Source organism: Sphingomonas radiodurans (assembly GCF_020866845.1).
GTDB lineage: Bacteria > Pseudomonadota > Alphaproteobacteria > Sphingomonadales > Sphingomonadaceae > Sphingomonas > Sphingomonas radiodurans.
On sequence record NZ_CP086594.1, the window covers coordinates 288,358 to 399,851 of the forward strand.

At 65.3% G+C, this 111,494-nt stretch carries 111 protein-coding genes and 1 tRNA gene (1 of these 112 running past the window's edge); 55 read left to right on the plus strand and 57 right to left on the minus strand.

What is annotated here, in order from left to right; translation table 11 throughout:
* The 5 genes from LLW23_RS01305 to LLW23_RS01325 all read right to left on the minus strand — a co-directional run.
* Window positions 1-88 carry the 5' portion of an SDR family NAD(P)-dependent oxidoreductase gene (locus tag LLW23_RS01305; protein ID WP_228948426.1) on the minus strand. 710 nt of this gene lie to the left of the window's left edge, so only the first 88 of its 798 coding nucleotides appear in the window; its start codon is at window positions 86-88; its stop codon lies beyond the left edge, outside the window.
* A gap of 29 nt (window positions 89-117) precedes the next feature.
* Window positions 118-882: an SDR family NAD(P)-dependent oxidoreductase gene (locus LLW23_RS01310; RefSeq protein ID WP_228946995.1), complete on the minus strand. Its 765-nt coding sequence runs from the start codon at window positions 880-882 to the stop codon at window positions 118-120.
* A 114-nt stretch (window positions 883-996) separates the two neighbouring features.
* On the minus strand, window positions 997-2,052 hold the full coding sequence (locus LLW23_RS01315) for a phosphotransferase family protein (protein WP_228946996.1): 1,056 nt from the start codon (window positions 2,050-2,052) through the stop codon (window positions 997-999).
* Entirely contained in the window at window positions 2,049-3,137 is a 1,089-nt protein-coding gene (locus LLW23_RS01320; RefSeq protein WP_228946997.1) for a Zn-dependent alcohol dehydrogenase, read from the minus strand. The genes LLW23_RS01315 and LLW23_RS01320 overlap by 4 nt, the downstream gene beginning before the upstream one ends.
* A 116-nt stretch (window positions 3,138-3,253) precedes the next feature.
* Window positions 3,254-4,570, minus strand: coding sequence for an acyl-CoA dehydrogenase family protein (locus tag LLW23_RS01325; protein ID WP_228946998.1), 1,317 nt, complete (start codon window positions 4,568-4,570; stop codon window positions 3,254-3,256).
* Between the two features lie 154 nt (window positions 4,571-4,724).
* On the opposite strand from LLW23_RS01325, the gene LLW23_RS01330 reads away from it, so the two are divergent.
* Together LLW23_RS01330 and LLW23_RS01335 are read left to right on the plus strand one after the other, a co-directional pair.
* A complete protein-coding gene (locus tag LLW23_RS01330; RefSeq protein ID WP_228946999.1) occupies window positions 4,725-5,969 on the plus strand; it encodes a TetR/AcrR family transcriptional regulator in 1,245 nt (414 codons plus the stop codon).
* Between the two features lie 75 nt (window positions 5,970-6,044).
* Window positions 6,045-6,608, plus strand: coding sequence for a DUF7010 family protein (locus LLW23_RS01335; RefSeq protein WP_228947000.1), 564 nt, complete (start codon window positions 6,045-6,047; stop codon window positions 6,606-6,608).
* 6 nt (window positions 6,609-6,614) lie between these two features.
* Here LLW23_RS01335 and LLW23_RS01340 read toward each other — a convergent pair whose 3' ends face one another.
* Complete coding sequence (locus tag LLW23_RS01340; RefSeq protein WP_228947001.1) at window positions 6,615-7,190, minus strand: Crp/Fnr family transcriptional regulator; 576 nt, start codon at window positions 7,188-7,190, stop codon at window positions 6,615-6,617.
* A gap of 79 nt (window positions 7,191-7,269) precedes the next feature.
* On the opposite strand from LLW23_RS01340, the gene LLW23_RS01345 reads away from it, so the two are divergent.
* On the plus strand, window positions 7,270-8,028 hold the full coding sequence (locus tag LLW23_RS01345) for an SDR family oxidoreductase (RefSeq protein WP_228947002.1): 759 nt from the start codon (window positions 7,270-7,272) through the stop codon (window positions 8,026-8,028).
* Between the two features lie 11 nt (window positions 8,029-8,039).
* Here the strand turns inward: LLW23_RS01345 and LLW23_RS01350 are convergent, their stop codons facing one another.
* The 4 genes from LLW23_RS01350 to LLW23_RS01365 all read right to left on the minus strand — a co-directional run bounded on the left by LLW23_RS01350 (window position 8,040) and on the right by LLW23_RS01365 (window position 15,081).
* Window positions 8,040-9,341: a spinster family MFS transporter gene (locus LLW23_RS01350; RefSeq protein WP_228947003.1), complete on the minus strand. Its 1,302-nt coding sequence runs from the start codon at window positions 9,339-9,341 to the stop codon at window positions 8,040-8,042.
* Between the two features lie 116 nt (window positions 9,342-9,457).
* Complete coding sequence (locus LLW23_RS01355; protein ID WP_228947004.1) at window positions 9,458-12,505, minus strand: TonB-dependent receptor plug domain-containing protein; 3,048 nt, start codon at window positions 12,503-12,505, stop codon at window positions 9,458-9,460.
* A 168-nt stretch (window positions 12,506-12,673) separates the two neighbouring features.
* On the minus strand, window positions 12,674-13,738 hold the full coding sequence (locus LLW23_RS01360) for an acyl-CoA dehydrogenase family protein (RefSeq protein ID WP_228947005.1): 1,065 nt from the start codon (window positions 13,736-13,738) through the stop codon (window positions 12,674-12,676).
* A 122-nt stretch (window positions 13,739-13,860) separates the two neighbouring features.
* Window positions 13,861-15,081: an acyl-CoA dehydrogenase family protein gene (locus tag LLW23_RS01365; protein WP_228947006.1), complete on the minus strand. Its 1,221-nt coding sequence runs from the start codon at window positions 15,079-15,081 to the stop codon at window positions 13,861-13,863.
* Window positions 15,082-15,217: 136 nt separating this feature from the next.
* On the opposite strand from LLW23_RS01365, the gene LLW23_RS01370 reads away from it, so the two are divergent.
* On the plus strand, window positions 15,218-16,426 hold the full coding sequence (locus LLW23_RS01370; protein WP_228947007.1) for an MFS transporter: 1,209 nt from the start codon (window positions 15,218-15,220) through the stop codon (window positions 16,424-16,426).
* A gap of 105 nt (window positions 16,427-16,531) precedes the next feature.
* On the opposite strand, the gene LLW23_RS01375 is transcribed toward LLW23_RS01370, so the two are convergent.
* Complete coding sequence (locus LLW23_RS01375; RefSeq protein ID WP_228947008.1) at window positions 16,532-17,317, minus strand: SDR family NAD(P)-dependent oxidoreductase; 786 nt, start codon at window positions 17,315-17,317, stop codon at window positions 16,532-16,534.
* Between the two features lie 76 nt (window positions 17,318-17,393).
* On the opposite strand from LLW23_RS01375, the gene LLW23_RS01380 reads away from it, so the two are divergent.
* From LLW23_RS01380 to dcd, 6 genes are all read left to right on the plus strand, one after another.
* Entirely contained in the window at window positions 17,394-18,926 is a 1,533-nt protein-coding gene (locus LLW23_RS01380; protein WP_228947009.1) for a class I adenylate-forming enzyme family protein, read from the plus strand.
* Window positions 18,923-19,708 carry a thioesterase family protein gene (locus LLW23_RS01385; protein ID WP_228947010.1) on the plus strand — a complete coding sequence of 262 codons (786 nt, stop codon included), beginning with the start codon at window positions 18,923-18,925 and terminating at the stop codon, window positions 19,706-19,708. Before LLW23_RS01380 ends, LLW23_RS01385 begins: the two co-directional genes overlap by 4 nt.
* 125 nt (window positions 19,709-19,833) lie before the next feature.
* Entirely contained in the window at window positions 19,834-20,505 is a 672-nt protein-coding gene (locus LLW23_RS01390; RefSeq protein WP_228947011.1) for an EF-hand domain-containing protein, read from the plus strand.
* Window positions 20,506-20,585: 80 nt separating this feature from the next.
* Complete coding sequence (locus LLW23_RS01395; protein WP_228948427.1) at window positions 20,586-21,305, plus strand: response regulator; 720 nt, start codon at window positions 20,586-20,588, stop codon at window positions 21,303-21,305.
* 10 nt (window positions 21,306-21,315) lie between these two features.
* Window positions 21,316-22,626, plus strand: coding sequence for a sensor histidine kinase (locus LLW23_RS01400; RefSeq protein WP_228947012.1), 1,311 nt, complete (start codon window positions 21,316-21,318; stop codon window positions 22,624-22,626).
* Window positions 22,627-22,772: 146 nt separating this feature from the next.
* Window positions 22,773-23,327, plus strand: a complete 555-nt coding sequence (gene dcd / locus LLW23_RS01405; RefSeq protein WP_228948428.1) for a dCTP deaminase — start codon at window positions 22,773-22,775, stop codon at window positions 23,325-23,327.
* 36 nt (window positions 23,328-23,363) lie between these two features.
* Here dcd and LLW23_RS01410 read toward each other — a convergent pair whose 3' ends face one another.
* From LLW23_RS01410 to LLW23_RS01435, 6 genes are all read right to left on the minus strand, one after another.
* A complete protein-coding gene (locus LLW23_RS01410; RefSeq protein WP_333473799.1) occupies window positions 23,364-24,314 on the minus strand; it encodes a toll/interleukin-1 receptor domain-containing protein in 951 nt (316 codons plus the stop codon).
* Window positions 24,315-24,405: 91 nt separating this feature from the next.
* A complete protein-coding gene (locus LLW23_RS01415; RefSeq protein WP_228947013.1) occupies window positions 24,406-24,906 on the minus strand; it encodes a hypothetical protein in 501 nt (166 codons plus the stop codon).
* Between the two features lie 28 nt (window positions 24,907-24,934).
* A complete protein-coding gene (locus LLW23_RS01420; protein WP_228947014.1) occupies window positions 24,935-26,227 on the minus strand; it encodes a chitosanase in 1,293 nt (430 codons plus the stop codon).
* A 199-nt stretch (window positions 26,228-26,426) separates the two neighbouring features.
* Window positions 26,427-27,578, minus strand: a complete 1,152-nt coding sequence (locus tag LLW23_RS01425; protein WP_228947015.1) for a patatin-like phospholipase family protein — start codon at window positions 27,576-27,578, stop codon at window positions 26,427-26,429.
* A 66-nt stretch (window positions 27,579-27,644) separates the two neighbouring features.
* A complete protein-coding gene (locus LLW23_RS01430; RefSeq protein WP_228947016.1) occupies window positions 27,645-28,961 on the minus strand; it encodes a TRAFs-binding domain-containing protein in 1,317 nt (438 codons plus the stop codon).
* On the minus strand, window positions 28,958-30,562 hold the full coding sequence (locus LLW23_RS01435; protein WP_228947017.1) for a serine protease: 1,605 nt from the start codon (window positions 30,560-30,562) through the stop codon (window positions 28,958-28,960). The genes LLW23_RS01430 and LLW23_RS01435 overlap by 4 nt, the downstream gene beginning before the upstream one ends.
* A gap of 85 nt (window positions 30,563-30,647) precedes the next feature.
* Between LLW23_RS01435 and LLW23_RS01440 the strand changes: the two genes are divergently transcribed.
* Window positions 30,648-31,391, plus strand: coding sequence for a hypothetical protein (locus tag LLW23_RS01440; protein WP_228947018.1), 744 nt, complete (start codon window positions 30,648-30,650; stop codon window positions 31,389-31,391).
* An 83-nt stretch (window positions 31,392-31,474) separates the two neighbouring features.
* Here LLW23_RS01440 and LLW23_RS01445 read toward each other — a convergent pair whose 3' ends face one another.
* The 7 genes from LLW23_RS01445 to LLW23_RS01475 all read right to left on the minus strand — a co-directional run bounded on the left by LLW23_RS01445 (window position 31,475) and on the right by LLW23_RS01475 (window position 38,869).
* Window positions 31,475-34,012, minus strand: coding sequence for an nSTAND1 domain-containing NTPase (locus LLW23_RS01445; protein WP_228947019.1), 2,538 nt, complete (start codon window positions 34,010-34,012; stop codon window positions 31,475-31,477).
* Between the two features lie 8 nt (window positions 34,013-34,020).
* A complete protein-coding gene (locus tag LLW23_RS01450) occupies window positions 34,021-35,169 on the minus strand; it encodes a hypothetical protein (protein ID WP_228947020.1) in 1,149 nt (382 codons plus the stop codon).
* Window positions 35,170-35,719: 550 nt separating this feature from the next.
* Entirely contained in the window at window positions 35,720-36,067 is a 348-nt protein-coding gene (locus LLW23_RS01455; RefSeq protein WP_228947021.1) for a tetratricopeptide repeat protein, read from the minus strand.
* Between the two features lie 265 nt (window positions 36,068-36,332).
* On the minus strand, window positions 36,333-36,761 hold the full coding sequence (locus tag LLW23_RS01460; protein ID WP_228947022.1) for an ExbD/TolR family protein: 429 nt from the start codon (window positions 36,759-36,761) through the stop codon (window positions 36,333-36,335).
* A 24-nt stretch (window positions 36,762-36,785) separates the two neighbouring features.
* Window positions 36,786-37,265, minus strand: coding sequence for an ExbD/TolR family protein (locus tag LLW23_RS01465; RefSeq protein WP_228947023.1), 480 nt, complete (start codon window positions 37,263-37,265; stop codon window positions 36,786-36,788).
* An 83-nt stretch (window positions 37,266-37,348) separates the two neighbouring features.
* On the minus strand, window positions 37,349-38,161 hold the full coding sequence (locus tag LLW23_RS01470; protein ID WP_228947024.1) for a MotA/TolQ/ExbB proton channel family protein: 813 nt from the start codon (window positions 38,159-38,161) through the stop codon (window positions 37,349-37,351).
* A gap of 45 nt (window positions 38,162-38,206) precedes the next feature.
* Window positions 38,207-38,869, minus strand: coding sequence for an energy transducer TonB (locus tag LLW23_RS01475; RefSeq protein ID WP_228947025.1), 663 nt, complete (start codon window positions 38,867-38,869; stop codon window positions 38,207-38,209).
* Between the two features lie 242 nt (window positions 38,870-39,111).
* On the opposite strand from LLW23_RS01475, the gene LLW23_RS01480 reads away from it, so the two are divergent.
* Entirely contained in the window at window positions 39,112-39,954 is an 843-nt protein-coding gene (locus tag LLW23_RS01480; RefSeq protein WP_228947026.1) for a hypothetical protein, read from the plus strand.
* Between the two features lie 14 nt (window positions 39,955-39,968).
* On the opposite strand, the gene LLW23_RS01485 is transcribed toward LLW23_RS01480, so the two are convergent.
* The gene (locus tag LLW23_RS01485) at window positions 39,969-40,346 is read right to left on the minus strand and encodes a dihydroneopterin aldolase (RefSeq protein ID WP_228947027.1); all 378 of its coding nucleotides are present in this window, start codon (window positions 40,344-40,346) and stop codon (window positions 39,969-39,971) included.
* Between the two features lie 119 nt (window positions 40,347-40,465).
* Here LLW23_RS01485 and LLW23_RS01490 point away from each other — a divergent pair, with 119 nt between their 5' ends.
* From LLW23_RS01490 to LLW23_RS01505, 4 genes are read left to right on the plus strand one after another with little or no spacing between them, the layout of a single operon-like run.
* The gene (locus LLW23_RS01490; protein ID WP_228947028.1) at window positions 40,466-40,966 is read left to right on the plus strand and encodes a GNAT family N-acetyltransferase; all 501 of its coding nucleotides are present in this window, start codon (window positions 40,466-40,468) and stop codon (window positions 40,964-40,966) included.
* 37 nt (window positions 40,967-41,003) lie between these two features.
* Window positions 41,004-41,564 carry a DUF1285 domain-containing protein gene (locus tag LLW23_RS01495; protein ID WP_228947029.1) on the plus strand — a complete coding sequence of 187 codons (561 nt, stop codon included), beginning with the start codon at window positions 41,004-41,006 and terminating at the stop codon, window positions 41,562-41,564.
* On the plus strand, window positions 41,564-42,163 hold the full coding sequence (locus LLW23_RS01500) for a CoA pyrophosphatase (RefSeq protein WP_228947030.1): 600 nt from the start codon (window positions 41,564-41,566) through the stop codon (window positions 42,161-42,163). The genes LLW23_RS01495 and LLW23_RS01500 overlap by 1 nt, the downstream gene beginning before the upstream one ends.
* Window positions 42,151-43,338: a CCA tRNA nucleotidyltransferase gene (locus LLW23_RS01505; protein ID WP_228947031.1), complete on the plus strand. Its 1,188-nt coding sequence runs from the start codon at window positions 42,151-42,153 to the stop codon at window positions 43,336-43,338. Before LLW23_RS01500 ends, LLW23_RS01505 begins: the two co-directional genes overlap by 13 nt.
* On the opposite strand, the gene LLW23_RS01510 is transcribed toward LLW23_RS01505, so the two are convergent.
* A complete protein-coding gene (locus LLW23_RS01510) occupies window positions 43,311-44,999 on the minus strand; it encodes a putative bifunctional diguanylate cyclase/phosphodiesterase (RefSeq protein WP_228947032.1) in 1,689 nt (562 codons plus the stop codon). The two genes, LLW23_RS01505 and LLW23_RS01510, sit on opposite strands and share 28 nt — an antisense overlap.
* 51 nt (window positions 45,000-45,050) lie before the next feature.
* A complete protein-coding gene (gene parC / locus LLW23_RS01515; RefSeq protein ID WP_228947033.1) occupies window positions 45,051-47,306 on the minus strand; it encodes a DNA topoisomerase IV subunit A in 2,256 nt (751 codons plus the stop codon).
* 299 nt (window positions 47,307-47,605) lie between these two features.
* On the opposite strand from parC, the gene LLW23_RS01520 reads away from it, so the two are divergent.
* The 10 genes from LLW23_RS01520 to LLW23_RS01565 all read left to right on the plus strand — a co-directional run bounded on the left by LLW23_RS01520 (window position 47,606) and on the right by LLW23_RS01565 (window position 56,664).
* Window positions 47,606-48,484, plus strand: a complete 879-nt coding sequence (locus tag LLW23_RS01520) for an alpha/beta hydrolase (RefSeq protein ID WP_228947034.1) — start codon at window positions 47,606-47,608, stop codon at window positions 48,482-48,484.
* The gene (locus LLW23_RS01525) at window positions 48,484-49,332 is read left to right on the plus strand and encodes a DUF4349 domain-containing protein (protein ID WP_228947035.1); all 849 of its coding nucleotides are present in this window, start codon (window positions 48,484-48,486) and stop codon (window positions 49,330-49,332) included. The genes LLW23_RS01520 and LLW23_RS01525 overlap by 1 nt, the downstream gene beginning before the upstream one ends.
* Before the next feature lie 99 nt (window positions 49,333-49,431).
* Window positions 49,432-50,211, plus strand: coding sequence for a phosphoribosylaminoimidazolesuccinocarboxamide synthase (purC, locus tag LLW23_RS01530; protein WP_228947036.1), 780 nt, complete (start codon window positions 49,432-49,434; stop codon window positions 50,209-50,211).
* 68 nt (window positions 50,212-50,279) lie between these two features.
* Window positions 50,280-51,449 carry a hypothetical protein gene (locus LLW23_RS01535; protein WP_228947037.1) on the plus strand — a complete coding sequence of 390 codons (1,170 nt, stop codon included), beginning with the start codon at window positions 50,280-50,282 and terminating at the stop codon, window positions 51,447-51,449.
* A gap of 24 nt (window positions 51,450-51,473) precedes the next feature.
* On the plus strand, window positions 51,474-52,838 hold the full coding sequence (locus LLW23_RS01540) for a porin family protein (RefSeq protein WP_228947038.1): 1,365 nt from the start codon (window positions 51,474-51,476) through the stop codon (window positions 52,836-52,838).
* A gap of 170 nt (window positions 52,839-53,008) precedes the next feature.
* Window positions 53,009-53,239 carry a phosphoribosylformylglycinamidine synthase subunit PurS gene (gene purS / locus LLW23_RS01545; RefSeq protein WP_228947039.1) on the plus strand — a complete coding sequence of 77 codons (231 nt, stop codon included), beginning with the start codon at window positions 53,009-53,011 and terminating at the stop codon, window positions 53,237-53,239.
* Window positions 53,236-53,901 (plus strand): phosphoribosylformylglycinamidine synthase subunit PurQ, encoded by a 666-nt coding sequence (purQ, locus tag LLW23_RS01550; protein WP_228947040.1) that lies wholly within the window; start codon window positions 53,236-53,238, stop codon window positions 53,899-53,901. Before purS ends, purQ begins: the two co-directional genes overlap by 4 nt.
* A complete protein-coding gene (locus tag LLW23_RS01555) occupies window positions 53,898-54,785 on the plus strand; it encodes a class I SAM-dependent methyltransferase (RefSeq protein WP_228947041.1) in 888 nt (295 codons plus the stop codon). Before purQ ends, LLW23_RS01555 begins: the two co-directional genes overlap by 4 nt.
* A gap of 23 nt (window positions 54,786-54,808) precedes the next feature.
* Window positions 54,809-55,651: a methyltransferase domain-containing protein gene (locus LLW23_RS01560; protein ID WP_228947042.1), complete on the plus strand. Its 843-nt coding sequence runs from the start codon at window positions 54,809-54,811 to the stop codon at window positions 55,649-55,651.
* Complete coding sequence (locus LLW23_RS01565; RefSeq protein WP_228947043.1) at window positions 55,648-56,664, plus strand: sulfotransferase; 1,017 nt, start codon at window positions 55,648-55,650, stop codon at window positions 56,662-56,664. The genes LLW23_RS01560 and LLW23_RS01565 overlap by 4 nt, the downstream gene beginning before the upstream one ends.
* Before the next feature lie 4 nt (window positions 56,665-56,668).
* Here LLW23_RS01565 and LLW23_RS01570 read toward each other — a convergent pair whose 3' ends face one another.
* Window positions 56,669-57,412: a queuosine precursor transporter gene (locus tag LLW23_RS01570; RefSeq protein ID WP_228947044.1), complete on the minus strand. Its 744-nt coding sequence runs from the start codon at window positions 57,410-57,412 to the stop codon at window positions 56,669-56,671.
* Between the two features lie 60 nt (window positions 57,413-57,472).
* On the opposite strand from LLW23_RS01570, the gene LLW23_RS01575 reads away from it, so the two are divergent.
* Both LLW23_RS01575 and LLW23_RS01580 read left to right on the plus strand, forming a co-directional pair.
* Window positions 57,473-57,549, plus strand: a tRNA-Arg gene (locus tag LLW23_RS01575).
* A gap of 160 nt (window positions 57,550-57,709) precedes the next feature.
* On the plus strand, window positions 57,710-58,222 hold the full coding sequence (locus LLW23_RS01580; RefSeq protein WP_228947045.1) for a DUF6680 family protein: 513 nt from the start codon (window positions 57,710-57,712) through the stop codon (window positions 58,220-58,222).
* Between the two features lie 147 nt (window positions 58,223-58,369).
* On the opposite strand, the gene LLW23_RS01585 is transcribed toward LLW23_RS01580, so the two are convergent.
* Entirely contained in the window at window positions 58,370-58,699 is a 330-nt protein-coding gene (locus LLW23_RS01585) for a nuclear transport factor 2 family protein (protein WP_228947046.1), read from the minus strand.
* Between the two features lie 127 nt (window positions 58,700-58,826).
* On the opposite strand from LLW23_RS01585, the gene LLW23_RS01590 reads away from it, so the two are divergent.
* Complete coding sequence (locus LLW23_RS01590; RefSeq protein WP_228947047.1) at window positions 58,827-59,780, plus strand: LysR family transcriptional regulator; 954 nt, start codon at window positions 58,827-58,829, stop codon at window positions 59,778-59,780.
* A 233-nt stretch (window positions 59,781-60,013) separates the two neighbouring features.
* Here the strand turns inward: LLW23_RS01590 and LLW23_RS01595 are convergent, their stop codons facing one another.
* From LLW23_RS01595 to LLW23_RS01610, 4 genes are all read right to left on the minus strand, one after another.
* The gene (locus LLW23_RS01595; RefSeq protein ID WP_228947048.1) at window positions 60,014-60,412 is read right to left on the minus strand and encodes a phasin family protein; all 399 of its coding nucleotides are present in this window, start codon (window positions 60,410-60,412) and stop codon (window positions 60,014-60,016) included.
* Complete coding sequence (locus LLW23_RS01600) at window positions 60,409-61,917, minus strand: WS/DGAT/MGAT family O-acyltransferase (RefSeq protein ID WP_228947049.1); 1,509 nt, start codon at window positions 61,915-61,917, stop codon at window positions 60,409-60,411. Before LLW23_RS01600 ends, LLW23_RS01595 begins: the two co-directional genes overlap by 4 nt.
* A gap of 76 nt (window positions 61,918-61,993) precedes the next feature.
* A complete protein-coding gene (locus LLW23_RS01605) occupies window positions 61,994-62,440 on the minus strand; it encodes a hypothetical protein (protein ID WP_228947050.1) in 447 nt (148 codons plus the stop codon).
* A gap of 32 nt (window positions 62,441-62,472) precedes the next feature.
* Window positions 62,473-65,682: a bifunctional cytochrome P450/NADPH--P450 reductase gene (locus tag LLW23_RS01610; protein WP_228947051.1), complete on the minus strand. Its 3,210-nt coding sequence runs from the start codon at window positions 65,680-65,682 to the stop codon at window positions 62,473-62,475.
* A gap of 267 nt (window positions 65,683-65,949) precedes the next feature.
* On the opposite strand from LLW23_RS01610, the gene LLW23_RS01615 reads away from it, so the two are divergent.
* Both LLW23_RS01615 and LLW23_RS01620 read left to right on the plus strand, forming a co-directional pair.
* Entirely contained in the window at window positions 65,950-66,609 is a 660-nt protein-coding gene (locus LLW23_RS01615) for a peptidylprolyl isomerase (protein WP_228947052.1), read from the plus strand.
* Window positions 66,606-67,826: a M20 metallopeptidase family protein gene (locus LLW23_RS01620; protein ID WP_228947053.1), complete on the plus strand. Its 1,221-nt coding sequence runs from the start codon at window positions 66,606-66,608 to the stop codon at window positions 67,824-67,826. The genes LLW23_RS01615 and LLW23_RS01620 overlap by 4 nt, the downstream gene beginning before the upstream one ends.
* A 35-nt stretch (window positions 67,827-67,861) precedes the next feature.
* On the opposite strand, the gene glmS is transcribed toward LLW23_RS01620, so the two are convergent.
* A complete protein-coding gene (gene glmS / locus LLW23_RS01625; protein WP_228947054.1) occupies window positions 67,862-69,679 on the minus strand; it encodes a glutamine--fructose-6-phosphate transaminase (isomerizing) in 1,818 nt (605 codons plus the stop codon).
* Window positions 69,680-70,981: a bifunctional UDP-N-acetylglucosamine diphosphorylase/glucosamine-1-phosphate N-acetyltransferase GlmU gene (gene glmU / locus LLW23_RS01630; protein WP_228947055.1), complete on the minus strand. Its 1,302-nt coding sequence runs from the start codon at window positions 70,979-70,981 to the stop codon at window positions 69,680-69,682.
* Between the two features lie 127 nt (window positions 70,982-71,108).
* Between glmU and LLW23_RS01635 the strand changes: the two genes are divergently transcribed.
* Entirely contained in the window at window positions 71,109-71,780 is a 672-nt protein-coding gene (locus tag LLW23_RS01635; RefSeq protein WP_228947056.1) for an HAD hydrolase-like protein, read from the plus strand.
* On the plus strand, window positions 71,777-72,127 hold the full coding sequence (locus LLW23_RS01640; protein WP_228947057.1) for a VanZ family protein: 351 nt from the start codon (window positions 71,777-71,779) through the stop codon (window positions 72,125-72,127). The genes LLW23_RS01635 and LLW23_RS01640 overlap by 4 nt, the downstream gene beginning before the upstream one ends.
* Here the strand turns inward: LLW23_RS01640 and LLW23_RS01645 are convergent.
* Genes LLW23_RS01645 through LLW23_RS01660 form a run of 4 tightly spaced genes read right to left on the minus strand, consistent with a single transcriptional unit; the run spans window position 72,102 to window position 74,632 of the window.
* On the minus strand, window positions 72,102-73,121 hold the full coding sequence (locus LLW23_RS01645; protein ID WP_228947058.1) for a nucleotidyltransferase domain-containing protein: 1,020 nt from the start codon (window positions 73,119-73,121) through the stop codon (window positions 72,102-72,104). The genes LLW23_RS01640 and LLW23_RS01645 overlap by 26 nt on opposite strands.
* Window positions 73,118-73,966, minus strand: a complete 849-nt coding sequence (locus LLW23_RS01650; RefSeq protein ID WP_228947059.1) for an HprK-related kinase A — start codon at window positions 73,964-73,966, stop codon at window positions 73,118-73,120. The genes LLW23_RS01645 and LLW23_RS01650 overlap by 4 nt, the downstream gene beginning before the upstream one ends.
* Window positions 73,963-74,226 carry an HPr-rel-A system PqqD family peptide chaperone gene (locus tag LLW23_RS01655; protein ID WP_228947060.1) on the minus strand — a complete coding sequence of 88 codons (264 nt, stop codon included), beginning with the start codon at window positions 74,224-74,226 and terminating at the stop codon, window positions 73,963-73,965. The genes LLW23_RS01650 and LLW23_RS01655 overlap by 4 nt, the downstream gene beginning before the upstream one ends.
* Before the next feature lie 4 nt (window positions 74,227-74,230).
* The gene (locus LLW23_RS01660) at window positions 74,231-74,632 is read right to left on the minus strand and encodes a hypothetical protein (protein ID WP_228948430.1); all 402 of its coding nucleotides are present in this window, start codon (window positions 74,630-74,632) and stop codon (window positions 74,231-74,233) included.
* 215 nt (window positions 74,633-74,847) lie between these two features.
* Between LLW23_RS01660 and LLW23_RS01665 the strand changes: the two genes are divergently transcribed.
* The 9 genes from LLW23_RS01665 (at window position 74,848) to LLW23_RS01705 (ending at window position 83,494) form a co-directional block, all read left to right on the plus strand.
* Window positions 74,848-76,101, plus strand: coding sequence for an ATP-binding protein (locus LLW23_RS01665; RefSeq protein WP_228947061.1), 1,254 nt, complete (start codon window positions 74,848-74,850; stop codon window positions 76,099-76,101).
* Window positions 76,102-76,106: 5 nt separating this feature from the next.
* Window positions 76,107-77,201: a substrate-binding domain-containing protein gene (locus tag LLW23_RS01670; protein WP_408642005.1), complete on the plus strand. Its 1,095-nt coding sequence runs from the start codon at window positions 76,107-76,109 to the stop codon at window positions 77,199-77,201.
* A complete protein-coding gene (gene pstC, locus LLW23_RS01675; protein WP_228947062.1) occupies window positions 77,198-78,574 on the plus strand; it encodes a phosphate ABC transporter permease subunit PstC in 1,377 nt (458 codons plus the stop codon). The genes LLW23_RS01670 and pstC overlap by 4 nt, the downstream gene beginning before the upstream one ends.
* On the plus strand, window positions 78,567-79,817 hold the full coding sequence (pstA, locus tag LLW23_RS01680; RefSeq protein ID WP_228947063.1) for a phosphate ABC transporter permease PstA: 1,251 nt from the start codon (window positions 78,567-78,569) through the stop codon (window positions 79,815-79,817). Before pstC ends, pstA begins: the two co-directional genes overlap by 8 nt.
* Window positions 79,814-80,572 carry a phosphate ABC transporter ATP-binding protein PstB gene (gene pstB / locus LLW23_RS01685; protein WP_228947064.1) on the plus strand — a complete coding sequence of 253 codons (759 nt, stop codon included), beginning with the start codon at window positions 79,814-79,816 and terminating at the stop codon, window positions 80,570-80,572. Before pstA ends, pstB begins: the two co-directional genes overlap by 4 nt.
* A gap of 11 nt (window positions 80,573-80,583) precedes the next feature.
* On the plus strand, window positions 80,584-81,267 hold the full coding sequence (gene phoU / locus LLW23_RS01690; RefSeq protein WP_228947065.1) for a phosphate signaling complex protein PhoU: 684 nt from the start codon (window positions 80,584-80,586) through the stop codon (window positions 81,265-81,267).
* Complete coding sequence (gene phoB / locus LLW23_RS01695; protein ID WP_228947066.1) at window positions 81,267-81,959, plus strand: phosphate regulon transcriptional regulator PhoB; 693 nt, start codon at window positions 81,267-81,269, stop codon at window positions 81,957-81,959. The genes phoU and phoB overlap by 1 nt, the downstream gene beginning before the upstream one ends.
* A 110-nt stretch (window positions 81,960-82,069) precedes the next feature.
* On the plus strand, window positions 82,070-82,513 hold the full coding sequence (locus LLW23_RS01700; RefSeq protein ID WP_228947067.1) for a hypothetical protein: 444 nt from the start codon (window positions 82,070-82,072) through the stop codon (window positions 82,511-82,513).
* 81 nt (window positions 82,514-82,594) lie between these two features.
* On the plus strand, window positions 82,595-83,494 hold the full coding sequence (locus LLW23_RS01705) for an SDR family NAD(P)-dependent oxidoreductase (protein ID WP_228947068.1): 900 nt from the start codon (window positions 82,595-82,597) through the stop codon (window positions 83,492-83,494).
* A gap of 144 nt (window positions 83,495-83,638) precedes the next feature.
* On the opposite strand, the gene LLW23_RS01710 is transcribed toward LLW23_RS01705, so the two are convergent.
* Genes LLW23_RS01710 through epsC form a run of 3 tightly spaced genes read right to left on the minus strand, consistent with a single transcriptional unit; the run spans window position 83,639 to window position 85,289 of the window.
* Window positions 83,639-84,244: an HD domain-containing protein gene (locus LLW23_RS01710; RefSeq protein ID WP_228947069.1), complete on the minus strand. Its 606-nt coding sequence runs from the start codon at window positions 84,242-84,244 to the stop codon at window positions 83,639-83,641.
* Between the two features lie 17 nt (window positions 84,245-84,261).
* Window positions 84,262-84,603 carry a DUF2794 domain-containing protein gene (locus tag LLW23_RS01715; protein ID WP_228948432.1) on the minus strand — a complete coding sequence of 114 codons (342 nt, stop codon included), beginning with the start codon at window positions 84,601-84,603 and terminating at the stop codon, window positions 84,262-84,264.
* Window positions 84,603-85,289, minus strand: a complete 687-nt coding sequence (epsC, locus tag LLW23_RS01720) for a serine O-acetyltransferase EpsC (RefSeq protein ID WP_228948433.1) — start codon at window positions 85,287-85,289, stop codon at window positions 84,603-84,605. Before epsC ends, LLW23_RS01715 begins: the two co-directional genes overlap by 1 nt.
* Window positions 85,290-85,446: 157 nt before the next feature.
* Between epsC and LLW23_RS01725 the strand changes: the two genes are divergently transcribed.
* The 4 genes from LLW23_RS01725 (at window position 85,447) to LLW23_RS01740 (ending at window position 89,511) form a co-directional block, all read left to right on the plus strand.
* A complete protein-coding gene (locus tag LLW23_RS01725; protein WP_228947070.1) occupies window positions 85,447-86,211 on the plus strand; it encodes a sulfite exporter TauE/SafE family protein in 765 nt (254 codons plus the stop codon).
* 76 nt (window positions 86,212-86,287) lie between these two features.
* Window positions 86,288-87,196 (plus strand): hydrogen peroxide-inducible genes activator, encoded by a 909-nt coding sequence (locus LLW23_RS01730; protein ID WP_228947071.1) that lies wholly within the window; start codon window positions 86,288-86,290, stop codon window positions 87,194-87,196.
* A gap of 116 nt (window positions 87,197-87,312) precedes the next feature.
* On the plus strand, window positions 87,313-88,362 hold the full coding sequence (locus LLW23_RS01735; RefSeq protein WP_228947072.1) for a phosphotransferase family protein: 1,050 nt from the start codon (window positions 87,313-87,315) through the stop codon (window positions 88,360-88,362).
* A gap of 12 nt (window positions 88,363-88,374) precedes the next feature.
* Window positions 88,375-89,511, plus strand: coding sequence for an epoxide hydrolase family protein (locus tag LLW23_RS01740; RefSeq protein ID WP_228947073.1), 1,137 nt, complete (start codon window positions 88,375-88,377; stop codon window positions 89,509-89,511).
* Window positions 89,512-89,531: 20 nt separating this feature from the next.
* Here LLW23_RS01740 and LLW23_RS01745 read toward each other — a convergent pair whose 3' ends face one another.
* From LLW23_RS01745 to gatC, 7 genes are all read right to left on the minus strand, one after another.
* Entirely contained in the window at window positions 89,532-90,140 is a 609-nt protein-coding gene (locus LLW23_RS01745) for a hypothetical protein (RefSeq protein ID WP_228947074.1), read from the minus strand.
* Window positions 90,137-91,273 carry a M48 family metallopeptidase gene (locus LLW23_RS01750; protein WP_228947075.1) on the minus strand — a complete coding sequence of 379 codons (1,137 nt, stop codon included), beginning with the start codon at window positions 91,271-91,273 and terminating at the stop codon, window positions 90,137-90,139. Before LLW23_RS01750 ends, LLW23_RS01745 begins: the two co-directional genes overlap by 4 nt.
* 77 nt (window positions 91,274-91,350) lie before the next feature.
* On the minus strand, window positions 91,351-92,100 hold the full coding sequence (locus tag LLW23_RS01755) for a hypothetical protein (protein ID WP_228947076.1): 750 nt from the start codon (window positions 92,098-92,100) through the stop codon (window positions 91,351-91,353).
* 66 nt (window positions 92,101-92,166) lie between these two features.
* Window positions 92,167-93,621 carry an Asp-tRNA(Asn)/Glu-tRNA(Gln) amidotransferase subunit GatB gene (gatB, locus tag LLW23_RS01760; protein WP_228947077.1) on the minus strand — a complete coding sequence of 485 codons (1,455 nt, stop codon included), beginning with the start codon at window positions 93,619-93,621 and terminating at the stop codon, window positions 92,167-92,169.
* Window positions 93,611-93,961: a hypothetical protein gene (locus tag LLW23_RS01765; RefSeq protein WP_228947078.1), complete on the minus strand. Its 351-nt coding sequence runs from the start codon at window positions 93,959-93,961 to the stop codon at window positions 93,611-93,613. The genes gatB and LLW23_RS01765 overlap by 11 nt, the downstream gene beginning before the upstream one ends.
* 1 nt (window position 93,962) lies before the next feature.
* The gene (gene gatA / locus LLW23_RS01770; RefSeq protein WP_228947079.1) at window positions 93,963-95,447 is read right to left on the minus strand and encodes an Asp-tRNA(Asn)/Glu-tRNA(Gln) amidotransferase subunit GatA; all 1,485 of its coding nucleotides are present in this window, start codon (window positions 95,445-95,447) and stop codon (window positions 93,963-93,965) included.
* A 99-nt stretch (window positions 95,448-95,546) separates the two neighbouring features.
* Entirely contained in the window at window positions 95,547-95,849 is a 303-nt protein-coding gene (gatC, locus tag LLW23_RS01775) for an Asp-tRNA(Asn)/Glu-tRNA(Gln) amidotransferase subunit GatC (RefSeq protein WP_228947080.1), read from the minus strand.
* A gap of 81 nt (window positions 95,850-95,930) precedes the next feature.
* On the opposite strand from gatC, the gene LLW23_RS01780 reads away from it, so the two are divergent.
* Window positions 95,931-97,061, plus strand: a complete 1,131-nt coding sequence (locus LLW23_RS01780; protein ID WP_228947081.1) for a DUF3089 domain-containing protein — start codon at window positions 95,931-95,933, stop codon at window positions 97,059-97,061.
* Window positions 97,058-97,537 carry a Holliday junction resolvase RuvX gene (gene ruvX / locus LLW23_RS01785; RefSeq protein WP_228947082.1) on the plus strand — a complete coding sequence of 160 codons (480 nt, stop codon included), beginning with the start codon at window positions 97,058-97,060 and terminating at the stop codon, window positions 97,535-97,537. Before LLW23_RS01780 ends, ruvX begins: the two co-directional genes overlap by 4 nt.
* Before the next feature lie 112 nt (window positions 97,538-97,649).
* On the opposite strand, the gene LLW23_RS01790 is transcribed toward ruvX, so the two are convergent.
* Both LLW23_RS01790 and LLW23_RS01795 read right to left on the minus strand, forming a co-directional pair.
* Window positions 97,650-98,306, minus strand: coding sequence for a nucleoside/nucleotide kinase family protein (locus LLW23_RS01790; RefSeq protein WP_228947083.1), 657 nt, complete (start codon window positions 98,304-98,306; stop codon window positions 97,650-97,652).
* 31 nt (window positions 98,307-98,337) lie between these two features.
* Window positions 98,338-98,994 (minus strand): imm11 family protein, encoded by a 657-nt coding sequence (locus LLW23_RS01795; RefSeq protein ID WP_228947084.1) that lies wholly within the window; start codon window positions 98,992-98,994, stop codon window positions 98,338-98,340.
* An 831-nt stretch (window positions 98,995-99,825) separates the two neighbouring features.
* Between LLW23_RS01795 and LLW23_RS01800 the strand changes: the two genes are divergently transcribed.
* Window positions 99,826-100,056, plus strand: a complete 231-nt coding sequence (locus tag LLW23_RS01800) for a hypothetical protein (RefSeq protein WP_228947085.1) — start codon at window positions 99,826-99,828, stop codon at window positions 100,054-100,056.
* A 72-nt stretch (window positions 100,057-100,128) separates the two neighbouring features.
* On the opposite strand, the gene LLW23_RS01805 is transcribed toward LLW23_RS01800, so the two are convergent.
* Window positions 100,129-100,713, minus strand: a complete 585-nt coding sequence (locus tag LLW23_RS01805; protein WP_228947086.1) for an SOUL family heme-binding protein — start codon at window positions 100,711-100,713, stop codon at window positions 100,129-100,131.
* A 136-nt stretch (window positions 100,714-100,849) separates the two neighbouring features.
* On the opposite strand from LLW23_RS01805, the gene LLW23_RS01810 reads away from it, so the two are divergent.
* Both LLW23_RS01810 and LLW23_RS01815 read left to right on the plus strand, forming a co-directional pair.
* Window positions 100,850-101,836, plus strand: a complete 987-nt coding sequence (locus LLW23_RS01810; RefSeq protein ID WP_228948434.1) for an aspartate carbamoyltransferase catalytic subunit — start codon at window positions 100,850-100,852, stop codon at window positions 101,834-101,836.
* Window positions 101,833-103,041 carry a dihydroorotase gene (locus tag LLW23_RS01815; protein WP_228947087.1) on the plus strand — a complete coding sequence of 403 codons (1,209 nt, stop codon included), beginning with the start codon at window positions 101,833-101,835 and terminating at the stop codon, window positions 103,039-103,041. Before LLW23_RS01810 ends, LLW23_RS01815 begins: the two co-directional genes overlap by 4 nt.
* Before the next feature lie 127 nt (window positions 103,042-103,168).
* Here the strand turns inward: LLW23_RS01815 and LLW23_RS01820 are convergent, their stop codons facing one another.
* From LLW23_RS01820 to LLW23_RS01830, 3 genes are read right to left on the minus strand one after another with little or no spacing between them, the layout of a single operon-like run.
* Entirely contained in the window at window positions 103,169-104,464 is a 1,296-nt protein-coding gene (locus LLW23_RS01820) for an SPOR domain-containing protein (RefSeq protein ID WP_228947088.1), read from the minus strand.
* A 2-nt stretch (window positions 104,465-104,466) separates the two neighbouring features.
* Window positions 104,467-104,958 carry a hypothetical protein gene (locus LLW23_RS01825; protein WP_228947089.1) on the minus strand — a complete coding sequence of 164 codons (492 nt, stop codon included), beginning with the start codon at window positions 104,956-104,958 and terminating at the stop codon, window positions 104,467-104,469.
* Window positions 104,955-105,671: a ParA family protein gene (locus LLW23_RS01830; RefSeq protein ID WP_228947090.1), complete on the minus strand. Its 717-nt coding sequence runs from the start codon at window positions 105,669-105,671 to the stop codon at window positions 104,955-104,957. Before LLW23_RS01830 ends, LLW23_RS01825 begins: the two co-directional genes overlap by 4 nt.
* 170 nt (window positions 105,672-105,841) lie before the next feature.
* Here LLW23_RS01830 and LLW23_RS01835 point away from each other — a divergent pair, with 170 nt between their 5' ends.
* The gene (locus tag LLW23_RS01835; RefSeq protein WP_228947091.1) at window positions 105,842-106,822 is read left to right on the plus strand and encodes an SPOR domain-containing protein; all 981 of its coding nucleotides are present in this window, start codon (window positions 105,842-105,844) and stop codon (window positions 106,820-106,822) included.
* A 29-nt stretch (window positions 106,823-106,851) separates the two neighbouring features.
* Here LLW23_RS01835 and LLW23_RS01840 read toward each other — a convergent pair whose 3' ends face one another.
* Window positions 106,852-107,073, minus strand: coding sequence for a hypothetical protein (locus tag LLW23_RS01840; protein WP_228947092.1), 222 nt, complete (start codon window positions 107,071-107,073; stop codon window positions 106,852-106,854).
* A 117-nt stretch (window positions 107,074-107,190) separates the two neighbouring features.
* Here LLW23_RS01840 and LLW23_RS01845 point away from each other — a divergent pair, with 117 nt between their 5' ends.
* The gene (locus LLW23_RS01845) at window positions 107,191-107,931 is read left to right on the plus strand and encodes a hypothetical protein (protein WP_228947093.1); all 741 of its coding nucleotides are present in this window, start codon (window positions 107,191-107,193) and stop codon (window positions 107,929-107,931) included.
* Window positions 107,932-108,012: 81 nt separating this feature from the next.
* Here the strand turns inward: LLW23_RS01845 and LLW23_RS01850 are convergent, their stop codons facing one another.
* A complete protein-coding gene (locus LLW23_RS01850) occupies window positions 108,013-109,530 on the minus strand; it encodes a KAP family P-loop NTPase fold protein (protein ID WP_228947094.1) in 1,518 nt (505 codons plus the stop codon).
* Between the two features lie 323 nt (window positions 109,531-109,853).
* Between LLW23_RS01850 and crcB the strand changes: the two genes are divergently transcribed.
* Together crcB and LLW23_RS01860 are read left to right on the plus strand one after the other, a co-directional pair.
* The gene (crcB, locus tag LLW23_RS01855) at window positions 109,854-110,228 is read left to right on the plus strand and encodes a fluoride efflux transporter CrcB (RefSeq protein ID WP_228947095.1); all 375 of its coding nucleotides are present in this window, start codon (window positions 109,854-109,856) and stop codon (window positions 110,226-110,228) included.
* Window positions 110,225-111,313 carry an RluA family pseudouridine synthase gene (locus LLW23_RS01860; protein WP_228947096.1) on the plus strand — a complete coding sequence of 363 codons (1,089 nt, stop codon included), beginning with the start codon at window positions 110,225-110,227 and terminating at the stop codon, window positions 111,311-111,313. The genes crcB and LLW23_RS01860 overlap by 4 nt, the downstream gene beginning before the upstream one ends.
* Window positions 111,314-111,494: the final 181 nt, after the last annotated feature.

The following is a 111,494-nucleotide window of genomic DNA, read 5'->3' on the forward strand; positions in this document are numbered from 1 at the left end:
CCTCCGCCGCGAACAGCGTGGCGGCGGCACGACCGATGCCGGATCCGGCGCCAGTGACGATGATCGACTTGCCGGTGAACCTTGCCATCATATTCTCCAATCCGTTTGCGGGGACGATCAGATCGTCACGCCGCCGTCGATCACCATCGTCTGCCCGGTCATGAACCCGCTCGCCTTGGACGCAAGATAGACCACCGCGCCGGCGATCTCGTCGGGCTCGCCGATCCGGCGCAGCGGTGTGGTGCGATTGCGCTCGGCGACGGCCGCCTCGTCTTCCCACAGCGCCTTGGCAAAATCGGTCTTGATCAGCCCGGGCGCGATGCAGTTCACGCGGATGCCGTGCTTCCCGTATTCATGCGCCAGATTGCGCGCGAGCTGCATGTCGGCCGCCTTCGAGATGCAATAAGCGCCAATCACGGTCGATCCGCGCAAGCCCCCAATCGACGAGACGATCACGATCGAGCCGTCCTTGCGCTCCTTCATCTCGGGGGCAACCATCGTGATTAGCCAGTGGTTCGACAGGATGTTGTTGTCGAGGATCTTGCGGAACTGCTCGTCCGCGATCCCCTCCTGCGGGCCGTAATACGGGTTCGACGCGGCGTTGCAGACCAGGCAGTCGATACGCCCGAACGCGCGGCGGCTCTCGTCGACCAGGTTCTGCAGCGCCGCCTTGTCGGAGATGTTGGCCGCAACGGCGATCGCGGTTCCTTCGCCGAAACGGGCATTGATGTCGTCCGCGACGGCTTGCGAGGCGTCCTGCTTGCGGCTGGAGATGACAACCTTGGCGCCCTGCTCGGCGCAAGCGATCGCACTCGCCTTGCCGATCCCGCGCGACGATCCGGTGATGACGACGACCTTGTCGGTCAGATCGAATAGCGACATGTAAGTTCCCTCTCCCCTTCAGGGGAGAGGGCTAGGGAGAGGGGCAGTGCGCGCCGCTCGTCTCAAGCCCCTCTCCCCTACCCTCTCCCCGCGAGCGGGGAGAGGGAGTATCTGTTAAGCCCCCGCCTTAACCGCGAAGTCCCACGCCGCATCCGCCAGCATCGGCACGCGCGCACTCGTCGCCTCGGCACTGGCGCTCGATGCCGTGCCGATCAGGAAGCGCTTCCGGATACCCTGCACGATCGAGGCAAGGCGGAAGAGGTTGAACGCGAGCAGCCAGTTGAGGTCAGGCACATCCTCGCGCCCGGTCTGCTCGCAATAGCGCGCCACCACTTCGTCGACCGTAGGGATGCCCGTTTCCGGCCCGGTAAGCCCCATCACGCCTGAACGCCCTTCCGGCTGGGTGACCCAGCTGATCAGGAAATAGCTGAGATCGGCAGTCGGATCGCCCGTGGTGCACAGCTCCCAATCGAGCACCGCGGCCACCCGCGGCTCGAGGCCCGGCGCGAACTTCAGATTGTCGCAGCGATAATCGCCGTGGACGATCGTCGTGCGCGTCTGCTCGGGAATCGTCCGAGGCAGCCACTCGATCAGCCGCTCCATCGCGGGCATGTGCTCGGTCTCGGCACCGCGATACTGCTTCGTCCAGCGGCTGACCTGGCGTTCGAAGTAATTGCCGGCGCGCCCGAAGTCCTCGAGCCCGGCGGCAACGTGATCGACGTTGTGAAGCGCCGCCAGCGTGTCAACCATCGCGAAATAATGCGCCCGCCGCGTCTCGGCATCCATGCCGGGAAACGATCCATCCCAGATCGTCCGCCCTTCGATCATCTCCATGACGTAGAAGGCCGATCCAATGACGGCATCGTCTTCGCACAAACCGAATTGCCGCGGCACGGGAAAGCCCGTCGCGTGGAGCCCGGCCATCACGCGATACTCGCGATCGACCTGATGCGCCGATGGCAGCAGATCGCCCATCGGCTTGCGCCGCAGCACGTAATTGCGCGTCGGCGTCGACAGCTTGTACGTCGGGTTCGATTGGCCGCCAGCGAACTTGGCGTAGCTCAACGGGCCAGCGAAGTCGGGTACATGTTCCGTCATCCAGGCCGAGAGGCGATCGGTATCTAGCCGATCGCGCTCGGCGACTTCCTCCTGCAGACTCGTATCGGTCATTGATCGAACACGATCACGCTGCGCGTCGCGTCGCCCTTCCGCAGCTCATCGAACGCATCGTTGATCCGCTCGAGCGGCAAGCGTTCGGCGATGATCGTGTCGAGATCGAGCTGACCGCGCATATAGAAATCCACGAGCCGCGGAATATCGACCGGGAAGCGGTTCGATCCCATCAGCCCGCCCTGCAACTTCTTGCCCGAGAGCAAATCCATCGCCGACAGCCCGACCTTCTGGTCGAGCGGCATCATGCCGAGGATCGTTGCGGTGCCGCCACGGCGCAGCACGTCAACCGTGGTCTGCGCCGATTGCGACCGCCCGACGGCCTCGATCGCATGATCGACGCCGCCCTTGGTGAGTTCGATCACTTCGGCGACGACATTGTTCGCCATCGGATCGAACGTGTGAGTCGCGCCGAGCTTTTCGGCAACTGCACGCTTTTCCGGCACCGGATCAAGTGCGATGATCTTCCCCGCGCCGGCGATCTTGGCGGCGTTGACCGCGGCGAGCCCAATGCCGCCGCAGCCGACGATGCAGATCGTCTCGCCCGGCGTCACGTCGGTGGTGTTGAACACCGCCCCTGCCCCGGTCGTCACCGCGCAGCCGATCAGCGCAGCGCGATCGAGCGGCATTTCGGGATCGATCGCGACGCAGGCATGCTCGTGGACGAGCATCATCTCGGCATAGGCCGACAGGTTCAGCATCTGGTTGACGTTGTCGCCGTTCGCCATCCGCAGCCGCGGTTCGGCCTTGGGGCCGCGCCGCGTCTCGCCGCTGACGCACAGGAACATGCGCCCGGTGATGCAGAATTCGCAATGGCCACAGAACGCACTGAGGCAGGTGACGACCGCGTCGCCAACCTTCACCGTGCGCACTTCGTCGCCCACTGCCTCTACGATGCCTGCGGCTTCATGGCCGGGAATCGCCGGCAACGGGTGCGGATAGACGCCGTCGACGAAGTGGAGATCCGACCGGCAAACGCCGCAGGCGACGGTGCGGATCAGCACCTCGTGTGCGGCAGGCTTGGAGACGATGACGTCCTCGATGCGGAGTGGCGCCTTGGTTTCGTAAAGGACTGCGGCTTTCACATTCTCTCCTGGGGAATACGTCATCCCAGCGGAAGCTGGGATCGCCCTCGGCCGGGCGCGCGCTAGAAACTACGTGGCCCCAGCTTTCGCTGGGGCGACGTGTAATTGGGCGACAATCAGCGCGAGACGCCGATATCCCCGCTCGAAATCGTCTCGCGCGGCGCGCCGCGATCGTTCGACGCAATCTCGGCTTTCCAATCACCGTACTTGCCGAACTCGTTGCGTGCGATCGTGCGCGCGTGGACCTCGTCCGGGCCGTCGGCGAGCCGCAGAGTGCGCTGCGATGCCCAGGCGTGCGCCAGGCCGAAGTCCTCCGCCACGCCGCCGCCGCCATGCGCCTGCACCGCATCGTCGAGGATGCGGAGCGCCATGTTCGGCGCGAACACCTTGATCATCGCAATTTCCTGCAGCGCGGCCTTGTTGCCCGCCGTGTCCATCGTCTGCGCCGCCTTCAGGCAAAGCAGGCGAGTCATCTCGATCTCGATCCGACCCTGCGCGATGCGCTGTTCCCATACCGAATGATCGGAAATCCGCTTGCCGAACGCCACGCGGCTGAGCAGTCGCTTGGCCATCTTCTCGATCGCCACCTCGGCAACGCCGATCGTGCGCATACAATGATGGATGCGGCCCGGCCCGAGCCGACCCTGCGCGATTTCGAACCCGCGGCCCTCGCCCAGCAGCACGTTCTCGACCGGCACGCGCACGTTGGTAAAGGTCACGTCGCCGTGGCCGTGCGGCGCATGGTCGTAACCATAAACCGACAGCATCCGTTCGATCTTGATCCCCGGTGTGTCCATCGGCACGAGCACTTGGCTCTGCTGGCTGTGGCGCGAGCCTTCGAAGCTCGTCTTGCCCATCAGGATGCCGATCTTGCAGCGCGGATCACCGACACCCGACGACCACCATTTGCGGCCGTTGATCACATAATGATCACCGTCGCGCTCGATCCGCGTTTCGATGTTGGTCGCATCGGACGAGGCGACCGCCGGCTCGGTCATGAAAAAGACCGAACGGATCTCGCCGTTCATCAGCGGCCGTAGCCACGTCTCCTTCTGCTCGAGCGTGCCGTAGCGGTGAAGCACTTCCATGTTGCCGGTATCGGGCGCCGAGCAATTGAAGCACTCGCTCGCCCAGCCGATCTTGCCCATCTCCTCGGCGCACAGCGCATATTCGAGGTTGGTAAGCTGCGTGCCTTCGAATTCGAACGTGTCGTCGACATGCGTCTGGCCCGAATGCGGCGGCATGAAGAAGTTCCACAGGCCGGCTTCCTTCGCCTTCGCCTTCACCTCCTCGATCACCGGGATCACCTTCCAGCGATCGCCGTGATGTGCCTGCTCGTGATATTCCGCCTCCCGTGGGGCGATCTCGGCATCGATGAAGGCTTTCACGCGATCCCGAAAATAGGTTTCGCGCTCGCTCAGCGTGAAGTCCATCGCATCTCTCCAATTCCGATTTACTCCGGCCGTACAGCGTACCGCATCTTCGGTAAAGCACGAGAATCGGCGCGCGTGACGCTACGACTTCCTTTGTGCGCGTACCGCGCAAAAGGGACTGTTCCTTCAAAAATTCGCTGCTACCATCAAACGGATGCAGGCTCAGGGGGAACTGGGCGGCGACGGAGAGGAGATCGGCACGCGCCGCTTCCGGGCGAAGCGCGAAGCCATCCTTGCCGCCGCTGCCGACGCGATCAACGAACAAAGCGCGAAGGGCATGACCTTCGCCGATGTCGCGCGGCGGGTCGGGCTGAACACCACCAGCGTCACCTATTATTTCAAGCGCAAGGAGGATCTGGCCGCCGCGGCGTTCGAGCATACGCTCGATTATCTGCTGGTGATGCTGGATACTGCAATGGAAGCGCCGACGCCCGAGGCGCGCGTCGAACGATACTTGGCCCTCAATATCGCGCGGCTTGCACGGGTTCAGCGCGGCGAGGAACGGCAGATCGCGGGCCTCTCCGATCTGCGCGCGATGGACGAGCCGGTGCGCGGGCGGCTGATGGCGGGCTGGCGCGAGGTGTTTCGCCGCGCCCGTCGCTTGTGGGGCCCGGCGCACGGCCGCGCGCAGACCGATCTCAACGGCGCGCGCGCGCACGTGCTGATGGAGAACACCTTCTGGCTGCCGGTCTGGCTGCCGCGTTATGAGCCCGATCAATACGGGCGGGTCGAAGCGCGCGTGATGGACGTGTTCCGCCACGGGCTTGGGGTGCCCAGCGCACGCTGGGCGCCGGAAGCGGTGGTGTTGCAGCGCGATCTTGCCGAGGGCCGCGAGGCCTTCCTGCTGGCGGCGACACGGCTGATCAACGAGCTTGGCTATCGCGGCGCGTCGGTGCAGCGGATCGCGAGCGAGCTCAACGTCACCAAGGGCAGCTTCTACCACCATCTCGACGCCAAGGACGATCTGGTCATCGCCTGCTATCGCCGCAGCTTCGATACGATTTCGGCGGCACAGCGCAGCGCGGACGCGCAAGGCGGCACGCAATGGGATCGGCTGTGCGCGATGTTCGCGACGCTGCTCGGCGTCCAATTCTCGGAACTCGGCCCGCTGTTGCGCACGACCGCGCTCAGCGGCTTGCCGATCACCGATCGCGCGACGATGGTCGACCGCTCGAACCGCATCGCGCGGCGCTTTGCGGGCACGATCGCCGACGGGATCGCCGAGGGCACCGTGCGCGCGGTCGATCCACTGGTGGCGAGCCAGCTCGTCATGGCGTTCCTCAACGCGGCATTCGACATGCGCAAATGGGCCTGGGCCATGCCGCAGGACCGCGCGATCGCACTCTATGCTTCGACACTGGCGTTCGGGATGTTCGACGATCGCGTGATCGAGGGCTGAGGCGCACGCGCCGCAGATTGCGGCCGCCAGACTTTGCGGGCACCATCTCGCCGTGTGGGGACACGGGGGGCACGCATGAAGGACTTTTCGACCATCTCGCTCGCCGACGCGCGGCGGGAATATCTGGCGACAAGCACGACGGCGATGCCGATTGGCGGCTTCATCGCCTGGTCGGCGCTGGCGATCAGCGCATTCGTGCTCGGTGACCGCCTTCCCGCGTTCGTAGTGTTTATCGCGGCGGCGATCCCCTTCCCGCTGTCGCTGATCATCGACAAGTTGCGCGGTCAACCGGGGCTTCAGGCGGAAAGTCGTCACAATCCAGTGACTCAGCTCTTCATGCGCTTCATCACGGTCGTCGCATTGCTGATCCCGTTCGTCATCATCGCCACACAGGCAGCAGGCGACCTCGACATCCTGATCCTGGGCCTGGCGATCCTCGCCGGCATGGTCTGGGTGCCGCATGGCTGGGGCGCCGACGATCCAGCCGGCTTCATCCACTTCGCGATGCGCGCGGTTCTTTGCTACTGCGCCTATATCTTCATCCCGGAGGCTCACCGCGGGGCCGCGATCGCGGGTGCGGCTGCGCTGACCTACGTCTACGCCATCGCTGCGATGAAGAAGCCGTCCTCGGTCCGGTGACCTGCGTCAGATACCAGTCGCGTCGATCTGACCATTCCCCCGCATCCGGCGCTTGATCCGGCTGAACGCGATCGGGGTGATGCGCAAATACCGAGCGATGTCTCCTTGCGGCAGGCGGGCGACGAGCGCCGGCTCAGTGGCCAGCATCGTGCGGTAGCGGGCCTCGGCGCTTTGGCACAGCAACGCTTCCTCGCGCGCCTGCTTGCGCCCCACGAGCCAGGCGTTGAACGCCCCCGCCTGCGCGGCAAGGCCAATGTCAGCCGCCATCGCGGCGCCAATCCAGGAGGCGGGTAGCTCGACCACAACCGACGGTTCGATCGCGCTTGCCCCGAACCGGCTGCCGGCCTCGCTGCCGAGCGCACCGAACAGCCCGGTATCGACGATAAGGCTCTTGATCCATTCGTCGCCCTCGGCCGACAGATAGGTCAGTTTCACGAGGCCGCTGATCAAAACGAACAGACTGTCGCGTGCGGCGCCCTGATCCAGCAGCCCCCCGCCGCGAGGATAGCTCGACGGCAGCCACAATCCATCACCGGCGGCACGGCGCTGCAGCATGTCGATGATGGCTGCCGGGAAAAACATGTTTCCCCCTGAACCTCGGTTCAGCGCGCTTGGCAATATTGCCGGTACCAAGATGCAACATGCGATTGAGGAAGACACGATGACCCACTTTTCGTTGGCCGGCCGCGCGGTGCTCGTCACCGGCGCTGGGCGCGGGATCGGCCTGGCACTGGTCGAGCGGCTGATCGGGCGCGGCGTGAATTGGGTGATCGTCGTCGGGCGTGATCCCGCCCCGCTGGACGCGCTCGCCGCGCGCTATCAGGCGGTGGTGCCGATCATTGAGGATTTGTGCAGCCCGGACGGGGCGAAGCTCATCGCCGCTCAGGCGCGCGAGATTTCGCCCGATCTGTCGGTCGTGATCAATAACGCCGGCACGCAGTTGCTTACCGACCTCTTCGCTGCCGACGCGGATCGCCACCGTGAGGCGCTCGCCGCTGAGATCGCAGTGAACTTTACCGCGACGATCCAGCTGTCCATCGAGCTCATGCCGCAGCTACTCGCGCAACCCTCCGCGATGCTGGTGAACGTAACATCAGGGCTCGCGCTCGCGCCAAAGCAATCCTCCCCGGTCTATTGCGCGACAAAGGCCGGTATCCGCAGCTTCACCAAGGCATTGCGATACCAGGCGCAAGCAAATGCGCCGCACGTCCGCATCGTCGAGGCGCTGCCGCCGATCGTCGATACCGCCATGACCGCAGGGCGTGGACGCGGAAAGATCAGCGCGGACGCCTGCGCGGCGGAGATCGTCGCCGGTATGGAGGCCGGCAAGGATGCGATCTACGTCGGTAAAGCGAAGCTGCTACGGGCGATCTTCGGGCTGTCACACACAGCGGCGGAGCGGATCATGCGCGACGGCTGAACCGTAACCGATCAGATCCCCGCCCGCTTCATCAGCACGCCCGCGCGCCAGTAGTGAAAGATCCCCAGCGGCGTCAGCATCGCCACCGAGAACAACGCCCAGCGCAGCGACTCTGCGCCATAGGTCGGGCGCAGCAGATCGCTGATCTGCCCCACCGCGAATGGCCCGAGACCAAGGCCGAGAAGGCTCGTCGCCAGCAAGGTCAGCGCCGCCCACGTCGAGCGCAGGCGCAGCGGCGCCAGATGCTGGATCATCGCGTAGGTCGGTCCGATGTACGCGCCGGCGAAAATGGCGGCGACGAAATACGATCCCAACGCCATCCACAGATCATCGACGAAATAGAAGGCCAGCGCGAACGGGAATGCCACAATCTTCATGATCGCCACGACATAGCTCTGCGCGAAGACGCCGTGGCGCTTGGCCGCGCGGTCGCATAGCCACCCGCCGATCAGCGCCGAGCCGCCAGCGACGAACGCCGCCGGCAGCGCGACGTATTTCGACACATCGAGCATCGACATGCCAAGCGAGCGCTGCATGTAGCTCGGCCCCCAGCCCGTCACCGCATAGCCGATCAGCGAGGTTACCGTAATCGCCGCGACGAGGTGGAACGCGGCGCGATCACGCCACATCGCAACGATGCCCTGCCACAGGCTGATCGCTGGCAGGTCCGCCAGCGGGGTAGCGGAGGCGGCATCGGAAAGCCCGCGGCGCGGCTCGACGACGAACAGCTTCATGATCACCGCAAGCGCGACACCGGGCAGGCCCACGACCATCATCGCGATCCGCCAGCCGTAGGAATGCGCCACGAAGCCGCCGATCACGATGCCCAGCCCCCCGCCCAGCAGCACGCCGAGCGAATAGATCGCCATCGCGCTCGCACGTTTTTCTGGCGGATACAGATCGGCGATGATCGACTGGCTCGGGGGCCCGAACCCCGCTTCGCCGATGCCGACGCCGATGCGCGCGAACATCAGATGCGTGAAATTCTGTGCGAACCCGCACACCGCAGTCATCAGGCTCCAGAAGGCGAGGCTGATCGCGATGATGTTGCTTCGGCTCGATCGATCCGCCAGCCGCGCGATCGGCAAGCCGAGCGTCGCGTAGAACAGCGCAAAGACGAGTCCGGAAAGCAGCCCGAGCTGCGTGTCGGAAAGCTTCAGGTCCGCCTTGATCGCCTCGAGCAGGATCGACAGGATCTGGCGATCCATGAAGCTGAAGAAATACGCGGTCGTCAGCAGGGCCAGCGTCCATCCGCGGCGGCGGAGCGCGCGCGCGTCGCGCCCCTCGGGCGGCACCGTGGTGCTGGCATCCATTCTACTCTCCTAACCCAACGTCCTGTTCGCGCGTGCTTATCTGCGACGGCAGCACGCGTCAGCAGAGTCCACCCGGCGGCAATGTTTCGTCACATTGCCGCCGGGTGAATGCAACCTCAGAACGCCTGCGAAACCGCAGCCTTCAGCGTGAAGCCAAGTGGCGAGGCAGTAAAGCTGTCGTAGTTCGGGTCAAGCCGCGCAAATGGCGGATCGCGATCGAAGATGTTGACCGCCGCGAGCGTGAAGGTCGTGCCGCTTTCGAGCGCCAGACGGTACGTCGCGTCGAACGTCCGCCACGAGCCGATCTCCTTGCCCGTCGTCACCGATGCGCCGCCGAGCGCGCCCAGGTTCGGCCCGAAGATCGCGGCGCCGCGCTGGTCGGTATAGCCTTTGACATAGTTGAACTGCAGCCGCAGCGAATGCGGCCCGGCATCGCTCTGCACGTACCAATTCCCGCGTAGTCGCGGAATCGGATAAGCGGTCGTCTGGAAGTTGAGCAGACCGACCGCATCGAACGCGGGCTGTACCAACACGCCTTCGACGAAGAGATCGTCGATCTTGTAATCGAGCACGTAAGTTGCCGCGCCACCCACGGTCATTTGCACGGAGCCAAGTTCGCCACGATAGCTCGCCGTCAAATCGAGGCCAGACGTCTTCACGTCCGCGCTGTTGAACACCTGCGTGCGCAGACGGCTGACGTTGTTGATGCCGCAGCCGGCGAGGTTGAAGGTGAAGCGCGCCTGCAACGCGGCAAACGCTGGATTATTGCAATTGGCCGTGCCGTTCGCCCCGAACAGCGCGCCGGTCAGGCCCGAGACCGGCTCGGATTCGATCGGGCCGGTGAAGTCGTAGCGCCAGTAATCTAAGCTCGCGTTGAACCCACCGCTGTCGATCAGTACGCCGGCATTGTAGGTCGTCGCACTTTCCGGCGCGAGGTTCGGATTGCCGAAGATCTCGACCGCGCGGAAGCCAGTACCGATTACCTGCAATGACACGACCGAGCCCGACAAATTCTGTGCAGGCGGCCCGCGGAAGGTGGTGCCGACGCCGCCGCGCAACCCCAGCCAGTCAGTCAGCTCGATCTTGACGCGCGCCTGCGGATCGAAGGTCGAACCGACCCTGCCGCCGTAATCTTCGTAGCGGGCCGAGAGCTGAAGATTGATTGCATCGATGATCGGCACCTGAAGCTCGCCGAACAGCGCATAGATATCGGCTTCGGCATATTGATCCGGATTGGTGCCGAGGAAGCCGAGTGCACCGGTCGTCGGGTTGCAGGTCGCAGCGGGGTTCAGCGGCGTGCCGGGGCATGGATTGACGGCGATGTTGGCATCCGCACTCAGCCGGCGCTGGAAGGTGTTCTTGCGGAACTGGCCGCCGATCGCGAAGCCGATGTCGTCGTCCGCCCACAGCCGCAGTCCGGTCCGGCCAGAGATGTACGCATCTCCTACGAATTGCTCCGTTACCACCTGCGTGTTGGGCGTGCGGAAGAATAGATCAATTGTGGCCAGATCATTGATCAGCCCGGCGCCGGGCGCGAGGTTGAAGCCGGCGGGGCTGCGCGTGCCGGCATAATTCGGGTTGGCAACGTCAGTCACCGCGTTGCGCGGCACCGCAGTCGACAGCGGATTGAAGTAGGTACATCCGTTCTGGCCTGCGAGCCCCGCAAGTTGCGCGGGCGTCAGCCCGGCACGCGAAGCAGTGGAGGCATAGGCGCAGTTCGGGCCGCCAAAACCGGCCAGCGCGTTCTGCAGGAGATCGCCGAAGGTGTCGGTGCCGTCATAGTCGCGCGCGTATTGGCTGTACGTGAAGCTCGTCGTGAAATCGATCGCGCTGCTGAGCGCGATGTTGAGATCCGCGGTGAACCGCATGGCCTCGGTATCGCGCTTCGAAATGGTCGAACCGCGATCGTTCTCGCCATTCTCGAACAGCGGGTTGCCGCCTTGCAGGAACGGGCGGAACAACACTGGCAGCCCCACCGCGCTGTCGAGCGCACCCGACGTTCCCGTCGTGCACCCCGAACTCGCCCCATACAGCGCGCAATAATCCCGCAGCGCTGGCGCATAACCAGGGATGACGAACAGCGAACCGTTGCCGAACGCGGCGTTCGTCGATGGCGGCAGCGTCGGCAGATAGCTCGGCGAGCTTGTGACGCGAGTCTTCGTAAGCGCGTACAAGGCGGTGAGGCGGACCGAAGCGTTATCGGCAACGTCGAACTCGCTTTCGACATAGGCCTGCATACGCTCTTCGGGCTCGACGAGATTGTCGAACTGGCCGAAATTGGTGAAGCACCGGTCGGTGTTCGATCCCGGCGCGCTGCGGAAGCCGCCGAGCCCGGTGCAGCCCCGATCCGCGGTCAGGTTCAAGCCGCCGACGGTGCCGTTATAATCGAAATTGCCCGGGTTGCCGCCGCCGGTCCACGCGCCTTGCGGATTGGTCGCATAGGGCCGCACAGCAAAGTCCCGGTCGGTGAAACGAAGCTCGGAGCGACGCGTGTAGCCGACCGCCGCGAACATGCGGAAGCCATCCTGCTTGTGGCCGAACGAGGCGGCGCCGCCATAATCGCCCTTCGATCCTTCGATCCACCGATAGTCGCCCGATACCAGAAACCCTTCCTGATCGGTGCGGGTGATGAAGTTGATCACGCCCGAAATCGCGTCCGAGCCATAAGTGGCGGCAGCGCCGTCCTTCAGGATTTCAACCCGGCCGATCGCCGAGGCGGGGAACATGTTGACGTCGACAATCGGAATGCCGAGGCCCGACGGCACCATCCGCTTGCCGTTGAGCAGCACCAGCGTGCGTTGCGGCCCCAGGCCACGCAAGTTGACCGAAGCGACGCCTTCCGATCCTTGCGAGCGCGTGTCGAACTGGTTCGCGTCACCCACGGTGCCGTTGGTGATGGTGAGATTTTTGAGCAGGTCGACGACGGTCGGCGCACCTTGCCGGGCGAGTTCCTCGCCGGAGATCACGTCGACCGGCACCGCAAGGTTTTCCGGCGTGCCACGGATCAACGAGCCGGTTACGACGATGTCCGGTGCCGCAGAATCCTGACTGGTTTGCACCGGGGCGGGATCGCCACCGACCTGAGCGTGCGCGGTACCGATCGTCAGAGCCCATGCAAGCGCCACAGAGGCACTGGCACAGGCGAAAGTCGCCTTCCCCATCATCTCTCTCCCATTGCCGGTCAGCGTCTATGCGCGCCGTACCGGTTCCTCGAATAGACGATGCACTTTCCGCTACGTCAAGCGCGGATCGATTTACTTGAGTGAGATGCGCAAAGAAAAACGGCGGACGCTTTCGCACCCGCCGTCATTCAAGATTTTCGAAAGTAAGGGTCAGTAGCCGTTGAGCCGCGCAAATCGATCGCGATGATACGATGCGGTGCCCCACATCGTCTCGAGCACCGCGGCGCGCTTCAGGTACAGGCCGGCATCATATTCGTCGGTCATGCCGACGCCGCCGTGCAGCTGCACCATTTCGCGGCTGACGAGCTTCAGCGTGTCGTTCGCGACCGCCTTGGCAAGACTCACCGCCTGATCGACGTCCGACCGGCCCGCATCGATCGCCTCAAGCGCGGCCTCGACCGTCGAGCGCATCAGCTCGAGCTCGGTCTTCATCTTCGCCATGCGATGCTGCAGCGCCTGGAACGTCGAAAGCACCTGGCCGAACTGGACGCGCTGCTTGAGATAATCGAGCGTCTGGTCAAACGCGGCATCCGCCATGCCGAGCATTTCGGATGTCAGAACGGCAGTGGCGCGATCGACGACAGCCTGCGTCAGCTCAGGCCCGCCGAGCTTTTCGGCCGGTGCGTCGGCAAATGTCACGTCGGCGTGGCTGCGGCTGTCCGCCATCTTGCGGGTCGAGACGGTGACGCCCTCGCCCTTCGCGACGAGGTACAGGCCATCGGTCGCGGCCACCACGAACACGTCGGCGCCGTCACCCTCGGCGACGAACTTCTTGGTGCCGGAAAGCTTGCCGCCCGGCGCGCTGGCTTCGATCTTGCCGCCATGGATCGGGCCTTCGTCGATCGCGAGCGTCGCGACAGCTTCGCCCGCGGCCAGCTTGGGCAGCCATTCGCTCTTCGCTGCGTCCGATCCACCCATCGCGATGGCGCTCGCCGCCACTGCGGTCGACGACAGCGGCGATACTGCGAGGTTGCGACCGAGTTGCTCGACGACGAGGCCGAGCGAGAGATAGCCGAACGCCGACCCACCGAACTCCTCCGGGATCACGACGCCGGACCAGCCCATCTGCGCGACCGTGCTCCACGCCTCGGGATCGAAGCCCTTCGCCGGCGCCGCATCGCGCAGCTTGCGGAAGGCGGTGGTGGGCGATTCATTGTCGGCCCACTCGCGCGCCATGTCGCGCAGCATCACTTGTTCGTCGTTCAAAGCCGCCATGTGTTCAAACCTTTTGTAAGGACATGCCGGGGAGGGGAAACGTCTTTACGCGTTCCCCCTCGACCCGGCCCTCTCCGACGCGTGTTCATCCCGCGCCTAACCGTAATTACTGGTGCCAGAACCTATTGATGGTCGAGCATCCCGAGGATGCGCTTGGCGATCACATTGTTCTGGATTTCGGACGAGCCGCCGTAGATCGACACGGCCTTGCCCCACAGCCAGGTGCGGGTCTGCGCCAGTTCGTCGTGGCTGAAGCCCTCGCCTTCCCAGCCGAGCCCCTGCATCCCCATGATCTCGATCGCCAGTTCGGCGCGATCCTGGGTGATACGCGCGCCGACGTTCTTCATCACGCTGGTCGCGGCCGACGGCCCGGCATTGCCCTTCGCTTCGAGCGCCGCGCGCCGCAACGTCAGTGCGAACGCGCGCTGGTCCATCTCATGCTTGATGATGCGCGTCCGGAGGTCGCTGTCCGCAAGCCGGCCCTCGCCGTCCACGTCGCGATACTTCTTGGCGATGAACGGGATCTGTTCGCCCTGATTCATCCGCCCCTGCGAGCCGCCGCCGCCCGACAGCGAGTTGCGCTCGTGCTGCAGCAGGCGCGTGCCGATTTCCCAGCCCTGCCCTTCACGGCCGACGAGATTTTCCTTGGGCACCTTCACGTTGGTGAAGAACGTCTCGCAGAAGGGTGAGGAACCCGAGATCAGCCGGATCGGCCGCGTCTCTACGCCCTCGGCGTCCATGTCGATCAGCAGGAAACTGATGCCGGCATGCTTCTGCGACTTGTCGGTGCGCACCAGCGCGAAGCACTTGTCGGCCCACTGGCCACCGCTCGTCCACGTCTTCTGGCCGTTTACGAGATAATGATCGCCCTTGTCCTCGGCGAACATCTGCAGGCTAGCGAGGTCGGATCCCGCGCCCGGCTCGGAATAGCCCTGGCACCAGCGCACTTCGCCACGGACGATGCCGGGGATATGCTTCTGCTTCTGTTCCTCGTTGCCATATTCGAGCAACGTCGGGCCGAACATCATCACGCCCATGCCGCCGATCGGATTGTAGGCACCGATGCGCATCATCTCTTCGCCGAGCACGCGCGCTTCGGCGCGGCCAAGGCCGCCGCCGCCATATTCCTTCGGCCATGTCGGCAGGCCCCAGCCCTTTTCGCCCATCGCCTCACGCCACTGTTTCTGCTCGGCCGTCTCCTCCGTCGGGCCATCGACGGCAGACATCGCATTGTCTTTACCGCGCAGGCTTTGCGGGAAATTCGCTTCCAGCCATTCGCGTGCTTCCTGGCGAAAGGCGTCGGTCGTGTCAGCGGGGCGGTCGAGTTCGGCGGCAGTGGCCATGTATCGTATCTCCGATACCGATTCTGAAGATCGGGTATGGGCGCGCCATGCCACGTTTGCGCGCCGAAGCAAAGCGACATGACGCAACTTGTCGGCTAGACGATGCTCTGGGAAGTCAGCCGGGGGGCACGAGCCGATGCGTTTCGATCACCGCGCAGTTCCGATCGCGCTGCTGGCGATGCTGATCGATTCGATCGGCTTCGGGATCGTGCTCCCCGTCCTGCCGTCGCTGATCGTCGAGCTTGGCGCTGTCAGCCTTGCCGAAGCGTCGCGGATCGGTGGGTATCTGCTCGCGATCTATGCCGTGACGCATTTCTTTGCCGGCCCGGTGATTGGCAATCTGTCGGACCGCTTCGGGCGACGGCGCGTGCTGCTGATCAGCCTGATCTGCTTCGGCGTTGATTATACGCTGATGGCATTCGCGCCGACGCTGGCGTGGCTGTTTCTGGGCCGCGCGATCGCAGGGATCGCGGGTGCGACCTACGGCCCCGCCAACGCCGTGATCGCTGACGTGACCCCGCCCGAACGGCGTGGGCAAGCGTTCGGCTTGCTCGGCGCGGCGTTCGGCGGCGGCTTCATCCTGGGGCCCGCGGTGGGCGGCTTGCTGGCGGATTTCGGCCCGCGCGCGCCGTTCCTCGTGGCGGCGGGGCTCGCCTTCCTCAACGCCGCGCTCATCGCCACGCTGATGCCCGAAACGCTCGCGCCGGAAAATCGCCGCCCGTTCGACTGGAAGCGCGCGAACGCCATCGGCGCCTTTGCCCCGCTGCTGCGCGCCGGCGGAGCGACCGCGCTGCTTGCAGGCGGGCTCATCTGGCAGATCGCGCACATGGTGTATCCCGCCACCTGGTCGTTCTTCGGCGAACTTGCGCTCGGCTGGGATGCGAAGGCGATCGGTTGGTCGCTGGCGGCGTCGGGCGTGTCGATGATGGTCGCGCAGACGTTCCTGATCGGCCGGGCGATCAATCGCTTTGGCGAAGAGCGCACCGTGCTGATCGGGCTAGTCGCGGGAACCATTGTCTTCGCCGGCTATGCCGTCGCGCGCGAAGGGTGGCAGGTCTATGCGCTGCTCGCGTTCGGCGCGCTGACCGGGCTCGTATTCCCCTCGATCAACGCGATCCTCTCGTCACGCGTCGACGCCTCGAACCAGGGCGCGTTGCAGGGCGGGCTCGCGAGCCTCGCCAGCCTCGCCGCGATCATCGGCCCACTCGCGATGAGCCAAGCGCTCGCGTTCGGCGCCGAGCGCGGGATGATGGGCGGGGCGTTCGTGCTGGCGTCGCTGCTGTGCGTGGTGGCGTTCGCGATCTTCCTGTTCGGCGTCGTACGCCGGCCCGGCAAGCTGGCGTAGCAACGCGCACCGTTTCCCGTTCGTCCCGAGCATCGTCGAGGGACACAGCCGCAAGCGACGCCCTGGCGGCACGTACCTCGACGATGCTCGGCACGAACGGATGCCTTACTCTCGCCCCGGCCGCCGGCTGGCGCCAGTATCGAGGTGAAAGCCCGCATCGACGCGCCACACCTCGCCGGTGATCGCACGACCGGCGGGATCGAGCAGCATTTCGATCGGCCCGGCGATATCCTCGGCTTGCGGCGCCATCGCCATCGGCGTGCGGTCGGCAATGCGCGCATCGAGCCGCGCCTTGCCCTCCTCGCCCAGCATCTTCTCGAACCACCCCGTGCCGACATAGCCCGGCGCGACCGCATTCACGCGGATCGCCGGCGCCAGCACCCGCGCGAGGCTCTGCGTCATCGTGATCAGCGCGCCCTTCGACGCGGCATAAGCGATCGACGAGCCGACGCCGTGGATGCCCGCGATCGACGCGACGTTGACGACCGCGCTCATCGGCCCCTCGCGCATCGCCGGCGCGCACGCCCGCACCATCTGGAACGCCGCGACCGTGTTCAGCCGATAGATGTCGACGAAATCCTCCGCGTCGAGATCGTCGAGGTTCTCGTGCGCGACATGCTTGGTGCGGCCGGCGTTGTTGATCAGGAAGTCGAGCCGGCCGAACGTATCGGTCGCAGCCGTGACCAGCGTGCGGCACGCCGCATCCCCCGCAATATCGGCCTGAACCGCGATCGACCCGTTGCCGACCTCGCGCGCCAGTGCCTCGGCATCGTCGCGGCTATGTGCATAGTTGATCACGCAGCGCACGCCGCGCGCCGCCAATCGCCGCACCACCGCAGCGCCGATTCCCGTGCCGCCACCAGTGACGATCGCCACGCTGCCGTCCATCATCCACTCCCCTATTCGCACGCTGTTTTTAGAAGACTGCGTATGGCATTCGCCGAACTGCGCCGCTAGCGACCAAATCATGGATCAAACCGCAGACCTGCTAGCCCAGCCGTTCGGCACCTTGTCGGACCTGATCCGCCACCACGCCGGCACGCAGCCCGACAAGATCGCAATCGCGGATGACGCGACGCAGATCACCTATGCGGCGCTTGACGCGATGATGGACCGCGCCGCCGCCGCCCTGCAGCGCGACGGCACGGTGCAAGGGCAAGCGGTAGCGCTAGTCAGCTACCCGAGCGTCGCGCAGGCGGTAATGTTCCTCGCCGCGTTGCGCGCCGGATCGGTCGCCGCGCCGATTCAGCCCTCCGCCACCCCCGAACAGATCGCCGGGATGATCGCCGACAGCGGCGCCAACCTCGTGTTCCTCGACGCCGCCAACGCCACCGCACTTGCGGGCAAAACGCTGGCGGCTCGCACGGTAATGCTCGAAGCGCTCGATGACTGGCTGGCGCCCGACGGCACCCGGCCCGCCCCGGTCGACATCGCCCCCGACGATGGCTTCAACATCATCTATTCCTCGGGCACCACCGGCGTTCCGAAGGGCATCGTGCAGAGCCACGCGATGCGCTGGCAGCATCTGTCGCGCAACAGCGGCGCCGGGTTCGACACCGCCATCACGCTGCTGTCTACCCCGCTCTACTCGAACACCACCCTCGTCAGCTTCCTGCCCACTTTGGGCTGGGGCGGCACCGCGATCCTGATGGCCAAGTTCGACGCGCGCGGCTTCCTCGAATTAGCCGAGCGGTATCGCGCCACGCACACCATGCTGGTCCCGGTGCAATACCAGCGCATCATGGCGCTCCCCGATTTCGACGCCTTCGATCTGTCGTCGTTCCGCTTCAAGACCTGCACATCGGCGCCCTTCAAGGCCGAGTTGAAGCGCGACATCATCACGCGCTGGCCAGGCAAGCTGGTCGAATATTACGGCATGACCGAAGGCGGCGCGTCGTTCATCCTCGTCGCCGACGATAATCCCGACAAGCTCCACACCGTCGGCAAACTCTCCCCCGGGCACGAGGCGATCCTGCTCGACGACGACGGCAATGAAGTCGCGCCGGGCGAAATGGGCGAGATCGTCGGCCGCTCGCCGGCAATGATGAACGGCTATCACAAGCGCGAGGGCGCCACCCGCGACGCGGAATATTACGACGCTGATGGCACTCGCTGGATCCGCCACGGCGATGTCGGGCGGATCGACGAGGATGGTTTTCTGATCCTGATGGATCGCAAGAAGGACATGATCATATCGGGTGGGTTCAACATCTATCCCTCCGATCTCGAAGCGGTGCTCGCGCAGCACCCCGCGGTCGCCGACTGCACCGTCGTCGGCGTGCCGAGCGACGAATGGGGCGAAACGCCGGTCGGCTTTTACGTCCCGCGCGACGGCGCAACCGATGATGCCGAAGCGATCCGCATCGCCACCAACGAGAAGCTCGGCAAGACGCAGCGGCTGTCCAAACTCTATGTCGCCGACGAGCTACCGCGCAGCGCGATCGGCAAGGTATTGAAGCGCGAGCTGCGCGATCGGCTCGCCGCGGGGGAATTTGCATGACGAGCCTGAAAGAGATCCTCGACGGCCTCGAACCGCTGGGCGACGGCCCCGGCTGGCGCGGCACGATCCCCGATGGCTGGCTGCAGGGCCGCACCGGCTATGGCGGGCTTTCCGCTGCGATCGCACTGCATTGCGCGATGCAATCCGACGTCGATCTGCCCCCGCTGCGCTCCGCCCAGGTCAGCTTCATCGGCCCGCTCGCCGGCCCGATCATGGTCACCGCCCACCGCCTGCGCCGCGGCAAGAATGCCGCCTTCATCCAGGCCGATATCGAAAGCGAAGCGGGGCTCGGCTTGCGCTGCACCTTCGTGTTTATGCGCGCGATCGAAAGCGAGGTCGATTACGCGACCACCACCGTCCCCGATTTCGCCCAGCCCGGCCCCGACGATACGACCTTCAAGGGGCATCCCGCCGTCGCCTTCACGCAGAACTTCGAGTTCCTCGATCGCCGCGACGGCCCGAACCTGAAGCCCGCCGAATGGCTGCGCTGGACGCGGCTCAACGAGCGCGAAGGGCTCGATCCGATGGTCGAGCTGCTCGCGATCGGCGATTGCCTGCCCCCCGCCGCGCTGCGCCTGCTCGGCCGCAACGTGCCGATGAGTTCGCTGACGTGGATCCTCAACGTGCTCGGGCCGACGCCGACGACGCAGGACGGCTGGTGGCTGCTGCGCTCGAACGCGGATTATGCGCGGTCGGGCAGTTCCTCGCAGCAGATGGGCATCTGGAACAGCGCAGGCGAAATGGTGGCGGAGCAGATGCAGTCGGTGGCGGTGTTCGCTTAGCAAATCGTCGCAGCGACAAATTGCGACACTTTCCCCGTCCTGCGGTACAGGCGTGCGACATGGTGGTTCCATATCGGTGAGTAACGGCGAGGATGATCCCCGCCCCGACAAAGGACCACCGACCCATGAAACGCTTCATCCTAGCCGCCGCGCTGGCCGGCACCACCATCGCCGGCATGGCGGCTGCCCAGAATGCGGCGCCCGCAGCCAAGTCGATGCCAAAGCGTGCAATGGCGCTCGACCTCAACAAGGACGGCATCATCACGCGGGCCGAGGTGACCGCCGCCGCCGATGCGCGCTTCGCGAAGCTCGACACCAACCGCGACGGCACCATCTCGGCCAGCGAGCGCCCGAACAAGCGCGGCACCAACATGCGTGACATGACGCGCGAGCAGCTGCGCCAGAAGACCCTCGCCCGCTTCGATCGCGCGGACGGGAACAAGGATGGCAGGCTGGAAGCGGCCGAGCGGCAGGCAATGGGCGGCAAGCAGCGTCGTGAGCGCGCCGGATTGGCGGACGGCGGCCCGCGCGGTGGACGCGGCGAGATGCGCCACGGCGGCCGCCATGCCCGCGGCGGCGGCATGGGCGCGATGATGATGGCCGATGCGAACCGCGACGGCGTCCTCACCAAGGCCGAGGCGATGTCCGCGGCACAGGCGATGTTCGACAAGGTCGACACCAATCGCGACGGCCGCATCGACCAGGCCGAGCGCAAGGAGGCGCGCAGCGTGATGAAGATGCGCCGCGGCGGTCCGGACGGCGGCCCCGGCGGCATGCCGAACGGCGCAGCGCGCTAAGGCACGCCGATCGTGCGCCGGACGGCCGATCCGCCGTCCGGCGCTTCACGCGGGAGCGCGACATGCTAGACACCGACGCCATGGCCGATCTGCCCCATTTGCTGCTCGTCGACGACGAGCGTTCGATCCGCGAGCCGCTGGCGCAATATCTCACCAAGCAGGGCTTCCGCGTCACGCAGGTCGGCGACGCGGAGGCAGCACGCACGCGGCTCGGCGCCTATTCCATCGACCTCGTGGTGCTCGACATCATGATGCCGGGCGAGGACGGCCTGAGCCTGTGCCGCCACATCCGCGCGACGAGCGAGACGCCCGTCATCCTGCTCACCGCGCGCACCGAGGAGACCGATCGCATCATCGGCCTGGAAATGGGCGCGGACGATTATGTCGTGAAGCCTTTTTCCCCGCGCGAACTGGCGGCGCGGATCAAGGTGGTGCTGCGCCGCATGCAGGCCGGCGGCACGCGGCAGCACGCGCCCGAGGCTGGCGCTTATGCCTTCGCCGGCTGGGTGCTGAAGACCGGCGAGCGCACGCTGGTCGATCGCGAGGGCGTCGCGATGCCGCTGTCGACCGGCGAGTATAATTTGCTCCACGCGCTCGCCACGCGCCCGCGTCAGGTGCTGACACGCGATCAACTGCTCGATCTGACGCAGGGGCGCGAGGCGGCGGCGTTCGACCGCGCGATCGACAATCAGGTCAGCCGGCTGCGTAAGAAGATCGAAGTCGATCCCAAGGCGCCGCAGCTGATCAAGACGGTATGGGGCGGCGGCTACACGCTCGCGGCCGAAGTCACGCGGCTGTGATGTCACCGCGATGAGGCTGCCGTACCCGCGCAACCTGCCGGGGCAGCTCGCCTCGCTGCTGGCGCTCGCGCTGTTCCTCGCGCAGGCGATCAACCTTGCGCTGGTGCTGCGCGACCGGGCCGAATTCCGTCTCGCCCAGGCCACGAGGCCGGCGGCGATCCGCATCGCCGACGCGCTCGAGCGTGCCGACGAACGCCCGCTCGCCCCTGACCGCGGCCGGGTCCGGCGGCGCGCGACCAATCCGATCCCGCCGCGGCTCGAGCGCCATCCCGAGGTTGCCGCCGAGTTGCGCCGCCAGTTAATTGAGGCCGGCGTTACGCCCGGCCGCATCGATACCGGAATCCGACCGATCGAAACCCAGCACCGCCGCCGCCAGCGCGGGCGCAACGCCGACACGATCGTGATCGCGGTGCAGCAGCCTGACGGCGGATGGGTCTCGACCAACGCGCCGTGGCCGCGACCTGATGCGCGGATCGTGTGGGCGCTGCTCGCCCAGACCGCGATCATCTACATCCTGATCCTCGTGCCGGTACTCTGGCTCGCCCGGCGCATCTCGCGGCCGTTGCGCGCGCTGGCGGTGGCGACGCGCAACTTCACCCCCGGCGCTGCCCCGACCCCGCTCGAGAGCGCCGGCCCGAGCGATGTCCGCGACGTGATCGCCGCCTACAATGCACTCACTCATCGCGTCACCGCGATGCTCGACGAGAAGGACCGGATGCTCGGCGCGATCGGCCACGACCTGCGCACCCCGCTCGCCTCGCTGCGCGTGCGGATCGAATCGGTCGAGGACGATCAGGATCGCGCGAAGATGGCCGACACGATCGAGGAAATGAGCCGCACGCTCGACGACATCCTCTCGCTCGCGCGCCTCGGCCGGCCGAGCGAGGCGGTGACCGAGGTCGATCTCGCCGCCCTGGTCGATGCGGTCGTCGAGGATTTCCGCGATCTCGGCGCCGATGTCTCGTTCGAGGAAGCCGCCCGGCTGCGCATGCGGCTGCGCCCGACACTGTTCCGCCGCGCGGTGCGCAACCTCATCGAAAATGCGATCAAATATGCCGGCGCAGTCGAGGTATCGCTACAGCAGGAGGGCACACGAGTACTCGTCTGCGTCGCCGATCGCGGCCCTGGCATCCCGCAGGACCGGCTCGAGGCGGTGTTCGATCCATTCACCCGGCTGGAGCGCTCGCGCAATCGCGACACCGGCGGGATCGGCCTCGGCCTGTCGCTCGCCCGCGCGATCGTCCGCGACGCCGGCGGCGAGATCATCCTCGCGAACCGCGAAGGCGGCGGCCTGACCGCGACGATCACGCTGCCGCGCTGATTGCCGTCGCTCCGTTCGTCCCGAGCAACGTCGAGGGACATGGTTTGTGTCTCGACTTCGCTCGACACGAACGGTTCGGGGCGCGCCGGTCGATGCTTGCCAACCTCACCGACACGCGCGAAGAGCGCGCGCAAGGGGAGCTTACCATGTCCGTCCAGTCCGATCGTTGGATCCGCGAGCAGGCGCTCGCCACCGGCATGATCGAGCCGTTCGTCGAGGCGCAGCGGCGCGACGGGTGCATCAGCTACGGGCTCAGTTCCTACGGTTATGACGCGCGCGTCGCCGACGAATTCAAGATCTTCACCAACGTCGATTCGGCCACCGTCGACCCGAAGGATTTCGCCGCCAACAGCTTCGTCGATCGCAAGACCGACGTGTGCATCATCCCGCCGAACAGCTTCGCGCTGGCGCGGACGGTGGAATATTTCCGCGTGCCGCGCGACATTCTGGTGATCTGCCTTGGCAAATCGACCTACGCGCGCTGCGGTATCATCGTGAACGTCACCCCGCTCGAACCTGGCTGGGAGGGACACGTGACGCTCGAATTCTCGAACACCACGCCGCTGCCCGCGAAGATCTACGCCAATGAAGGTGCGTGTCAGTTCCTGTTCCTGCAGGGCAACGAGCCGTGCGAGGTCAGCTACGCCGATCGCGCCGGCAAATACATGCGCCAGCGCGGTGTGACACTGCCCAAGCTGTAAATCACGCAACCCTCGCGACCCGTCGCGAGCCGTCCATCAGCCTCGAAACATGCCGCCAGCGTCCCGCCCGAGCACGCCGTCATATCCACCCTGTCGCTCCAGAAACGCCCGCGCCTCCACCTCGATCGCGCGCGGGAACGGGGCTCCCTCGTCCACCCCGACGTACAGAAGCGCCAGTCGCTCGTCGGCCAGGAAGATCGCGTCATACTTGTCGAGCCACAGCGTGAGATGCGCGCGGAGCAGGCTGGCACTAGGCAGCGTCCGGACGATCTGCGGATGCTTGTCGAGCAGCTCCAGCGTCCGCTTGTTGTACTCGAGCAGCGTGCCCCTGGTGAATTGCCGGATGATCCTGAAGATCCGCCGCTCGGCAGGTTCGAGCGCCTCCGCATGGTCGGCGAGGAACGTCTCGAAATGAACGCGCCTCAAGTCGAGGGTCAGCCGTTCCGCGATCCGGCGCACCAGATCGTCCCTCAAGTTCGCCTGCGCGACGAACGCCGTCCGCGTCGTGGTGAGCACGTTCATCAATTCGAGGATTGGTTCGGCATCGGGAGCCGGTGCCACTACGCTCGAGTCCGCCGCACCCGGAAAATTCCCGCCGGCCGGAAACACTGCTGCCTCCGGCCGCCGCGGTCCGGCACTCACATCGCGCAACAGCTTGGCGCGCGCCAGTTCCTCCGTCAGGCCGAGCAGATCGCAATAAACGATGCTCTTCAACAGCCCGGGCGGTTCGCACATCCGCACGCGCACCGGCACGAGCTTGCGGCCGCTCCCCACCGGGTCCGCCGCGAACGCCGCGCCCCATTCGGCCTGGGTGAACATCGACGCGAGATAATCGGGTGACAGCACCGCGATCGTCCGCTCGCAGGCCGCCGACGCCCGCTGCATTTCATGGACGAAGTTCGCGCCCGGCGGGATATGCCACGATTGAATGAAGACGCTGTGGCCCGCCGCCTCCAGCGTCGCGGCGATCCACTCCGCCCATTGCAGATCGTGCTGATTGTAGCTGACGAAGAAGTCCCGAGCCTGCCCTGCCCCGTCACGATCCGCCGCCGCCCCGTGCTCCCCCGATCGGCGACGATCAGTCGCCCAGCATCACCTTGTAGACGCGCTTCGCGCTGTTCAGCGGATAGATCGCCGAGCCGACCGCCCCTTCGACATAGAAAACACGGTCGCCGGCGCGCGCGATATCGTCGCGCGTCTCCTCGTCGAGCGCGGCAAGCCGCCCCAGCGATGTCAACTGCGCAGCGGTAACGAACTCGGCACGCACCGCCTTGCACCCCTCGCCGTTCCAGATCGCCGGCTGATCGACCGCATCGACATAGCGGACATCGAACGAGCAACCCGGCGTGCCGTTGACATCGATGTCCTCGCGGCTGGCGATTTCCGGAGCACTGACCTTGGTCGGCGGCAGATCGACCGTCGGAGAAGATTGCGAAACCTCGGTCGGAGTGGTCGCAGCAGCGGGTGGCTCGGCGGCGGGCGCAGCAGCGGTTGCGGTCGGGGCGACGGTCGGCACGGCTGAATCGCAGCCCGCCGCAAGCAGCAACAGCGGCACCATGGCAAGCGAAGTCTGGCGCAATGTCAGCGCTTTACGCGAAGATACTTGGTTAGCTGGGGTCATATTCCACATGCAAATGATTGTTCGAGGTGTTCATGAAACGCTCGAAGATCGCATCGTATTCATTTCCCAATATCTTGCTCACCTCGGCCGCCAATTTGTCGCCAACATTGGGCTGAATATTGTTTCCCCGAAAATCGAGCGCGCACCCGGTAAAGTGCCGCGATCCCTTCATGTGGTTGCTGTCATTGCCCGAGGTGATCACAGGCTGCGGCAGGCCGAGCTTCTTCGCGGCAGCGGCGACCGCAACGATCACCGGCTCCATCTTGCGGTGCAATCGGGAGATTTTCACCGCCGAGCTCTTCACCAGCACCCCGTTCTTCGCGGCGACGGCATTGCCGTCGATCGTTTCCTCCCCCGCGCCGTTCGTCGGCGCTGGCGGCGCAGCAGGGACTGGCTTGGCCACCGGTTCCGCTGCCGACGCACCAGCGGCGAACAGCGCCAGCGCATCGGCGCGTTCGGTCGGATAGCGCTTCTTCGTGATGCTGACGAGCTGCTCGCGCTCCGCCTTGCTGAGCTTCGGGTTCGCCGCCACCTCGAGCACGTAAGCGGTCCGCGCGTCGTACATCGCCTCGATCAGCAGCCGATCATAATCGTCCGAATTGCGATCATGATCACGGTCGCAGATGTTGATCGACTCGATCAGGATTCGCGACGCGCGCGCGTGCTGCACGGAAACGGACCAGACCACCTCGCGCACCGCGCGATGCCGCCGATCGAAATCGAGCCCCTTCGCGTCGCGCACGGTCGATACCGCAGGCTGGTAATGCGTTCGGTGGATGAAGGCGTGCTGCGCGGCGCCGAACGTCTTGTCCTCGGCCGCGATTTTCTTCCACACCGTCGTGAACGATGCGGTGCCCGGCTTGGCGGTGCCGAACTGGTCGATCCAGGGCTTGCCTTCCTTCTTCAGGAACGCCGTCAGCGTGCCCGCGGTGCTCGACAGCTGATAGGTGCCGTAGGAGACGCCACCCGGATCGCCCGCACCGCTCGAAACCGTGCCCGGCCCGCGCCCGCCGCTCTCGAATTTCTCCGATAGCTTGCCGAGCAGCACCTCCACTGCCTCCACGTCGCTCGTCGCGATCTCCACAACGGCCCCGGCCACTGCCCCAGCGACAGACGTCGCAGCGGCAGGTGCCGCAACCACGCTGGCGGGCTTGGCCTCGGGCCGCTCGACCGCCGCTTCGGCCAGATTGCACGCCAGATCGAGCGCCTTCACCTCGTCGCTCGTGAAGCCGCGGCCGAGCATAGCCCGCACGGCATCGAATATCGGTTTCCGATTCATCGCCCCACCCCCTCAGCAAAGCACAATGGCTTTGCGCAAAGTACCGTTGGTTGGACGACTAAGACCGCAAGGATTTCAACCGTCCGGACGCGACTCCCGTCGCTTCGTTCGAGCGACTAACTTAGGCCTATCCTAACGCCTGCAATGCAGCAATGATTAAGGGCCGAGTAAGACTAAATACTAAGCCAATACAAAAGACTCAGCCGAAGATCTCAAGCCCCAGATATTCCGGCCTAACCTTTGACGCGGCGACCGCCTGCCCCACCGCGCGCATCTCCGGGATCGCACTTACCGCGTCCATCGGCTGCACGCGCGCCGGATCGACGGTGCAGCCGATCGCTTCCAGCCCGGCGGTGGTCAGCTCGGTATTGTAGCGGACGTAGCGGAACAGCTTGCGATCGAGCGGACCCTGCGAGCCGATCAGGTCGCCGATCTCCATGTCGAGCGGATCACCCGCGCGGCAATCCCCGAAGATGCGGCACAGCGCATCCTGCTCGGTCAGCGCGGACAGCATCAGCGCGGAAGGGACGGTGCTTGCGTTGAACAACAGGTTCATGTCGTCGGGCTCGAGATTCTCGTGGGCACCGGGGCTGGTGCCGGTGCCCACCGACACGAGCAGCATCTGATCCGTCCCCGTCGCCCAGCCGCGCTTCAGCCCGGCGGGTGCATTCGCCCAGAAGCGATCGACCGTCATCATCAGGAAGAGCTGGAACGCCGGATTATTGTACATCGTCACGCCGCCATCGACGAAGACGAAGCGATTGCTGCCGACGTCGATCACTTCGGGCGGGAAATAGGTCGGCGCGGCGGTGCTGGCGCGCACCAATTGCCACAGCGGCAATTCCAGGTTGCACCCGTCCGCCTCCGCCGCGTTGAACAAGGCATAGGGATTGTTGCTGACCGGCCAAGGGCTGTCGGTCGAGGCGTTGCGCAGCACCATCATCAGCACGGTCTGCAAATCCGCCGACCCAAGCTCACGCTCACCGAACACCGCCTTCAGCTGATCGGCAAGCGGCTCGTCCTCGAACCGGTGGCGCAGCCGGCGAAACAGCTTGGCGCGCTTGAACATCGCCTCGCCACTTTCGATGTAGAAAGCCAACAACTCGCTGACGCTCATCCCCAGCGACAGCCCGGCGGCGATGATCGCCCCGGTGCTGGTGCCCGCGATCGCATCGAAAAACGACGACAGGCGATAGTCCGGATCGCCGTAATACGCGCGCAGATCCGCCTCGATCTTGGCGAGCACTTCCAGCGCCAGCACGCCGCGGATGCCGCCCCCGTCTACTGCAAGCATCTTCTTTGGGCCCGGCCGCGCGATGCGCTCGGCTAGGGGAAGGACGGGGGTGCTCATCGTGTGCGCTCCTGCCGAGTCGGTGATGCCGAATGTGCCTGGTCCGAGGTTGGCTGACGAGGGCGATCAGTGGCCAAGCGCCTGCTCCAGTTCCTCGACCCAAACGGTAGCCGCGCCGCGCCGCGCGCGCGCCTCGCCGATCAGCCGCAAGTTGCGCGCGGTGGTCTCGCGCTCCCACACTTCCCGCGTCGCAGCCAGCGCCGCCCCCAGCGCCTCCGCCGCGCCTGCCTCGTCATCGGCAAGCACCGCCAGCTCCAGCCGGGTCGCATGATCCCAATAATCGGGCTCTCCGCGCGCGATGCGCCGCTCGACCGCGTAGCGGACGACCGGCAGGATCGCAGTGCGCCGTGGATCGGGCGGATCGCGCAATTCCATCAGCGTCACTGCGTTGATGCCGGGATACGCGTCGCGCCAGTCGGTCTCGAAGCCCCGCAGATACGTCGCGATCGCCTTGTCGAGCAGCCCGCGCGCCCTGAACGTCTCGCCGGCGGTGCGCGCCGCTTCCCACTGATCCTTGTAGACGCGCCCTAACAGCCCGTTCGTCTCGCTGCTCGGCCCGCGTTGAGCGATCAGCTCGGTCAGCACGCGCTCGGCTTCCGCGCGCCGCCCCTCGCGGTTCAGCGCGAAGCCGAGCTGCTCGCGCACCAGCACCGTCTGCGCCAGCGCCGGCGTCATCTTGGAAACGAGCCGGATCATGTCTCCCTCGGCCTTCACCGCGCGGTACGACAGCAGCAGGTCGATCACCACGCTCGCCTCGCGATCGGCAAGCGGCGCCAGATCCTCCTCGATCGCGCGCACTGCCTCGACACCCGCGCCCCGCGCCTGCGCCAGCCGCTCGGCCGTGGAACGGGCCAGTTCCACGCGATCGCGGAACACGTCGGTCTTCAGCCGCTGGATATCGGGGAAACCCTCGACCAATTGGTAGATCGGACTGTCGATCTCGCCATTGCGCGCATGCTCCAGCCGCTTGGCGATCTCCGCCGCCACCGTCTCGGGCGCCGCGGCGATACCTCCGCCGGTCAGGGCATAGGGATAGGCGCGCAGCATGGCGACATCGAACGGCAGCCGCGTCTCGCCCTCAGCGAACAGCAACACGGTGCTGCCGGGGCGCACCGCATGGCGCACGCCAAGTTCATAGAACACGTTGGCATTGGCGGTCGTCAGGTCCGCCACGGCGTACTCGCACAGGATCAGCCGCTCGAACATCGGCTTGTGGATGATCCCGCCGGTCAGCTCGCCATCGGCGCGCACCGGCTCCATCCCGGCCTGCGCTATCCCGGGCGCGATCATGTCGCGATAGATCGCATCGAAATCGACCGTCCCACCGCCGGGCATCGGCTTGCGACCGAACGGCATCAGCACGAAGCACAACGGTCGCATCATCGCTTCCTTTCCTGATCCACCGCAGCGGCGATCGACGCGATCGCAATCGCCTGGTTCGCGCCGTAGCTGCCCGGCAGCCCGTTGAGCCGTGGCATACCGCTCTGGCCGCCGAAATGATGCACGCCGATCACTTGCCACTGGCCAGCGTTGAACACCGGGCTGCCCGAGCTGCCGCCCTCGGTCGGCGCGCGATAGTGGATGCGGCACACGCCGGGGATCGGCGGGCGGCCTGCATCCGGGCCTTCGTGATCAAGCAGCTCATTGTCCTGAAACGAAAAACTCAGCTCGCGCCCGCCCGGATGGCCCACGACATAGACGCGCTCGCCGGCATCCAGCGGCGGCAGCGCCGGCGCGACCGTCAGCGGATCGATCCCGTCCACCCGGTCGGCCAGCCGCAGAACCGCGATATCGTGCCGCTCCTTGGGCGAGAACCACGCGATCCCCGCCACGGCATATGCCCGGCCACCGTCCGCCGCCTCGAACAGCACCTCCGCCTCGTCAGGCCGGATGCCGGGGCGCTCGCCGTCGGGGTTCACGACATGCGCGTTGCTGACCACCAATTGCTCCGCGCGATCCCCCAGCCCGAGCACGTCGGCACTGGTGAGCCACGCCGTCCCCACCCGCTTCCCCAACCGCCGCCGCACCGAAGCGACCGCGCGCGCCGCGCTCAGCCCCGCCTGCCACCAGGCATAGGTCTGCAGCCCCTCGGTCCCAAGCACCGCCTCGAACCGCGCGCCGTCCGCGCCATGGCTCGCCCGCGCCGCGCTGTGCTGGAGCGCCGCCGCGGAGGTCTCGACCAGCCCGCCGGGCAGCGACAGCAACCGCGCACGGATCGCCTCCAGGATGCCCGCGCCCTCGGGATCCTCGTCGACGCCCCATAGCCGGTCGAACTGACGCATCGTGCTGGCGAGCTGGAACTGTGAATCGGTGCGCGCGGCATAGGTCCGCACCGCATCCGCCACCGCCGGCCAATTGCCCAGCGCAACCTCGAGCTCGGCGCGCTCGGCCCAATACCAGGGATCGCCCGGTTCCGGCTGCGCGACCAGCCGATCGCGCATCGCGCGCGCCACCGCCGTCCGGTCAAGATCGTCCACCAGCGCAATACCCAGCCGCTCCGCCCGCGCGCTGAGCGCCAGCAGGTTCACCGTCAGCCAATCGTCCTTGTCCGCTCGCACCCCCAGCGCACTGCGGTATGCCGCAAACGACCGTTGCAAAGCCTCGGCCGCCACCGCCCCGGCGGGATCGGCGGCCTCGAGGCTGATATCCTTCCAGGCACGCCCCAGCAGCCCACTCGCCTCCACCGCCTCGGGATGCGCCGCCGGCAGCCGGCCACGCAGCGCCGTCAGCACGTCGATCGCCACCGATGGTTGCCCGGTCTCGATCAGCGCCTGCGCCTGCAACCGCCGCGCGCCGTGATCGTGCGGCGCAACGCGCGCGATCTGCTCGGCCAGTGGCAGCATCGCGGCATAATCACGCGCCTCGCGCAGCCGCATCAGCTGCACCCCCGCCTCCGATCGCGCCGAACCGTCGCCGGCAGCCAGCCGTTGCCGCAGCGCTTCGGTGCGATCGATCGTTCCTTCTCCGCTCGTATCGTTAATCATATCACCCGCTCCCAGTGACGAGCGAATCATGCTATCGAGTCGCGGACGACAATGAACATTGTCGCACCACTTTGGGAGAGCAACGATGCTTGGTCCGAAGACGGATGTCGAAGATTTTGTTCTTCAACTCGACTTGCCCGATACGGGGCCACAATTTGAAGCGGTTGAGCCCGAGCGGGTCACCGGCGACCTGATCGCGGTCGGCTCCCAGCTTGCCGAATTCACCGGCACCGTCGATCCCGAATCGCGGCTCGCGGTGTCCGATGCGATGCTGCTGGCGCAGCTTGCCGCCGACAAGGCGAGCACGCCCGACGAGGCGGTCTTCACCTGGTACGACCGCTACGTCGCGACGCTCCGCTCGATCGGCTTCAGTGTGATCGACAAGGAAGAAGCGACGCAGGACATCGACGATGACAATCTCTCGCTGCACGAAGCCGCGATCCCGGTGATCGCCGCGGCGCTCGGGCCGGCGGTCGCGGCGGCCTCGCTCGTCATCAAGGCGCTCGACGGGCTGAAATCGATGAACGCCGATCAGCCGTGGATCACGCTGTTCGAGCGCAACAGCCGCCACGTCCACGGCGCCGCATTCCAGGTCAGCCGGATCGAGGGCGACGCGAACGGCAATCCGCATGTCACGCTGCTGTGTTTCGCCGTGACGGCGCAGCGCACGATCACGCAAGTGCTGTTCCTGAAATTCTCCGACGACGACGTGTCGCTGCGCCAATCCAAGCACATCCTCACCTGCAACCGCGCCAGCCTCCCGGTCGAGGCGATCGCAGGCCGGGTTAAGCCCTTCCTGGCCGACAATGTCGCTGCGCTGGAGCTGTAAGGCCCTCTCCCGTTCGTGCTGAGGAGGTGCTGACCCCGGACTTGATCCGGGGGAAGTGCCGTCTCGAAGCACCGCTGAGTTACCTACCGCCCCTCACTCGCCACCGCCGCTTCCGCCGCAGTCGGCGGCAGATACTTCGAGCGATTCCGGGTGCCGTCCGCCGGCGGCGTCAAGTCGATCCACAGCTCAACCACACCCGGCGGCGTCTTGCGTGGCTGCCCGCTCATATCCTTCTGCACCGGCGTCCGCAGGTCGAGCTTGGCGCCATTGCCGACCTGCACCACGATCGACGCGATCAGCCGAGCGCGATCGCGATCCGCGGCATGGAAGAAGCGCACCTCGCTCATCCCCGGCGAGACCGCCACGCGCTCCTCGCCAGGCACCGTAAAGCCATAGCGCTTCAACCCGTTGGCCAACAATCGAACGTGCTCACGGCTCATCGCCAGCGCCTTGGCGTCGCTCGACGACCCCCCGCCGAACTGCACGAATACGGTGCCGAGCGGGATCACCTCGCCGCGCGCCTTGGCCCAATATTGCCGCGCCGAGGCGCGCTGGAACACGGTCGGCGCGGAGACGATCTCGACGGTCGCCCCCTTGGCCAAATAGCCCAGCCCGTCCGCCATCCGATAATCGGCCCCGCTCGGCAGACCCGAACGCGCGATCGTCTCGGTGACGATCTGCACCCGGTCGCCCTGCTTCAGGCGCGACGGCAGGACGGCCGTACCATCCGCGGCCAGGACATTGGGGCGCAGGTCCGATCCCAGCCAGACGGCGAGATCCGTACCAAGCTGCACCGGCTCCGAACCGACCTTGGTCTGCGCGAGCTGACTGCGACTGTTCGTGACAGTCTCCTCCGAAAGCGTTTCGGCGAGAAGCACGCTCTTCAGCGCTGCTTTCTCTTCGGCTTTGGCGCGCAACTTTTGTCGTTCTGCGTCAGCGGAATACCCCCATGCTGCGAGCGCGAGGGAGATGACCAACAGAATCACCATGCCCGCGAGCAGCGCGAAACCCCAAATCCGTCGCTTGCGCGCCCGCTCCCGCTCGCGCCGGCTCGCCTCCATCAACGCATCGACGCCCTTCCACTCCGGCTCGTCGCCCGGCGCCACGCCGCTCTTCACGATCAGGTGCCGGTTCGCCCACGCCGCCCGCGCGCCCGCCGCGCGATACCAGATGTCGCGCTTCCCCGTCGTCGCGGGATCGAGGCACGCCTCGGGATCGTCCCGAAACGCACGCGCCTGCACCGCGAGTGAGCGCCAGACCAACCCATCCTCGAACTCGCGGTGCAGCCAGCCGCGCGGAGCGCCGGTCGCAGGATCGAGCGTCGCATCGGCGATGCGCGGCCATGCGCGCAGCAGCGCCTCATGGCTGATGTCGATGATTTGATCGTCGGGCAGCGGACTTGCGCGCTCGTCGCAGTTCGGGCGCAGGAAGGCGACGTCCTCGGCGCGGAAATCGTCCATGATCGCGCGTAACCGCGGCTGATCCGCCTCGGGCACCAAAGCGAGCAGCCGATCCATGCGCTGCGGCCGGCGGATCGCGCGGCCGGCGGGATCGATGTCGGTCAGCGCGCGAAACAATTGTTCGGCCGCCGGATCGTCAGGGTTCGCGTGGCGGCCGAGCACTTCGTCGGCATGTTCGGCAAGCAGCCGGCTCAGCCCGCGCGCATTGCCCGCGCCGATCGCCGCCTCATAGTCGGCGAGCGTCAGCGTCGTGTTGCGTTGCCACAGCCGCATCAGCGCATGCTGCACCAGCGGCAGCGGGTCGGCCTCTAGCGTCGCCTCGTTCACCAGCCGCTCGGCGAGCGCGCGATCGAGGCTGCCGTCGAACAGCTCCACCGGCTCGCGGATCGAGCGCAGCAAGTCGCCGCGCGACATGTTGGGCAGCAAATACTGCGTCTTGTTCACGACCTCCGCAAAGCCTGTGAACCGCGCGCAATCGCCCAGGAATTCAGAGCGCATGCTGAGCATCAGCCGCACTCGCGACGGCGTGGCGACGGCCGGCACGTCGGGCTGCGTGGCGGGAGCCTCCCACCACAGTGCTTCCTCCTCGCCCGTGCCGGAAATGCCGATCAGCGCCTCGACGAACAGCGCCGCTTCCTCGGCGCTGCCATCCTTGGCGAAGCGGAACAGTTCCTCGAACTGATCGACGTACAGGCACACCCGGCTCACATCGGCCGCGGCGAGCAGCGCCTCCAGCTCGGCCGAGGCGCCGCGCCCGCGGTTGAGCGCGCGATGCAGCGCGTCGACATCGGCGATGCCGCAGCCGCTCGCCAGCGCTTCGGCCATCGTGCGGAGCGGCGCGCGGCCCGGCCGCATCTCCGCCAGCTTCAAATTCTGCCGCCGCTGCCGCGCCTTGCGCCCGAGCTGCGGCAGCACGCCCGCGAAAATCAGCGACGATTTGCCGCACCCCGAGGCACCATGGACGACCACCAGCCGCTGGCGAACAAGCCGGTCGATCACCTCCTCGGTCATCACTTCGCGACCAAAGAAGATCGGCCATTCGGAAACCTTGAACGGCCTCAGCCCCGGATACGGCCGCGCCGGCATGACGAACGACGTGACGCCATCGACCGAATTCTCGGTATCGATCCCGCCGGCGAGGATGGTTTCCGCCTCCGCCATGGCGCGGCTCAGATCACCGGATCGTGCGCAGGCGGTGGCGGCGGACTTGGCGGCGGACTAGTCGCGGGCCCCTCGTCGATCCCGTATTTGTTCGCCGTGCGCCGCGCCGCATCGCCCAGCCAGCCGCGAAAGCCGTCGCCCCATTCGGGCGTGCGCGCATCGAGCCAGTCGATCCCGCGCAGCTTTGCCGCCCGCAAGAAGCGATCATTCTTCAGCCCGGTGCGATCGACCACCGCACACGGCAGGAACTTGCTGAATTTGGACTGGATGAAGTTGCGCCGGTCCCGCCCCACGACATCCAGATCGGCAGCCAGCTCATAAGCGTTGCCACCGACCAGCAGCATCGCTTCGCACTGGCTGGCGACGCGCGAAAGGCTCCGCCAGACATCGCCCTCGTCCTCGTCGGGCGCCGGACCCGTGATTGGCTGCACCTCGACATCCAGCTGCGTCAGCTCGTCCGCGGTGCGGTTCCACCAATCGGCCTCACGCTCGCGACCATGGAGGTAGACACTGCGCACGCCAGTGATGCCGGCGTCGAGCGCGCGGACCTGCTGGGCCTCTGCTTCGCGCCGCCGCGCCTCGGAGTCGAGCTCCATCAGCCGGCGATGAATCACCCCGGCGGTGTTGATCAGCTCGGCGCTGAACGCCGGGCTAGGCGCATCACCTTCGAAATCGAGGTTCATGCCCCAGGGGACGATCGATCCTTCGTCATGGAAGCGATTGCCCGGCAATTGCGTGCCACCCGGCGCGAGCGCCTCCGGCCAGACAATGTCGCCGGTATCGCCCACCCGCACCACCGAGATCCGCCGCTCGACCCCGCCGAGCTTCGTCGGCAGGCCCGCCAGCCACCCGTTCAGCTCGTGCGCGCACCATTTCGATCCGAGATACGGCCGCGACACATGGACCTGAAGCATGGCCGAGTGCGCCAGATCCTGCGCGAACTGCGTCTCGAGCGACGCCAGCGCATCGAGCGATTCGTTGAGCCGCTCGCCCTCGTCGAAGAAGATGCGCGCTGGCCGCCCGAGATAAAGGCTGAGGTTGACCTCAAGCAGATCGCGGAACTGCTTCGACCAGCGCTTGAGCGGCCCGTGGCCGTTCGGCAACCGCGGCCCGTGCGCGTAGCTGATGAAGAGATCGTAGCGGAACGGATCGCTCACCCACGCCCCCTGCCCATCGCCGCCATGCACCTTGCAGGTCCGCGCTTTCGGAAGCGAGAGTATCTGCTTCCTATCGCAAGAACAATGTGCCGCTTCGACTTTATCGGCGGGCCAACACTGATCGCACCATTACCAAAGACGATGTTTGATCCGATGCGGTGCTGAAGATCAGTCGCTCAATGGCCGTCTCCACTTGGTTTCCGCCGGGATAACCTTGTTCGGCCGTGACTTGCCTCGCGGATGCACCGCTTCCCGCCAACCGCGCGCTTGCGTACACGCAAACATCTTCAGCTGAATATGGTCAAGGCCGTGCGACCGCGCGCGTGATCATCGATGCCTGGCTAAGCCCATTGCAACACGACCAAGAGGATCATGCTCGCCCCGCCTGTCGCTACTGTGACGCTGAGCCGCACATGGGAGGCGGCAGACCGCGCGCAAAATCTCGTAATGTCTGGCCCGATTGCTAAAACGCCAAGTCTACCTTCGGCCCCGCCGCAGCGACGCCCGCATGAAGCGAGGCGTCGCCGTTGGAGTGTCCGGCTAGCGTCGCTCAGCGCGTAGCCAGCGCCGTGCCACCAAGCCGGTCGAGGCCGCGTTGCGCGACCGTGCGCGACGATGCGACCATGTCGTTCGGCATCGCCAGTTCGACATCCTCCGCCACCAGGGCTGCGCGATACAGCGACGCTGCCTCCGTCACGCGTCCGGTGCGGGCGTACACCGTGGCGAGGTTGATCATGAGTTCAGGGCGGCTGGGAAAGATGCGGCGCTCTGCGACCAACTTCTCTTCGGCCGCGCGGTAATCGCCCGCCACGATCGCCTGATAGCCAGTCCGGTCGCTTGCCATTGCCGGGGTGCTCAGGGCTGCGGCGGACAGGGCAAAGATGATCAGCTTGCGCATGTCGTGTCTCCTCTCGTTACAAGTGCGCTACAATAGCGTTTCACTTTCGTGACATATTGATGTCACTTCGGAGACAGGGGCACAAGAACATAAATCGCGCTGTCGGCACTATTTTCGGCGGCCTATGCAATGCCGTCCGAGATCGCAGCGCTAGCGTGTCGTACCACGCAAAAGCTCAAGCGATCGTCGCTGGCCCGATCCACTGCAGGCACAAAAAAAGGGCGGCCCCGGCGGGACCGCCCTTCGTTAGCCGTCGTTCGCGCGATCAGAAGTCGCGATAGAACTGCTCGTTGCCGATGAAACCAAGCTTCGAGATGTTCGACCGCTTGATGATCGCCAGAGTCTGATCAACCACGTCATACCGCACCTGCGGATCGGGCTGGAAGTGCAGCTCCGGCTCCGGGTTCATCGCCGCCGACACGTCGAGATACTGGCGCAGCCGCACCGCATCGACCGGCGCGCCGTTCCACGTCACCGTACCATCGACCGTGATCGCGATCTTGTTCTTGTCCGGCTCGACCGGCGGCGGATTGTTCGTCGCCGAATTCTGCGGAAGATCGACCTTCACCGCGTGCGTCTGGATCGGAATCGTGATGATGAACATGATGATGAGAACGAGCAGAACGTCGATCAACGGCGTCATGTTCAAATCCATCATCGGCTCGCCATCGTCGCTGCCGCCACTCATTGCCATATCGAATACTCCTGGTGGCTATGCTCAGATACGCTGGACGTTTTCGCCCGGCGGTGGTTCGGAAATGAACCCGACCTTCGCGAAACCAGCCATCTGCATGTTGTAGATCGCGCCAGCCACGCATTTCCACGGCACGCTCACGTCCGCGCGGACATGGACTTCGGGAAGTTCGAGGCCGGGTGCATCAACGCCGCCCTGCCGTGCAATCTCGAGCTTCAGCTTCGACACCGCGCGATCGAGCAGCTCTGGCTGCGTGACCTTCGTCATCCCCCAGAACACCGAACACTGGCCGTCCGTGGACGTAACCGACAGCGAAACGTTCTCGGGCTTGGTGGTCGTCGGATCGAAGCGCACCTTGGGAAGCTGCACCTCGACGGTCTGAAGCACGACCGGCACCGCAATCAGGAAGATGATCAGCAACACCAGCATGACGTCAACGAGCGGCGTCGCGTTGATCTCTGACAACGGCTTCTCTGTGGAATCTCCACCGACATTCATCGCCATGCGCGATTGATCCTATTCGTTGGGCGCTCACCCGAACAACGGGTGGGCGGGATCGGGGCCGCCGCTGGCGACCCCGACGTCATTCAGGTGCGCGGAGCCGTCTGCACGCCACCGACCTGACCGGCCGTCGTGGTGTTCACCGCAGGCTTCGCGACGACTGCCGGAGCAGGCTTGGCAGCGCCAGCGGCGACCGGGCGAACCGCGCCGTTCGATGCGAGGTAGCCGAGCACGTCGTTCGAGAACGACGACAGATCCTCCGCGATGCTCTTGTTGCGGCGCTGCAGCCAGTTGTAGCCGAGCACGGCGGGAACCGCGACGACCAGGCCGAGTGCGGTCATGATCAGCGCCTCGCCGACCGGGCCGGCAACCGCGTCGATCGACGCCTGGCCCGATGCACCGATCTTCACCAGTGCGCGGTAGATGCCGACCACCGTGCCGAACAGGCCGATAAACGGTGCGGTCGCGCCGACCGTCGCAAGGAAGGCGAGACCGCCACCCAGCTTCGAGTTGATCGCCGCTTCCGAACGACCCAGCGAGCCGTGCAGCCAGTCATGCGCCTCGACCGGGTCGGTCAGCTTGGTGTGCTGCTCCTGCGCCGCGAGACCGTCGTCAACGATCTGCTTGTAGGCCGAATTCTGCTCGAGCTTGGCCGAACCTTCCTTCAGCGAATTCGCGTTCCAGAAGCCAGCGCGCATGCGCTTGTACTGATTCATGATCTTCTGCTGCTCAAACAGCTTGGTGAACATGATGTAGAACGAGACGACCGAGAACAGCACCAGGATGCCGAACACGGACTGGGCGATGATGCCGCCCTGCTCCAGCGCGGCGCTGAGGCCGTAGGGGTTCTCCGCCGGGGCTGCCGGCGCCGCGGCTGCGGCGAGGATGTTGATGATCATTCGAATGGTATCCCTCTGAAAAGCGCAATGTCTGGCAAGTGAAGATTATTCACGCGGCAACCGCCACACGACACGCCGTGTCTGGGTTGTCGCGATCGGATTGCCTGCAGCATCCGTCGCCGGCGAATACCGCCCGCGGCGAACAAGTGCGCGACACGCCGCCTGATCGAGTGCGGGCGATCCGCTCGACGCCGTGACGACGCAATTCTCGACACGACCCTGACCGTTGATCGTCCACTTGATCGCGGTCGTGCCTTCTTCCTCGGCACGGATCGAGCTCGGCGGATAATCGTCGTTCGTGATCCACTGCGCCGGATCACCCTTCGCACCGGCTGCCTTGCTGACCACTGGCGGTGCCGGGGGAGCGGGCGGCGGCGCTGGTGGCGCGACTGGCGTCGGTACGAATACCGGCGGTGGCGTCGGCACCGTGGTGATTGTCACCGGCGGCGACGGCGTCATCACGATAGGCGGCGGCGCCACGACGGGCGGCGGCGTCATCGGAATGTCCGGCGGCGGGGGTGGCGGCTCGTCCGGCGGCGGGGGCGGTGGCTCCTCGACGTCGAACGTATTCAGCTTCTCCGACACCTTCTTCACGTATTGGAACGCGAGGCCGGTGACGAAGGCGTAGCCGAGAGCAGCATGTATCAGCGCGACGATGACGATCGCGCCGATCTTGCTCCCGCTCATCTTCTGGTCAGAGTAGGCCATTCAGCAAACGCACTCCCTAATCCCTAATGCCCGCGAGGGGCTGATCGGCCTGCCGCAGCCTCCGAGAGGCGGTGGGGGCATGCCGGTCCACCCGCAAGGGCTAAACGACACCCCTGCGGTGTGCGAGTCCTAACTTGCGCCTTAACGACACGCAAACGCTTTGTCGGACGCAACAAACGTACAATCGTCATGCGGCAGATTTATTTCTGTATCGTGCGAAGGGTATCGATTAACCGTAGGGCATGGCCTTCAAAACGATTTGTACGACCGCCTTCGCGCTTGCAATGCTCGCGCCGCTCGGTGTTGCGGCGCAGCAGCGCCCGCCCGCGGGGCTCGCGGCACCCGCCGCGCTGCCGTCCTATGCTGATATCGCGGATCTGGTGATCGCCAGCCCGGTGATCGTCGATGCCGCCATCCGCTCGGCCGCACGCATCAAGGGCGCCGAGGCCGCTACGGTGCCGCCCGGATCGACGCGTTACTATGTCGAGGCCGATGTCACCGCGCTGATCCGCGGCCCCGGCGCGATCCCACCGCGCGTCGGCTATCTGCTTGACGTGGCGGACGGGTTCAACGGCCGCCAGCCCAAGTTGAAGAAGCTGCGCGTGCTGCTCTTCGCCCGGCCGGTGGCGGGCAGTGCCAGCCAGCTTCAGCTCGTCACGCCCAGCGCGCAACGGCCATGGACGCCCGATACCGACGCACTCGCGCGCCGCATCGCGGGCGAGGTGATCGCAAGCGGCGCGCCGCCGGTGATCACCGGGCTCGGCAGCGCCTTCCACGTCCCCGGCTCGCTCCCCGGCGAGGGCGAGACGCAAGTGTTCCTCACCACGCGTGACAGTCGCCCGGTTTCGCTCTCCATCCTGCGTCGCCCTGGCGAAGAGCCGCGCTGGGCCGTCGCGCTGTCCGAGATCGTCGACGATTCCGCCGGCCCGCCGCAGCGCGATACCTTGTTATGGTATCGCCTCGCCTGCGGCCTCCCGCCTGCTCTGCCTGCTCGCAGCACCCAATCGCTCGAACCCGCCGACGCCGCCGTCGCGCAGGAAGATTATCGCTTCGTGATCGAACAACTCGGGCCGTGCCGCGGCTGAGGCGACCCGGCTGATCAGCCCGCGCGGCGGTGCCGCACCAGTGTCACGCCGATCGCTTCTCCCGCCTCGGCGATCGCGAGCTTCACGATCTTCACTTTCACGCGCTGCACACGGCGATCCTGCAGGAACAGCGTCTCGGCGATATGATCCGCCACGCCCTCGATCAGCGTGAAGTGCACGCCCGGCGGCAGCGCCGCCGTGGCGGCATGTTTCAGGTCAAGATAATTCTTCGATGCCGACAGCGGCGTATCGGGCGCATAGCGGCTTGGCGCCTCCAGCAGCACGGTCAGCGAAATCCGCAATGGCTGCGGCAGGTGCGTCTCTTCCGAATAGACGCCGGTCAACACCGGCACCTCCAGATCGTGCACTTCGAGTTCTAACGTATCTTCCACGATCGCGCGCTTAGCGACACTTGATCGCTTGCGCCATTCCACTTGCGTTACGGCCGTCACTCGCTAGAGCGCGCCTCCCTCGTGTCGCGTGCAACGGTGGCGGGGCTGGAGGTAGAGCGATGATCGAGCTCGTCGGGCTGGAAACGGTGGAAGCGAATAGCGTCGAGCGCTTGCTCGATCGCGCGTTCGGACCCGACCGCCACGGGCGCACCGCCTATCGCCTGCGTGCCGGCGTCGCAGCGCTGCCCGGCCCGAGCCTCGCGGCGTGCGACGAGGGCGCGCTGGTCGGCTCGATCCAATTGTGGCCGGTGCAGTTCACCGGTGATGACGGCCGCCGCGTACCCCTCATCCTGGTCGGCCCGGTCGCGGTCGCGCCCGATCGCCAGCGCGACGGGATCGGGCGGATGCTGGTCGCGGCGGCGCTTGCCCGCGTGCCGAACGAGCCACTGATGCTGATCGGCGATCCCGAATATTACGGCCGCTTCTTCGGCTTTTCCGCCGAACACACCGCCGGCTGGCGGCTGCCCGGCCCGGTCGAACAGCATCGCCTGCTCGCGCGCGGCGATGCCGTGCCGACAGGCCCGGGATCGGTCGGGCCGCGCATCGCGGCGCTCGCCTGACCTTTACCGGGGCGCCCGCCGTCCCTACGTCCCAAGCATGCCCATGGCGCCGCCCCCCGATTTCGATACGCTGACGATCGCCGATATCGCGCGTCTCACCGAGACAGACCGCCTGCCCCCGGTGGAGCGTTGGCACCCGACGCATTGCGGCGACAGCGATATGCGCATCGCGCGCGACGGCACCTGGTATCACCAGGGCAGCCCGATCGGCCGCCCGGCGATGGTCCGCGCCTTCAGCCGCATCCTGCGGCGCGAGCCCGACGGCGGCTATGTGCTGGTAACGCCCGGCGAAAAGCTCGACATTGCGGTTGAGGATGCGCCTTTCGTCGCGGTCGAGCTGAAGGTCGAGGGTGAGGGCCGCGACGCGCAGCTCGCCTTCCGGCTCAACACCGGCGAGATCGTCACCGCCTCCGCCGAACACCCGCTGCGATTCACCGAGCACGCCGATGGCCCACGTCCCTACGTCCATGTCCGCGGTGGCCTCGACGCGCTGATCGCTCGCTCGATCTATTACGAACTCGCCGAACGCGCACTTGCCGCCGACGAAGAGCCCGCGGGCGTTTGGAGCGCGGGCGCCTTCTTCCCGATCGCCCCCTGATGACGCTGGTCGACCGCCTCGGCCGCGCCTTGGCCGAGGGAATGGCGCAGCACACGATCATGCTGACCGGCGATCACGTCGATCTCGCGCTGGCCGCGGAGGATAGCCTCACCCCGGCCGCCGTGCTCGTCCCCATCACCGATCGGCCACGACCGGGCGTGATCCTGACGCAGCGCACCGAGACGATGCGCCGCCACGCCGGTCAGGTTGCCTTCCCCGGCGGGCGGCTCGATCCGGGCGAGGACGCAATCACCGCCGCGCTGCGCGAGGCCGACGAGGAAATCGCGCTCCCGCCCTCGGCGGTCACTGTCGTCGGTGAGGCGGATCGGTATCGCACCGTCACCGGCTACGTCGTCACCCCCGTCGTCGGCGTGGTGCCCCCCGATCTGCTGCTGCGTCCCTCCGAGGCCGAAGTCGCCAGCGTCTTCGAAGTACCGCTCGATTTCCTACTCGATCACGCGCGCCATGTCGAAGCGCGTACGCAGTGGCAGGGGCAGGAACGGCGCTATTACGAGATCCTGTGGGAAGACCGCCGCATCTGGGGCGCGACCGCGGCGATGATCGTCAACCTCGCACGGCGGCTGCGATGGACCGGGTAACGCTGCCCGACGCTGCGTGGCGGCACCGCCCCGGGCTCGATCGACTGGCAGACGCACTCGGCGCGGCCGATGGCGGCGCACGCTGGGTCGGCGGCGCGGTGCGCGATACGCTGCTCGGGCTCGACGTCGCCGACATCGATCTGGCCACGCCGCACGCGCCCGACGAGGTCGTCGCCCGGCTGACCGCGGCGGGGATCAAGGCGATCCCCACCGGTATCGCGCACGGCACCGTCACTGCCGTATCCGCCGGCACCGTCGTCGAGGTAACCACGCTGCGCCGTGACGTCGCCACCGACGGCCGCCACGCCGTCGTAGCCTTCACCGACGATTGGGAGGCCGACGCCGCGCGGCGCGATTTCACGATGAACGCGCTGTACGCCGATCCGCTCACCGGCGAAGTGTTTGACTGGTTTGACGGCCACGCCGATCTCCTTGCGCGCCGCGTGCGCTTCATCGGCGATCCCTGCCGCCGGATCGCCGAGGATCATTTGCGCATCCTCCGCTTCTTCCGCTTCCACGCGCGCTTCGGTGACCAGATTGACGCGGCCGGGCTCGACGCCTGCACCGATCGCGCGAACGACCTGATGGCGTTATCGCGCGAGCGGATCGCGGCGGAATTGCTGAAGCTCCTCGTCGCCCCCGCCGCGGTGCCGGTGGTAGAGCTGATGGTCTCGCGCGGCATCTTCCGCCCGGTCCTGCCCGAAATTACCGACGTGCCCGCGCTCGAGGCGCTCGCCACGGCAGAGGCAGCGAACGGCATCGCGCCCGACGCAATCCGCCGGCTCGCCGCGCTCATCTCGCCTGAGGCCGCGGACGACGTTGGGGCACGACTTCGACTGTCCAAGGCCGATCGCAAGCGCCTCGTCGCCGCCTCCGCCGGGCCGGGCAGCGAAGGCCCGCGCGGCCTCGCCTTCCGCGTCGGGCACGAAATCGCGGTCGATCGGCTTTTGCTTGCCGGCGCCCCGGTCGACGCGCTGTCAGATTGGACCGCCCCGCGGCTACCGGTCAGCGGTGGCGACATCGTCGCGCGCGGCGTCGCCCGCGGCCCGGACGTCGCCCACATCCTGCATGCCCTCGAAGACCAGTGGATCGCCGAAGGCTTCCCCGACCGCACCCGCGTCGCCGCTTTGGCCGACGCGGCAGTCGCTCAGCTGTTGGACGCCAGCAGCAACTGAAACGCATCCTCGGCAGGCAGCGGCCACGAATAGGCATACCCCTGCCCATAAGTGCATCCCAGCGCGGCAAGCGTTTGCCCGACGTCGTTCGACTCTATCCCTTCCGCCACCGTCTCCTTGCCCAGCGCCGTCGCCAGGCTCAGGATCGCGCGCACGATCGCCACCTTGTCGCGATCGGCCAGCATCCCCGTCACGAAGCTGCGGTCGATCTTGAGGATGTCGATCGGCAGCCGCTGGAGATAGGCGAGGTTCGAATAGCCAGTGCCGAAATCGTCCATCGCGATCGTCGCGCCAGTCGCCTTCAACGCGCGCAGCACCTCGGCATTGCCGTCCGGATCGGCGATCAGCGCACTTTCGGTCAGCTCCAGCTTCAGCCGGCTGCCGCTCAGCCCATGCGCCGCCAGCGCATCCGCCACCAGCGGCGCGATCGTGTCGCGCTGCAGCTGGATCGGTGATAGGTTGACCGTGACCGCGACGCCGCAATCGCCATCCACCCGCGCATCCCACGACGCGAGCGTGCGCAGCGCCTCGTTGATCGCCCATCGCCCGAGCGGCACGATCAGCCCCGATTCCTCTGCCACGGGAATGAACGCGCTCGGCGGAATATCGACGCCATCCTCCCCGACCCACCGCGCAAGCGATTCGAACGCGACGATCCGCCCGGTCGAAAGGTCGCAGATCGGCTGGTAATGCAGCGCCAGCTTGCGCGCCTCGATTGCGCGCCGCAACGCGGTCTCCATCGCGAACTGCTCGCGCGCCCGGTCGAGCGCACGCGTCTGATACGCTTCGGCCTGCCCCGTTTCCTTGGAGCGGCGCACGGCGAACTGCGCATGGCGGATCACGTCCTCCGCATCGCCGATCGCATCCGCGCCGAACGCGATGCCGATCGAGCAAGTGACGCGGATCTCCAGCTCGCTCAGCCGGAACGGCGTCGACAGGATCGTGCGGATGCGGCCCGCGACCCGGTCGGTCTCGGTGCGATCCTTGTCGAGCGCCAACAGGATGCCGAATTCGTCACCGCCGATCCGCCCGAGCACGTCGCTCGCCCGCAACACGCCCTTGATGCGCCGCGCCACGGTGATTAGCATCTCGTCGCCGGCCATGCCGCCCAGGCACGAGTTGACCCGCCCGAAGCGATCGAGATCGACCACCATCACGGCATAATCGGTGCTGCCGATCGCCATCATCGCTTCCAGCCGATCGCCGAAGCCGGCGCGGTTGGGCAGACCGGTGAGGCTATCGGTCGTCATCTCGCGCCGTAGATTGACCTCGGTGCGGATCTCGCCGGTCTGGTCGATCAGCGTGACGAGGCAGCAGCGCCGCGGATCCTTGATGTCCATCCGCGCTAGCGTCACGTCGAAATGGCGCTGCTCGACGGCATTGCCCGTTCGCCAGGGCAAATGCTCGCGCTTGGCGGTACCGTGCAGAAACGCAGCGATGCGCCCGCCCAGATCGGTCGCCAGCGTTGACGTCGCCGGATCTACACCGAGCCCCAGCTGCCGGAACACCTCGTTGGGCTGCTCGAAAGTGACGCGGCCATCCTCCACCGCCGCCACCACCGCGGCGATCGGCAGCAGGTCAAGCGCACCAGCAGTCGCCGCCCGCCCGCGGGGCGCGACGTTCGTGTCCTTGGAGAGCCTCGACGCCACGGTGAAACGCATATGAGTGGCGCTAAGCTAACCCAGTTAAGTTTCACTAAAGCAGATTGAAACTCAAATGAAGCGATTGTCGCGCGGGAACCCCGTCGGCGGCATTCGCCCAGCGGCGCCGCGCGCCGCGCGCCACGGCGACAGATCGGTCTCGGTCCGCGTCCGCCCCGTGCCGCCACCCATCGGCCAGCTCAGGCCATCGACGAAGCGGAAGGTGATCGCATCGCTCAAGCCACCGTCGCGATAGCGCTGCAACTGCGCGCCCTGCCCGCGGCTCAGCTCGGGCAGCTCCGCCAGTGGGAACACGAGCATCTTGCGATTGTCACCCACCGCCGCGACATAATCATGGTCGGGCGATACCGGCCGCACCACCGCCAGCTTCGCGCCGGTGCGCGGCGTCATCACCGTCTTGCCCTTGCGCGTTTCCGCCAGCACGTCGCCGACCGGCACGATAAATCCCCGCCCGTCGTTCGCCACTACCAACAGCTTGCCGTCACGCGTCGCCCGCGACAGGCTAACGATACCGATCGCACCATCGAGATCGATCGTCGCACGCACCGGCTCGCCGAAGCCGCGCCCGCCCGGCAACTTATCCGCCGCCAGCGTGAAGAACCGCCCGTTCTCCGCGGCGAGCAGCAACTTGTCAGTGGTCTGCGCATGGAAGGCGAACGCCGGCCCGTCGCCCTCCTTGAACTTCATCGTCTCCGCCGACGCGAGCTCGGCGTGGCCGCGCAACGCGCGGATCCAGCCGCGCTGCGACAGGATCACCGTGATCGGCTCGCGCTCGATCATCGCCTCGAGCGGGATGTCGCGCGCCGGCGCGGCTTCCTCGATCAGGGTCCGCCGCTTGCCCAGCGGCGTTTCCGGACCATAGCGGTCGCGGATCTTCTCCATGTCCCTCTTCAGCCGCGTGCGCTGCCGCTGGTCCGAGCCAAGCAGCAGCTGAAGGCTCGCCTGCTCCTTCTCCAGCTTGGCCTGCTCGCCCTTGAGCTCCATTTCCTCCAGCCGCCGCAACGATCGCAGCCGCATGTTCAGGATCGCTTCGGCCTGCCGGTCGGTCAGCCCGAACTCGTCCATCATGATCGGCTTGGGCTCGTCCTCGGTGCGGATGATCTCGATCACCCGATCGAGATTGAGGAACGCGGTGATATAGCCCGCGACCAGCTCGAGCCGGTCGGCGATCTTGGCCAGCCGATGCTCGGTCCGCCGCCGCAGCACGACGAACTGATGCTCGACCCACGCCGCAAGCGCCTCGGCGAGGCTCATCACCCGCGGCGTGCGCCGTGCATCGAGAACGTTGAGGTTGAGCGGAATCCGCGTCTCGAGGTCTGACAGCCGATACAGCCCGTCCATCAACACCGACGGATCGACCGTGCGGCTGCGCGGTTCGAGCACCAGCCGGATCTCGGCATCCGATTCATCGCGCACATCGGCCAGGATCGGCAGCTTCTTGTCGTTCACGAGCCCCGCGATCTGCTCGATCAGCTTGCCCTTCTGCACGCCATACGGAATCTCCGTGACGACGATTTGCCAGCCCCCGCCCTTCTCCTTCTCGATCTCCCAGCGGCATCGCACGCGGAAACCGCCACGCCCGGTGGCATAGGCCTCGCGGATCAGCGCCGGCGGATCGATGACGATCCCGCCCGTTGGAAAGTCCGGCCCCTGCACGAATGCCAGCGGGTCCGCCGCCGGATCCTCGACCAGTGCGATCGCCGCATCGAGCAGCTCGGCGGCGTTGTGCGGCGGGATCGACGTCGCCATGCCCACCGCAATGCCGCTCGCGCCATTCGCCAGCAGGTTTGGGAACAGCCCGGGGAACAGCTCGGGCTCCTGCTCCTCGCCATTGTACGTCGGGCGGAAGCTGACGGCGTCCTCGTCGAGCCCGTCCATGAGGTCGATCGCGACCTGCGTCAGCCGCGCCTCGGTGTAACGATACGCCGCGGCATTATCGCCATCGATGTTGCCGAAATTGCCCTGCCCGTCGACCAGTGGGTACCGCAGCGCAAAACTCTGCGCGAGCCGCACCATCGCATCATAAACCGATTGGTCGCCGTGCGGATGGTATTTGCCGATGACATCACCGACGACACGCGCGCACTTCTTGTAGCCCTGCGACGGGTCGAGCCGCAGCAGCCGCATCGCCCACAGCAAGCGGCGATGCACCGGCTTCAGCCCATCGCGCACATCGGGCAACGACCGCGCGGTGATCGTCGACAGCGCATAGACGAGATAGCGTTCGGACAACGCCGAATCGAACGGCGCGTCGAGAATGCCGACGGGCGGATTGTCGGGGGGCAGCACAGGCGCGTCGGTCGGCATGTCCGCCTGCTAGCAGGGCGGCGCGCCGTTCCACAACCGTTCCGCCAATCTGTCCTACACCCGCCCGACCTGCCACACTCGCCCGCATGACCTCGATCACCTCCCCCTGCCCCGTCATCCCGGCCTCAAGCCGGGATCCCGCTTCTTCTTCTCGCACGCGCGGCGGCCACAGTCCGTCCCCCGTGAAAAACGCGCTACCGCCTCAACTTCCTCAACATTCGATTGCAAGAACCGCAATCCACTGGAGCGCTACTCTACTTGCATCGGCCGTCCTGACGGCGTCATGCTCACCCGTAACCATGACAGCCAGCACTCCGCCAGCCACGACTTTCCAGCCACTTACCTGGAAAGACCTCACATCCCGTCCGCGCGAGAGAGCCGATGCGACGATCGCCTACGGCCCGGATCACCTCCAGAAGGTCGATCTATGGCGCCCCGCCGGCCCGGGCCCTCACCCCGTCGTGCTGATGGTCCACGGCGGCTGCTGGCAAACGAAAATCGCCGACCGCACCCTGATGGACTGGATCGCCGCCGACCTGCGGCGCGACGGCATCGCGGTGTGGAACATCGACTATCGCGGGGTCGATCGCACCGGCGGCGGCTATCCCGGCACCTTCACAGATGCTGCGAGAGCTACCGACGAACTCACTGCGAATGCAGCGAAATATAATCTGGACGTGCGCAATGTGGTAGCGGTCGGCCACTCCGCCGGCGGGCACCTCGCCCTATGGCTGGCGGCCCGCGCCAAACTGCCCGCGGACAGCCCGCTGCGCACCGCCAACCCGTTGAAGATCGCGCACGCCGTCAGCCTCGGCGGCCTCCCCGACCTCGAAGCCACCGCCGCCAGCCCCGACAACGGCTGCGGCACCGGTGTCGTCAAGCAGCTCGTCGGCACCACTCGCACCGATCCCTACGCCGACACGTCGGTCCCCCGCCTCCTCCCGCTCGGCGTCCCCCAGACACTCGTCAACGGCCGCGAAGACAAGATCATCCCCTATAGCATGGCCACCGACTACGTCGCTCGCGCCCGCCGGGCTGGCGACCGCGCCACCCTCGTCACCGTTCCCGCGACTGGCCACGTCGAACTGGTCGCGCCCGACAGCGCGGCATGGGCGGAAACGAAGCGGATCGTCCACGCGGCGCTGCGGCTCGGTGCTGCTCCGCAAGGAAAACGCTGATGAACAAGATGCTTGTCGTCGTCTTCTTACTCGCCGCCTCATGTTCGAGGCCGGCGAACGAGCAGGCAAGCGTCAGCTATGACATCCCTGCCGAAGCCCCGGCGCCCGAGCGAGCGGCGCAAAGCGACGCGCCGCAAATCGCCTACAGCTACGACATCGGATATCGCCTTGCCGCCGCTCAGATCGCCCCGGTGCAGGCCCGCCAGGCCCAGCTATGCCGCTCGCTCGGACCAAACCGTTGCCTGGTGCTCGAAAGCAGCATCGATAGTTCGGACCGCGCCGACGCGTCCGCGAAGACATCGCTGGTCGTCGATGCACGGATCGCGCCCGCCTTCGGCAGCCGGCTCGATGCGTTGGTCAGCAGCGCCGGCGGTTCGGTCGGCAATCGCCGCACCGCGGCGGAGGACGTCACTAAGCAAGTGATCGACACCGACGCCCGCGTCCGCGCCAAGGAGGCGCTTGCCGATCGCCTGCTCGGCCTGATCCGCACCGCGAACGGCCGGGTCGGCGATCTCGTCGCTGCCGAAAAGGCCTATGCCGATACGCAGGAGGATCTCGCCGCTGCCCGCAGCCTGCAGGCCTCGCTTCGCCAGCGCGTCGCCATGTCGCGGTTCGACCTCGATTACACGTCGGCCGAATCGACCGGGCCCCTCACCCCGCTGCGCCAGGCGGTCACCTCCGCCGGAGAGACGATCGGCTGGAGCCTCGGCGCGCTCGTCACCGTCGCGCTGGCAGCCCTGCCCTGGGTGCTGGCGGTGACAGGGCTGGCGTGGCTCGCACGTCGCCTCGGCTGGCGCGGCCCGATTGCTCGGTGGCGCGCACGCAGCGCGCGCGGGCCCGCCGCGTGATTGCGCAGCCCGCCCCCGTCCCCTATATCCCTCGGCATTCCCGCCCCGGATGCGCGGCCATCGTCGCGCACCGGGGCTGTCTGTTTCAGGGGTAATGATATGGCGCGCCGGCGGCAGATCTATGAAGGCAAGGCGAAGATCCTGTACGAGGGGCCCGAGCCCGGCACCTTGATCCAGTATTTCAAGGACGACGCCACCGCCTTCAATGCCCAGAAAAAGGGCACGATCAACGGCAAGGGCGTGCTCAACAACCGAATCTCTGAGCATATCTTCACGTTGCTCGGTACGATCGGCGTGCCGACGCACTTCATCCGCCGTCTCAACATGCGCGAGCAACTCATTCGTCAGGTTGAGATCGTGCCGATCGAGGTGATGGTGCGCAACGTCGCCGCCGGTACATTGTCGAAGCGGCTCGGGATCGAGGAAGGCACGCAGCTTCCCCGCACGATCATCGAATATGCCTACAAGTCGGACGAGCTCGGCGATCCGATGATTTCGGACGAACATATCGCCGCGTTCGGCTGGGCGAGCCAGGAGGAGATGCATGACATCGCCGACCTCGCGATCCGCGTGAACGATTTCCTGTGCGGCCTGTTCGCTGGCGTCGGCATCCGACTGGTCGACTTCAAGCTCGAGTTCGGACGGATCTGGGACAATGATTTCGGCCGCATCATTTTGGCCGACGAGATCAGCCCGGATTGCTGCCGGCTGTGGGACATGAAGACCAACGAAAAGCTCGACAAGGATCGCTTCCGGCGTGATCTGGGCGGCGAAGTCGAGGCGTATCAGGAAGTTGCCCGGCGTCTTGGGCTTTTGCCGGAAGGCGGCGACACCGCGGTTCTCGACATGGCGGAGCACCGCGAGAAGCTCGGCAAGTAGGGCGCTTGATCGAGCGTTAACCTTTCCACGTTAGCCCCTGGCCCAACAAGGCATCGAGCAGGGGATGAATGATGCGTGGAAAGTTGATCGCGATGATGTTGCCGTTGGGCATGCTCGCCGCTTGCGGCGGTGCCGGCCCACAATCGGTCGGCAGCGTCGCGCCGCCCGCGCCGACGGGTGGCACCGGGTCGACCGGCGGCACGGCGAGCGGCGGCACCGGCGCGGGTGTCACCGGCGGTAGCGGCAACGGCGGCACGACCGCCACAGCGCACTTTCTGGCGGTGTCCGCTGCGACCACGTTCGACGCGGTCGGCGCAATGCATTCGTTCAAGAAGGACAATGTAACCGGCGGCGAACTCTATCAGGGCAATGCGAGCACCGTCCGCGCACCAAGCGGCACGATCGCTTACGATCCGCGCGACGGCATCTTCACCGTGTCCTTCACCGATGATAAGGCCGGCATCACCAACACGACGCGCTATCAGGATCCGGCCCACCGCACCGATTTCAATCCGCGCTCGCAGCCAGAATATGAGGTGCCGAACCTCGAAGGTTTCAACTATCTTGCGGCGGCCGACGAGGAATACGGCGTCAACACCTTCTTCTACCAGCGCCCCGGCAACGCCACGACCTACGTCACCCTCGCCGGCTTCTCCCGCTCGAAGGACGACGCCATAGAGCGGAAGGCGGAGCATGGCGTGTTCGCGTTCGGCACGCAGACCGCGTCGACCCAAATCCCGATCAAGGGCACCGGCTCGTACACCGGCGGCTTCATCGCCACCGCTGTCCTGAACCCGACCTTCGACAGCGCCCGGCCGAGCGAAAACTACTTTCAGTGGCTGGTCGGATCGAGCACCGTGGCGGTCGATTTCGGCAAGAGCACCATGTCGCTCGGCTTCGAAGGCACCGTGAACAGCACGTTCTTCGAGAACGACCGCATCTCGGACGTGGCGCTCAGCTTCCCGACCGGCACCATCTTCAAGGCCGGCGCGACCGCGGCGATCGACTTCGCGCGCTCCGGCGGCTTCACCGGTGAATTCCAGTCGGCCAGTCTCGGCAGCCAGGCGATCGATTTCGCCCGCGTGTCGCCCGGATCGAGCACGGCCGGCGCAAGCTCGCTCGACGGCGCCTTCTACGGGCCGGACGCCGTGAACCTCGGCGGTAACTTCCGCATCGTCGGCGGCGTGCCCGATCAGCGGATCGACATCCAGGGCGCGTTCACCGGCGCCAAGAAGTAAGCTAGCGCCCACAAGGACCATCGAATGCTTCGGCTTCGCAAGCTGCTGGCGGGCGCCTGTGCGCTCGCCAGCGCGCTGATGGCAACGCCTTCGCTCGCCGCAGAAGGCGGCTCATGCGCCGAGGGAGTGTGCCAGATCCGGCTCACCCCGGCGCAGCTGCTCGCCTCGGCCGAACGCCTCGTCGCTGCCAGCCGCTTCGACGAAGCCAAGCCGCTGGTCGCCGCTTTGTCGGAAGCCCCCGGCTATCGCCTGCAGCACCGCTTCCTCAGCGGCTTCATCGCAGCACAGAAGGGCGATCATGCCGGCGCGGTGCAATTCTACGAAGCGATCCTCGCCGACGATCCGAACCAGACGCGCGTCCGCATCGAGCTCGGCAAGGCAATGCTCGCGCTCGGCAAGCCCGCCAGCGCCGATCGCCAGTTCAAATATGCCGCGCAGGACGACGAACTCCCCGCTGACGTCGCCCAGTCGATCCGCGGCGTGCGTGATATCATCCGCGCCAACAAGAGCTGGCGCGTCAACGTCAACCTCGGCTTTGCGCCCGACAGCAACATCAACAGCGCCACCAGCGCCGAAACGGTGACCGTCCACCTCGGCGATCTCGCGCTGCCGCTGACGCTCGATCCCTCCGCCCGCGCGCAGTCGGGCACCGGACAGGTCGCCTCGCTATCCTCCAGCTCGCGCATCCCGCTGGCGACCGGCCTGTCGGTGCTGACCGACTTCGACGGCAGCGGCGTCAATTACGCTGGCAAGAGCTACGACGATTACCAGGGCCAGATCGCGCTCGGCGGCGAATATGCCGTGGCACAATCATCGCGGGTGTCGCTCCAGGCGATCGGTGCACGCCGCTGGTTCGGCGGCAACCTCGTGTCGCGCCAGATCGGCACGCGCGTCGGCTTCCAGACCGTCGTGTCGGAGCGCACGCGTGCGGGCATCCAGCTCGACGCGCGGCGCACGTCGGCGCTGTTCGATCGCAACTTCGACGGCTGGCAGGCCGGCATCTACGCCACCTACGAACGCGGCATCGGCAAGGCAGCCTATGTGTCGGGCGGCCCGTTCCTGCGTCGCGACTGGCTGCGCGCCGGTGCCTATTCGAACACCGAGCTCGGCGGCAGCGCCGCGATCGGCGCGGAGCTTCCCTACGGCATCACCGCCGGCGCCTCAGGCAGCGTCAGCCGCGCGGTGTTCGACGCGCCAGCCGGTCTATTCTCGCTGGCCCCGCGCGACGACTGGCGTTTCTCGACCCGGCTAAGCCTCGGCAACCGCAAGCTGCGCGTGCTCGGCATGTCGCCGCAGATCACCTGGACGACCGCAAACGTCCGCTCCTCGGTTGATTTCTACAAAACAGCCCGCAGCCGCATGGCCTTCGAAGTCGCCCGCTTCTTCTGATCGCCTATTCCTCCCCGGAACGGGGAGGGGGACCAGCGAAGCTGGTGGAGGAGATGGCTAGGCTATTGGCTGGCAAAGAAACCCATTCTTCACCCTACGGGTCGTTCGCCTCCCTTGGTCCGGGGAGGAACCAATTGCGATTTGGTCCCGCATCGAATAGCGCTCGCGCCATGAAATTGCGCATCCATATCACGCTGAAGCCCGGCGTCCTCGATCCGCAGGGCAAGGCGATCGAGCACGCTTTGGCCGGCCTCGGCTTCGCTGGCGTCGAAGGCGCGCGGGTCGGCAAGCTGATCGAACTCGACGTCGCAGACACCGTCGATGACGCGCAGATTGACGCGATGTGCCGCCAGCTGCTCGCCAACACGGTGATCGAAAACTACCGGATCGAGCGCGCATGAAGACGGCAGTCGTCGTCTTCCCCGGATCGAACTGCGACCGTGACGTCGCCGTCGCGCTGGAAGCGGTGACGGGCCGCGCGCCCGAGATGGTGTGGCACCGCGAGACCGAGCTGCCCGACGGCATCGGCCTCGTCGCGCTGCCGGGCGGTTTCTCCTACGGCGATTATCTGCGCTCGGGCGCAATGGCCGCGCGCTCGCCGATCCTGCGCGCGGTGGCGGAGCAATCCGGCCGCGGGCTGCCCGTGCTCGGCATCTGCAATGGCTTCCAGATCCTCACCGAGGCGGGGCTGCTGCCCGGCGCGCTCATGCGCAACGCCGGGCTCAATTTCGTCTGCCGCGACGTATCGCTCACGGTCGAGAATGCGCAAAGCAGCTTCACCAGCCGCTACGACGCCGGCGAGACGATCCTCGTGCCGGTCGCGCACCACGACGGCAATTACGTCGCCGACGCCGAAACGCTCGATCGCCTCGAGGGCGAGGGCCGCGTCGCCTTCCGCTATGCCGAGGAGGTCAACGGATCGGCGCGGCGCATTGCCGGCATCCTCAACGGCGCCGGTAACGTGCTCGGCATGATGCCGCACCCCGAACGCCGCATCGAGAAGGCGCATGGCGGTGACGATGGCCGTCGGCTGTTCGAAGGCCTGCTGGAGCTGGTTGCATGACGGCGCCCGCCGCCACGCTCCCGCTGGAGTATGACGGCAGCTTCTACCGCGAACGCCATCCCGACCTCGCGACCTTCGATGAAGAGGCGCTGGCGACGCATTATCTCGACTGGGGCCTGGCTGAAGGTCGCGTCGCGTCGCCCGCCGCCGAGCGCGAGGGGTTCCTCGATGTCGTGCTCGGCGCCGAAACCGGCACGATGCTCGAGATCGGGCCCTTCTGCCGCCCGCTCGTCAAGGGCCCGAACGTACGCTACCTCGATGTGATCGATGCCGATGCGCTGCGCCAGCGCGCGATCGAGATCGGCCTCGATCCCTCCGACTGCCCTGCGGAAATCCATTACACCGGCGAACTGGCGCAGATCGACGACACGTTTGCCGCCGTCGTCAGCAGCCACGCGATCGAGCATCAGCCCGATCTCGTGCGGCACTTGCAGGAAGTCGATCGGCTGCTGGCGCCGGGCGGGCGTTACTATCTCATCATCCCCGACAAGCGCTATTGCTTCGATGCGCTGATCCCCGAAAGCACGATCGCCAACGTGCTGTACGCGCACGAGCAGCGGCGCACCGTTCACAGCCTGCAAAGCGTGATCGAGCATCGCGCGATGGTGACTCACAACGATCCCGGCATGCACTGGGCCGGCGAGCACGGCCCCTTTCCGCCCGACGAACAGGCGCGCCGAGTGCGCATGGCGCTCAGCGAATACGAGGCAGCGGACGGCGGCTATATCGACGTTCACGCCTGGTACTGGACTCCGGAAGGCTTCCGGCAGACGATGGGGGTGATCCATCATCTCGGCCTGACCAGGTTGCGGCCGGCACGCGTGTACCAAACGCCGCGGTTGCGGTTCGAATTCTGCGCGGTTCTGGAGAAGACGGCGGACTGACCATAGTCTTGGGGAGGCGGCGAATGGATGACGACGAATTGCCGCCGGAAATCGACCTCGCCTTCTATCGCGCCAACAACCCCGATCTCGCCGCATTCCCCGACGCGCCACTCCTCGCGCATTACCGCGATCACGGCCGCGACGAAGGCCGCCCCGCCAGCAGCGCAGCCAAGCGCGCCGGCTTCCTCGAAGTCGTCGCGCGCGAGCAAGGCCGCATCCTCGAGGTCGGCCCCTATTGCAACCCGATCATCTCCGGCAACAAGGTGCGCTATCTCGACATGGCCGGCACCGAAGCGCTGCGCAAACGCGCTGCCGCTGACGATCTCGCCCCCGAACGAGTGCCGCGGATCCATTATGTAGGCACCGTCGATGCCTTGCCGCGCAGCTTCGACGCCGCGGTCGCTTGTCGGTCGATCGGCCATCATCCCGATCTCATCCGGCACTTGCAGTCGATCGGGCGCGTCCTGATCGAAGGCGGGCGCTATTATTTGATCGTCCCCGATCACCGCCGCAGCACCTCAGCTCTGCCGCTGAGCACCGAGGCCGCCGTGATCGGCGCGCATCGCGAGCAGCGCCAGGTCCATTCGCTCGAAAGCCTCATCACATACCGCGTCTTGCGGCTCGCTGACGACGGCCAACCCGTGTTGCAGACGCGCGCCAAGCGGATCGCCGCGGCGATCGACGAGCATGAGCAGGCGCGCAATTATATCGATGTCGAGGCGTGGCGTTTTACGCCCGAGTCCTTCCGCGACTTGACCGAACTGCTGTTCCAGCTCGGCCTATCGCCGCTCGCGCCCGTCCGCGTCTGGCCGACCCCAAGCGGCCGCGATGAATTCTGCGCGGTGCTGGAGAAGCCTCAACGGTGACACAGCCGTCGGAGGAGCACGACGGGCTACGCGTGCCGGTCGGCATCATCCTCTACGTCAACCGCTCGGGCTCCACCCTGCTGTCGCGGATCATCGCCGACGTGCTGGCGGACGTGTTCGTCTTCCCCGAACTGCGCTTCACGCTCGATCTGCTCGTCGCCCGGCGCGCCCGCCGGCGCATCCCGACCGACACGCTGATCAGCCTGATGCTCGCCGACCCGCGCCTCGCCAGCCTCGGCCTGAGCAATGCTCAGATCGCAACCGCCGCCAAACGCCACGGCGCCGACGATCTCCACCCACTGCTGACCGCGCTCGCCACCGCCGCGCTCGGCCGCCGCCCGGCCGCGCTGATCCTCAAGCTCGAACCCTACGTCGCTTTCGTGCCTGAGCTCGACGCCGCGTTCGACACGCCGCTCCTGATCCACGCGCTGCGCGATCTTCGCGCCGTCGCCCGATCCATGCGCGCGACGCCAGTGCCCGAAAAGCCCGGCTTCGACATGGCGCGCGGCAGCCTGCTTTACGCCGCGCGCCACTGGCGCAATCATTGCCGCCGGATCGAGGCCATCGCAGCGCACCGGCCAATGATCACCGCGCGCTACGAAACGCTCGCCGATCCCGTGCCCGCCGCCGTCCGCATGATCGTCGAGGCACTCGGGGTTCCGCTCGCGGACGGCAGCGGCACGCGCTTCACCGTGGCGCCAATCGACGCAGCGCTTCACCGCAACATCAACGCGCCGTTCGATCCCGAGCGCGACACGCAATGGCGCGATGATCTCAAGCCAAGCGAAATAGCGCTGATCGAGACGATCTGCGGAGCCGAAATGGCCCGCGCCGGCTATCGCACGACAGCTGACCCGCTGAGCCGACCTGCGCTCCTCCTCGCGCAACCAATACACCTGCGCGCGCTAGCCAGCCACACCGCCAGAACCGTCCTCACCTATGCGCGCCGCCGCGGCGGCATCAGACAGCTCATCAGCCGCCTCCGCCTCGCCCGCAGCACCGGCGAACTCTGACCGATCAGATCCGCGCGCCGAACGGGGTGAAATCCGTCCCCTCGTCATACACGTCCATCCCCTCGGCGCGCTTCAGCCAGCCGACCACCAGATAGGTCACCGGCGTCAGCAGCGCCTCCCACGCGACCTTCAGCGCCCATTGCGTGAACAGCACGGTGATGACGAGCTCGGTCGTCCACCCCGCCGCGCCGAGAAACGCGAGCGGATAGAAGATCAAACTGTCCACGCCCTGCCCCGCCACCGTCGATCCGATCGTCCGCATCCACAGATGCCGCCCGCCGGTCGCCACCTTCATCCGCGCGAGGACATAGGAATTGACGAACTCGCCCGCCCAGAAGGCGCACATGCTCGCAAACACGATCCGCGGCACTTGCCCGAATACCGATTCGTACGCCGCCTGGTTGGTCCAGTCCGGCGCCGGCGGCAGCGCGACGACCACCCACGCCATGAACGCCATGAACACCGTCGCGGCGAACCCCGCCCAGATCACCCGTCGCGCGCGCGCATAACCATAGACCTCGGTCAGCACGTCGCCGATCACATAACCCACCGGAAAGAACAGGATGCCCGCGCCGAACGGCCAGTAACCGACCCCCGGCAGCCACACCTGCGCCACCTTCCCCGCGCCAAGCACGTTCGAAAGCAGCAGGATCGCGACGAACGCCGCCATCACGAAATCGTAGAAGCGCAGGCTCTGCCCCCGCAACTGATCGGCCACCACGCGGCCCGGCGCATCCCCCTCGCTCATAATCCCTATCATGCCGACGGTTTCACCCACCCGCAATCCGCGCTAACGCGGCTCGCGTGCGCGCCCGTAGCTCAGTTGGATAGAGCACGAGCCTTCTAAGCTTGGGGCCGCTGGTTCGAATCCAGCCGGGCGCGCCACGATTTCAATGGGTTACGTCCATCATCCGATGCAGCAGGGTAGATTTAGGTAACGCCTAGGACCGTCAAGCTGTGGCATCGAGTGAGCGTGCTGCCGCTCCGAGGCGCCGATCGCGCCTTAGACTAAGAACAATCTCTTGCGGGGATCATGCAAATGCCGATGATAACTGACTGGATCACTGCAGGTGCGGCTGTTCTCACGATGATGGCCGCTGCAGCCGCACTGATCGTTGCGTGGCGCGCTCCAATGATGGCCGCACGGTTCGCAGAAAACTTACGTCGCCAGAACGAGGTTGAGAGCGAACGTACGCGCATCCGGATGGCTGTATTCATCAGTTTGATGAGGTGCCGCAATCAACTCCTGCATCGGGATGCGATCGATGCGATCAACTTAGTGGATGTGGCGTTTGCCGATTCGCAATCTGTTCGTCAGGCGAGAAAGTCATTTGCGGAAGCAACCTTTGAAGAGCCTAGCCATCCAGTCAAAATCGTGGAGCGTTACCACGCACTCATCGACAAGGTCGCAAACGAAGTTGGCTTCGGTGGAAACATCGGACCTTCGGATATTCAGAGCGGATATTACCCACGAGGCCTCGGACGGTTAGACGAAGCAGCTTTCGCGGATGCGGAGGAAAAGATTGCTAGGGCCGCGATTGGAGACAGGACAGCGTAACTTTGGAAAAAAGCATTATCACTTAAGTTTGCGCGTGTGCGGAACCTCTGTCGATCGCGCGCCGTGCGAAAAGCAGTCAGCGCGGAAGTCGCGCCTCGATCCGCGGCTTACCGAGCGCCTGCTTCCCCTCCAGCGTGAGAAAGGGGATCACGGGATGATCTCCAGCGCCGCGATTTTTCCGGCGTTCAGGCCAAAGAAGTAGCGCAGATCCACGGGGCTGCCCGGAAAGTCGCCCACGACGTGGCTGGTAACGACCGTCCGGTCGCCCTCGGCCACGAGCGCAAACGGCTCAACAGTATAATTGTAGGTGGACGAAGCCTCGGCCTTCCATTGCCGGATCGCGTCCTTTCCGACGTAGGCATTGCCTTCGTCCTTCACCACGGCGTCATCGGTGAAGCAGCTCGCGACTGCCGCAGCATCGCTCACTTGATCGGCGGCGAAGTAGCGCGCGATCGGATCAGGCAGTTCGATCTCCATCGTCTTTCTCCGGTCTGAAAGCCGCAGCGGAGCCAATGATCCGCCGCAATGCGACCGATATTTAGAAGTGGATTTTCCCATCGATAATCGGGATAAATAAGGACGTAACATCGCGATTATCAGGACAATGGCGCGGCAAGGACTAATCGAACTGCAGTCGGTCCTCGCCATCGCGCGCCGCGGCTCGTTCCGCGCGGCAGCGCTCGATCTCGGAATGTCGACGACCGCGCTGAGCAACGCGATCGCCAAGCTCGAACGCGAGCTCGGCGTGCGTCTGTTCAACCGCACCACCCGCAGCGTCTCGTTAACCGATGCCGGCCGGCACTTCGTCGATCGGATCGGTCCTGCACTCGAGGACATAACCGAGGCGATGGCCGTTGCCCGATCGCAGCAGGAAACGCCGTCCGGCACGCTGCGGATCAACGCCTTCGCAACTGCCGCGCGCGAGATCCTGCCATCTCTTCTGCTGCCCTTCCTGCGGCGCTACCCACAGGTCCATATCGATCTGGTCACCGAAGGGCGGCTCGTCGACATCGTCGCCGATGGCTTCGATCTCGGAATTCGCAGCGCGGATCTCGTGCCGAGCGACATGATCGCGATCCCGCTGGTGCCGCATCGGCGCCACGTCGTGGTCGGCTCACCAGCCTATTTCCAAGGCAACGCCGTTCCGCAGGCCCCGCCTGACCTGCTCAACCAAGCATGCATCCGCATCCGCTTGCCCAATGGCCAACTGTATCGCTGGCGCTTCGAGAAGGACGGGCAACCCTTACAGGTGGATGTCCAAGGCCCGATCACGCTCGATGAGACCAGCCTCTCGCGGTTCGCAGTCCTGGAAGGCGTCGGCCTCGGCTTCTTCATGGAGCCGGACGTCCGAGACGAACTGGCCGCGGGGCGCCTCGTGCGCGTGCTGGAAGATTGGACGCCACCGCTGCCCGCGCTGTCCCTCTATTATCCCGGTCGACGAAATCCGTCGGCGGCCTTTCGCGCCTTCATCGAGCATGCTCGCGCGTTTGCCGCAGCGCAGGCGGGGAGCTCTGCTAGGGATGGCAAAACTCGATCCGGAGCCATCGCTCCTCGTTAGTCGCCCCGAAGCCGCAAGCGCGGATTGGTACGCCTTCCAACTTCGCCCCCTCTCACCCGGCATTTTTCAGCTCGTCGCTTTCGGAACGATTCGAACGCCGGTCTAACTTAGGTGAGAGAGTTAGCGCGCAACGCCATCGCATGATTGGCGTTCTAACGATGCACCCACCCCCCCTCCCAGGGTGCAAAGCCGGCGGGCACCCCCCCCCTTTACGCCCGCCGGCTTTCTTCCAATCAATCCTTGTCCGACGATCCCCGCAGCGGCGTCACGGCATCGCGCCCGAACCGCATGATAAGCTCGCCGATCTCGCGTGCCTGCGTCATGTTGCGCTGGTTCTGTTCGCGCAGATAGTCGCCCTGGATCTTCATCACTTGCGACAAATCGTTCGCGCCCGCTGCGGCACGCATCGCGGCAAACGCCTCGCGTGCATTCTGCTCGGCCTGGTCGAGCATGCGCAGCCCGATCGTCTTGTTGCCCTCGACCACCTTCTCGCCCGACGCCTTCACCGCCGCACCGGCCCGCCGCGCCGGATCGGCGACCTTCTCCTCGAACGTCTCGCGCACCTTCTGCGCCCCGGCGCGCATCTTGCCCTCGGTCGTTGTCTCGGTCGTCTGATCGGTATCGGCCATCATCTGTCTCCTTTGCTGCGGGTTGCCGCCTTTTTCTTCTCGGGCAGCTTGTTGTCGTTCACCTCGATGGGCGGCGCCGCGATCGCGGGCCGCGTCGTCGCTGCCTGGTGCAGTGCCGCGAACGTCGATCGCAACGCATCGGCATAGGTCGCAGGATCGGGCAGCACGTCGCGGCATGCGGTGAAGCTGATCGCGATCGTGTCGCCATAGCTATACACCGGATGGATGATCCCCATCCCGTCGAACACCGGCCCGGTGCCGTACATGCCCACCATCCGCGCGCCGCAGAAATACAGCGGCACGCGGCTGCCCGGCACGTTCGTCACCACGCAATTATACGCCGGCGCATGCGCGTTCGCCGCGCCGATCCGCGTGTAGAGCCTCGCACCCAGCCCGGCGAGCGCGCTCGGCATCAGCTGCGAATAATCCGCCAGGTTCTTCGCGCCGACGGCATTGGTCAGCGCCTTGGAATTGACCGCCTCGTCATGCACGAAGCGCAACCGCTCGAGCGGATCCTCGATCTGCGTGCCCAGCCCCACGACCATCGCCGACACGAGATTGCCCAGCGCCGCCTTCTCGCCCTGCCCGCGCACCGAGATCGGCGCCATCGCGGTCAGCGTGTCCTTGGGCAGCTCGCCGCGCCCCTGCAGATACGTCCGCATCGCGCCGCCGACGATCGACAGCACCACGTCGTTCACCGTCGCGCCCGGCACCGCGTCCTTGATCGCGCGCACGTCCTTCAGCGGGAACGGCACCGCATCCCACACGCGATGCGCGCCGACCTTGCCGTTGAACGGCGTTCGCGGCGCCGGCCGGGCGTTGCGCACCGATACGTCGCCCTTGCCCACCTGCGCCGCGAGCTTGCCCATCCCCGGCAGCGAGCGCCCGATCGTCTCCATCACCCGCATCGGCTGGACGAGGTTGTTGAGATACGACCGCGCCAGCAGATCGGCGACTTGCGGCATGTTCTCGGGCTTCCACGGATCGTCGCCCTCGGGCGGAGTCGTATCGGGCGAGATCGAATGCACCGCGGCGGACATCTCGACCCCGCTCATCCCGTCGATCGCGGCATGATGCACCTTGCTGACGAGCGCGAAGCAACCCGGTGGCAGCCCTTCGATATTGTCGAGCCCCTCGACGACGGTGAATTCCCACAACGGCTTGGTGAGATCCATCGGCCGCGAATGCAGCCGCGCGGTCTGGATGCACAGTTGCCGCCAATCGCCGGGCTTGGGCAGCGCGATGTGCCGCACGTGATATTCGATGTCGAACTCGGGATCCTCGATCCAATACGGATGATCAAGATCGAATGGCACCCGCACCAGCCGCTGCCGGAACGATCGCGCCCCGCGCAGCCGCGCCTCGATGAAGCCAAGGATGTCCTTGAACCGCACGAACCCGCCCGGCGCGGTCGACGGATCATAGATCGCGACCGATCCGATGTGCATCGGCGTGTGCGGCGTTTCGAGGTACACGAACGACGCATCCTGCGCGGACAACTGCTGCATCGGCCTCTCCTGATCGCCTTTTCGGCGTTCACGCGATGCTGGGCGGTGCGTCGCCCAAGAGCAAGCCTGATTTCAGTTAACGAACTGCGTAAAGCGTCGACACGTCCTGCTTCGTCCCCGCCAGCGCGATCGTCCGCCCGTCTTGCACCTGCGGCATCGCGACCAGCCGGATCCAGCGACTTTCGCACGCGCTCGGCCGGATCTCGACATCGACCGTGAAGCCGCGGTGATGGCGGATCGCGTGCGCGCGCAGCCGCTCCATCACCACGCGCGATCCCTCTTCATATCGCCGCACCGTCTCGTGGCGGGACAGCGCTGGCACGCGCGGCAGGCCGAACAGGTCGAAGATGCCATCCGACCAACTGAGCGCGTTCGTCGCGACGTCGCACGACCAGCATTCGGCCGGCCCGAAATAGCCGATCGTCGCGCCCACCAGCCCGTGCGAAAAATGCGCTTGGGCATCGCAGGCCGCCCAGCTGTGGTGAAGCGCGAGCGGTTGCGTCGGCAACATGCGGAAGGTCATTTACGATAGGGTCCTGAGCCTTAGGGTAAGCGCTATTTGCCGAAGCCGAACACGTCCTGATGGAAGCGCCCGTCGGCAATGAGCCCCTCCAGCCACTCGGACCCTTGCGCGTGCTCGTCGCCCGCCTGCTGCATCTGGATGCGGATCAGCGTGTCGCGCACCGCGGGCGCCATGAACTTGCCATCGCCGCAAAGGAAGATCGACGCGCCCGCCTGCAGCGCCGCCCAGACCCGCTCCTGCTCCGCCCACAGCGCATCCTGCACGAACTTCCAGGGATGCGACGGCACCGCGGAGAAGGCCGTGTAGAGCGTCGCCACGCCGTCCGCCTCCCACTGCGCCATCTCGTCGCGACAGAACCAGTCGTGCTCGGGATGGCGGCACCCGAAGAACAACAGGCTCGCGGCCACGTCCTCGCCCGCCTCCGCCTGCACGGCCCGCTCCTGCAGGAAGCCCCGCAACGGCGCGAACCCGGTCCCCGGCCCGATCAGGATCATCGGCACCGATGCATCCGCGGGTGGCGCGAACGGTGGATTGGGCCGGCGGACATAGCCGAACACATGCTCGCCCGCCGCGACCGATCCCATATAGCCCGAGGCGAAGCCACGATGCTCGCCCAGCCCCGACCACGCCGGCGCCGCCATCGTCCCCACGATCAGATCCGCGATGTCCGCCGACACCAGCGGCGACGACGCGATCGAATAGAAGCGTGGCGCGATCGGCGCGGAAAGCTCGACCAGCGACTCGAACGAAAGCTCCGCGGCCGGATGCGCGTTAAGAAGGTCGATCAGCGTCAGCCGCTTCGACGAAACCGCCGCCTCGTAATCCTCCTCAACCGCCGCCAGCTTGCGCTTCGTATCTGGGCAGCGCGTCTGCGCCGCCACCACGCCCAGCGCGCGTTTGGGCAACGGATCGGAAAGCTCGACGAAGTCGGTCAGCAACTGCGCCACCGTCACGGTCTGCCCCAACGGCAGGTGCTTGAACCGCCCGCCCTGCCCGTCCAGCCGCACCTGCCGCGTACCATCCAGCCCCAACCGATCGATCGCCCGCGCCACCAGATCGGGCCGGTTGCGCGCATAAACCGCGATATGGTCACCCGCCTGATACACTTGCCCTTCGGGCAGCCGTATACGGATCAGCCGAGTCGAGGGCCGCGGCGGCTCCTGCGCAAAGTCCCACAGCCCAGCCGCCGGCCGCACCAGCTCCTCATTGCTCACGATCTCCAGCCGCTGCGCATGTTCGGGCAGCGCCTGCGCCCGCGTATCTGCCGCATCGACCAAGGTCAGCGACAGAGAGGCGGTCGATTCGCTCGGCCCGCTTTCGCTGCCCAGCGCCTTCCACACGTCGCGCACGAACTTGCTCACCGCACCATCGAAATCGCCCTGCCCGTCCGCCTCGGCCCGCGGCACGATCACTGTCGCGCCCGCCGCCTCAACCGCCGCGGCGATCCGTTTCGGAAACACCTGATAATTCGGCCACTGGCTGTTGCCGACGCCGAGCACCGCCACCCGCGCGCCCGACCAATCGGCGTCATCGAACAGCCCGGCATCCAGCGCCCGCTCCACCTCGATCGCGCTGTCGGGCGCCCGGCCGTTATACGTCGCGGTGACGATCACGATCACCTTGTCCTGCGGCGCCGCACCGCCTTTGAAGCTCTCGTCGAGCGAGCGCACCACCACCTCGAACCCGTCGAGTCGCGCGCGCTCGGCGATCTCCTCCGCAATATCGCGCGCCGTGCCGAGCGACGATCCGTACAGTACCGCGAATTGCTGCCCCGTCCCGGTTACCGATCCGATCGCCACGTCATTCGCCGGCTCCGGCGCGGCGCTCGCCATCTGCAACCGCTCGTGCGGCTGGCGCAGGCGAATCCGCATCCAGAAATCGTCGGGCTTGATCGACAGCGTTTCCTTGATCGCCAGCTTGTACGAATGCGGATCGCTGATCGAGAAGCGCCTAAGCATCATCGCCATCGCGATCTTCGCCTCGACCATCGCGAACTGCCGCCCAATGCACGCGCGTTCGCCATTGCCGAACGGCTTGTAGGCATGCGGATGCCGCGCCGCTTCCGCCTCGGGCAGCCAGCGGTCGATATCGAAGGTGTCGGGGTCCGGCCAGGCGTCGGGAAAACGGTGCAGCCCCGGCGCGAACACGTTCACCGGGCGATCCTTGCGCATCAGCCACTTGCCGCCGATCAACGTATCTTCGAACGGCGCGAGGCTGAATACCGGCGCGGTAGGCCATAGTCGCAGCGCCTCCTTCAGGATGCGTTCGATCACCTCGAGCTTCGCGACGTGGCTGTAATCCGGCCGCACATCGCCAGGCATCACGCGATCGACCTCGGCATAAGCCTGCGCGAGGATCGCGGGGTTGCGCAGCAGATAACTGAACGCGAACGTCAGCATGCCGCTCGTTGTCTCGTGACCCGCAATCAGGAAGGTGAGCACCTGATAGCGGATGTTGATGTCATCCAGCTGCTCGCCCGTTTCCGGGTCGGCCGCGGTCAGCATCAGGTTGAGCAGATCCTTGCCGTCGGTTGGGTTCACCCGGCGATCGGCGATGATCCCGTCGACCAGCGCGTTCATCTCGGCGATGTCGGTCTCGTATTGCGCCTTCGCCTTCTTGGCGAAGCGGTTCTGGATCGGCAGCCGCGTGATCGTCGACAGGGCCTCGCCGAGCGACCGGCCCAATGCGAGCAGAAAACTGTCGAGCTCCTCGCGCTCGAACGAATTGAAGCGATGCCCGAATCCGGCAATCGCGATCGAATCGAGCGTCAGCCGCGTCATGTCGTCGGCCACGAGCACATCGGTTCCTGCCGCGCGCTCCCACTTGGTGACGAGTTGGTCGCACACCTCGACGATCATGTCGAAATAGCCGCGCATCGATCGCTGGCTGAACGCCGGCAGCAGGATGCGGTGCGCCTTGCCCCAGTTCGGCTCCTCGCTGAACGCGGTGAACAGCCCGTCGCCGGCGAACTTGCGGACGACCCGAAGTCCCGGCCCCGGCATCTTGCGAAACCGCGTCTCGTCCGACATTTCGGCGACCAGATCGGGGTTGGTCACGAACAGCGATACGCGGCTGCCGAAGCGCAGCTTGAAAATGCCTTCGGGGAAATCGCGGCTTACGTGCAACAGATGCCCCATCAATCCCGCGCGCGCGATTTGGTGAAGGTGCCCCACCACCGGCAGGCCAGGCGGCGCGGGAATCGGCGTGCGTGCCTCTTTGGGCTCCATCGCGTTCGTCGCCATCGCGTCTCTCCTGTGCTGGTCATTCAGAAAACACAGGCGCGATGGGCGCGCAAGGTGCCGTTGGGGAAGCTTGCGCCCGCCTCACGTTGCGCCGAAACGGGGAAGGCCCCGGCCGAAAGGACCATGAATGCGAGTCGCCTTCACCTTGCTTCCGCTGCTGCTCGCTGCCCCCACGGCCGCGCAGGATCCAGCTGTCGATGCTGCTGCTCAAAGCGAAAGTCGAACCGAAGCAAACGAAAGCGCGTTTTTCGCTTTGGCGACGTTCGTATGATCCGCGCAATTTTCATTGCCTCCGCTTTGCTGCTCGGTTCCCCCGCGGCCGGGCAATCTGGAGAGTCGCTCGCCCGGGAAACGCCTCCGATTTCCCCCGCAATTACCCCGGAAGTGCGCGTCGCGATCACGACCGCAGAGGGGCCGATCGTGCTCGCAATCGACAAGGATAAGGCGCCGATCACGGCAACCAACTTCCTGAAATATGTCGATGGAAAAAAGCTAGACGGAACAGTATTTTACCGGACAGTGAAGGTCGCGCCCGGCTATGGTTTCATCCAGTTCGGCACTCAGAACGATCCCAAGCGCACCCTCCCGCCGATAGCTCATGAACCAACCTCGAAAACCGGGCTAAGTCACGTAGATGGCGCCATTTCCATGGCGATGGCGTCGCCCGGCACATCGCGCGGAGATTTCTTCATCATCGTCGGCAACACGCCGGCGATGGACGCGGAGGGCTCCAACGCCGGATACGCGGTGTTCGGCCGCGTAGTCGAGGGAATGGACGTCGTCCGCCGCATCATGGAACTCCCGACCTCTCCAACGAAGGGGGAAGGAATCATGAAAGGTCAAATGCTTGAGCCGACAGTCTCAGTGAAGACCGCACGTCGCGCCCCGACGCCAGCCGTCGCTCCCGTCAGCAAGGATCTCCCATGAACGCCCGCATCGACTGGAGCGCCGCCGGCGCCGCCGAGCTCACCGACGCCGTCGCGCTGCGCCGCGCCATCCACGCCGAGCCGGAAATCGGCAACGACTGTCCGAAGACAACCGCAAAGCTGAAGGCCGCCCTGGCCGGACTTCCGCTGGAAATACATGACAGTAAGACCACCACCGGCTTCGTCGCCATCCTCCGCGGCGGGCGCGCCGACGCCGCCGGCAGCAACATGCGCACCGTCCTCCTGCGCGGCGACATGGATGCGCTCCCGATGACCGAGGAAACCGGCCTCGACTATGCGTCCACCATCCCCGGCGCGATGCACGCCTGCGGCCACGACGCCCACTCTGCGATGTTAGTTGGTGCCGCTAAGGCATTGAGCGCGCGGCAAAATGATATCCCCGGCACGATCGTCTTCATGTTCCAGCCGGGTGAGGAAGGCCACCACGGCGCGAGGCACATGATCGAAGACGGCCTGCTCGACATCGCCCGCCCAGAGGCGGCCTTCGCCCTCCATATCTCCCCGAACGCACCAGCTGGGGTCTTCGTCGGCCGCGAAGGCCCCCTCCTCGCCTCCACCGACACCGTCCTCGCGACGATCCGCGGCAAGGGTGGCCACGCCGCGATGCCACACGACTGCATCGATCCGATCCCCGCCGCCTGCGAGATCGTCACGGCATTACAAACGTTTATCGCGCGTCGTATCCCCGTGGCGGACCCCGCGGTGCTGACCATGACGCAGTTTCACGCCGGCAGCAGCCACAACATCATCCCCGATGAAGTGAAGTTGATGGGCACGCTGCGCACGCTCTCCGAGCACACGCGCGAGAAAGCCCGCGCCGCCTTCCGGCAGATAACGGCCAGCATCGCAGCGGCGCACGATTGCGAAGCGGATGTGACGATTGATCCCGGCTATCCGGTCACCTTCTGCGACCCCCGCGCGACCGCGATGATGCGCGACGTCGCCGGCACCCTCTCGGGTGAGCATGGCTGGTCGCAGATGCCGGCGCCGATGATGGGCGGCGAGGATTTCTCCTACGTTCTTCGTGATATACCAGGCGCGATGGCCTTTGTCGGCGTTGCTTCACCCGACAGCGATCCTCGAACCAACCCGCCGTTGCACAACACCCGCATGACGATTGAAGAGGATGTGATGGCCAAAGGGATCGCAATGCACTGCACGCTGGCCGAGCGATTCTTGGAACGCGGCTGGGAGTGACCTCCTCACTTATTTGGTGAGGAGTGTAAGCTAAATCACTCAACTGTAACGGATTTTGCCAGGTTTCGCGGCTGATCTACGTCCGTTCCCTTCACCACCGCGACATGATATGCCAGCAATTGCACCGGGATCGCGTAAACCATCGGCGCTATCAGTGGATGAACCTTGGGCATCTCGATCGTCGCGATCGTGTTCTCGCCCGCCTGCGCGATCCCTTCGGCATCGGAGATCAGCACCACCTGCGCACCGCGCGCCTGCGCCTCGTGCATATTGCTGATGGTCTTGTCGAACAGCGGGCCCGAGGGCGCGATCACGATCAGCGGCACTTGATCATCAATCAGCGCGATCGGCCCGTGCTTCATTTCACCCGAAGCGTAACCTTCGGCGTGAATGTAGCTGATTTCCTTCAGTTTTAGAGCGCCTTCCAGCGCTAACGGATACTCCGGCCCGCGGCCAAGGTACAGCACGTCGCGTGCCGCGGCGATTTTCGGCGCCATCGCCTCGATCTCCGCATCATGCGCCAGCGCCTCGCTCATCGCTTCGGGCACCTCTTGAAGATGCTGAACGATTTCAGCTTCATCGGCCAGCCGTCCCTTCGCACGCGCAAGGTTCGTCGCGAGCGCGGCCATTACCGCGAGCTGACACGTAAACGCCTTCGTCGAGGCGACGCCGATCTCCGGTCCGGCATGCGTGGGCAGCAGCAAATCCACCTCGCGCGCCATCGAACTCGTCGGCACGTTGATGATCCCGCCAGTCGTCACCCCTGCAGCCTTCATGTGGCGCAATGCGGCGAGCGTGTCAGCCGTCTCGCCGGACTGCGAGATCACCATCCCTAGCGTATTCGGCAGAAGAACGGGATCGCGGTAGCGATACTCGCTCGCCACGTCGACCTCGACCGGAATGCGCGCCAGCCCTTCGATCCAGTATTTGCCGATCATCCCAACATAGCTTGCCGTGCCGCATGCGACGATCACGACGCGCTCGACGGTCGAGAGATCAAATTCCATGTCGGGCAGTGCGACCTTTGCCTCCAGCGGGCGCAGGTACGAACGCAGCGTCTGCGCAACGACGACGGGCTGTTCGTAGATCTCCTTCTGCATGAAATGCCGGTGATTGCCCTTGTCGATCAACTGCCCCGACGCACCCGAATTGACGATCGGCCGCTCCACGCGCTGGTTCTCGCGATCGTAAATCTCAACCTCGTCGCGCGTGATCGCGACCCAGTCTCCCTCTTCGAGATAGGCGATGCGCTGAGTCAGTGGCGCGAGGGCAAGCGCGTCTGACCCAAGGAAGTTTTCGCCCTCGCCATAACCCACGGTCAGCGGCGCACCGAGCCGCGCACCAAGCAGCAGATCGGGATGTGTGCGTACCATCACGCCAAGCGCGAAGGCACCGTGCAACTTCGGAAGCACGTTCGCCAGCGCCTCGCGCGGTTGCGCGCCGCGTTCAATCTCACGCGCGATCAGATGCGCAACCACTTCGGTGTCGGTCTGACTTTGAAACTCGCGACCCTCTGCTAGAAGCTCATCGCGCAGCGGCTTAAAGTTCTCAATGATCCCGTTGTGCACCAAGACCACGTCGCCCACGATATGCGGATGCGCATTGTCCTCGGTCGGCGCGCCGTGTGTTGCCCAGCGCGTGTGCGCGATGCCGCTCGTGCCGGGCAGCGGCTCTTCGATAAGGCGTTGCGCGAGGTTCTTCAGCTTGCCCGGCGCACGTCGCCGCTCGAACAAACCATCATGGACCGTGCAGATGCCCGCCGAATCATAGCCGCGATATTCCAGCCGCTTAAGTCCGTCGAGCAGTCGATCGGCTACCGGCTCGCTGCTCAAAATGCCCACAATTCCACACATCTAGCGAGCTTCCTTCTTCGCGCGCATCATCTCACGAAACCGCTTTGCCCAGCCTGGCTTCGCCGTCTGTAACGGTCGGACCAGCGCCAGCGCGTCCGCCGGAACATCCGCCGTAACGGTTGATCCCGCGCCGACAATTGCACCATCGCCGATCGTAACTGGCGCAACTAGCGCAGAATTCGAACCGATGAAGGCCCCGGCTCCAATCTTCGTATAATACTTGAAGTAGCCGTCATAATTGCAGGTAATCGTACCTGCCCCGATGTTCGCACCCTCGCCGATTTCGGCATCGCCAAGATAGCTCAGATGATTGGCCTTGGCGCCCCTGCCGAGCACAGCCTTCTTCATCTCGACGAAATTGCCCACGCGCGACCCGGCCTCCATCACCGTGCCCGGACGCAGCCGCGCATAAGGCCCAACCGATGCCCCCTCGCCAATGTTCGCACCGTCTAGATGGCTGAAGGCATGAATCGTCACGCGATCCGCGATGGTTACGCCGGGTCCAAATACGACATTAGGTTCAATCGTCACATCGCGGCCGAGCGCCGTGTCATGGCTGAACCAGACCGTCTCCGGCGCGACGAGGCTGACGCCATCTGTCATCGCTTGCTGCCGTCGGCGTTGCTGCCACACCAATTCGACCGCCGCGAGCTCGCCGCGGCTATTGATCCCAGCAACTTCATCGGAATCAGTCTCGATTACCGCCGATGTACGTCCGTCGTCCGCTGCAAGCATCACGATGTCCGGAAGATAATATTCTTCCGCGGCATTGTCGTTGCCCACGCGTGCCAGCAGCGCGAACAGATCATCGCTACGAGCTGCCATCAAACCGGAGTTGCAAAGGGTTACGGCCCGCTCTTCCAGCGAGGCGTCCTTATACTCGACCATCCGGTCGATCCGCCCGTCTGCGTCCGCAATGACACGACCGTATGCGCCCGGTTCGGCTGGGCGGAAGCCAAGCACGACGGCCGCCGGAGCATCTTCGCCGTGTAGCCGGTCGATCATTCGCCGCATCGTCGCTGCCGTCACGAACGGCACATCACCGTAGAGAATCAGCACGTCGCCTACGAAGTCGCGCAATGTCTGCTCGGCCTGCCGCACTGCGTGGCCAGTACCAAGCTGCTCCGCTTGGTGCGCCACAGCCACGCCAAGTGGGGCGACTGCTGCTTCGACCTGATCGCGTCCAGCTCCAACCACGATAACGCTGCGCGCGGGGTTCAAGGCGGCGACATTATCCAGCAGATGCAACAGCATCGGCCTCCCGGCTAGCGGGTGAAGCACCTTGTGCAGATCGGATTTCATCCGCGTACCCTTGCCCGCAGCAAGAACGATGACCGCCAAAGGGGCGGCAGGAGGATGGCGCGTCATCGCGCGGCTCTGCCACCACATTCTTGCCATTTCTATAGCGAGCGGCCACGGCCTGCCTGCAATGCATCGCTTTCCCTTCGACATCGTCGGCTTCGACCTCGACGGCACCCTCCTCGACACCAGCGGTGATCTCGCCGCGGCGGTCAATTTCGCACTTGCGCAGGATGGCCGTCCGCCTTTGTCAGTGGCGGCGATCAAGCCGATGATCGGCGGTGGGGCGCGGCTGATGCTGTCGCAGGGGCTGACAGCAACCGGCGGGGGGGACGATGCACTACTCGACCGGCTGCACCGCATCCTGCTCGATCATTATGCAGCGAACCTCGCAGTCCATACCGTTCCGTTCCCCGGCGCAATCGCTGCGCTCGATGCAATAGAGGCGCGCGGCGCGAAGGTGGCGGTCGTAACCAACAAGATCGAGGCCTACGCGATCGAGGTTTTGCGCGGCGCCGGTGTGCTCAATCGGCTCGCCTGCGTGATCGGGGGCGACACCATGGGGGCGGGCAATGCGAAGCCGTCACCGATACCGATTAGAGCGATGATCGAGCGATCTGGTGGTGGCAAAGCGGCGTTCGTCGGCGATTCGATCTACGACATCGCCGCTGCGCAGGCGGCTGGAATCCCGGCGATCGCTTGCCGTTTTGGATTCCTGATGCAGCCCGTTGAAGAGCTTGGCGCAGACGCGATCATCGACCATTTCGACGATCTGGTTCCCACGCTCGAACGAATCGCGTGACGTCGCCGCAGCACCGTCGCTGGCGGATCCTGCTCGCGCTCGCGATGCTTACCGCGGTCACGATGGCTCTGCTCCCGCATCCGCCGAAAGTGCCGATCGACGGCGATAAGTATCAGCACATGCTGGCTTTCGGCGTCCTTACGATCCTGTCAGTAATGGCGTATCCGAAAGCCGAATTGCTACAGATTGGCGAGCGGCTGTCGTTCCTCGGCGCGATGATCGAACTGGTCCAGTCAATTCCGGCGCTGCATCGCGATTGCGACATCATGGACTGGGTGGCGGATACCGTCGTCATTGTCGGCGTGCTCGCAGTCGTGGCGCTTACCCGGCGGCGGCACGCCACTTGATCCACAGGTGCTGCGCAAGCAGCGTTGGCGGCATCCGCATCCAGTGCGAGCGAATATAGAAGCCGAGCCGCGTTGCCGGCCGCCTGTCCCTGCCCCATCCGTCCCGCGCCAGCAGCCGCCGCATGAACAGCCGATCCGTGAACGTAAGCCGCTGCCATTCGAGAGGAACCGGCGTCTTGAACAGCGCATGGCAGAGCCGCGCCGCACGCGCGACGACACGATCCGCGCCATGATCGGCCGATCGGGCAGCGAGCTGCAGCCAGAAGCCGTCTTCGCGCTCGATGAACTCGCGCATCAGCCGATCGAGATCCCACAGGTTGCGGAGGCCGCCGCTAAGGTCGCCGTCCGCCAGCAGGTGAATGGCACCGTGGACCACCATGTCCTCTGGCGCCAGCACCGCCAGCCCGGCGCCGAGCGACACCGCGTTCGCGATCAGCCTGGCGGCGTCGGGTGTAATTCGCGCGGTCGGCGGCAGGATTGTATGGTGGACATCGATCATCCGGTCGCGCTCAGGATGGATCAGTGGCGGCAGCTCGTGCATCCACTGCCGATAATAACGGTCATCATACGGGTCAGACTTCACCCAAATCCACCCGTGCGCGAGCAGCGCCGTCTCCGCCGCAGCGAGCGCATCTTGCGGCACGAGAATGTCCAGGTCGCCGATCGACCGCCCCTGCCCGGCATCGAGACCAGCAGCCGCGAATGCGGTTCCCTTGAGCAGGATCAGCGGCTCTACGATCCCAGCAAGAGCGCGCCGCGCCATCTCCGCCTCCCACAAGGCCTGGCGGCGCCCTTCTAGCGAGGTCGCACGCGCCTCAACGAGGATCGCCGCAACTGCGACGGGCAGCGCGAGCCCATCGAGCCGAGTCGCCAATGTCCCGATCAACTGCTCAGCTCGCGCGGCGGCGATCACCTCTGTCCAGCTCGACGCGTCAAGGCCTTCCGCGGAACTTGGATCGACCAACAGCGCCACCAAATCAATGGCGGCAGTCACCACAATTCCTCGATCATCGATGCAGCGGTCGCAGTGTCGGGGTAATCGATTGCGGCGCGTGTCACGTCACTTACCAGGCGGGTGAGAGCGACGAAGCCGCGCTCGCCAAGTCCCACATAATTCGTTGAAGCCTGCGTCAACCGCACAAACGCCTCGCCTGCACCCACCGGCCGTTGCTCCGCGGCATGTCCGAAGCTCGGGAACAGCAGCAATATGGGACGTGCCGGCTCGTCCATCGCCGATAGCGCTGCCCGATCGGGAACTAGGTGGCGAATGTCCCCCTTCGGCGTTCCTGGTAACAATGGCCCGAAGGTCGCGCCGGGCAGCGCCGCGTGCGCCGCCACGATGGCAGCATTCTTAAGGCTCACGGGGCGCGGGAATGGATAGACAAGGCCAGTGGCAGGATCGATCAGGACAAACTCGTCAGCGAGCAGGCGCCATCCACGCGGCTGAAGCAGCGCGGCAAGCGTCGATTTCCCTGCGCCAGATTCGCCGGTCAGGATGATCGCCAGTCCATCCCGCTCAACAGCGGCGGCGTGAAGGAGCAGGAAACGCCGTTGGCCTAACGCCATCTGCAGGTTCATCGCCATTTCGGCGGCGAGCAGCCCTTGCGCAAGCGGCAACGGCGCCGCGTCCGGAATGACATAGTCGCCACCTATGGAAACCGACGGCCTGGTCCAGCGCCGCCAGGGCCGGCTGGCGGTCAGCCTGACGGTGAAATCCGGCACGCGATCTAGCACCGGATAGTCGCGATACAGGGCCCGCAGCTGATCGATCGGCGCCTGCCACTCCGATCCGACGCGAAAGCCTATCGGCCCGACGCGTATAGAGAAAACGTGTCTCATGCCCGCTCAATCAGACCGGTCACGACAAGTTCGTCGAGCGTCGTTAACAAGCTGGCGCGACCACCCCCAACCAATTCAAATTCTACCTCGAGCGCGTCGAGCGTCATCCAGCAAGCGGCCATCGCCTCAAGCAATTCAGGCACGGGCGACGTGACCAAATGCGTGATCCCTGACGCGCGATGAAATACCGCAACGAGATCGTCGAGTGGCACCATCGCCAAGCAATCGGCAGGCGGCGCGCGATAGCGCGTCGCGTTCATTCCACTACTTCCGCGGCATCTGCAGCGAGGCGAAACAGGTGAAGCCGGTCGATCCACTCCGCAGATTCTGAACATATTTTAAATATGCGCGGCTGCGATTGTAGTCGACGCCCGGCAGATTGCCGCCGCTGGAAAGCGCGCGGCGAACGTCTTCACCCTTTAGCGGACGGCTCGGAGGTGCGAACGCGCCCTTAGTACCAGAAGGGACGACTTTGCCGTCCTTGTCGATATACCCGCCGGTCCGTCGTGGATCCGGCACCGGAATCTCGCACGTGAGCACTGAGCCATAGGCCTGAGCCATCGCCGGACGGATCGATACAATCGTGACCGCACCAACAGCACCCAGCTTCAGGGCGCGGCGCCGCTGCGGCTGTGCCGGCTCATCGGGGCTAATCAAATCGCTCATCGGGCGCTTTTCCACCCGCGTGCCCTTCCATAATCCTAACGCGCGCACAAGAAGCGCGGTGGCGGCGTTCCGAAGGGGGACGTTAATCATACCGCTGCTCCGACACTCAAGCTGTGGATCAACTGCGGAGTCTTTTGGAGGGCCTGTCGACGCAAGCGCAACGGTGCGATAGGTCGCTCGTCAGTCGCCGTCGCGGCGCGAAGGTCGAAGAAGGCATGGGCGAGATCATCTCTCCGCGCGGGTGGATTGCGATGATGATCGTCGTCATCACCGCAGGTATCGTCGGATGGCTCGGAGCGGCGCTGGACGCCGCGGCGTTGACGCTCGTCGGCGGTGCTGCGGCAGTACTTGCGACCACGGCCGGGCGCGAACCGCGGGCAGAACCCGCGCCACTGCCGCCGAGCACACCGCCGCCAGCACCGTTAGATTTGGTGCTCGATGCGCTCAATGAACCGGTGCTGATCTTGAACGGCGCCCGTGTCGCGATCGCCAATCGTGCGGCGCGAGGCTTGCTCGGCACCCATGTCTTGGGGGAAGATGCTCGCATAGCAATCCGCCACCCGGCTGCCGCAGCGCTGCTTGCCGGCAGCGGCGAAGCCGATCCTGTGGCGCTCGGCGGATTGGGCGCGCCAGACCAGCGCTGGGAGATGCGGGTCGCGCCAATCGGCGACGGACGGCGACTGGTACATCTCGCCGATCGCAGCGGCAGCCATGCCGCCGAACGGATGCGGGTCGATTTCGTGGCGAATGCGAGTCACGAATTGCGCACGCCGCTCGCCTCCATTTTGGGGTACGTCGAGACGCTAGCTGATGAAGCCGGCGAGGATCCGGCGCTGCGCGCGCGGTTCCTCAAGATTGTGTTCGACGAGGCGCGGCGGATGGAACGGCTCGTCGACGATCTGATGAGCCTGTCGCGTATCGAAGCGGAGAAGTTTCGTGCCCCGGCCGAATCGGTCGATCTCGCGGCGCTTATCGACCGGACACGCGAGGAACTCGCCGACGCCCATGATGGTCGCGGGCATGACATCATCCTCGAGCATGAAACAACGTCCGTTCCGATGCTCGGCGATGCGACGCAATTATCACAGTTGCTCCATAACTTAGTCGGGAATGCCATGAAATATGGCCGTCCCGGAACTCCGATCCGCGTGTCGTTGACGCGCGAAGGGGACACGCTCCGTTTGGTGGTCGCCGACCAAGGGGACGGGATTGCGCCCGAGCATCTCCCGCGACTGACCGAGCGCTTCTATCGCGTCGATCCGGGCCGCAGCAGATCGATCGGCGGGACGGGGCTCGGGCTCGCGATCGTCAAACATATCGTGGAGCGACACCGCGGGCGCTTGGATATCGCCAGCCGCCCGGGTGAAGGGACGCGGGTCACGGTGACACTTCGCGCACCCGGCGCAACGTTCGGATTGATCCCGGCCGCAACCGCGGCTTCGCCACTGGCTGATGTCATCAAGCAGTAACGCCCATGTCACACAGCCCCGGCGTCGCGCCGGGGGCGACACTGCTCAGGAAAACGATGATTCGCGCCGCCATGCCGTTCGCACTGCTTGCGCTGCTCACCGCGTGCCATGATCAGGCGAGCGGTAGCGCCGGCGCGCGCGCGCAGATCAAGGTGGTCGGATCCTCGACAGTCTATCCCTTCACGACGATCGTCGCCGAGCAGTTCCTCGCCAACAACCCGGACGCCAAGCCACCGGTGATTGAGGCGACCGGCACTGGCGGCGGGATGAAATTGTTCTGTGGCGGCATTGGCGCCAGCCATCCTGACCTCGCGAACGCCTCTCGCAGGATGAAGAAGAGCGAGTTTGACGATTGCACCAAGAACGGCGCGGGGCAGATCCTCGAGGTTCAGGTAGGGATCGACGGCGTCGCATTTGCGGAGGCAAAGAACGGCCCGAAAATGGCGCTGACGCCTGCTGATCTTTACCGCGCACTTGCCGCCACGCCCGGAGGCAAGCCGAACACCGCGCGGACGTGGAAAGAGGTCAATCCTTCGCTCCCCGCAGTACCGATCCAGGTTTATGGCCCGCCTTCGACCAGCGGCACGCGCGACGCGCTCGCGGAGCTAATCCTGGCACGTGGCTGCGAAGAAACGGATTTGACGGCCGCGGCACTGAAAGACAACGACGAGGAGGCTTTCAAGGCACGTTGTCAGCGCGTGCGCGAAGATGGTGCCTACGTCGATGCGGGTGAGAACGACAATCTGATCGTCCAGAAGCTGACCGCCAACCCAAATGCGATCGGCGTGTTCGGTTACTCCTATCTCGAAGAGAACGGGGGCTCGGTAAATGGCGTACCGATTGCCGGAGTTACGCCGAGCAGTGCAACGATCGCCGACGGCAGCTACCCGGGTGCGCGACCGCTCTACATCTACGTCAAGAAGGCGCACCTCGACGCGGTGCCCGGGCTGCGCTTGTTCATCCAGCAATATGCCAAGCTTTGGGGCGCCGATGGCCCGCTCGCGCGTCGCGGCCTGATCGCCGCTCCGGCGCCTATTCAGACTCGCGCGGCGCAGATCGTGAAAAACGAAACGACGTTGAACGGCGCCGACCTACGATGAGCCTGATTGCGCTCTTCTTTCTTGTAACGGCGCTGGGGCTGATTGCCTGGTTCCTTGCGCGGGCGCGCGCCGCGGCATTCCGCGTCGATAGCAAGCAGCGGTTTAGCGCCCTGCCCGTGCATCACGGTTGGTACGTCGCGTTGTGGACCGTGCTGCCGCCGCTACTCTTCCTCGCCGTTTGGTCATTTATTTCCCCCGCACTTGTTACTGAAGCGGTCATCGCGACGCCGGTCGCTGTTTACCTCCCGCCCCAAGGTTTTGAACGTGCGGCGATCCTGTCGGAGGCGCGCAATCTTGCTCGGGGCCAAGCATTTGGTGCATTCCACGACCTGTCCGAAACGCTAGCTCCTGCCTATCGCGAAGCGCAGAACCAGTACGATTGGATAGCCACAGCGCTTTCGTCGGTGCTCGCCTTCGCCGGCTTTGCTTTCGCTTATGTTCGTGTCCGGCCGCAGTTTTCCGCCCGCACGCAGGTGGAACGGGTCGTGATGATTGCGTTGCTACTTGCATCGCTGATCGCGATTTTGACAACGGTCGGGATCGTTGCGAGCTTAGTATTTGAAAGCGCCCGTTTCTTCTCGATCGTGCCGATCGGCGACTTTCTTTTTGGCACCCATTGGTCGCCGCAGGTGATCGATCCACGCGATCCGGGTGCAAGCCTGGGTGCGGTGCCGTTGTTCTGGGGCACGTTCTTCATCGGCGCGGTGATTGCGATGATCGTCGCGATCCCCTTCGGGCTGATGAGCGCAATCTATCTGACGCAATATGCCCATGCCTCCACCCGGCGTTGGATGAAGCCGTTGCTTGAGGTGCTCGCCGGTGTGCCAACTGTGGTTTATGGCTACTTCGCAGCGCTGACTGTCGCGCCGGCGGTACGCGATTTCGCCGTCGCAATCGGGATCAGCTGGGCCAGCAGCGAAAGCGCGCTTGCCGCCGGACTCGTCATGGGAGTGATGATCATCCCGTTCGTCTCGTCGATGGCGGACGACTCGCTAGCCGCAGTACCTAACGCAATGCGCGACGGTAGCCTGGCCATGGGAGCCACACCGTCAGAGACGATCCGCAAGGTGCTCGTCCCTGCGGCGCTTCCGGGAATCGTTGGCGGTGTGCTGCTCGCCGTCAGTCGGGCGATTGGCGAGACGATGATCGTCGTAATGGCCGCTTCCGGAGTTGCGGCGCTAACGCTCAATCCGTTCGCCAGCACGACCACTGTCACCAAGCAGATCGTCGACCTGCTGACCGGCGAAGCCGAGTTCGAGAGCGCCAAGACGCTTGCCGCCTTTGCGCTCGGTCTGACGCTGTTCGTCGTGACGTTGCTGCTCAACATCGTCGCCTTGATCGTAGTGAAACGGTATCGTGAAGCCTATGACTGATCGGGCGCCCACCGACTGGCGGACCGAAGCGATGCGCCGTCGCATCGCGAGCCGCTATGGCGCCGAGCGGCGATTTCGGATGCTGGGCGTGGCGGCTATCGTCCTGTCGGCGAGCTTCCTCGCTTTCCTGATCATCACGATGGTGGCGCAAGGCGCGGCCGGCTTCACCGAGACTCGTATTGCACTGCCGATTAACTTCGCGCGTGCCGAACTCATGGTCACGCCCGAGCAACTCCGTGGCGACCGCGCCGACCTGGCGCTGACCGGCGCGGGCCTGGAGGGGTTGGTCGACAGCGCCGCAGGCGAAGCCTTCGGGCAATATGGCGGCGCCGAGCTGTTGTCCGACGGAGCGTGGCTGCGCGTGCGCGAGGCGGTAAAGGCTGATCCCTCGCTCCTGCGCCGCACCGCTACGATCGAAGTTCCGGTCGCTACCGCAGTTGACGTCGCATATAAGGGTGAAGGTACTCCCAGTGCAGAGCAGACGGTCGCCAGCTTGCGCAGTCGCCTCTCACGTGGCCTCAGCCGTGACTTTTTCGGCAATGCGGACTCGACGGACCCCACCCGGGTCGGCATTTGGGGAGCTCTAAAGGGATCGCTGCTGACGATGCTCGTCACGCTAGTGCTCGCCTTTCCGATTGGCGTGCTCTCAGCGTTGTATCTCGAAGAATATGCACCAAAGAACCGCTGGACTGACCTGATCGAAGTCTCGATCAATAATCTTGCCGCCGTTCCGTCGATCATCTTCGGCTTGCTTGGGCTCGCTGTATTTCTTGGCACATTCGGCCTGCCGCGCTCGGCGCCGATCGTCGGGGGGCTAACGCTCGCGCTGATGACGATGCCGGTGATCGTTATTGCGGGGCGCAACGCGATCAAAGCGGTTCCCCCATCAATCCGCGATGCTGCGCTGGGCATCGGCGCGAGCCCAGTCCAGGTCGTGTTTCATCACGTCCTGCCGCTCGCGCTGCCAGGCATCCTTACCGGCACGATCATCGGCATGGCACGCGCGCTTGGCGAAACCGCGCCGCTGCTGATGATCGGCATGCGCGCCTTTATCGCAGCGCCGCCCGAAGGGTTTGCTGATCCCGCGACGGTTTTGCCGGTGCAGATCTTTCTTTGGTCGGACGAGGTCCAGCGCGGCTTCGTCGAGAAAACGTCGGCAGCGATTATCGTCCTGCTCGTCTTCTTGCTCGTGATGAACGGCTTCGCCATTTACCTTCGTAATCGATTTGAGACCCGCTGGTGACCCATAAGATAACTGCCCATGACGTCGACGTCTTCTACGGCGACAAACAGGCCATCCGGCAGGTGTCGATCGATATCGATCAAGAGGATGTCACTGCCTTCATCGGCCCGTCGGGTTGCGGTAAGTCGACGTTTTTGCGGACGCTCAATCGAATGAACGACACGGTCGCATCAGCGCGCGTGATCGGGGACATCCGGCTCGACGGCGAAGACATCTATTCCAAAGACATGGACGTGGTGCAGCTCCGCGCCCGCGTCGGCATGGTTTTTCAGAAGCCGAACCCCTTTCCCAAGACGATCTATGAGAACGTCGCCTACGGCCCGCGCATTCATGGCCTCGCCACCGGTAAGGCGGAGCTTGACCGGATCGTCGAACAGTCGCTGACCCGCGCCGGGCTTTGGGGCGAGGTGAAAGACCGGCTGTCGGATAGCGGCACAGCACTCTCCGGCGGCCAGCAGCAGCGGTTATGCATTGCCCGCGCCATCGCAGTTGATCCCGAGGTGATCCTAATGGACGAGCCGTGTAGCGCGCTCGACCCGATCGCGACAGCGCGGATCGAGGAGCTGATCCACGATCTGCGGGGGCGCTATGCTATCGTGATCGTCACGCACAACATGCAGCAGGCGGCGCGCGTCAGCCAAAAGACGGCATTCTTCCACCTTGGCGAGTTGGTGGAATATGGCGAAACGAACGACATCTTCACCAACCCGCGCGAGTCCCGCACGACCGATTACATTACCGGCCGATACGGTTGAAGGAACGATAGATGGGCGCGGGGCAAGAACATACCGTCAAGGCGTTTGACGAGGATATCGGTCGCTTGCGCGGGCTGATAAGTCAGATGGGCGGTCTGGCCGAGGAGGCTATCGAGGCGGCGATGCGTTCGCTCGCCCGCGGAGATCTCGAACTAGCGCAAGAGGTGCGCGCCGCGGATAAGCAGATCGATGTGATCGAGGCCGAGGTCGAGCGATTGGCAGTTCGGATCATTGCGATCCGCGCACCGTTGGCGAACGACCTGCGCGAAGTGGTCGCGGCGCTCAAGATCGCCGCTGTCGTCGAACGTATTGGCGATTACGCCAAGAATATCGCAAAGCGGGTGCCGCTTATTGAGAGCGAGCATCGGATCGAGCCAATTTCCGTCATTCAAGCGATGGCACGGATGGCCGCAGAGATGGTCCACGACGTGCTCGACGCCTTCGGAGCGCGCGACGCTGACGCAGCAGTGGAAATTTGTGAGCGCGACAATGCGCTGGACGACTTCTACGACGCGATTTTTCGGACGCTCGTGACCCATATGGTCGAGAACCCAAAAACGATCACGCAAGTCACGCACCTGCTGTTCGTCGCCAAAAATCTCGAACGGATCGGAGATCACGCGACGAACGTCGCGGAGATGGTGTATTTTGCCGCCACGGGAACCCAGTTGGCGGATCGCGAAAAGGGAAACTGATGGGCCGCGCACGCATGCTGCTGGTGGAAGACGATGCTTCGCTCGCGGAGCTGCTCGTCTGGCATTTCAAACGCGAGGACTTTGACGTCGTTCATACGATCGACGGCGAAGAGGCCTTGCTGCTCGCCCGGGAGAAGGTGCCCGACATCGTCCTACTCGACTGGATGGTAGAAGGCATCTCCGGCATTGAGGTTTGCCGGCGACTGCGGCGCGCGCCCGAAACGGCAAACGTGCCGATCATCATGCTTACGGCACGTGGCGAAGAAGAAGATCGTATTCGGGGCCTTGAGACAGGCGCGGACGATTATGTCACGAAGCCGTTCAGCCCGCGCGAGCTGGTGGCCCGTGTCAGCGCGGTGCTCCGCCGCGTTCGTCCGGGGCTCGCCGGCGAAGCGCTTAGCTACTCCGACCTCGAGATGGATACCGTCGGGCACAAGGTACGCCGCGGTGGCGAGGTGATACCGCTGGGCCCGACGGAGTTCCGGCTGCTCAAGCACTTCCTGGAACACCCCGGCCATGTCTTTTCGCGCGAACGGCTGCTCGACAGCGTGTGGGGCCATGACAGCGACATCGAAAGCCGCACCGTCGACGTCCACATCCGGCGACTGCGCAAGGCGATCAACGAAGGCGGTCGGCCGGACATCATCCGCACGGTGCGATCGGCTGGTTACGCGCTCGACGCGGGGCATTGATGGCAGGCTGCTCTCGGATCGCCAGCGAAACAAAGGATACTTACGCGACCTAGCGCGTTCCCCGGCTGCGTTTCTACGCATTCGAGCGTATCCTGATTGGAGAGTTCAACATGAAATCCTTCCTTTTGGCGGCAGCCGCCATCATCGCCGTCCCTGCCATTGCGCAGGACATGCCGGCCGCACCGGCAGAGCAAGCAGCCCCGGCAACCGCCCCTGACGCGGCGGCGGCTCCCGATGCTGCCGCGCCTGCCGACCCGGCGATGCAGGCACCCCCCGCTCCGACGGGTGGAGACACCACGATGACCGCCGGCGCTCCCGCCGCCGGGACGATGCCGGCACCGGCACCGTCGGGTGATCCGGCGGCGGCCGACCCGGCCGGCGGTTATCAGCCGAGCACTCCGCCTATGCAGGGTTCTCCGGCGCCCGGTGCGACGGTTCGCTTCCAGGCCGCGGCTGACCCGAACACCGCTTACCCGCCGCCTGCGCCGATGCAGACGTATCCGGTGTGCAAGAAGGGCCAGTACGACAATTGCATGCAGCGCGGCGGCAAGTGATCGACTGATGCGGGCGGTTGCGCCCGTTTGAATGACGAGTATGGAAAGGCGCTCCATTCCACAGAGGGGAGCGCCTTTTCCATGTCCATCCGTTTCGACGACCGGGTCGCGATCGTTACTGGCGCCGGCGGCGGCCTTGGCCGCGAATATGCGCTTGAGCTCGCACGGCGCGGCGCAAAGGTCGTCGTCAACGATCTTGGCGGTGATCGCACCGGGGCGGGTGCCTCCGACGCTGCGCACAAGGTGGTCGATGAGATCAAGGCCGCCGGTGGCGATGCGATGGCGAACGGCGCCAGCGTCACAGAATATGATCAGATGGTCGAGATGGTCGCGAAGGCGAAGGAAGCCTGGGGCGGTGTCCACATTTTGATCAACAACGCCGGCGTGCTGCGCGACAAATCGTTCGCAAAGATGGAGCCCGCCGATTTCGCCTTTGTTGTCCAGGTTCACCTGCTTGGTTCGGCCAATGCCACCAAGGCAGTGTGGGAGACGATGCGCGCGCAGAATTATGGCCGCATCCTGATGACGGCATCGTCGACGGGACTCTACGGCAATTTCGGCCAGACGAATTATGGCGCGGCGAAGCTCGGCCTCGCTGGCTTTACCAAGTCGCTGTATCTCGAAGGGGCGAAGAACAACATCAAGGTCAACACGCTCGCGCCTGTCGCCGGCACGCGGATGACCGAAGACCTGTTCCCTGAGCAGCTGTTTCAGGCGTTTTCGCCGGACAAGGTCGTGCCGGCCGCGCTTTACCTTGTAAGCGAGGACGCACCGACCAACCAGATCGTAGGTGCTGGCGCTGGCGTGTTCCAAGCGGCCTATGTCACGCTAACGCCCGGCGTGGCGCTGTCTGGCGACGAATTGTCACCCGAGGGCATCGCAAAGCATTGGGCGGAGATCACTGATCGGACCGGCGAGATCGTACCGGATTCGGGTGCTGGCCAGTCGATGATGATCGGGAAGAAGCTGCAGGGCGGCTGAGGCTAGCTCGGCTGAGCCACTAACGTTCTTCATCGTGGCAAGGTTGTCCCGATATCCACCGTTCCGCACATGCTGAACTCTTCGAGTCTGCGGCACGGTGGATCCCGGGACGAGCCCGGGATGACGAAGTAATCGGTAATACCTTTAGTCTTGTTCGCTCAGCTCAGTGATCGCTTGTGCCAAATTCGCTCGCGCCTGCGCTTCCCATTGCACTACGCCCCAGTCAGTGACGAACAATCGCTCGCGATCAAGGAAGCGGCGTAGCACCGTAGCGCGTCCGCTGCGGAACGCTTCTGCTGGCACATATTTATATTCTGCCGCGATCTGGGTATTATAGCGTTTGAAGTCGACTTCAGATGCACCAAGTATCGCCAGATCAACGTCGAGCAATAGCGCCCCGTCGGGACACTCTTTCACGTCGGGCACCCGATGATCGATTGTCGAAAGGATAGCCGTCTCAGCGTAATCGACACTCGCCGGGTCCGCAACCGCCACCATTTCCCAGCCGCATAATTCCGCACTCAGGCATTCGTTGCGACCATGCGGGGCTTTTGGATCGTAGATTGCGTCGTGCCACAGGACAAAACCGGCCGCTGCCACCGGATCGATAATTGGCACTCCATTCGCTTCGGCTGCTGCAAGGTGGCCGATCATCGCCAGCGGGTGCGACCAATCATGGTAGTGCCGCCATGGTTCGAAATATCGTGCGCGAAGCGGTGCCACCACGGGGTGCGCGAACAGCTCCGCCACGACCCTAGCGATACGCATCAATCCTCGACCAATTTCATCAGCCGCCGTTCGAGCGGCGCCAGAACCGGTGCCAGTTCGTGGCCGCGCTTCACCACCTGCCCCGCCTCGCTGACCAACGCCCACATACCCTGACGATTGCGAAGCGCCGGATGCTTTTCGATCCGAAACTCCGGCCGTTCCGCCGTGCGGCGAAAAGCCGCGAATATCGCGGCCTCGCGACCCAGTTCGATCGCATAATCGCGCCAATGCCCTGCGGCCACCATCCGGCCGTACAGATCGAGAATGCGGTTCAGCTCAAGCCGATCGAACCCGATCTGGCTCGGGCGGCTCGGAACAGGAAACGGCGTTACGACACCCATCAGGCGCAATTACGCTCCTGCGCCGGTCCTTGCTCCTCAAGCAAGGCGTCGAGGCGCTTTTTCATGACCTCAAGCTCGCAGCGCAAGAGCTCCACCTTCTGCGTCGCCGGATCGAACATCTCGCTGCATGGGGTGCCATAGGCCATGAACTTGCGCTCGGGCGCCTGGCCGCCTTCGACCATCGTCGGGCGCGCCGGGATACCGACCATCACCGCGCCTTCCGGAACGTCGCGCGTGACCACTGCATTGGCACCGACGCGCGCACGCCGACCTACCGTGATCGGACCGAGAACCTGCGCGCCCGATCCGATAATCGCGCCATCCGAAATCGTGGGATGGCGCTTGCCGGCGACGCCATTATCGGGGCTGGTGCCGCCGAGCGTGACGCACTGATAAATTGTCACGTCGTCACCGATCTCGGCCGTTTCGCCGATGACGACGAAGCCATGGTCGATGAAGAAATTGCGCCCAATCTTCGCGCCGGGATGGATGTCGATCGCGGTCATAAAGCGCGAAAAATGGTTCACGACCCGTGCCAGCAGAAATAGCCGCGAACGATACAAGCGGTTCGCGACCCGGTGCCAGCCGAGGGCCCAAACGCCAGGGTAAGTCATAATTTCGAGACGGGAATGCGGCGCGGGATCGCGTGCGCGGATCGAATCGAGATAGTCGGCCAATCGCGCCATGACGCGTCCCCTGTCGTGAGCGGGCAATCTAGGAGGCTCTGTCGCCAAATTCCAGCGCGGCGAAGATAAGGCTGCTTGCCGCATAATATAGCGTTCTTGTAGGATATTGGATTGTGCGCCATGCGGCAGAGAGCGCAGACGCTTCTGGGGGACTGGCGTGGACCTATCGTTGCTGACCTTTGAAACGCTGCTGCCGTTCATATTGGTCGGCTTTGGTGCCCAGATCGTCGATGGCGCACTGGGCATGGCATTCGGGGTGATCTGCAATACCTTGCTTGTCGCAGTGATGGGCGTGTCTCCTGCACGCGCCTCCGCCAACGTGCACATTGTCGAGGCGTTCACCACCGCGGTTTCCGGCATCAGCCATGTCCTGCACGGAAACGTCGACAAGGCGCTGTTCCTGCAACTGTTGATCCCTGGCATCATCGGCGGCGTCTCCGGCGCCTATCTCCTCACGAATATCGATGGCGAGATGATCAAGCCGTATGTGCTGGGATATCTGATCGCGATCGGCGTGTATCTGTTGATCCGTGGGCTGCTGTTCCCGCCGACTGCCAACAAGCCGAAGGTCGTCGCGCCGCTGGGGCTTATCGGCGGCTTCCTCGATGCGGCGGGCGGCGGCGGCTGGGGGCCGATCGTCACGTCCAACCTGCTGGTTCAGGGAGTCGAGCCGCGCAAGGTTGTCGGGACGGTCAATTCGGTCGAGTTCTTCCTGACGCTTACCGTTTCGGCGACCTTCATCTCACAATTGGGACTGAAGGATTTCGCCACCGCCACGGTTGGTCTGCTGATCGGCGGCGTTTGCGCCGCGCCGTTCGGGGCGGTCATGGCGAAGAGGATACCGACCAAGACGATGCTCATACTGGTCGGCTTCGTACTGATCGTCACCAGCACCTACGGATTCATCCGTGCGATTCTGTGAAATGCAGGCCGGGTTCGCATGATCGACCGAACGCGCTAATCGGACAGCGATCGAGCGATAAAGGCGATTAAATCCGATGGCCGCGACGTATCTGCCTACGCTCAAGCAGCTGCAATATCTCATCGCGCTTAAGGACCAGGGTCATTTCGGCCGCGCCGCTGACAGCGTGTTCGTGACTCAGTCGACCCTGTCGGCAGGCATTCGCGAACTTGAGACGCTGATCGGCGTGACACTCGTCGAGCGCACCCGCCGCGTCGTCCGCTTCACCCCGCTCGGCGATGGCATCGTGGCCAAGGCACGACGCGTGGTGCGCGAGGCGGAGGAGCTTGGTGATATGGTCCGCGCTGCCGGCCGGCCACTCACCGGCGAGATGCGGATGAGCGTAATTCCGACGATTGCTCCATTCCTGCTTCCCCGTGTTCTGCCTCGGCTGCGCGCCGACTATCCCGATCTCAAGCTGTTCCTGCGCGAGGAGCCCAGCGCCGTAGCGTGCGAGTCACTCCAGAACGGCCGCGCGGATTGCGTGCTGCTGGCGCTGCCTTACGGCTGCGGCGATGTGACGTCCGAGCCTCTGTTCGACGATCGGCTGTTCCTCGCCTTTCCGGAAGGCGAGCTGCCCGAGGGCGTAACCCCGATTTCGCCGGCGGATATCGACGAAACTCGGCTGTTGCTGCTGGAAGACGGGCATTGCCTGAAGGATCACGCCCTTGCAGCCTGCAACCGGCCCGAGCTGCGCGCTGAGGCGACGATGATGGGGACGTCGCTTCACACGATCGTCCAGATGGTCGAGAACCGCCTGGGCGTGACCATGCTGCCCGAACTCGCGCTCAATGCCGGCATCCTCGACCATACCCACATCGCCGCGCGACCGCTGGCCGGCGATCATCCCATACGCACGATCGCGCTCGCATGGCGCCGCGCCTCGCCGCGCGAGCGCGACTTCAGGCTGCTGGCCGGGATCCTCTCGACCTTTAAGTCGGACTGATTTCGGGCTCGATCAGCGTCGGCCTTTTGCGCTAACACTTGGACAAGCGGCGGGCGTGACGCGCCGGCGGGAGGGGGACGCATGATCATGAGACGAACCGCAGGCTTGCTGTCGACATGACCGGCTCATCCGGGGCGCGATTGGCTGCGGTCGCCGAGCGACACCAGTTCGACGATGCGCGCCTTGCCGCGTGGTTGGGTGCCAATATTGAGGGTGTCGGCAATGGCCTGCAAGTACGCCAATTCGTCGGCGGCGCTTCCAACCCGACCTTCATGCTCTCCACCGACGCCGGTGATTTCGTGCTGCGGAAGAAGCCGCCAGGGGCCCTGCTCGCGAGCGCCCATCAGGTGGATCGCGAGTATCGCGTGATGGCGGCGTTGCGCGATACCGGTGTGCCCGTTCCGGTAATGCGCGCCTTGTGCGTCGATCCCGAGGTGATCGGCACATCCTTCTACGTCATGGACTATCTGGAGGGCCGGATCTTTCGCGACGCCACCCTGCCCGATCTCGCCCCGAGCGAGCGCGCCGCAGTGTACGATCAGCTGAGCGCGACGCTGGCTGCACTCCATGCGGTCGATCATCGTGCGGTGGGCCTCGATGATTATGGTCGCACGACTGGCTATTTCGAGCGCCAGATCGCGCGCTGGACGAAGCAATATCGCGGCGCCGAGACCGAGAAGATCGTGGCGATGGAGGCGCTGATCGCCGAGCTCCCCGCGCGCATACCAATCGACGAGGCGGTGGCGATTGCGCATGGTGATTACCGGCTGGAAAACGTGATGTTCCACCCCACCGAGCCGCGATTGATCGCGGTGCTCGACTGGGAGCTTTCAACGATCGGGCACCCGCTGGCGGACTTGGGCTATAACTGCTTCATGTGGCATTCCACGTCGACGACTTGGGGCACGTTGCAGGGCGTCGACTTTGCCGCCAGCGGCATCCCGAGCGAGGACGATTATGTCGCTGCTTACTGCCGGCGCACGGGCCGTGGCGAGATCGCCGACTGGAGCTTCTATCTCGGCTTCGCCGCCTTCCGCCTCGCCTCGATCAGCCAGGGGGTCTATGCCCGTGCTCTCGCCGGTACGACGCCGAACGCGGGCGAGGCGATCAATGGTTGCCCGATGCTGGCGGAGCAGGCGCTCGCGTTGCTGCGCCGGGGCCGCTGAAGGAGAAATGCGATGAGCGACGCCGTGACGCCCTTCATTCTCGACGTGCCGCAACATGCGCTTGACGATCTCCAGGATCGGCTTGCGCGCACCCGCTGGCCGGAACGCGAGACGGTCGATGGGTGGCAACAGGGGGTGCCGCTTGCTGCAGCCCGTGCCTTTGTCGAGCATTGGCAAACGGGGTATGACTGGCGGCGCTGCGAAGCTGCGTTGAACGCGGTCGGGCAGTTCACGACGGAAATCGACGGGCTGAAGCTTCACTTTCTACATCGCCGCTCGCCCGAGCCGAACGCGCTGCCGATCGTGATCACACACGGCTGGCCGGGGTCGGTGATCGAGTTCATGAAGGTCATCGGGCCGTTGACCGATCCGGTCGCGCACGGCGGCCGGGCGGAGGATGCGTTCCACGTCGTCTGCCCTTCCCTGCCCGGCTACGGCTTCTCCGATCGGCCCGCGGAGGGCTGGCCGGTGCCGCGGATCGCCAAGGCGTGGATCGTGCTGATGCAGCGGCTGGGCTATGCTCGGTTCGTGGCGCAGGGGGGGGATTGGGGATCCGCCGTGACGACCGCGATCGGCGCGAGCGGGGATCCGGCGGTTGCGGGCATTCACCTCAACATGGTCGTGGCGCGCCCGACGCCTGAGGATCTCGCCGACCCGACCGCGGCGGAGAAGGCGGCACTGGCCGACCTTCAGCGCTATTCGAAGGACGGCAACGGCTATTCGCAGCAGCAGGCAACCCGGCCGCAGACGCTTGGCTATGGACTCGTCGATTCGCCGGTCGGGCAAGCGATGTGGATCTACGAAAAGTTTCGGGAATGGACCGACTGTGACGGCACGCCGGAAAACGCACTGACCCGCGACGAGATGCTCGACGACATCATGCTCTATTGGCTGACGGGCACCGGCGCGTCGTCGGGACGGCTATATTGGGAGAGCTTCGGCTCGTTCGCCACCGAGACGGTGCAGGTACCGACCGGGTGCAGCATCTTCCCCAAGGAGCTGTTTCGCGCGTCTCGCCGTTGGGCGGAGCGGCAGTATCCCAACATCATTCACTGGAACGAACTGCCAAAGGGCGGACACTTTGCGGCGTTCGAGCAGCCGGAACTGTTCGTGGACGAACTCCGGAAGGCGTTCCGGACGCTGCGGTAACGACCGCCGGCCGGCGGATATTATCCCACCGTCACCGTCGGCCCCGGTAGCTGCGCGCTCGCCACAAGCGCGCGGTAATCCGCAAGGTTGCGATCGAAGTAATGGATCGCCGGCGCCTCATACGTGATCATCCACAGCTTGCCGCCGACGATCGCGCCGGTTGCCTCGCCGAGGCGCTTCACTTCCTCGCCCTCCAGCGTAAAGGAATAGCGGAAGCGAAAGCCGCGGTTGCTCGCGAAGGTTGCGGGCTCGACCCCATCGACCGAGAACAGCGCCGAACCGCCCGCCAAGCGATAGCTCGCCTCGAACATTTGCACGACATCGGTCGGCAGCATCCCCGCCGCAAAGCGCGGCAGCGGTTTTTCCTTCTTGTTCACTTCCTTGAACAACGTCTGATCGGCCGCGATCCCGCCGTAGAAGGTCACCTCGTTGAGCGGCATGCCATCGAGCGTCCATGCCTCCGCGTTGCGTCCCGGGCGCGATTGCTGGCGGTTCCAGTCGATGGGAGGAGCGATCGTCATCGCCGACTTCGCGACCGCCACCCGCTGCCCATGAGTTACCAGCTTGTACGCTAACGCCGGCGTGGCGACGAGCGCGGCGGATGCCAGGAACACCATGATCTTCTTCACGAAACTTCCTCCGCCATCATTTCGATCATCGACCGGTCGGTCGCATCGGGTCGCGCTTTCAGATAGTTGGCAAGCGCCGCCTGCCCTTCCACGACGCGACCAGCGCGCAGCTCGACGAGCCCGAGTCCTCGCCATGCTTCGGCCGGCGTATCAGGCATCGCGGTAGCCGAGCGGTAGAAACCCGCTGCCTGCGTCAGATCGTCTGGTCGCCCGCGGGTGCGATATAGCTCGCCTCGCGCGTAGAGCAGATCCGCCGTCCAGCCGGTCTCGGCAAGCTTGCCGAGCACGAATTCGGTGCCACCAAAATCATTGAGTTTGATCTGGTCGTCGACCAATTTCGGCCACCACGGCCGCACCGCTGCGACGTAAGCAGCGCGCTCGTCCGAGCCGCCGGCTGGCTGCGCCGCGGCGAGCGTCTTCAGCGTTGCGAGGCGCTCTGCTGTCGGTGGATGGCTGCCGAAGATGCCACCATTCTTGTCCTTGCGGCTCTTGGCATTGCGCGCGATGGCGGTCGCATCCTGTTCGGCGCGCAGCTGCTCCCAAACACGCCACGCCTGGCCCGGATCGTAGCCGGCCCTCGCCATCAGTGGGACGGAGACGGCATCGGCTTCGCTCTCCATCCCCCGCGAGAAGGTGAAGATCGACGCCGCCATGCCAAGCTGCGCGACCGACAGCGCTGCTGCCGCGGCGAGGCCGCCGACCGGGATCATCGACAGCCAAGCCGCGGCATTCGCCTTGCGTTTCACGTCGCGGAAGATCTGGATCTGATGACGGTGGGTGTAGTGGGTGAATTCGTGGCCCAGGATCGCGGCGAGTTGTGCCTCGTCGCGCATGCGCAGCAGCAGCCCCGAATTGATGATCATCATTCCGGTCGGGTACATGCTCGCGTTGAAGTCGGCCGTGCGGACGATGTAGATCCGGATCGGCGCGCACTCGCTGGCGCCGACGATGCGGCAGAAGGTGCCCCGGACATAGCCGTTCAGCGCCGGATCGCGGATGACGAACGCACTGGTTTTGATATTGCGCTCGAGTTCCTCGACTTCCGACCAGAAGCCGCGCTCATCCTTGTCGACGGGCGTGTAGCCGGCCGTGATCGGAGCAATTTGGGCGGCGACGGGGGCGGCAGCGGACAAAGCAAGTGCAGCCGTCAAAGCGCTGACGATGCGCCACCTTCGCTGCCCGCTGTCATTGCGGGGCTGAAGGCCCGGTTTCACTTCTTGGGCGCCGGCTCGGCAGACGGAGCCGCCTGCCCTTCGCGCAGCGGGAATTGCGTGAACAATTGCTCGACCCGCTTGGTCGCGCCCTCGTCCGTCCTGACGTCGCCACCCGACGCCGGGTCGACATTGAACCACACGATATTGCCCGTCTTCAGATCGACCAGCGCGGCATAGCTCGCGTGGATGCCGGCGGGCATGTACCCGCCGAACATCCCGGCGAAGAGCAGCTGCATCACCTTGCGGCCCGCCGTGCCATACGCGTCATGGGTCGAGACGAAGAGCGCGTAATCGCCGCCGCCGATCTCACCGAGCTTTGTCGCGCCCGGCCCGAGCGTCCAATCGAACTTGTTCTTCTTCGTCGGCAGACCGGCGCCGGGCGCCATCTTGTGCTGGGTGATCGCCGCGGCGACGGTGCGGAACAGCGCCTGATAATCGGCCACCACCTGCGCATTCTCGCCTTCTTGATCGGCGAGAAAGATCACTTCGTTGCCGCCGCCCTTCTGGTGCGCGTCGATCTGCGCCGCGAGCTTGGTGCGCGCCGCCGCCGTCCAATCGGCGTTGGGCTCCTCGACCGTGCCGACGCCCATCGAGCCGACCTTCACGTCGGGGCGGAAGACGATGATTTTTACCGGTTTGTCGGCGGGGAAGCGGAAGCTCGTATCCGCCTTGATCTCGGCCTGCCCGGGCAAGGACGCGCAAGTCAGCAATACCGCCAGCGCGATGAACAGACGCGATCGACCCACTGCAATCCCCCCGGATTTCTCCGCGCGTTCAACGCGCTGGACGTTGGCTAGCCGGGCGCGCTGCGATCAGGCAAGCGCCTTCTTCAGCAGATCGTTGACGACACCGGGATTGGCCTTGCCGCCCATCGCCTTCATCGTCTGACCGACAAAGAAGCCGAACAGCGCTACCTTGCCGCCGCGATACTGTTCGAGCTGACCGGGGTTCTTCGCCAACACGTCGGCAATCACCGCCTCGATCGCACCGGTGTCGCTGGTCTGCTTCAGCCCGCGCTCGGCAACGATCTTTCCGGGGGCATCGCCTGTTTCGAGCATGACCTCGAAGACCTGTTTGGCGAGGCTGCCCGAGAGCGTGCCATCTGCAACCAGCGCCAGCAATTCAGCCGCCTGCCCAGGCGTGACTGGCGAGTCCTCAATGGCCTTCCCGATCCGGTTGAGTGCGCCGAACAATTCGCCCGTCACCCAGTTGGACGCCGCCACGGGCGCCGCCCCCGCTTCTAGCAAAGCGTCAAACCAGCGTGCGGTCTCGACCTCGGCGGTCAGCACGTCGGCGTTGTAGGGCGTCACGCCCTGGGCTTCGTAGCGCTTGCGCTTTGCATCGGGCAGCTCGGGCAATGACGCGCGGCACTCGTCAAGAAACGCGTCGTCGAGTTCGAGCGGCAACAGGTCAGGATCCGGGAAGTAGCGGTAATCGTGCGCGTCTTCCTTCGAGCGCATCGAACGCGTGGTGCCCGTGTCCGGGTTGAACAGCCGTGTTTCCTGAACGATCCGCTCCCCGCTCTCGAGCGCTTCGACCTGACGCTTCGCCTCATATTCGATCGAGGCCATGACGAAGCGGACCGAATTGACGTTCTTCGTCTCGGTCCGCGTGCCGAGCTCATCGCCGGGCTTGCGCACGCTGACGTTGACGTCGGCGCGCATCGAGCCCTCTTCCATGTTGCCGTCACAGCTGCCGACATAGCGCAGGATCGCGCGCAGCTTTCGTAGGTAAGCCCCTGCTTCAGCGGGCGATCGCATGTCCGGCCGGCTGACGATCTCCATCAGCGCGACGCCCGAGCGATTGAGATCGACATAGGAGCGCGTCGGATGCTGATCGTGCATCAACTTGCCGGCATCCTGCTCGACGTGGATGCGCTCGACACCGATCGTCTTGACGCTCTCCTCGACCTCGATCTCGACTGAACCTTCGCCGACAATCGGATGATATAGCTGCGAAATCTGATAGCCCTGCGGCAGATCGGCGTAGAAGTAATTCTTCCGATCGAAGCGCGACCATTTGTTGATCTGCGCGTCGATCGCCATGCCGGTGCGCACCGCCTGACGGATGCACTCGCGGTTGGGCACAGGCAGCATGCCGGGCATTGCCGCATCGACGAGGCTGACCTGTGAATTGGGTTCGGCACCGAAGGTGGTGGCCGCGCCCGAGAACAGCTTGGCATTGGACGTGACTTGCGCGTGGACTTCGAGGCCGATCACGACCTCCCATTCGCCGGTTGCGCCCTTAATGCGATAGCTATTTTCCATCACGTTTCTCAAAATACTCAATAGTTTTCGTAAATTCGTTCTGAAGCATGAACGCTAGAGAACCTGATACACGATCTTTCGAGTCACCGCACACGCGAACGATCACTTCAGAGTACTCGGAGTAATTTCTAAGTTCATATATTGCACCGACCTTCGAGTGCAGAGAAACTTGATCGTCCGATCCGATCAAATCAAGCAGCTTGAAGAAGCGCTCAAAACGATGGCGAGCCTCTTCACGTTTTCGGATGGCAACATACTGCCATGCTGACCAAGCAAGTGCAGATAACGGTAGAACGACCCCTGCCCAGGTTAGCCAGTCTCCTACCGAAACCAGATTCAATTTACCACCACGCAGCCGGACGCGCCACGAAGCCGGCGCGCTCCTCGATCGCCAGCGCGGCGTTGAGGACGCCCTGCTCGTCGAGCGGCTTGCCGATGATCTGCAAGCCGAGCGGCAGGCCGGCCTTGTCCACGCCGCCGGGCACGCTCATTGCCGGAAGGCCGGCGAGGCTCGACGGCACGGTGAAGACGTCGTTGAGGTACATTGCGAGCGGGTCGGCGCTCTTCTCGCCCAGCGCGAAGGCCGCGGACGGCGCGGTTGGGGTCAGCAGCATGTCGCAACTGTCCCAAGCCGCCTCGAAATCACCTGCGATGAGTGTGCGGACCTTCGAAGCCTGTGTGAAATATGCGTCGTAAAACCCTGCGGACAATACGTAAGTACCGATCAGAATGCGGCGCTTCACTTCTTCGCCGAAGCCGGCCGCACGGGTCGCGGCATACATGGCCTGAAGGTTCGCGCCGTCGGGCAAGTCGCGCTGGCCGTAGCGCACGCCATCATAGCGGGCGAGGTTCGACGAGGCTTCGGCGGGGGCGATGATGTAATAGGCCGGGAGGGCATATTTGGTGTGCGGCAGGGATATTTCGACGATTTCCGCGCCGGCGTCCTTCAGCCAGGCGATGCCCTGCTGCCACAGTGCCTCGATCTCTTCAGGCATGTTTTCAACGCGATACTCGCGGGGCACGCCGACGCGCTTGCCGGCGAGGTTGGCGTTGAGGCCCGCCTCCCACTGCGGCACCGGAATGTCGAGCGAGGTCGCGTCCTTGGGGTCGAAACCGCTCATCGCTTCAAGCATGATCGCGCAGTCCCGGACGTCGCGTGCCATCGGGCCGGCCTGGTCGAGCGACGAGGCGAAGGCGATCACGCCCCAGCGCGAGCAGCGGCCGTACGTTGGCTTGATACCGGAAATGCCGGTGAAAGCAGCGGGTTGGCGGATCGAACCGCCGGTGTCGGTGCCAGTCGCGCCGGGGCACAGCCGCGCGGATACGGCCGCAGACGAGCCGCCCGACGAGCCGCCCGGCGCCAACGGAGCGTTGCCGCCGTCGTTTCGGCGCCAAGGGGAGATGACGTTGCCGAATGCGCTCGTCTCGTTCGACGAGCCCATCGCGAACTGATCCATGTTCAGCTTGCCGAGCATCCCCGCGCCAGCATCCCACAGTTTCTGCGTGATGGTGGATTCGTACTGCGGGGTGAAGCCTTCGAGGATGTGGCTGGCAGCGGTCGCTGGGACGCCCTTGGTGCAGAACAAGTCCTTGATTCCAAGCGGAACTCCGGCGAGCGGCTTAGGCGTCTCGCCGGCCGCGCGGGCGGTGTCGGCGGCGTCCGCAGCCGCCATCGCGTGTGCCGGCGTCTCCACCAGGAAGGCGTTTAGCGGCTTCGCGCGCGCCACGGCGGCGCTGAACGCCTGGGCGATTTCGCGCGCGGAGAAGGAACCATCGCGCACGCCATCGCGGATTTCGCGGATCCCGAGGTCAGTCAGATCAGTCATTCAGGACACCATGAGCCGGGTGAATACCGGGGGATTGCGGAGGCAGATCATAGCCGAGCGACTCTCGAAAACCGCGATCCGTGGGGACAAGCGCCGTGATCACTCGATCACTTTCGGGACAGTGAAAAATCCATGCTCGGCTTGCGGCGCATTCGCCAGCACCGCATCGCGAATGCCGCCACCGGTGAGCGGATCGGCGTTCACGACATCGTCGCGCAGCCGCAGCGTGTTGGGGATCACCGCCGTCATCGGCGCGACGCCGCTGGTGTCGACTTCGCCGAGTTGCTCGATCCAGCCGAGGATGTTGTTGAGCTCTGGGACGAGCCGCTCGGCGGCGGCATCGTCGATCGCGATGCGCGCGAGGCTCGCGACCTTCTTCACGGTGGCGGTATCTACGGACATGCCGCGGCGCTACCATTGCCGCACGTGCGAAGGCAATGGCGCGGTGTTGCGCCAACCGCTCCGCTGGGGCAGGCGGCAGGGATGGCCCGCAAGTTTCTTTACGTCGTTGCATTCCTGATCGCGCTCGTGATCGCAGGTGCAGTGGTCTATCGCATCTGGGGCAACGAGCTGATCCGCTGGACGTTCGTGCCCGGCACCCCGTTCGAGACACAGGGCAAGGTGGCGGAGCGCGACTATGATCGCCGCGACATGTGGCTGGCGCGGCCCGACCTGCCGGGCAATCCGGCGCTGTGGACGCCGGCGGGGTATAAGCCGCGCGAGACGCCCGGCGGCGCGGCGATTTTCTTCATTCACCCGACATCGTACATCAACGACGATCACTGGAACGCGCCGCTGAACGATGCCGAGGCGAACGAGCGCGCGGCGCTGTTCCTGCGTGGGCAGGCGAGCGCGTTCAACGAGGCCGGCGAGATCTGGGCGCCGCGCTATCGGCAGGCAACGTTCGGATCGTTTCTGACCGACGCGGCCGACGCGCAACGCGCACTGAACCTTGCCTATGGCGACATCCAGGTCGCGTTCGCGGCGTTCCTGCGGCAGATCGGGCCGACGCAGCCGATCGTGCTGGCGGGGCATAGCCAAGGCGCGCTGCATTTGTCGCACCTGCTGAAGGACAAGGTCGCGGGCACGCCGCTCGCGCGCCGGATCGTCGCGGCGTACGTCGTCGGCTGGCCGGTGAGCCCAAGCAACGATCTGGTCGCGATGGGCTTTCCCGAATGCACGCGCGCCGACCAGCGCGGCTGTATCCTGTCATGGGCGACGTTCGGCGAACCGGCCGATCCGTCGCTCGTGATGGACACTTATGATCGCACCACCGGGTTCGACGGCAAGCCGCGGCGCGGGACGCAACTCGTCTGCACCAATCCGCTGACCGGCGTGGCGAACGCGACGGCGCCCGCCACCGCCAATACCGGCACGCTCTTCCCGTCCGCGGATCTCAGCAGCGCGCAGATCGAGGCGGGGCGCGTGCCTGCGCGATGCGGCGAGCGCGGGCTGTTGCTGATCGGCGAAGGGCCGAACGTCGGGCCATATGTGCTGCCGGGCAACAATTACCACGTGTACGATTACAGCCTGTTCTGGGCGAACGTGCGCGCGGACGTGGCGCGGCGGCTGGCCGTGCCGGCGCCGCCGGTACAGCGGCCGGCGGCGCGGTGATCACGGTTGCCGCGGCGGAGTTTCGGGCCGCGCTGCCGGATGGCGGGCGGCTGATCGGGCTGGACCTGGGCACCAAGACGATCGGGACGGCGCTGTGCGATGCCGGCTGGAGCTACGCGAGCCCGGCGACGCTGATCCGCCGGGGCAAGTTCACGGCGGACAAGAAGCTGCTGGTGGAGATGATCGCGGCGCAGCGCGTGGTCGGGATCGTGCTCGGGCTGCCGATCAATCTCGACGGCAGCGAGGGGCCGCGCAGCCAATCGACACGATCGTTCGCGCGCAACATCGCCGATCTTGGGCCTGTGCTGCTGTGGGACGAGCGCTGGTCGACCGTGGCGGTGGAGCGGGTGATGATCGAACAGGATATGAGCCGCGCCAAACGGGCCGAGCGGATCGACAATCTGGCGGCGGCGCATATCCTGCAGGCGGCGATCGATGCGCTGGTGGGGACCGGGGCGGCGGAGAAGGGGGGTTAATCGCGAGGTTGTGGTTTTGGTTGATGATGCGGCCGAGCGTTGCTCGGGCGAGGCCTTGCGGTAGGTTCGTGATCCGTGAACTGACGGGCGGCTAGCGCCCAAAGGCGGACGTTCACCTAACTGAGGTGATGTGCTCAACAATCGCGCTGGTCGCTTCGGCGGGTGTAGACATCTCGGTATCGACCCGCAGTGCAGCCTCCGGCATCATCCTCATGCAAGCGGCCATCGAAGGTCTGAGAGCACGAAGGATTTCAAGCGAGCGCAACTTGCCGAACCGCTCGCGCGAGGGATTCACGAGCCGCCGTTCCTGCTCCGCCTCGCTCAGATCAAGCGCGATGTAGGTAACCTGCCCGCCGGCTTGGGTGACGCGGCGCAGCACGCGATCGGGGAAGTCCGTGGAGACGCTCGGTTCAGGCGCGAACGTGAAGATCAGCGATTGCCCCGAAGCGGCTGCGGCCGAGATCATCTCCAACCAGAATTGCTCTCGTAGAGACACAAACTCGGGTGAGCCGAAAGGAAACACCGCCGCGACTGCATCCACGATCAAGTGATTGTGGAAAAGTGGTGCGCCGATCTGCTCAGCCACCAGTCGACCGATCGTCAGCTTCCCGCTCGCAACGGGACCATAGATGAAGATCAAACGCATGCCACCTGCTAGCATCGCTGCATACGATCTTCCACTTCCCGGATCGAACGTCCGGTTTCCACCAATTGCGGACATTCGCCTGAAGACGAGATCGGCGCTTGTGAAGCGGAGCGCACCGATCAAGTGGGTGCTAGCCGATCCTGCGTCGATACTGTCAGACGGCCTGAGCTTTCGACGGCTTTATACCTGTCACCCGTGCAGCAATGAGGGCCTCCGCAAGCTCCTCTGACAAAAACGCACCAACCCCACTCAAGTGTTTGTCTTGCCAAACGTGAGCGTTGCCGATCTTCTTCCGACTAAAGACTAGCTTAGGTACAACGCTAAGATCAAAGCCTTCGGGTATCTCTTCGGGATATCTCCTAAGAAGTTCACTGGCTGGACGCCACATCTTGCCACCTGAAAGCAGCATTCCCTGCACATGATCACGGTCGATCGTATCGAGCCGATTGCACACGACGAAAAACCAGCGATTTTCCAGATGCGCGCCTTTGATGTCCATGAACTCCACTGGCAAGAACTGGTGCAAACCCGGTTCGAACTGCTCGATCAGCGCCTTGGCGCGCGCGGAGAGGTTCAGAAAAGGGCCGTTATCGAAGTCAGGCACCGGATGGCCGTGCTGATCCTTCCACTGCACTTTTGTCGGAACATTGGTCGGATCGACTGCACGCCCGCAGGCGACGGCGCGTCCGCGCGGGTTCAACCCTTCGTCCGGTGTCTCGTCCAGCAGCTTGATATTTCGGACATCGCCATCCAACGGATCGAAGTCCACGTAGTAGCCGTGCTCAGGCTTCACGTTAAGGCCGTAAACCATTCATATCACCTACTGCAACGGCACCACATGCCCGCCGAGGCACACCTTAGAGCCGCAAACGGTGCTGGCGGTCGAGTGTCCGCTAACCACCAACTCGCGTCATTCGCGAACCGATTTGGCTCTCGACCTGCCCGAAAGCGGAACGTCCGTTATCGGGAAGAGCGGCCGGTCGGCTAACGCCCAGTCGCGGCCATTCGCTTGGAGTGACACAAGCCGATGATGGCTATTCTCTTGATAATCGGGATCGGGGTTTTCTTTCTGAACCAGTGAAGCGGAGGTGGTGATGGTCGGAGCCCAGTTTACGGCCGATCGTAGCTGGGCCCGGCCTTTGCCGGGGAACACGGCAGGTGATCTCCGTCCGCCGTCATGCCGGGCTTGTCCCGGCATCCACGTTTCGCCGAGTCTACTGGGCTGAGGATTCGCTGCATGGTGGATGCCGGGACTAGCCCGGCATGACGAAGTGCCTGTTGCCACCCTCCCCCGCCACGCTGATCCCCGGAGGGGCGCATTTTTTTCACCCGCTCTTTTGCGTGTCTCGCGAAGGGTGGCCTGCTGGCTACCGTTGGGTTCTCGGTGATCTCCGTGCCGAAGTGTTTGTTACTCCGACGAATTTCAATCGGTCACGTGACCACATACCTATTCGTGTCGTTCTGGAGACCCCCGCGCGATGCGTGACGTTTCATTGCGGGGTGCAAATGCGCTGGCTTTCCGCGGTGAAACGGTCCTGTACTGCGGTGAAACTTGGCACCGAGGTCCGCATGCGGACTGTCAAGCGGATGGGCGCGGTTCACGTGTCTGTTCGATGCCGATCCTGATCTGCCGAGGTTCCTGTTGAAGACGCTTCTGATTGCCGCGCGGGTATTCGCGCTTCTGACCTTGTCGTTCGTGCCCGCCTTCACCGTGTTGCTGCTGGTCGGGTTCATCAGCGGGGACGCCGGGTTGTTCGCATTCCTGGGGCTGCCGGCGCTGCTGGTGAACGCGATCTTCGTCTTCGGCAAACCGCGGCGGGACCGTGCCTGGCGCTGGGCCACCGGCATCGCCGGGAAGCCTGAACGGCCGTAACGGTCCGGACGCCAACTTAGCTCTTGATCGGCCGCGCGGTGATCGCGACGCATCGCGACGATCGCGCGGCCGTTACCCGACGGGTATCATTACCTCGTTGCGCCGAAACGGCGCGGCAACGAATGGCGAATTGTAAAAGGCGAATACCGCATCGCCGGTCGCGTCGAGGCCGCGCGCCGCAAGCCAGGCACGCAGCCGCGCTTCGTGTTCGGCGAGCCGTTCGTCGTTGCCGAGGCCGGTGAAGCGGATCACGGCCATGCGGCGCACGGGAAGCTCGGCGGCGGTGACGCCTTCGGGCATGTCCGGCAGCGTTGCCGCGGTGTAGCGCGGGGGCATGACGAAGCGGGTGCGCCAGGCGCCCGACGCGCCATCCGAGAATACCGGCGCGGTCATTGCGATCTTTTCCTGGCCGTTGCCGAAGATATAGCCCGCCAGCCGCTTGAAGCCCGCGTTAAGCGCAAGGCTCCGCTCGCCGATGACGGCGGTTTCGGCGACGAGCACGCTGGCATAGTCGCGCAGTTCGAACGCGCCGTCATTTTCGACCACGGTATAAGCGGGCTGTTCGAGATTCTGTTCGTACAAGCCCAAGCCTCCCGTGGCGAGCGTCGCGAGGCCGAGCCCCAAGGCGCCCCAGCCGAGAATTTTCTGCGCCTTCATCGGGTGCTTTCCAACGTTTGCGCCCCGGCATAGCGCACAAGCGCCTTGCAACACTAGGACCACGGCAATGACGATTGCCGGCGTGCATCGGCGCGACCTTGCCACCCTCCCCCGCCCCGACTATCCGACCGCTTCGATGCCGCCATCGGACCACCGCCCTGCCACGCTGATCCCCGGTGGTGCCGTGTTTCCGCACCGTCACCTGACCGGAATCGAAGGTCTTCAGCCGCACGAGATCACGTTCCTGCTGGACGAGGCGGAGCGGTGGATCGGGCCGAATCGGGGGCATGCGGCACCCGACAAGCGGCTGGCCGGCCTCACGCAGATCAACGCCTTTTTCGAGAATTCGACGCGCACGCTGCTGAGCTTCGAGATCGCGGGCAAGCGGCTCGGCGCGGATGTCGTGAACATGCACGCGGCGCAGTCGAGCGTGAAGAAGGGCGAGACGCTGATCGACACGGCGATGACGCTGAACGCGATGCGCGCGGACGTGCTGGTGATCCGCCACATGGCGTCGGGCGCGGTGCGGCTGATCGCGGACAAGGTGGATTGCCCGGTGCTCAACGCGGGCGACGGGCGGCACGAGCATCCGACGCAAGCGCTGCTCGACGCGCTGACGATCCGGCGGCGGCGCGGCTCGATCCACAACCAGCGGGTGGTGATCTGCGGCGACGTGCTGCACAGCCGGGTCGCGCGGTCGAACATCCTCGCGCTCACCGCGCTCGCCGCCGAGGTACGCGTGTGTGCGCCATCAACGCTGATGCCGCTGGCAATCGAGCGGATGGGCGTGACGCCGTTCACCGACTTCGACGCGGCGCTGGAGGGGGCGGACGTGGTGATGATGCTGCGGCTGCAGACCGAGCGGATGTCGGGCGGCTATGTGCCGTCCACGCGCGAATATCGGATGCGCTATGGCCTGACGCTCGAGCGGCTGGCGCGCGCGAAGCCGGACGCGCTCGTGATGCATCCGGGGCCGATGAACCGCGGGGTGGAGATCGATTCGAACGTCGCCGATCACGATCGGTCGGCGATCACCGAGCAGGTCGAGATGGGGGTCGCGGTGCGGATGGCGTGCCTCGACGTGCTGACGCGCCGCGCGCGCGGTGTGGCGGGTTGGGCATGAGGCCGCTGCATTTCCGCAACGCGCGGATCGTCTGCCCGGTCGGCGGGGAGCGGCTGGGCGAGTTGTTCGTGGCAGGCGGGGTGATCGTGGCGGAGGCGAGCGACGCGGTGGTGATCGACTGCCGCGGCAAGCTGCTCGCGCCGGCGGTGGTCGACCTGGGGGTCGCGACAATCGATCGCGCGGCGTTCCATGCCGGCGGGATCGTTCGCGTCGGGCTGATGCCCGATCAGACGCCGGTGCTCGACGAGCCGGGGATCGTCCAGCGATCGGCGCTGATCGGCAGGCCGGATTTGTGGATCCACCCGATCGCGGCGGCGACGCGCGGGCTGGCGGGGGCGGATCTGGCGGAGATGGCGATCTGCGCTTCGGCGGGCGCGCGCGCGGTGGGGACCGGGCGGGGGTGGATCGCCGATTCGGGGGTGATGGCGCGCGTGCTGGCCTATGCGCGCGACCTGGGGCTGACGGTGGTGAGCCATGCCGAGGATGCGGGGCTGGTCGGCGAGGCGGTGGCGACCGAAGGCGAGACGGCGACGCGGCTCGGGCTGGCGGCGGCACCGTCGCTGGCCGAGCCGCTGGCGATCGCGCGCGACCTGATGCTGACCGAAGCGGCGGATTCACGGCTGCATATCCGCCAGGTGACGACGGCGGCGGGGTTCGAGCTGGTGCGCGCGGCGAAGCGGCGCGGCGTGCGCGTGACGTGCGGGATCACGCCGGCGCATCTGTTGCTGTCGGACATTGCGATGAGCGATTTCCGCACCTTCGCGCACCTCTCGCCGCCGTTGCGAAGCGAGAGCGATCGTCAGGCGGCGCTGGTGGCGCTGGAGGACGGGACGATCGACGTGCTGTGTTCGGGCCATGACCCGCGCGGGCCGGAGGAGAAGCGCTTGCCGTTCGCCGATTCAAGCGCGGGCGCGGCGGGGGCCGCGACATTGCTGCCGCTGGCGCTGGGGCTGGCGCGCGACGGGCGCGTTTCACTGGCGCGGCTGAGCGCGCTGCTATCGCGCAATCCGGCCGCGGTGCTAGGGCTCGAGGCGGGGACGCTCGAGGCGGGGCGCGAGGCGGACCTGATGCAGGTCGACCCCGATGCGCCGTGGCAGATCGACGCCGACACGCTGCCGGGCAAGGCCGGCAACACGCCGTTCGACGGGCTGCCGGTGCAGGGCCGCGTGCTGCGGCTGTTCAAGGGTGGGCGCGAGTTGGGCTGATCCCCTCACCGTTCGTGCTGAGGAGGTGCTAAGCCAACGGTGAAGCGCCGTCTCGAAGCACTGGGCTGCCCTTCGAGACGAGGCTTCGACTTCGCTCAGCCTCTCCTCAGAGCGAACGGAGGTGGAATCAGCGCGCGGCCATCTGCGTCTTTGCTGGCTTGGCCCATTGCGCCATCTGGTCGCCCGCCGAGGTGCGGACGAAGCAAGCGCCGCCCTTGGCGCGGTAGCCGCGGCACATCGTGTCGGCGCTGGCGCGCGAGAAGCCGCCGACCGATAAGCGGTAGAAGGACTTGAACGCCATGCCGGTGGGCGCCTGCTGCGCGAGGGCGGGGTAGCGGCGCGTTGCGCGGTCCCAGGCGTCCTTGGCGACACCGGCATTGTCGTAGGCGCCGAGCTGGACGAACCAATTGCCCTTTGCCGGGGTAGCCGCGACCGGCTGGGCGGCGGGTTGTACCGCAGCGAGCCTGGTCTTGGATGCGCCCGATGTGAGAGCCGTCGAGGAAGCGGGGAGCGCCTGAACGATCTCGCGGCGTTCGCCGAAGACGATCCGTGGCGTGCCGTCGGACGGCATCGCGACTGCCGGGGCTTCCGCCTCGACGGCGGCGACTTCGACTGCTGGCTCGACGGGAGTGGGTTCGACCGTCTCCTCGGCGGCGGCCATCGCCGACACTGGCACGGTGGCGTTGAGCGCGAGCGCGACTGGCTGGCCGGGATCCTTCACGGGCACGACACCGAGCAGCGCGGACACCTGGTCGGCGGCGCCGACCGGCTTGGCGAAGGCGGCCCATTGCACGATGCGCGCGTCAGCTTCGAGCGGGGCCATATCGACGCCGACGAGCTGGCGCGATTCGGCCCAGCGGCCGGCGAGCGCGAGCGCGAGCGCGAGGTTCTGCCGCGTCTTGGCATCGGCATCGGGCGAGCGCGCGGCGACGGTGAGCAGTTCGACCGCGCCGACCGGATCACCGGCGAGGGCGATCGCGAGGCCGCGGTCGCTGGCGGGGACGGTCGCGGCATTGGCGTCGAGCAGCTTGCGTGCCTCGTCCCACTGGCCCTCGGCGATCATCGCCAGCGCGAGATTGAGCGTGGCCTTGCCGTTGCCGGGCGAGAGCTGGAGCACATCGGCATAAGCGGCATGCGCCGAGGTGAAGCGGCCGGCCTTCAGGTACGCGGCGCCGAGCAGGGTGCGGTAGCTGGCGTCCTGCGGCATCAGCGCGACCGCGGCTTCGGCAAAGCCGATCGCCTTGGCCGGATCGCCCTTCGCGAGCGCCTTGCTCGCCTTGGCGGCGTTACCCGCGGCGGCCTTCGCGATGGCGGCGTCGCTGCGGCTGCTCGCGACGGCGATCCCGCCATACGTGACGCCGGCTATCGTTCCGCCGAGCATCAGGGCCGAAAGGCTCAGGCTGGCTATCGTACGCTTGTTCATGATCAATCCTTCGAACGACCAGAGATAGGCTGGGCAGTGTTTTGGTGGGGAGGCAGCTGCGCGACGAGCGCCTCCACCTCGGGCAGGGTATCGAGAAAGGCGTCGAGCGCCGCGGTGACGAGATATTGCGCGGAGCGGCCACGGGTGGCGCTCGCGAGCTTGAGCTTGAGATGGCGCTCGCGATCGAGCCGCAGCGTGAAGGCGGCGCGTCCGGTGCGCACCATGCTGCTCTGGAGCCGTGCGGCGGTGGCGACCGAGACGGGGACTGGCGCTTGCGCGGCGATCTCCTCTGCCAGCGCGGCGCGTTCACGCAGCACGGGCGGCAGCGGCGGTTCGGGGGTCGGATCGCCCAGATCGTTCCAGCCGAGATCGTCCTCGACGTCGCTGAGCCCGACGAGGCTGCCGAAGCCCTGGCGGCGCATCGCAGGGCGCGCTTCGCCCTTGCGCGCGAGCAGGCCGGCGGAGAGCGCAGCGATTGGCTTGGCGGTCGTCATGAGGACACCACCCGCCGGCCGAAGCCGCCGGCTGCGACGCGGGGACCGGCGAAGCCCGGCTTGCCGGGCGCCGCGAAGATGGTGCGGCGGAAATTCTTTTCGAGGCGGTCGGAGATATAGCTCCACAGCGCGGTGATTTCGGCGGCGGAGCGGCCCTGGGGGTCGATCTCCATCACCGTGCGGCCGTCGATCATCGAGGCGGCGAGATCGGTGCGCTGGTGGATCATTGTCGGTGCGACAGTGCCGTGATGCGACAGGGCAAGCACCGCATCGCTGGTGATCCGCGCGCCGGGGGTCGCGGCGTTGACGACGAAGATCAGCGGCTTGCCGGCGCGCTCGCACAGATCGACCGTGGCGCCGACCGCGCGCAGATCGTGCGGGCTGGGGCGCGTGGGGATGACGATCAGCTCGGCGACCTGGATAACATATTGGATCGCGACGGTGATCGCGGGCGGCGTGTCGATCACCGCGAGCTTGAAGCCTTGCTGGCGCAGGATCTCGATATCGGCGGCGAGCCGCGCGACGCTGGTCTGCGCGAAGGCGGGATAATCATCCGACCGCTCGTTCCACCAATCGGCGAGCGAGCCCTGCGGATCGATGTCGATCAGCACGACCGGCCCAGCGCCGGCGCGCTGCGCCTGCACCGCCAGGTGACCTGACAGTGTGGTCTTTCCCGACCCACCTTTCTGCGATGCCATCGCTAGAACGCGCATGTGCCCCGTCGAACTCCCACCTGTTCGATTGGGTGATGCCATGATGTGAGATAAAGAATGGTTAAGCGCGTTCACCTGCACAGACCGGGCAGGTTAACGCGGCAATTACCGTGCTAGCCGACACAGAACTTCTGGGGCATGGATGCCCTGCGTTTCATTGGGGTGGTGGGATGAACAAGGCGTATCTTAGTGGGTTGGCCGGGCTGATCATGGTGGCGGCGCCGGCAATGGCGGACGTGAAGCAGGGCGTCGATGCGTGGAGCCGCGGCGACTATAAGACCGCGGTCGAGATGTGGCGGCCGCTTGCCACCGCCGGCGACGCGGATGCGCAGTTCAACCTGGGCCAGGCCTATAAGCTGGGCCGCGGCGTGCCGGTCGACCTGCCGATGGCGATCGAATGGTTCCGCAAAGCGGCGGTGCAGGGCCATGCGCAGGCGATCGACAATTACGGCCTCGCGCTGTTCCAGGACGGCAAGAAAGCCGAGGCGCTGCCGTGGCTGGAAAAGTCGGTCGCGCGCGACGAGAAGCGCACGCAGCTCGTATTGGGCACGATGCTGTTCAACGCCGATGGCGTGCCCAGGGACTGGGTACGCGCCTATGCGCTGGTGACGCGATCGTCGCAGCAGAGCCTGCCGCAAGCCTCGCAGACGCTGGCGCAGATGGACCAGTATATCCCCGAGGCGGATCGGCAGAAGGGCCTGGTGCTCGCACGTAAATACGAGACGGATGCGCGCGCGATGGCGGTCGCCACCCCGCCGGCACCGCCGACTGGGCGGACGGCTGGCGCCGGCGCGCCGACGGGCATGGTCAAGGTTCCGCCGGTTGCGAGGCCAAGCCCTGCCGCTCGGCCGACCCCTGCCCCACGGCCGGTCGCGGCAGCGCCGGTGCCAGCGCCGCGCCCGGGGACGGCTGCGCCCGTACCGCGGACCACGGTCAGCGGCGGTGGTTGGCGGATCCAGCTTGGGGCGTTTCGCGACGAGAGCAATGCGCGTGACTTGTGGGCGAAGGTCGGCGCGCGCACCGGGGGCAGCGCGAGCTATCCCAAGGCGGGCAGCGTGACTCGGCTGCAGGCGGGCGGGTTCGCGTCGAAGGCGGCGGCGCAGGCGGCGTGCCGCAAGGCCGGCGTCGCGTGCGTGGTGGTCGCGCCCTGAACGTTTGACTCAGGGCTGGGCTGCGGTGATCAGATGATCCCGCCGCCGAGCATCAGGCGCAGCGTGAAGATGATGATCAGCACGATGTTCAGGTTGCGCCCGGCGTTCGAGCTGGACATTGCGCCCACCGCCGCACCGACGATCCCGATCGGGATGACGAGCCAGTTCATCCACCCGAGCAACGGGATGAAGGCGACCAGCCCGAGCGCGAGCGTGACGAGACCGATCAGGATCGAGACGATGTTCAGCATGGCAATAAGATGGCCATAAACGCGGTGTATTGCAAGAGTGAGACACGCCGGCGCCGCACCCTTCCTTAACCGGTGCTGCGGCATGGGTGGCGGCGAATATCACACCGGGGGTTGACCATGGATCGCCTGTTTCGCCGCGCATCCTTCCTGACGCTGGCGCTGATCGTCGCGGCTTGCGGCAAGGCGCCGAACGAAGAGGCGGCGCTGGCCGATCTCGATAATTCGTTGGCGCAAGTGAATGGCGCGTCGAGCGCGAACGATCCCGCGCTGCAAGGCGCGCTGAAGGACCAGATCATGGTCGATCCGGCGCTGGTGCAGCAGGCCAATGCCGATACGGTGCGCCCGCCGGCGCAGCCCGAATCCGGCGCGGTGCCGCCCGAGGGGATCGCCGATGCGGCGCGCAAGCCGGTGAAGGACGAGGTGCGCCCTGCCCCGCCGGCGTCGGGCGACTGCAAGCAATGCGCCGCCGCGCGCCGCGCGCTGACGCTGGGCGCGCTTGCCGCCAGCCAGGGCGCCTCGGCGCAATGCGCGGCGAACGTCGCTTATTCCAACGACTGGGCGAACCGCCTGCCGCAGGGCGTGCCGCTATATCCCGACGCGCGCGTCGCCGAGGCCGCGGGCGCGGACCGCGACGGCTGCGCGCTGCGCGTCGTGAGTTTCACCAGCGCGGCGCCGATGCAGCGGCTGCTCGACTGGTATTATACGCGGACCAGCGATGCGGGGTATCGCGCCGAGCATCAGGCGGAGGGCAACGAGCATATCCTGGGCGGCACGAAGCGCGGCGCGGCATTCCTGCTGGTGCTCAACCCGCGCAAGGGCGGCGGGACGGACGTGGATTTGATGGCTGATGGGGGGTGAGGAATAGGGGGGTTCGGGTGGGGTTGTGCGATTGGCGTCGGCATTGCCGCTGCTGTGGGCTTAACATGAACAAGCGCAGTTCTATCCATTAAGTGTTATGCCGTCGTTTAAACCGTCGGAAGCGACGAAACGACCTACGATCCTGAGCCGGTCCGGGTAGGTGGACCAGCTAGTCGCTGGCGGCGAACTATTCTCGTATGAGTTGTGATGTTTTACAGCGAACTCGCGCATCAACGTGCCTTTACCGTAGCCCTCCACTCCGCCATCACCAAAATGCTGTAATCGGTTCGGAAGAGTGTTGTTCATTCCCACTTGGTACATGATGAACAGTTCGTTAGCGGCAGCCGTGTCCCATCCCCGGTCTCGGTTTGATGAGGGAAGTACAAATTTAGGTTGCGTACCACGCGTACGCTTTAGTTCAGGGAATAACTCCTCACCACGCACAAGTTTGATGAGCAAGCCAAGTAGGAGTGGCAACTCGATTGGCGTTTGGTTATCCTCCCATGTATGAACAAAAACCCGAAACGCATCCATTATAGCAATCGCTTCCCGTGGAGTTACGTCCCAAGCAGACAGCAGTTCTCCCGCAATTTCAGGCACACTCAAATGCTTCGGTGCTCCATCCACCAGTGACGGTGGGTAGTTCATGCTAGCTTTCCATGGAGCGATACTCTCAAAATGACTGATGACCAGTTCTTTGATCGAGGGGCGGCGCAGGGTATAAGATCGACTGAAAAAACGACGGAGATAATCATCGCTTTCAAAGCCCTCACCGTAGATTGCCTTGATGCTATGAGTCAGTTGTCCGCTGTGCAGCGCAATCACGAACACGACCCCGGGAACGTCAAAAAGGTGCTTTATCTCTTCTAGTAGCTGAATTGCAAAACTAGGTCGGCAGCGATCAAGTTCGTCTACGATAATATAAATTGGCGACACCCGCGGATCGTCGTCCGTTTCAAAGCCTTCCGCGATCGCAAGCAAGTTGGCCTTAAAAGCCTCTCGGCTCGCGGCTCGCTTACGATACTGCTCTAGGAGCGCCTTTCCCGCCCCGTCGACAATCTCGCTAACGCCCTCACCTAGCTTATCTAAACCGGTGACAAGCGGGCTATTGTCATCATCCTCTTTCTTTGTCCCCTTTGCTTTCTCGGTTACTGTCGCCGCGGCATCGTCAAAAATGGTTTCGCCGACATACTTGCCGACCGCCTTGGTTCCCGCGCCGAGCAGTGCTTTTCCGAGGATTGGAAGGGCTGCCCTGGTCATCGCGCTAAATCGAGTACGCAGGGCCTTCGTTCTTAAAAAGTCTTTCAGGGCCACTTCTAACGCGGCCATGATGCCCACCAGCGGTTCGTGGTTCCCGTCATCCACCCAAGCGTCATAGAACGCGACCGGGTGATTTAGGGCGAGGTGTTCGCGAAAGCGCTTGAGGAACCAGCTCTTCCCCTCGCCGTAAGGCGCGTCCAGAGCGAGCACGTAGGCTTCCTTGCGGTCTAAGCTGGCCAAGGCAGCTGCCTCGGACGTTAGGAAGCGTTCGAGCATCACCGCTTCACCATGACGCCCTAGGCGGTCGCCCTTCCAGATATCGCTTGGATTGTTGGCCACCGCCCTGCGCTCCCGAAACGGTCGTTTCGCGACCTGATAGTCAAAGCTGTAACCACAACACGGAAGGCACGACAGCCCTCCCGACAGGGAGCTCGACCGTCCGCCAAGAGCATGTAAAATGACCTCTTCTAGGTCGCCGCAATTCGCGATACGCTGCCCGCGCATGGCCGGGGTGACGAGGCTTCTAAGAAAAGCTCGCGTGTATTCAGATATCACGCCCTCCCTACACGTCACGGATTGAGGCTAGGAGGAGAACTGGCGTCCACGTCGGCGGCCTCGCGCATCGCTTGCTGCGAACGCGCGCGGATCGTAGGGCGCGGGCTATGAATGCTTTGTTTCTCGTGATGGCCGGCGGCGCCGTTGGTGCCGGGCTGCGCCATCTGGTCGGGCGCGCCATGCTCGCCAGCTTCGGGCCGGGGTGGCCGTGGGGCACGCTGACCGTCAATCTGATCGGCGGGCTCGCGATGGGCGTGCTCGCGGGGGTGCTGCTGCGGACGGCGAGTGGCGAGTTCTGGCGGTTGCTGCTGGGCGTGGGCGTGCTTGGCGGGTTCACCACGTTTTCGGCGTTCTCGCTCGACGCGGTGCTGATGATCGAGCGCGGCGAGCTGGGCGCGATGCTGCTATATGTCGTGCTGTCGGTGCTGGGGTCGATCGCGGCGCTGGCGCTGGGGCTCAGCCTGACGCGAGCGATGGCATGAGCGAGCCAGTACGGCAGTTCACCGTCGCGCTCGACGATGATGGCATTCGCGTCGATCGCTGGTGCAAGCGGCATCTGGCTGACACGAGCTTCACGACGGTCGCGAAATGGGCACGGACCGGGCAGATCCGGCTGGATGGCGCGCGCGTCGGCCCGGGCGATCGGATCGCGGCAGGACAGGTGCTGCGGCTGCCGCCCGAGGAAGCGCCGCGCGATGATCCCAAGCCGAAGCGCGAGCGGCCGCCGCTGAGCGAGGACGAAATGGCGTTCGCGCGCGAGATGGTGATCCACCAGGACACCGGGGCATTTGTGCTCAACAAGCCCCCTGGGCTTGCGACGCAGGGCGGCACCAAAACGACGCAGCATGTCGATGGGCTGCTCGACGCGCTGCAGTTCGAGGCGGAGGGGCGGCCCAAGCTGGTCCATCGGCTCGACAAGGATACGTCGGGCGCATTGCTCGTCGCGCGATCGGTGCGGGCGGCGGCGTTCTTTTCCAAGGCGTTTTCGAGCCGGTCGGCGAAGAAGGTGTATTGGGCGCTGGTGGTCGGCGCGCCGTCGATCGAGGACGGGACGGTCGACCTGCCGCTCAACAAGCAGCCGGGCACTGGCGGCGAGAAGATGCACGTGGACGAGGAGGGCGGCATGCCCTCGCGCAGCCGCTATCGCGTGATCGAGCGTGCGGGCAATCGCGCGGCGTGGGTCGAGCTGCAGCCGTTCACGGGGCGGACGCACCAGTTGCGCGTCCATATGGCGGCGATCGGGCATCCGATCGTGGGCGACGGGAAGTATGGCGGGCCGGCGGCGTTCCTGACCGGCGGGATCAGCCGCAAGATGCACCTCCACGCGCGCCGCATCCGCGTCGATCACCCGGATGGGGGTGAGATCGACGTCACCGCCGAGATTCCGACGCATTTCAGGGAAAGCCTGGCGTTGTTAGGGTTCGAGGAGCCGTTGGGCGACATGATGCCGCTCGATACGAAGCCCGAGCCGACGCGCGAGGATCGCAAGGCGGCGGGGCGCGCGCATGCCAAGCAGGTGCGCAAGGCGCGGCGTGGCGAGCGGCGTGGGCGCGGGACGCGGGAGTAGCGTTGCTGCGGCTGGAGTGTGGCGACTTCAGGTAGAAGCTCGAGCCTCCATTGTCATTCCCGCGAAGGCGGAAATCCATAACCGCTGTATTGGAATATGGATTCCCGCCTTCGCGGGAATGACGGGAGAATTCGCGGGAATGACGGGATGGGCGGGTTAGGCTGTCGCCATCGCGCTTCGA

What these genes read in the sequence shown, in the direction of transcription:
- LLW23_RS01310 (WP_228946995.1), bottom strand. Translation starts at nt 882, where the DNA reads ATGTCGCTATTCGATCTGACCGACAAGGTCGTCGTCATCACCGGATCG.
- LLW23_RS01315 (WP_228946996.1), bottom strand. Translation starts at nt 2,052, where the DNA reads ATGACCGATACGAGTCTGCAGGAGGAAGTCGCCGAGCGCGATCGGCTA.
- LLW23_RS01325 (WP_228946998.1), bottom strand. Translation starts at nt 4,570, where the DNA reads ATGGACTTCACGCTGAGCGAGCGCGAAACCTATTTTCGGGATCGCGTG.
- LLW23_RS01330 (WP_228946999.1), top strand. Translation starts at nt 4,725, where the DNA reads ATGCAGGCTCAGGGGGAACTGGGCGGCGACGGAGAGGAGATCGGCACG.
- LLW23_RS01335 (WP_228947000.1), top strand. Translation starts at nt 6,045, where the DNA reads ATGAAGGACTTTTCGACCATCTCGCTCGCCGACGCGCGGCGGGAATAT.
- LLW23_RS01340 (WP_228947001.1), bottom strand. Translation starts at nt 7,190, where the DNA reads ATGTTTTTCCCGGCAGCCATCATCGACATGCTGCAGCGCCGTGCCGCC.
- LLW23_RS01345 (WP_228947002.1), top strand. Translation starts at nt 7,270, where the DNA reads ATGACCCACTTTTCGTTGGCCGGCCGCGCGGTGCTCGTCACCGGCGCT.
- LLW23_RS01350 (WP_228947003.1), bottom strand. Translation starts at nt 9,341, where the DNA reads ATGGATGCCAGCACCACGGTGCCGCCCGAGGGGCGCGACGCGCGCGCG.
- LLW23_RS01355 (WP_228947004.1), bottom strand. Translation starts at nt 12,505, where the DNA reads ATGATGGGGAAGGCGACTTTCGCCTGTGCCAGTGCCTCTGTGGCGCTT.
- LLW23_RS01360 (WP_228947005.1), bottom strand. Translation starts at nt 13,738, where the DNA reads ATGGCGGCTTTGAACGACGAACAAGTGATGCTGCGCGACATGGCGCGC.
- LLW23_RS01365 (WP_228947006.1), bottom strand. Translation starts at nt 15,081, where the DNA reads ATGGCCACTGCCGCCGAACTCGACCGCCCCGCTGACACGACCGACGCC.
- LLW23_RS01370 (WP_228947007.1), top strand. Translation starts at nt 15,218, where the DNA reads ATGCGTTTCGATCACCGCGCAGTTCCGATCGCGCTGCTGGCGATGCTG.
- LLW23_RS01375 (WP_228947008.1), bottom strand. Translation starts at nt 17,317, where the DNA reads ATGATGGACGGCAGCGTGGCGATCGTCACTGGTGGCGGCACGGGAATC.
- LLW23_RS01380 (WP_228947009.1), top strand. Translation starts at nt 17,394, where the DNA reads ATGGATCAAACCGCAGACCTGCTAGCCCAGCCGTTCGGCACCTTGTCG.
- LLW23_RS01385 (WP_228947010.1), top strand. Translation starts at nt 18,923, where the DNA reads ATGACGAGCCTGAAAGAGATCCTCGACGGCCTCGAACCGCTGGGCGAC.
- LLW23_RS01390 (WP_228947011.1), top strand. Translation starts at nt 19,834, where the DNA reads ATGAAACGCTTCATCCTAGCCGCCGCGCTGGCCGGCACCACCATCGCC.
- LLW23_RS01395 (WP_228948427.1), top strand. Translation starts at nt 20,586, where the DNA reads ATGGCCGATCTGCCCCATTTGCTGCTCGTCGACGACGAGCGTTCGATC.
- LLW23_RS01400 (WP_228947012.1), top strand. Translation starts at nt 21,316, where the DNA reads ATGAGGCTGCCGTACCCGCGCAACCTGCCGGGGCAGCTCGCCTCGCTG.
- dcd (WP_228948428.1), top strand. Translation starts at nt 22,773, where the DNA reads ATGTCCGTCCAGTCCGATCGTTGGATCCGCGAGCAGGCGCTCGCCACC.
- LLW23_RS01420 (WP_228947014.1), bottom strand. Translation starts at nt 26,227, where the DNA reads ATGAATCGGAAACCGATATTCGATGCCGTGCGGGCTATGCTCGGCCGC.
- LLW23_RS01425 (WP_228947015.1), bottom strand. Translation starts at nt 27,578, where the DNA reads ATGAGCACCCCCGTCCTTCCCCTAGCCGAGCGCATCGCGCGGCCGGGC.
- LLW23_RS01430 (WP_228947016.1), bottom strand. Translation starts at nt 28,961, where the DNA reads ATGATGCGACCGTTGTGCTTCGTGCTGATGCCGTTCGGTCGCAAGCCG.
- LLW23_RS01435 (WP_228947017.1), bottom strand. Translation starts at nt 30,562, where the DNA reads ATGATTAACGATACGAGCGGAGAAGGAACGATCGATCGCACCGAAGCG.
- LLW23_RS01440 (WP_228947018.1), top strand. Translation starts at nt 30,648, where the DNA reads ATGCTTGGTCCGAAGACGGATGTCGAAGATTTTGTTCTTCAACTCGAC.
- LLW23_RS01445 (WP_228947019.1), bottom strand. Translation starts at nt 34,012, where the DNA reads ATGGCGGAGGCGGAAACCATCCTCGCCGGCGGGATCGATACCGAGAAT.
- LLW23_RS01455 (WP_228947021.1), bottom strand. Translation starts at nt 36,067, where the DNA reads ATGCGCAAGCTGATCATCTTTGCCCTGTCCGCCGCAGCCCTGAGCACC.
- LLW23_RS01460 (WP_228947022.1), bottom strand. Translation starts at nt 36,761, where the DNA reads ATGGCAATGAGTGGCGGCAGCGACGATGGCGAGCCGATGATGGATTTG.
- LLW23_RS01465 (WP_228947023.1), bottom strand. Translation starts at nt 37,265, where the DNA reads ATGGCGATGAATGTCGGTGGAGATTCCACAGAGAAGCCGTTGTCAGAG.
- LLW23_RS01470 (WP_228947024.1), bottom strand. Translation starts at nt 38,161, where the DNA reads ATGATCATCAACATCCTCGCCGCAGCCGCGGCGCCGGCAGCCCCGGCG.
- LLW23_RS01475 (WP_228947025.1), bottom strand. Translation starts at nt 38,869, where the DNA reads ATGGCCTACTCTGACCAGAAGATGAGCGGGAGCAAGATCGGCGCGATC.
- LLW23_RS01480 (WP_228947026.1), top strand. Translation starts at nt 39,112, where the DNA reads ATGGCCTTCAAAACGATTTGTACGACCGCCTTCGCGCTTGCAATGCTC.
- LLW23_RS01490 (WP_228947028.1), top strand. Translation starts at nt 40,466, where the DNA reads ATGATCGAGCTCGTCGGGCTGGAAACGGTGGAAGCGAATAGCGTCGAG.
- LLW23_RS01495 (WP_228947029.1), top strand. Translation starts at nt 41,004, where the DNA reads ATGCCCATGGCGCCGCCCCCCGATTTCGATACGCTGACGATCGCCGAT.
- LLW23_RS01500 (WP_228947030.1), top strand. Translation starts at nt 41,564, where the DNA reads ATGACGCTGGTCGACCGCCTCGGCCGCGCCTTGGCCGAGGGAATGGCG.
- LLW23_RS01505 (WP_228947031.1), top strand. Translation starts at nt 42,151, where the DNA reads ATGGACCGGGTAACGCTGCCCGACGCTGCGTGGCGGCACCGCCCCGGG.
- LLW23_RS01510 (WP_228947032.1), bottom strand. Translation starts at nt 44,999, where the DNA reads ATGCGTTTCACCGTGGCGTCGAGGCTCTCCAAGGACACGAACGTCGCG.
- parC (WP_228947033.1), bottom strand. Translation starts at nt 47,306, where the DNA reads ATGCCGACCGACGCGCCTGTGCTGCCCCCCGACAATCCGCCCGTCGGC.
- LLW23_RS01520 (WP_228947034.1), top strand. Translation starts at nt 47,606, where the DNA reads ATGACAGCCAGCACTCCGCCAGCCACGACTTTCCAGCCACTTACCTGG.
- LLW23_RS01525 (WP_228947035.1), top strand. Translation starts at nt 48,484, where the DNA reads ATGAACAAGATGCTTGTCGTCGTCTTCTTACTCGCCGCCTCATGTTCG.
- purC (WP_228947036.1), top strand. Translation starts at nt 49,432, where the DNA reads ATGGCGCGCCGGCGGCAGATCTATGAAGGCAAGGCGAAGATCCTGTAC.
- LLW23_RS01535 (WP_228947037.1), top strand. Translation starts at nt 50,280, where the DNA reads ATGATGCGTGGAAAGTTGATCGCGATGATGTTGCCGTTGGGCATGCTC.
- LLW23_RS01540 (WP_228947038.1), top strand. Translation starts at nt 51,474, where the DNA reads ATGCTTCGGCTTCGCAAGCTGCTGGCGGGCGCCTGTGCGCTCGCCAGC.
- purS (WP_228947039.1), top strand. Translation starts at nt 53,009, where the DNA reads ATGAAATTGCGCATCCATATCACGCTGAAGCCCGGCGTCCTCGATCCG.
- purQ (WP_228947040.1), top strand. Translation starts at nt 53,236, where the DNA reads ATGAAGACGGCAGTCGTCGTCTTCCCCGGATCGAACTGCGACCGTGAC.
- LLW23_RS01555 (WP_228947041.1), top strand. Translation starts at nt 53,898, where the DNA reads ATGACGGCGCCCGCCGCCACGCTCCCGCTGGAGTATGACGGCAGCTTC.
- LLW23_RS01560 (WP_228947042.1), top strand. Translation starts at nt 54,809, where the DNA reads ATGGATGACGACGAATTGCCGCCGGAAATCGACCTCGCCTTCTATCGC.
- LLW23_RS01570 (WP_228947044.1), bottom strand. Translation starts at nt 57,412, where the DNA reads ATGAGCGAGGGGGATGCGCCGGGCCGCGTGGTGGCCGATCAGTTGCGG.
- LLW23_RS01580 (WP_228947045.1), top strand. Translation starts at nt 57,710, where the DNA reads ATGATAACTGACTGGATCACTGCAGGTGCGGCTGTTCTCACGATGATG.
- LLW23_RS01585 (WP_228947046.1), bottom strand. Translation starts at nt 58,699, where the DNA reads ATGGAGATCGAACTGCCTGATCCGATCGCGCGCTACTTCGCCGCCGAT.
- LLW23_RS01590 (WP_228947047.1), top strand. Translation starts at nt 58,827, where the DNA reads ATGGCGCGGCAAGGACTAATCGAACTGCAGTCGGTCCTCGCCATCGCG.
- LLW23_RS01595 (WP_228947048.1), bottom strand. Translation starts at nt 60,412, where the DNA reads ATGATGGCCGATACCGATCAGACGACCGAGACAACGACCGAGGGCAAG.
- LLW23_RS01600 (WP_228947049.1), bottom strand. Translation starts at nt 61,917, where the DNA reads ATGCAGCAGTTGTCCGCGCAGGATGCGTCGTTCGTGTACCTCGAAACG.
- LLW23_RS01605 (WP_228947050.1), bottom strand. Translation starts at nt 62,440, where the DNA reads ATGACCTTCCGCATGTTGCCGACGCAACCGCTCGCGCTTCACCACAGC.
- LLW23_RS01610 (WP_228947051.1), bottom strand. Translation starts at nt 65,682, where the DNA reads ATGGCGACGAACGCGATGGAGCCCAAAGAGGCACGCACGCCGATTCCC.
- LLW23_RS01615 (WP_228947052.1), top strand. Translation starts at nt 65,950, where the DNA reads ATGATCCGCGCAATTTTCATTGCCTCCGCTTTGCTGCTCGGTTCCCCC.
- LLW23_RS01620 (WP_228947053.1), top strand. Translation starts at nt 66,606, where the DNA reads ATGAACGCCCGCATCGACTGGAGCGCCGCCGGCGCCGCCGAGCTCACC.
- glmS (WP_228947054.1), bottom strand. Translation starts at nt 69,679, where the DNA reads ATGTGTGGAATTGTGGGCATTTTGAGCAGCGAGCCGGTAGCCGATCGA.
- glmU (WP_228947055.1), bottom strand. Translation starts at nt 70,981, where the DNA reads ATGAAATCCGATCTGCACAAGGTGCTTCACCCGCTAGCCGGGAGGCCG.
- LLW23_RS01635 (WP_228947056.1), top strand. Translation starts at nt 71,109, where the DNA reads ATGCATCGCTTTCCCTTCGACATCGTCGGCTTCGACCTCGACGGCACC.
- LLW23_RS01650 (WP_228947059.1), bottom strand. Translation starts at nt 73,966, where the DNA reads ATGAGACACGTTTTCTCTATACGCGTCGGGCCGATAGGCTTTCGCGTC.
- LLW23_RS01655 (WP_228947060.1), bottom strand. Translation starts at nt 74,226, where the DNA reads ATGAACGCGACGCGCTATCGCGCGCCGCCTGCCGATTGCTTGGCGATG.
- LLW23_RS01660 (WP_228948430.1), bottom strand. Translation starts at nt 74,632, where the DNA reads ATGAGCGATTTGATTAGCCCCGATGAGCCGGCACAGCCGCAGCGGCGC.
- LLW23_RS01665 (WP_228947061.1), top strand. Translation starts at nt 74,848, where the DNA reads ATGGGCGAGATCATCTCTCCGCGCGGGTGGATTGCGATGATGATCGTC.
- LLW23_RS01670 (WP_408642005.1), top strand. Translation starts at nt 76,107, where the DNA reads ATGTCACACAGCCCCGGCGTCGCGCCGGGGGCGACACTGCTCAGGAAA.
- pstC (WP_228947062.1), top strand. Translation starts at nt 77,198, where the DNA reads ATGAGCCTGATTGCGCTCTTCTTTCTTGTAACGGCGCTGGGGCTGATT.
- pstA (WP_228947063.1), top strand. Translation starts at nt 78,567, where the DNA reads ATGACTGATCGGGCGCCCACCGACTGGCGGACCGAAGCGATGCGCCGT.
- phoU (WP_228947065.1), top strand. Translation starts at nt 80,584, where the DNA reads ATGGGCGCGGGGCAAGAACATACCGTCAAGGCGTTTGACGAGGATATC.
- phoB (WP_228947066.1), top strand. Translation starts at nt 81,267, where the DNA reads ATGGGCCGCGCACGCATGCTGCTGGTGGAAGACGATGCTTCGCTCGCG.
- LLW23_RS01700 (WP_228947067.1), top strand. Translation starts at nt 82,070, where the DNA reads ATGAAATCCTTCCTTTTGGCGGCAGCCGCCATCATCGCCGTCCCTGCC.
- LLW23_RS01705 (WP_228947068.1), top strand. Translation starts at nt 82,595, where the DNA reads ATGTCCATCCGTTTCGACGACCGGGTCGCGATCGTTACTGGCGCCGGC.
- LLW23_RS01715 (WP_228948432.1), bottom strand. Translation starts at nt 84,603, where the DNA reads ATGGGTGTCGTAACGCCGTTTCCTGTTCCGAGCCGCCCGAGCCAGATC.
- epsC (WP_228948433.1), bottom strand. Translation starts at nt 85,289, where the DNA reads ATGGCGCGATTGGCCGACTATCTCGATTCGATCCGCGCACGCGATCCC.
- LLW23_RS01730 (WP_228947071.1), top strand. Translation starts at nt 86,288, where the DNA reads ATGGCCGCGACGTATCTGCCTACGCTCAAGCAGCTGCAATATCTCATC.
- LLW23_RS01735 (WP_228947072.1), top strand. Translation starts at nt 87,313, where the DNA reads ATGACCGGCTCATCCGGGGCGCGATTGGCTGCGGTCGCCGAGCGACAC.
- LLW23_RS01740 (WP_228947073.1), top strand. Translation starts at nt 88,375, where the DNA reads ATGAGCGACGCCGTGACGCCCTTCATTCTCGACGTGCCGCAACATGCG.
- gatB (WP_228947077.1), bottom strand. Translation starts at nt 93,621, where the DNA reads ATGGAAAATAGCTATCGCATTAAGGGCGCAACCGGCGAATGGGAGGTC.
- gatA (WP_228947079.1), bottom strand. Translation starts at nt 95,447, where the DNA reads ATGACTGATCTGACTGACCTCGGGATCCGCGAAATCCGCGATGGCGTG.
- gatC (WP_228947080.1), bottom strand. Translation starts at nt 95,849, where the DNA reads ATGTCCGTAGATACCGCCACCGTGAAGAAGGTCGCGAGCCTCGCGCGC.
- LLW23_RS01780 (WP_228947081.1), top strand. Translation starts at nt 95,931, where the DNA reads ATGGCCCGCAAGTTTCTTTACGTCGTTGCATTCCTGATCGCGCTCGTG.
- LLW23_RS01795 (WP_228947084.1), bottom strand. Translation starts at nt 98,994, where the DNA reads ATGGTTTACGGCCTTAACGTGAAGCCTGAGCACGGCTACTACGTGGAC.
- LLW23_RS01805 (WP_228947086.1), bottom strand. Translation starts at nt 100,713, where the DNA reads ATGAAGGCGCAGAAAATTCTCGGCTGGGGCGCCTTGGGGCTCGGCCTC.
- LLW23_RS01810 (WP_228948434.1), top strand. Translation starts at nt 100,850, where the DNA reads ATGCCGCCATCGGACCACCGCCCTGCCACGCTGATCCCCGGTGGTGCC.
- LLW23_RS01815 (WP_228947087.1), top strand. Translation starts at nt 101,833, where the DNA reads ATGAGGCCGCTGCATTTCCGCAACGCGCGGATCGTCTGCCCGGTCGGC.
- LLW23_RS01820 (WP_228947088.1), bottom strand. Translation starts at nt 104,464, where the DNA reads ATGAACAAGCGTACGATAGCCAGCCTGAGCCTTTCGGCCCTGATGCTC.
- LLW23_RS01825 (WP_228947089.1), bottom strand. Translation starts at nt 104,958, where the DNA reads ATGACGACCGCCAAGCCAATCGCTGCGCTCTCCGCCGGCCTGCTCGCG.
- LLW23_RS01830 (WP_228947090.1), bottom strand. Translation starts at nt 105,671, where the DNA reads ATGCGCGTTCTAGCGATGGCATCGCAGAAAGGTGGGTCGGGAAAGACC.
- LLW23_RS01835 (WP_228947091.1), top strand. Translation starts at nt 105,842, where the DNA reads ATGAACAAGGCGTATCTTAGTGGGTTGGCCGGGCTGATCATGGTGGCG.
- LLW23_RS01840 (WP_228947092.1), bottom strand. Translation starts at nt 107,073, where the DNA reads ATGCTGAACATCGTCTCGATCCTGATCGGTCTCGTCACGCTCGCGCTC.
- LLW23_RS01845 (WP_228947093.1), top strand. Translation starts at nt 107,191, where the DNA reads ATGGATCGCCTGTTTCGCCGCGCATCCTTCCTGACGCTGGCGCTGATC.
- crcB (WP_228947095.1), top strand. Translation starts at nt 109,854, where the DNA reads ATGAATGCTTTGTTTCTCGTGATGGCCGGCGGCGCCGTTGGTGCCGGG.
- LLW23_RS01860 (WP_228947096.1), top strand. Translation starts at nt 110,225, where the DNA reads ATGAGCGAGCCAGTACGGCAGTTCACCGTCGCGCTCGACGATGATGGC.